This window comes from Streptomyces sp. KL109B, assembly GCF_030766935.1.
Classification (GTDB): Bacteria; Actinomycetota; Actinomycetes; order Streptomycetales; family Streptomycetaceae; genus Streptomyces.
The window spans coordinates 1-102,179 of sequence record NZ_JASERL010000005.1; the positions used below are offsets into that span (position 1 = coordinate 1).

Sequence of the window (102,179 nt, forward strand, 5' to 3'; positions counted from 1 at the left end):
TCCTACTGCAATCGTCTTCAAAACTGGGCGGCTGTCTTGCTGCCAGCTGTACTGGCGAACGCCTGCTGTACTGCTGCGGCTGAAAACGCCTTCTCGCAGGCAGCATATGCGCCTTGTGCGGACTCTTCCGGTCGGGGCGGCCCGCGCCCCGAACGAAACGTTACTCGCCAGTACACCCAGGTTATGCCCACTAAGCAAGCGCTTTGAACTGTGACCTTGCCAACCCTGTGTAACCGTGCGGCACAGGAACTCTCAGTCGCGCAGCGCGTTGAAGCGGCCCTGGTGGTAGAGCAGCGGACGACCGGCGCCCGCCGGGTCCCCGCAGACCGCCTCCGCGAGCACGATCTGGTGGTCGCCGGCGGGCACCCGCGCGATGACCTTGCAGACCAGCCAGGCGAGCACGCCGTCGAGGACCGGCACGCCCTCGGGGCCCTCGAACCAGCGGGTGGGCGCGCCGAAGCGGTCGGCTCCGCTCTTCGCGAACGTCGCGGCGAGCTCGGCCTGGTGCTCGCCGAGTATGTGCACGCCGACGTGCTCGGCCTCGGCGACGGTCGGCCAGCTCGAGGAGCCGACGCCGATGCCGAACGAGATCACCGGGGGTCGCGCGGAGACCGAAGCGAGGGAGGTTGCGGTGAAGCCCACGGGAGCGGCGTCGGGGGTCGCGCCGGGTGCCGTGATCACCGCGACCCCGGCCGCGTGCTGCCGGAAGACGGAGCGGAGGAGGTCGGGGGTGGCCGCCTGGGCGGGGCGCAGATCGGGCGTGGCCGTCATGGAGTTGTCCTTCTGGCGGGAGGAGTTCGAGCAGAGGGCTGCGGCTGCGTCAGACACGCGGACAGCGGGCGCTCGAACAGCGAGCCAGGTCCACGTGGACCCGCTCGACGAGAAGGAGTTCCGAAGGCATAAGGTCACCCTGACGATACGTGGCGCGTGCAGTCAAGTGCGTTCCGTCATCTGGGAGATGCGTCACGCGACAGCTCCGCACCCCGGCTCCAGGCACCTCAGACCGCCGCGCCGAGCGCCGCGATGACGTCCGCCTTGCGCGGCTGCCCGGCCGCCCTGCGCACCTCGCGGCCGTGCGCGTCCAGGACGAGCACCGTCGGCGTCTTGAGGACTCCCGCATCCCGTACGAGATCGAGGCGGGCCTCGGCGTCGATCTCCACGTGGGACACGCCGGGCACCATCGCGGCGACCTCGTCGAGGACGCGGCGGGTGGCCCGGCAGGGGGCACAGAACGCGCTGGAGAACTGCACCAGCGTGGCGCGCTCCCCCAGCTTCTCGCCCAACTGCTCGGCGCTCCACGCCTGTTCACCCACGGACACCTTGCTCCTCCTTTGTTCCGCCGCTTCCTGTGCAGCGATTTCGGGCCCTGTACGTATTCCCGGCACGTGACAAGGATCTCGTACGCCCGTGGAACCAGGACTGGCCACCCGGCCGTTGATGGGGCACGATCTGCGCAAGCCGGAAAACCTACGGCCGCGTAACTTACTGAAGGGCCCACCCCCTCCATGGCAGAGCTCGTCTACCGTCCGGTCATCGGCGCCGCACTCACGATGTTCAAGGCGCTCGACCTGAAGATCGACTGCAAGGGCTCGGAGAACATTCCGCGTACCGGCGGAGCGGTCCTGGTCAGCAACCACATCAGCTACCTGGACTTCATCTTCGACGGCCTCGCGGCCCTGCCCCAGAAGCGACTTGTCCGCTTCATGGCGAAGGAGTCGGTCTTCCGGCACAAGATCTCCGGTCCGCTGATGCGCGGCATGAAGCACATCCCGGTGGACCGCGCCCAGGGCGAGCACGCGTACCAGCACGCGCTGCGTTCGCTGCGCTCCGGCGAGGTGATCGGCGTCTTCCCGGAGGCGACGATCTCGGAGTCCTTCACGCTGAAGAACTTCAAGACCGGTGCCGTGCGCCTGGCGCAGGAGGCCGGGGTGCCGCTGGTTCCGATGGCGCTGTGGGGGACGCAGCGGCTGTGGACGAAGGGGCGGCCGCGCAACTTCAAGCGGCAGCACATCCCGATCACGGTCCGCGTCGGCGAGGCCCTTGAGGCGCCGGCCGACCAGTACGCGGGGGCGATCACGCGGCGCCTGAAGGGTCGCGTGCAGGAGCTGCTGGAGGCCGCGCAGCGCGCCTACCCGGTGCGCCCCAAGGGGCCCGACGACACGTGGTGGATGCCGGCGCACCTGGGTGGCACGGCTCCGACCCCGGAAGAGGTCAAGGCCGCCGAGGCGAGCTGACGGCGAAACGATCGTCCAGCGCGAGCGCGTCCGGCAGGTGCTCCCATAGATGGGGGCGGTCGGGCGCGCCGCGCAGCGCGTCGAGCACCGCCGGGTGCGGCGCGTCGAACAATTGCGGATAGTCCACCTCACCGGCCCCGGCGTCCGGTATCCACGCCAACCGCTCCCCCTCCAGGGAGAATTGGGCGTCGACGCCCGGTTTGTTGCCGCGGCAGTCCTGGCGGTGCCAGGCGCCGTGGAACCGTACGGCTGTCAGCCCGTGGACGCACCAGCCCGTGCCCGCGTCGTGCGTGAGCCGCTGGTAGCAGAGCGCGGTCGGTATGTCCTCGGCCCGCAGCAGCGCCGCCAACGCGTGCGCCTTCGCGTGGCAGATTCCGGTGCCCTTCTCCAGCACGTCGGACGCCCGCCACGTCACGCGCGGATCCCCGCTGTCCGCGGAGTGCGGAATCGTGTCGCGCACGAACTCGTAGGCAGCGCGCGCGTATGCGTATGAATCGGTGACGTCCCGCGCGAGGCGGGCCGCCGTCTCCCGCACCAGCGGATGGTGATGGTCGATGACGTCGTCGGCCGCCAAGTACGCGGACAGATCTGGGTTTTGCTGGATCAGCTCCATGACATCCGAGCATAGGAATGCGGCCGACCGTCGGTCAATACATTTACGGTCGACCGCATATCCATGCACTCGTACGAGCTACGGGGCTGCCCCGCTACCGCGCCATCTCCTCCTTGAGCGCCGCGACGAAGGAGTCGACGTCCTCCTCGCGGGTGTCGAAGGCGCACATCCAGCGGACGTCGCCGGCCGCCTCGTCCCAGAAGTAGAAGCGGTACTTCTTCATGAGGCGCTCGGAGACGTCGTGCGGGAGGCGGGCGAAGACGCCGTTGGCCTGCACCGGGTAGAGGACCTCGACGCCGTCGACGGCGCGGGCGCCCTCGGCGAGGCGCTGGGCCATCTCGTTGGCGTGCCGGGCGTTGCGCAGCCACAGGTCCTTGGCGAACAGGGCCTCCAACTGCACCGAGATGAAGCGCATCTTGGAGTGCAGCTGCATGGACAGCTTGCGCAGGTGCTTCATGTGGCGCACGCGGTCCTGGTCGAGGACGACGACGGCCTCGCCGAACAGGGCGCCGTTCTTGGTGCCGCCGAGCGACAGGATGTCGACGCCGACCGCGTTCGTGAACGTACGCATGGGGACGTCGAGGGACGCGGCGGCGTTGGATATCCGGGAGCCGTCGAGGTGCACCGTCATGCCGCGCTCGTGGGCGTGCTCGCAGATCGCGCGGATCTCCTGCGGCGTGTAGAGCGTGCCGAGTTCGGTGGACTGCGTGATCGAGACGACCTGCGGCATCGCCCGGTGCTCGTCGTCCCAGCCGTACGCCTGCTGGTCGATCAGCTCGGGGGTGAGCTTGCCGTCCGGCGTGGGCACGGTGAGCAGCTTCAGGCCGCCCATCCGCTCCGGGGCGCCGCCTTCGTCCACGTGGATGTGCGCGGACTCGGCGCAGATCACCGCGCCCCAGCGGTCGGTGACCGCCTGGAGTGCGACGACGTTGGCGCCCGTGCCGTTGAACACCGGGAACGCCTCGGCGGTGGGGCCGAAGTGGCTGCGGATGATCTGCTGGAGGTGGTCCGTGTACTCGTCCCCGCCGTACGCGACCTGGTGCCCGCCGTTGGCGAGGGCGAGCGCCGCCATCACCTCGGGGTGGCCCCCGGCGTAGTTGTCGCTGGCGAACCCCTGGTAGGCGGGGTCGTGATGCCGGCGCGCGTCGGTCTTTCGCTCTTCCCCAAGGGGGTTCACGGCTTCTCGGTCAGCCACAGACGGGTCCCGTTCAGTTCGGCGGCGGGCCGCTCCCAGACGCCGGTGATGGCCTCGGCCAGCTCCTTGACGTCCGTGAAGCCCGCGAACTTCGCGTTGGGGCGTTCGGCGCGCATCGCGTCGTGCACCAGCGCCTTGACCACCAGGATCGCAGCCGCCTGCTGGGGTCCTGCGTCGCCCCCCGCCTTGCGGAAGGCGTCGCCGAGCGCGAGCGTCCACGCCTCGGCGGCGGCCTTGGAGGCGGCGTAGGCGGCGTTGCCCGCGGTGGGCTTGGAGGCGCCCTTGGCGCTGATCAGCAGGTACCGCCCGCGGTCGCTGCGGGACAGGCCCTCGTAGAACGCGAGGGAGGTGTGCTGCACCGTGCGGATCAGGAGCTTTTCGAGCAGGTCCCAGTCGGCGAGGTCGGTGTCGGCGAAGTTCGCGCCGCCGCGCCAGCCGCCCACGAGGTGCACGAGCCCGTCGATCCGGCCGAAGTCCTTCTCGATGCGGCCCGCCCAGTCGCGGGTGGCGTGCAGGTCGAGCAGGTCGACGTTGTCGCCGATGACGGTGGCGCCGCCGTGCGCGTACCGCGCCTCGTCGACGGCGGCCACCAGGCGCTCGGCGTCCGCGTCGGCGCCGATGACGGTGGCGCCGGCCTCCGCGAGCCGCTTGAGGGTGGCCTTGCCCGCCGGTCCGGCGGCTCCGGCGACCGCGATCACCGCACCGTCCAGCGTGTCCCTGGTTTCGTTGGTGTCGGTCATGACGGTCGCCTCCTGGCCCTGCTGTTCGCTGTCCCGCTGTTCGCCCCGGCTCACGCGGCCACCTGCTCGGCGCGCTCCGCCGTGATGCCCTTCGTAGAGGCGATCACCTTCTTCAGCTTCTTCGAAAGGGCCTCATAAAACATGCTGAGCGGAAACTCGTCGGGAAGCACTTCGTCCACGAGCTTGCGCGGCGGCAGCGAGGTGTCCAGGGCGTCGGGGCCCTTGGCCCAGGTCGAGCCGGGGTGCGGGGACAGGTACGTGGACACCAGCTCGTACGCGGCGAACCAGTGCACCAGCTTCGGGCGGTCGATGCCGTCGCGGTACAGCTTCTCGATCTCGCCGCACAGCTGGTTGGTGACCTCGGGGGCGCGCTTCCAGTCGATGTGCAGCTTGTTGTCGGTCCAGCGCACCACGTCGTGCTTGTGCAGGTACGCGAAGAGGAGCTGGCCGCCGAGGCCGTCGTAGTTCTTGACGCGGTCGCCGGTGACCGGGAAGCGGAACATGCGGTCGAAGAGGACCGCGTACTGGACGTCGCGGCCCTGCGGGACGCCGTCGGCCTCCAGCTTCACGGCCTCCTTGAAGGCGGTGAGGTCGCAGCGCAGCTCTTCGAGGCCGTACATCCAGAACGGCTGGCGCTGCTTGATCATGAAGGGGTCGAAGGGCAGGTCGCCGTGGCTGTGCGTGCGGTCGTGGACCATGTCCCACAGCACGAACGCCTGCTGGCAGCGCTCCTGGTCGGCGACCAGTTCCGCGATGTCGTCGGGCAGTTCGACGCCGAGGATGTCGACGGCGGCCTCGGTGACGCGGCGGAAGCGGGCCGCCTCGCGGTCGCAGAAGATGCCGCCCCAGGAGAAGCGCTCGGGCGCCTCGCGCACGGCGATCGTCTCCGGGAAGAGCACCGCCGAGTTCGTGTCGTACCCGGAGGTGAAGTCCTCGAAGGTGATGCCGCAGAACAGCGGGTTGTCGTAGCGGGTCGCCTCCAGGTCGGCGAGCCACTCCGGCCAGACCATCTTCAGGACGACGGCTTCCAGATTGCGGTCCGGATTGCCGTTCTGCGTGTACATCGGGAAGACCACGAGGTGCTGGAGGCCGTCCCTGCGCTGCGCTGCGGGCTGGAAGGCGAGCAACGAGTCCAGGAAGTCCGGGACTTGGAAGCCGTCGTCGGCCCAGCGGCGCAGATCGCGCGCCAACGCCTCGTGGTAGGCGGCGTCGTGCGGCAGCAGTGGGGCCAACTCCTCGACGGCCGCGACGACCCGGCCCAGTATCCGCTCGGCGTCGGCCTTCGCGGGCGCGCCGTCGGCGTCGAAGTCGATCGAGCCGTCCGTGCTCTGCAGGGGCCTGAACTCCTCCACGGCGTCCTTGAGCATGGGCCAGGCCGGGTGTTCCACCACCCTGTCTCCGACCACCTGGACCGGAGAAACCTTCCCCTCCGCGCCAGCCTGCACAAGAATTTCCGTCATGTCCCAACCTCCACGGGAGAACCTCGCGTAAGAACACCGTATGCACGCGAGGTTCCCGACCACAAGAGGGGCCTCGGGAAATTATCCTGCCCGACCCCCTTGATCACCGCCGTTTTTCCTGTCGTACGCCGCGGAGGCAATCACCTCTGCCGCGCCGGCCAAGGCCTCGCGGGCGTCTTCGAGGAGCTCGGGGAAGCCGAAGAATCCGTGGAACATCCGCGGGAAGTGGCCCTGCGTGACCGTGACCGACGCGTCACGCAGCGCCTTCGCGTACGCCCGTCCCTCGTCGCACAGCGGGTCGCAGCCGGCGGTGACGATGTGTGCGGCGGGCAGCCCGGCGAGGTTCTCGGCGAGCAGGGGCGATACGCGGGGGTGGGCGGGGTCGCCGTCCGCGCCGAGGTACTGCTCGCGGAACCAGAGGCAGTGGGCCGCGGTGAGGAAGTAGCCCTCGGCGTTGGCGTCGAAGGAGCCGGATTTCTGTCGGGCGTCGGTGGACGGATAGACGAGGACCTGGCGCGCGATGGCCGGGCCGTCCTCGTCGCGGGCGATCTGCGCGACGACGGCGGCGAGGTTGCCGCCCGCGCTGTCCCCGGCCACGGTCAACGCGGCCGGGTCGGCGCCGAGTTCGGGCGCATGGTCGGCGACCCAGCACACGGCGGCGTACGCGTCCTCGACGGCGGCCGGGAAGGGGGCCTCGGGGGCGAGCCGGTAGTCGACCGAGACGACGACGGCGCCCGCGTCTCGGCACAGGCGGCGGGCGGTGTGGTCGTGGCTGTCGAGGTCGCAGATGACCCAGCCGCCACCGTGGAAGAAGACGACGACGGGGTGCGGGCCCGGTGCGGTGTCCGGCTCCGGGAGGTACACGCGCACGGGGATCGCGGGTGCGCCCGGCGGGCCGGGTATCTCGCGGTCCTCGACGGCGCCGACCACGGGCGCGGGGAACGGGGACTCGGGCGCCGCGGCGAGGATGCGGCGGGCTTCGGTGGCGTCGGTGACGGCGCCCCCGAGGTCGGGGAAGGCGGTGGTGATGGCGTCGACGAGCGGGCGGGCCTCGGGCGCGAGGCGGTCGACCGGGTCGGGGGGCATGGGCGGCTCCTTGGGTAGCGGGTGGGGCGGGGGCGTGGGTGCGGGGGCGTGAGCGCGCGGCCGGCCGGGGGTGGCGTCTCGGGGCTCTGCCCCGGACCCCGCGCCTCAATCGCCGGCGGGGCTTGATTTGGCCGGGGTGGCTCTACCGGGCGCGGAAGTGGGGGATCACCTTTTCGCCCCACTGGCGCAGCGTCTCCATGCAGGCCTCCTGCGGCACCGTGCCCATCTGGATGAGGCACATGATCTCGTCGGCGCCCGCGTCGCGGAGGCGTTCCACGTAGGCGATGGCGTCGGCGGCGGTGCCGTAGGCGTGGTCGGCGTTGAAGGTGGCGGTGGCGGTGGGGCGGACGGGGATGTGGTGTTCGTGGAGCTGGGCGACGACCTGTTCGGCGGCGCGGCGCATCTCCTCGGCCTCGTCCGCGCCCTCGACGACCGCCTCGTCGGGGATGCCCGCGCCGCCGTACCAGTGCCCGATGGACTGGGCGAAGAAGCGCTGGCCGCGGATGCCGATGCTGCGGGCCGTCTCGCGGTCGTCGAGGACGATGGTCGGGCAGAGGACGGAGAAGTGGTCGTTGACGACGGAGGAGACGTGCCGCTCCGGGGTGCGGGCCGCGATCGCCGCGTCGTAGGCGCCGCGCATGTCGGCGATCGCCTCCGGGCCCGCGAAGCCCATCACCAGGGCGCCGACACCGAGTTCGGCGGCCTGGCGGAGCGTCTCCGTACGGCTGCACGCGAGGAAGAGCGGCGGGTGCGGGGTCTGGGCGGGGCGGGGCAGGATCGGGTGCGGGTCGATGTCGAGGAGCGGCCCGTGGTGTTCCAGCTCGTCCTTCTCCCACGCCTTCCCGATGATCCGCAGCGCCTCCTCGACCTCCTGGGTCGTCCGTTCCTTGTCGACGCCGCACAGGGACGTCTCCTGCGTCGTGCCGCCGCGCCCTGCCCCGAGGTCGAGCCGCCCGCCCGACAACAGGTCGAGCATCGCGGCGCGCTCGGCCACGCGCGCGGGGTGGTTGAAGTTGAACGGCATGCACACCACGCCGTGCCCGACGCGGATGCGCGAGGTGCGCGCCGCGACCCACGTCAGGAAGATCTCCGGCGCGGACATGTGCGCGTACCACTTGAGGGAGTGGTGCTCGACCGCCCAGATCCGGTCGAAGCCCATCTCCTCGGCGAGCACGGCCTGTTCGACACTGTCGTGCAGCAACTGGTGCTCGCGCTCGACGGTGGGATCGGCGAGCTGGGCCTCGAAGATGACGGAGAACTTCACTGTGGCTCCCGCGAGTTGAGGTTCCTTATGACTAATAGCTATATGACTGTCCGTCAGAAAAGGGAAGGGGCGTGTCACTGCGCAAGCCGGTCGCCGGGGAGATCGATGTGCACTACGGGCAGGCGTACGTGGAGAGCGGTCCCGACGCCGCGCCGGACCTGCACGACTGCTTCGCCGGGCAGCGGTCCGGGCTGTGCGGCGCCACCGTGCCGGGCCACTTGTTCCTGATCACCGGGCTGCACACGGGCGCCGTGGGCGGGCGAGGCCGCGTGGGACCTCGGGCTCGACACCCGCCTCGACGACGAACCGAAGGCCGACCGCGTCGCGAGGCAGACGTCCGAACGCGCGGCGTGGACCCTGCTCGCGCCCGCACGGCGCGGCCCTGAGCCGGTTCGCGGCGTCGGCCTTCTAGGCTTCCTGGACCGACCCGACGACCCGCAGGAGCCACCCGTGTTCGACCCCGCCCCGCCGCCGTACCCGTACGAAGGCACCCCCGATCCGCACCCGCTGCTCGCGCCCGTCCTCGGCCTGCTCGGCCACTGGCACGGCCGCGGCCGGGGCGAATACCCCACCCTGGACAGCGACTTCACGTACGCGCAGGAGGTCACGTTCAGCCACGACGGCAGGCCCTTCCTGTACTACGAGGCGCGGGCCTGGCTGATCGACGACGGTGACGCCCCGGTGCGGCCCGCCGCGCGGGAGAGCGGCTGGTGGCGGATGCAGCCGGACGGCCGCGTCGAGGCGCTGATCACGCAGCCCACCGGGATCGTGGAGATCATGGTCGGGCGGGCGGCCGAGGACACCGTCGAACTCGCCGCGCACGACGTCGCGCTCACCCCCACGGCGAAAGAGGTCGACGCCACGCGCCGCCACTACGCCTTCACCGACCCGGACGCGATCACGTTCACGCACGACCTCGCGGCGGTCGGCCAACCGCTCCAGCACCACCTCTCGGCGCGCCTGCGCCGCCGCAAGGACGTGTGACCCGTAGTGGCGGCGGCCGGTGCGGGCCTCTTGCGCCCATGACCTCCGCTGACTTCAATGCGGAGCCATGCCGACCACGCAGCTGCCGCCGACCGCCTGGGCCGTGCTCGGCCTGCTGTCCTTCCCGCCCGGCGAACGGACCGGGTACGAACTGAAGAAGTGGGCCGACGCTTCGTTGCGCTTCTTCTACGGGTCCCCCGCGTTCAGTCAGATCTACGCGGAGCTGCGCCGCCTCGAACGGATCGGCTACGCCACGTCGCGGCGCTCGGGCCCCGAGGAGCCGCGCACCAAGCGCACGTACGCCATCACGCGGGAGGGCAGGGACGCGCTCTCCGCGTGGGCGGCGGGCGACCGGGACACGGCCGCCGTGTCGCTGCGGCACCCGGTGCTGCTGCGCGTGTGGCTGGGCCATCTCGCCGCCCCTGACCGGCTGCGCACCCTCGTCGAGGAGCATGTGGCGCGCACCGAGGGCGAGTTGAAGGAGGTGCGGGACGCTCTCGCGCGGGCGGAAGGCGTCGAGGCGTGGGCGCATCCGCAGATCGCGCTGCGCTGGAGCGAGCGGCACCTGGTGGCCGAAGTGGAGCTGGCGCGGGGCATGTTGGCGGACCTGGACGCGCTGCCCGCCACCCCCGAGGTCAACGCCGGCGGGGACGCGCCCACGACCGGGTGAGCGGGCTCGCGCCCGAGGTGACCGACCCGGTAGGACGGGCCGCAGCCCCCGCCCGTACCGCCCGGAAGCGCATCCGCCATGAGTACCCGTGCCGTCCTCCTCGCCGCCCTCGTCACCGGACTGCTCCTCGGCGTGGTGGGCGCCAGAACCCAGACTTCCGGACCTTCCGACAGGGGCGGTTCCATCGTGGAGCCGGGCCGTTAGGCTGCGTGTTCTGTCGCGTACGCGCGGCAGCACCGAGCCGCAGTCGACGGAAGCGAGACGACCTTGAACTTCCTCACCATCGGGCATCGCGGAGCCATGGGTGTCGAACCCGAGAACACCCTTCGGTCCTTCGTCGCCGCCGAGCGCGGGGGACTCGACGTCATCGAGCTCGACCTGCACCTGAGCAAGGACGGCGCCCTCGTCGTCATGCACGACGCCGACGTCGACCGCACCACGGACGGGCACGGCCCCATCGCCGAGAAGACCCTCGCCGAGATCCGCGCCCTCGACGCCGGGCGCGGCGAGCGGGTGCCGGTCTTCGAGGAGGTCCTCGACGCGGTCGGCTCCCCGCTGCACGCGGAGATCAAGGACACGGCGGCGGCGCGGGCGCTCGCGGACGTGATGCTGCGCCGCGATCTGGTGCACCGGGTCGAGGTGATCTCGTTCCACGACGAGGCGATCACCGAGATCGCCCGGCTCGTGCCCGGCGTACGGACGGCGCTCGTCGCCAGCCGCTACGGCACCGGCGTCGTCGAGCGGGCCGTCACGGCAGGCGCCACGACGCTGGTGCTGAACATCCGGCGGCTCACGCAGGAGATCGTCGAGCACGCCCGCAAGGCCGACCTGCGGATCATCGGCTGGGTCGTGAACACGCAGGACGATCTGCGCCTTGTGCGGGCGCTCGGGCTCGACGGGGCGACGACTGACTATCCGGAGATCAAGCGCACGGGGCGCTTCACCGCTTGACCACGACTCACTGAAGCGGCTTCACCAGTAGTTCGAACTTGAGGTCGTCGCGCTGCGGAATGCCGAAGCGCTCGTCGCCGTACGGGAAGGGGCTGAACTCTCCCGTACGGCGGTAGCCGCGCCGCTCGTACCAGGCGATGAGGTCCTCGCGGGCGTCGATCACCGTCATGTGCATCGCGTCGACGCCCCACGTCCCGCGCGCCCTGCGCTCCGCCTCCGCGATGATCGTCTTGCCGAGTCCCGCGCCCTGGAGGGCCGGGCTGACGGCGAACATGCCGAAGTAGGCGTGGTCACCGCGGTGCTCCAGCTGGCAGCAGGCGACGACCGCGCCGTCCCGCTCCACGACGAGGAGCCGGCTGTCGGGGGCCTCGATGACGTCGAGCACGCCCTGCGGGTCGGTGCGCTGACCTTCCAGGATGTCGGCCTCAGTGGTCCAGCCGGCCCGGCTGGAGTCGCCTCGGTAGGCCGACTCGACGAGCGCGACGAGCACGTCGACGTCCTCGGGGGTGGCGTCACGGAAGGCGAGGTCGACGGTGGTCATGGGCGGCTCTCCGATGTCGTACGGCGATGGGGTGCGGGCGCCGTCGAGGTTAACGCGGGCGGACTACGCTGCGGCGGCATGGTTCACGTATTGAGCAGCAGGGTTCTGATCCGGCCGACCGATCCCGAGCGTTCGCGGGCGTTCTACGGGGAGGCGCTGGGCCTCGCGGTGTACCGGGAGTTCGGGACGGGGCCCGAGCGCGGCACCGTGTACTTCCTGGGCGGCGGGTTTCTGGAAGTGGCGGGGCGGGCTGCGGAGCCGCCGGTGCCGAGTCTGAAGCTGTGGCTTCAGGTGGCGGATGTGCGGGCCGCGGGAGCGGAACTGGTCGAGCGGGGTGTCACGGTGGTCCGTGAGCCGGTGCGGGAGGCGTGGGGGCTGGTCGAGATGTGGGTCGTGGATCCGGATGGGCACGAGATTGTGCTGGTGGAGGTGCCGGAGGATCATCCGATCCGGTACCGGGCGGGGGTTTGACCGGGAGTGGTTCCTCGCTCGAACGGGCTAGGAGTGGGGGTGCGGCCTCCCGTGGTCGGCGTCGCGGGGCGCTGCCCCGGCCCCCGCTGCTCAATCGCCGCAGGGGCTTGATTTGCCTGAAGTGAGCGTGCGAGGGGGCGCAGGGGGACGCAGGATGGCGGAGTCGGGATTCGGCCGCGCCGATCCGGATACGCAGGACCGACGACGCCCCACCGGTCCCACGCAGCCCACCCCAGGAGAGATGCGACATGACCACTGCCCGTACGTCGTCCGTCCCCCGGATCCTGATCATCGGCGCGGGATTCGCCGGCATGGAGTGCGCGCACAAGCTGGAGAAGGAGCTCAAGCCGGGTGAGGCGGTGCTGAGGCTCGTCAGCCCCACCGCCCACCAGTTGTATCTGCCGCTGCTGCCGCACGTGGCCTCCGGCGTGCTCACCCCGCAGTCCGTGGCGGTGCCGCTGCGCCGGATGCTGCGCCGCACCGCGATCGTGCCGGGCGGCGCGATCGGCATCGACCCGCAGGCCAAGGCCGTCGTCGTACGGAAGATCAACGGCGAGGTCAGCGTCGAGCGCTACGACTACCTGGTGCTGACGCCGGGCAGTGTGACCCGGCAGTTCGACATTCCGGGCCTGGACAAGTACGCGGTCGGCGTGAAGACGCTCGCCGAGGCGGCCTGGATCCGCGACCACGTGATCACGCAGCTCGACCTGGCGGCGGCCAGTTCCGACCCGGCCGAGCAGGCCGCGCGGCTGCAGTTCGTGGTGGTCGGCGGCGGCTACGCGGGCACGGAGACGGCCGCGTATCTGCAACGTCTGACGACCGCCGCCGTCAAGCGGTATCCGGGGCTCGACCCGGCGCTCATCAAGTGGCACCTGGTCGATGTGGCGCCGAAGCTCATGCCGGAGCTGGGCGAGCGGCTCGGCGAGAAGGCGATGGACATCCTGGAGCGGCGCGGACTGCACGTCTCGCTGGGCGTGTCGGTGGCGAGTGTCACCGAGGACACGGTGACCCTGACCGACGGGCGTGAGCTGCCCTGCCATACGTTGATCTGGACGGCCGGTGTCGCGCCGAGCCCCCTCGTGGCGACGCTCGGCGCGGAGACCAACCGGGGCCGGCTCGTGGTGACGCCCGAGCTGACGGTGCCGCACCTCGACGGCGTGTTCGCGCTCGGCGACGCGGCCGCCGTGCCCGACCTCGCCAAGGGCGGCGACGCGATGTGCCCGCCGACCGCGCAGCACGCGATGCGGCAGGGCTGGGCCGCGGCCCGCAACATCCTCGCCTCGGTGCGCGGCACGCCGCTGGCGCCCTACCACCACAAGGACCTCGGCCTCGTCGTCGACCTGGGCGGCATCCAGGCCGTGTCGAAGCCGCTCGGCGTCCAGTTGACCGGCCTGCCCGCCCAGGTCGTGGCCCGCGGCTACCACATCGGCGCGCTGCGCACGCTGACGGCGCGCTTCCGTACGGCGGCCAACTGGACGCTCAACGCGGTCGCGGGCGACGACTTCGTCCGTACCGGCTTCCAGCGGCACCGGCCCGCGACGCTCCGCGACTTCGAGATGACGGACGCGTATCTCTCCTCCGAGGAGTTGCGGGAAGTCGTGTCGGCGTATGTCGACGGGCGGTCGATGGCGCCCGAGAAGCCGCATCTGCCGATCACCTGATCTGCCGTCAGGAGCTCGTGGGGCGCAGGGTGATGGTCGACTGGGCGTGTTTCTCGACCAGTTGGCGGCTGTAGAGGAGGGGGAAGGATCCGTCGGCCGCCCACTCCTCGAACAAGTCCGAGTAGTGGGCGCCGGCCGGGTTTCCGGACTGGCCCGGTGAGTTCATGGCCACGGACTCGTCCCATGCCCCGACGTCGACGACGAGGCGGAAGCTGGCGCCCGCCGTCTGCCGGAAGTCGCCGCCGTACGCCGCCGCGCCCACGGTGTCGCCGCTGCCGCCGCGTGCGGCCGGGCCGATCTCCGTCCAATCAGGGGCGGTTGACCGGGCGTCGTCGCCGAGCAGGGCCGCGGCCGGGTGGACGAGGTGGGCGCGGTGGAGTGCGCCCCAGGTCCAGGTGGCCGGGTCGGGGCCGAGGCGGCGGGCGCAGTCGGCGTGGGCGGCGCGCAGTGTGTCCGTGAGGAGGTCGGGCGTGGCCAGGCCGCGGTCGAGCAGTTCGAGGTCGACGCGGGCGTCGGCGGAGGGGTCATCGACGGGCAGCACGCGTGTCGGGACCGGGCCGCCGAACGCCTTCGCGTACAGGGCAGGGCGCAGATGGCGCCGGTACCAGACCTCGAAGAGCGCGGCGGCCGCCGAGTCGGCCGCGAGGCGGCAGTCCCAGTTCCTCAACAGGCGTACCGCGTCGGCTGGTTGGGTCTCCTCCCCCAGTAGTCCGACGATGGCGCGTGCCGGGAGGCTCACCGTGTCCGTCTGGAGGCGGACGCAGTCGGCGACCGTCCAGTCGTCGCGCGCGGAGAGTTCCTCGGCGATGCGGTCGTAGCGGGTGGGGGCGTACCAGTCGTACGTGACCGTGTGGCGGTCGTTGTCGTGGTCGGGCGGCAGGTTCAGTTGGTTGGCGGTGGCGAACCAGCCCTGTTCCGGCGCGTGTTGGGAGGGCAGCTCGTCGAGGTCGAGGAAGCCGTCCCACTCGTAGCGGCCGTCGCCCGGCACCGGCAGCGTGCCGTCCCAGCCGGGCCGCACCGGCACCCGGCCCGCGGGCCGCCAGCCGACCGTGCCGTCCGGGGCGGCGTACACCTGGTTCTCGCCGGGGGCGCCCCAGCGGCGCAGGGCGGTGAGGAAGGCGTCCGGGTCCTTCGCGCGCATGTAGTCCATGCTGCCGAGGTAGGGCGCCATGCCGGGGCCGAGCCAGGCGGCGCGGACCGCGAACGCGGCGTTCTGGTCAGGGAGTTGGCGGATGACCGGGCCGTGGCGGGTGAACCACAGCTCGGTGTCGGCGGGCGCCGTGCCGCGTACCGGGATCCGCTCGACGACGCATGTCATGCGCTCCCAGCCGTTGCCGTAGCGGTACGCGTACGGGTCGTCGGGCGCGGTCTCGTAGACGTACAGGTCCTCCTGGTCGATCGGGAAGATCGTCAGGCCGAACGCGAGGTGGCCGTTGTGGCCGATGGAGAGGCCGGGCAGGGCGGGTTCGCCGGCGCCGATGACGTCGATTCCGGGGGCGCTGAGGTGGGCGAGGTAGCGGAGGGAGGGGAGGGTGATGGCGCGGTGCGGGTCGTTGGCGAGGATCGGGCGGCCGGTGGCGGTGCGGGTGGGGTCGAGGACCCAGTTGTTGGAGCCGTCCAGGCCCTGGCGGGGTGCGGCCGTCGACCAGGGTGGCGTGGTGGCGAGGTCGTAGACGTGCAGTACGTCGTCGGGGATGACGGTGAGGTCGAGGCCCTCGGGGACCTGGAGGGTGTGCGGGGCGGGTTCGCGGCGGCGGCGCAGGTCCTCGGCGGCCGGGCCGTGGTCGCGCAGGGTGAGGGCGCGGGCGACCTCGTCGCGGAGGTTGTACTGGAGGCCGTGGCTGCGGATGCGGGCGATGTCGGAGGGGTTCCAGTGGGCGGGTTCGTAGCCCAGGAGGCCGAATTCCGGCGGGGGTTCGGCCTCGCCCGTGTGACACAGGTCCACGTAGGCGTTGATGCCGTCGACGAAGGCGTGGGCCGCCTCCTCGACGCCTTCGCCGTACGCCTGCCACTCCTCGGCCATGTCGCCCCGGTACAGGAACAGCCGTGCCGCGCGGTCGTGTTCCACGTAGTCGGGGCCGAACACCTCGCTGAGCAGGCCGAGTCCGCGCCGCCGCCACAGGTCGAGCTGGAAGAGGCGGTCGCGGGCGGCGTTGAAGCCCTGGGCGCGGAACAGGTCGCCGGCGGACGAGGCGTAGAGGTGGGGCACGCCCCAGGGGTCGAGGAGGATCTCGACGGGCGCGGTCAGGCCCGGCACCTCGTAGCTGGACGTCTTCCCCGCACCGCTGGAAGGTGGGGCGGTGGGGCTGGTGTGCTCGGTGCTCATCCGGTGACCTTCTCCCCTTCCCCGGGGCCTGGACAAGGGTTTCTCTCACCCCCCTCCCGGTGGCACTACAGTTCCGTGGCCGCTGCGCCCTGGGTCAGGAGGTCTCTGGCGTACGTGTAGCTCGGCGAGGGCACTGGGCCGTTCAGGAGGGGGTCGGCGGTGTCCGTCATCCACTGGAGGAGGCGGGCGCGCAGGTCGTCCAGGGTGTCCCGGTGCCGCGGGTCGTCGGCGAGGTTCACCGTCTCCCAGGGGTCGGCGTGCAGGTCGTAGAGCTCGAACTTGCCGCTGGGCCAGCCCATGTGGCCGGCGTGCGGTGTCGAGCGCGGGCGCCAGGACTGGGTGACGGCGGCGGTGTGGGCGAGGGCGTGGTCCAGGTTAACGATCAGTTTGTGGCGGTCGGTGCGGACGCAGCGGCGCGGGTCGTAATAGTTGTGGTAGGTCAACTCACCGAAGATCACGTCCCGTTGAGGCCCTTGCCCGGCTCCGGACAGGGCGGCCGTGAGGCTGTGGCCGTGGAGGTTCGGCGGGGCTTCGATGCCGGTCGCCGCCAGGAGGGTGGGGACGAGGTCGACGTTGCTGGCGAGGTCGTCGACGACCCGGCCGCCGCTCCAGCCGAGTCCGGGGGCCCGTACGAGGAGGGCCGTCTCCAGGCCCGGGTCGTACAGCGTGCACTTGGCGCGGGGCAGCGCCAGGCCGTGGTCGGTGGTGAACACGGTGACGGTGTTCTCGGTCAGGCCGAGGGCGTCGAGGTGGGCGAGGACGCGGCCCACGGCGGCGTCCATGTAGGCGACCGCGCCCTGGAGTTCGGCGAGTTCCTCGTGGGCGCCGGCGTCGTCGCGCAGGTAGCCGGGGACGGTGACGCCGAGGGAGTCGTCGGGTTCCATGTGGTCGCCGGTGAAGCCCATGGTGACGCCGTCGAAGGTGCGGCTGGGGAGGCGGTGCGGTTCGAGGAAGCCGACCTGGAGGTAGAAGGGCCGGTCGGGGTCGGCGGCGCGGGCCGTGAGCGCCTCGATGGCACGGTCGGCGACGCGTTCGGCGCGCTGGTCGATCAGCGCCTCGCCGAGCGTGTCGACGGTGTCGAAGCCGAGGCGTTCGGCCACTTCGGCGTCCGGGCGGACCAGGGACTCGTGGTGGATGCCGATCAGGTCGGTGCGGTAGCCCGCGGTGCGCAGCAGTTCGGCGAGGTGCCGCTCGTCCTCGTACAGGTCCCAGCGGTGGTGGGTCAGGCCCATGACGCCGGTGCTGTGGGGGTAGCGGCCGGTGAAGAGCGCGGCGCGGGAGGGGCTGCACTGGGGGGCGGTGCAGAAGGCGTTGGTGAGGCGTATGCCGTCTGCGGCGAGGGCGTCGAGTGACGGGGTGCGCACCGTAGGGACGTCGTAGCAGCCGAGGAAGCGGCCCAGGTCGTGGGCGTGGAGGAGGAGGACGTTCGGGTGGGCGGGCTTGGGCACGGGGCCTCTCCGATCGTGGCGGGTGGTCCGGGGGTACGGCCCCGGGGCTCTGCCCCGGACCCCGCACCTCAATCGCCGGAGGGGCTTGAATCGGCAGGGCTCGACTCGGCCGTGCGGAGTCGCTCGTACTCCTCGCGTGGCAGCGGCTTCGCGTCCGGGTTGCCGAGTTGGTCGAGGGGGACGCGGTACGTCTCCGGGGACTTCCAGGTCGCGATGGAGGCGATGACCGTGATGACGAGGCAGAGCGTGCCGATGGTGAGGGGCACGTTCGAGGAGCCGGGCGGGGCCACCATCGTGAAGATCGTCGGGAGGAAGGCGATGATCGCCAGGCCGACGTTCTGCGAGAGGGCGAAGCCGGTGACGCGGCGGTGGGCCGGGAAGAGTTCCTGGAAGAAGCAGGCGAACGTGGCGTTCCAGGCCTGGTAGGCGACGCCCCAGGAGAGCATGGCGAGGACGAAGGTCAGCGGCACGTTGTTGGAGCTGACGGCCCAGAGGTACGGGTAGCAGAGCAGGCCCGCCGCCAGTCCGCCGCCGATCATGATGGGGCGGCGGCCGAAGCGGTCGGAGAGGTGGCCGAAGACGGGGACGACGAAGAAGCCGGCGATGTTCGCGGCGATCTGGATCCACAGGTAGACGCTCGTGCTCATGCCGACGCCGTAGCCGGACTGCGTGGCGTACGCGCCGCCGAACACCGAGACGGTGACGCCGATGACGTTGACCAGGGTCATGCAGACCGCGCGGAGGATCTCCCGCCAGTTCTCCCGGAACGCCTCGACGAGCGGCACCCGGCGCGCCCGCGGGCCGGTCCCGTCGGCGTCCTGCTGCTCCTCGAAGGTCCTGGACTCCTCGACGCGCCGCCGGATCACGAACCCGGCGATCACGACCACCGCGCTGAGCACGAACGGGATGCGCCAGCCCCAGGACTTGAACGCCTCGTCGGACAGCAGCATCGACATGGGAAGGAAGATCGCGGCGCCGAGGATCTGGCCCGCGACGGTGCCGTGCAGCGCGAAGCTCGCGAGGAAGCCGCGCCTGCCGTGCGGCGCGTGCTCGATGATCATCGCGCTGGCTCCGCTCAACTCCCCCGCCACGGCGAAGCCTTGGACGAGGCGGACGAGGGTGAGGAGGATCGGGGCGACGATGCCGACCTGGCCGTACGTGGGCAGCAGGGCCACCGCGAAGGTGGAGACACCCATCAGGAGCATGGCCAGGACGAGGACGTTCTTGCGGCCCTTCTTGTCTCCCCAGTGACCGAGCACGGCGGCGCCGATGGGGCGCGCGACGTATCCGACGGCGTACGTGCCGAGGGACGCGAGCACGGCGATGGTCGCGTTGCCCTCCGGGAAGAAGATCCCCGGGAAGACGAGCGCGGCGGCCTGGGCGTAGATGAACCAGTCGTAGTACTCGAGGGCACCACCGACCCAGCCGCTCGCCGCGGCCTTCCGCCACATCGCCCGCCCTGCGGTGGGCACTTCGGCGGTACGCGACACCTTTGACGCGGTCACGCTCATAGCTCTCCTCGGTGTGGTGTGGCCGCGATCGGCGTTTTGAAACGCTCCAGAGATGGCGGCTCGACAGATGGTCGACCCGAAGGCGGCTTCATACGAACCTGCGGTGTGCGGCCGTGTCAATGGGTTCGGGAACATTACTGATTCGTTTCAATCCATTGCGCGCCTGCGGCGATTGGGCGGCGGCGTCCGGGGCATGGCCCCGCGACCGCGACCCCTTGAACCGAGCCCTGACCTCCACATAGGGTCACCCTCAACGGAAAGCGCTTTCCCCCCATACGCCTCCGCGAGGAACCCGCATGCCAAGCCCCCTCCGCGCCGCCGTCGTCGGCACCGGCGCGATCGTCACCGGCAGCCATCTGCCCGCCCTCACCGCCCTGCGCGACCGCGTCGAACTCGTCGCCGCCGTCGACGTCGACCAGGACCGCCTCGACGTCTTCCGCGCCCAGGCCGCCGAGGCCGGATTCGCGGACGTCGGCACGTACCCGGACCTGACCGCGATGCTCGAAGAGGCGCGCCCCGATCTCGTCCTGATCGGCACCCCTCCGGTGTTCCACCGCGAGCAGACCGTCGCGGCGCTCAAGTCCGGCGCCTGGGTGCTGTGCGAGAAGCCGCTCACCCTCTCCCTCGCCGAGTACGACGAGATCGCCGCCGCCGAGGAGGCCAGTGGCGCGTACGCCTCCGTGGTCTTCCAGCACCGTTACGGCTCCGGCGCCGTGCACGCCCGCGCGCTGCTCGGCGAGGGCACGCTCGGCCGCCCGCTCGTCGCCCACTGCCAGACGACGTGGTACCGCGACGCCGCCTACTACGAGGTGCCCTGGCGCGGCCGTTGGGCCAGCGAGGGCGGCGGCCCGGTGATGGGTCACGGCATCCACCAGTACGACCTGATGCTGCACCTGCTCGGCGACTGGACCGAGATCCGGGCGATGGCGGCCCGCTTGGTGCACGACACGGAGAGCGAGGACGTGTCGACCGCGCTGGTGCGGTTCGAGAACGGCGCGCTCGGTACGGTCGTCAACTCCGTGCTGTCGCCGGACGAGACGAGCCGCGTCCGCGTCGACTGCGAGAAGGCCACGGTCGAGCTGACGCACCTGTACGGGCACGGCAACGACGACTGGCGCTACACCCCGGCCCCCGGCACCGAGCCGCCGCCCGCGCCCACCGCCGACGTACCCAGCTCGCACACCGCGCAGCTGACCGCGCTGCTCGACGCGTACGACGCCGGGGTCCGGCCGCCCGGCAGCGGCCAGAGCGCCCGCCGTACGCTGGAGTTCGCCGCCGCGCTCTACAAGTCGGCGTTCACCGGCGGCACGGTCACGGCCGGCGAGATCGGCCCCGGTGACCCGTTCTACGCGGCGATGCACGGAGACCACCCGGATTGGAGCCCGAAGCAGTGAAGCCCGAAGCAGTGAACAGTGATGCCGGGAACACCCTTCAGGTCGACCACCGCTACGGCGAGCGCGTCGTGGTGCGTTCCGCCGCAACCGGCACGGACCTCTTCTCCTACGTCTACAAGCCGGACCCGGACGCCTTCGAGGCCCGCAAGCCGTATGTGCACCCGCTGCGCACGCTGTCCGGGAACCTGGTCTCGGGCTACCGGCCGAACGACCACCGCTGGCACAAGGGCCTCCAGATGACGGCCAGCCATCTCTCCGGGCAGAACTTCTGGGGCGGCAACTGCTATGTGCACGGCGAGGGTTATCTGCCGCTGCACGACCGCATCGGCTCGATGCGGCACGACGGCTTCGACGCCGTGGACGTACGCGACGACGAGCTGCACTTCGGCGAGCGGCTCACATGGATCGAGAACGGCGGCGCGGAGTGGGCGCGTGAGCTGCGCGGGGTGCGGGTGCACTCGGTGGACGCGGGCTCCGGCTCGTACGCCGTCGACTGGTCGATCGAGCTGACGAACACCCGCGAGGACGGCAAGGCGCTGCGCTTCGGTTCGCCGACGACGGCGGGCCGCGAGATGGCCGGGTACACGGGTCTCCAGTGGCGTGGGCCGCGCGACTTCACCGGCGGGAAGGTCTTCGGGCCGGACGCCGAGGGCGAGTTGATGGGCACGCAGGGGCCGTGGCTGGCGTTCACCGGCGAGCACGACGACGTCGACGCGCACTCGACGCTCGTGTTCGAGCACGCGCCGGAGAACGCGGAGGCGATCCACGCCTCGCACTGGTTCGTGCGCTCGGAGCCGATTCCGACGGTGGCGTTCTCCTGGGCGTTCTTCGAGGAGTTCGCGCTGCCGGCGGGCGAGACCTTCCGCTACCGGTACCGGATCGTGGTCGCCGACGGCGCCTGGGACCGGGAGCGAGTGGCGAGCCGCCTGAAGGAGCTCGCGTGGTGAGCCGCCCGGACACCGCCGCCGGTCTCGACAGGCCGCTGCCCGGCGGCATCGGACTGTCGCATCTGTCCGCGTACGACTGGGAGGCGGCGGACGGCGTCTGTGGCGGCAGCCCGCATCTGCACCTGGTGTGCACGGAGGCGTACGTCGTGACGGGCGGGCGCGGCGCCGTGCAGACGCTGAGCCCGGACGGCTACCGGGACACGCCCCTTGAGGCGGGTTCGGTGGCGTGGTTCGAGCCGGGCACGGTGCACCGCATGGTGCAGGGCGGCGAGCTGCGCGTCACCGTCCTGATGCAGAACAGTGGGCTCCCGGAGGCGGGGGACGCGGTGTTCACGTTCCCGCCGGAGTATCTGGCGGATCCGGAGAAGTACGCCGCCGCTGCCTCGCTGCCCGCGGAGCCGACGGAGGCGGAGGCCGCCGCGCGGCGCCGCCGTGACCTCGCGGTCGAGGGGTATCTGCCGCTGCGCGAGGCCCTCGCGGCGGGCGACGCGGAGCCGCTGCGCGCGTTCCAGCGGGCCGCCGCCGCCCTTGTGCGCCCGCGCGTTCCCGCGTGGCGCGAGCTGTGGCGCACCGGCGCCCTGGCCGCCGCCGAACGCACCGGGGCCCAGCTCGACGCCCTGGAAGCGGGTGCGGCCGACGGTTACCTCGCCGCGTCGACCGCGCACTCCGCGACGCCGACGCGCCACGGCGGCCTCGGCATGTGCGGGCGCCGCGAGGAGTACGGCATCGAGGGTGCGACGCTGCCGCGCTGAGCGGTACGGGAGTTGACGGGGAGGGCGGCGGGCGCCGGGGCGTCACTTCGGCCCGCTGCCCAGCCGTCCCTCCAGCTGGAGGAGCAACTCACCGAGCAGCACCCCGAGTTGTTCGTCCTTCCCCTCCCCCAGGCCCGCGAGGACCGAGCCCTCGTACGCGAGTTGGCTCGGCAGCAGGTCGTCGACGAGCGCGCGGCCCTCGTCGGTCAGGCTGAGGTGCGAGACTCGGCGGTCGCGGGTGTCGCCGCGGCGGACGATCAGCCCGCGTTCCTGGAGCTGTTTGAGGCGCTTGGTGACGGCGGCGCCGGAGGCGAAGGTCTCGCGGGCGAGGTCGCCCGGGGTGAGTTCGCGGCCGGTGCGGCGCAGGGTTCCCAGGAGGTCGAACTCGGCTCTGGTGAGGCCCGCGTGCCGCAGCGGCGCGTCCTCGGCCTGCTGCAGCAGGGCGGCGCAGCGGTTGATGCGGCCGATGATCTCCATGGGCGCCGTGTCGATGTCGGGGCGTACGGACTGCCACTGCCGTACGACCGACGACACGATGTCGAGCGGCCCCGTTGCCGCCGCGCCTTGCTGCGTGCTCATGCCTGCCTGACCGGACCTTCCTCATGGGCCGAACGTTGTGCGTCCGCCACTATCCGCTACTTCGGGGCGCCCGCACCACTCGGGTCGCCCGCGGTCGCCTGGCGGCGGACGGTCGCCGCGAGGGTGCGGTGGCCGGACTGCTCGGCGGCGAGGACCCGCTCCTCGGGCAGGGCGCGCTGCCACCACTCGCCGGCGGCGGTGTCGGCGGCGGCGCGCAGGTCGACGAGGGCGGCGGCGAGATTGCGGCGGGCCGTCTCCAGGGCGGCGTGGCCAGGGGCGGGCAGCGCGAGGGTGCGCTCGGCGCTCTCGCGGGCGGTGTCGCTCGTGGTGAGGGCGCGCTCGATGCCGTTGGTGGCGCGCCGGTTGGTGACGACGATGGCGGCGACGACGCCGAGCACGGCGCCGACGAGGGTGTCGACGATCCGGTCGCCGATCAGCTCGCCGGGCTCCTGGTAGCGGGCGAACTCGGTGACCAGGAGCGCCATCGGCGTGACGCACAGGCTGCCGAGCCAGTAGTTGCGGGTGATGAGCGCCTCGGCCCCGAAGGCGCAGGCGAGGACGCACAGGACGAGCGCGATCCGGCTGGCGTGGGCGAGCGGGACGATGGCGGCGAAGACGAGGACACCGGCGATGTTGCCGACGACGCGCTGCACGCCCCGGTTCCAGGACAGGGTGAGGTTGGCCTGGTAGAGCGAGGCGGCCGTGACGAGGGCCCAGTAGGGGCGGCCGACGCCGATGGCGAGCGAGGCGTATCCGGCGAGGGCGCAGCCGACGAACGTACGCAGGACGATCGGCTGAAGCGGCGAGCCGGGGCCGATCCGCCGCCACAACGAGGGCTTGCCGCCCGCGAGTTCGGCCTCGATGCCGAGGAGTTCGTCGTCCATCCCCGCGATGCGCGCGGGCCGCGGCACGGCGCCCGCGCCGCGCAGTCCGCCCGCCCAGGCGCGCAACTGGTCCGCGTCGGTGTCGGCGGGCGCCGCGATCGCGACCTCGGCGCGCAGCACGAGCCGCTCCAGGGCGCGCCGCGCCTCCGTGCGCGCGCCGGTGGCGAGCAGCGACTGCCAGGCGGCGTGCACGGCGGCGGCGGCCGCGCCGCGGGCGGGCGCGTGCTCGGGCCGGTCGACGTACGCGGCGGCGGCGTTCAGGGCGCGGGCGGTGGCCCGGCGCTCGGGGCCGTGCGGCCGTACGACGGCGGGGGCCATGCCGACGAGCCAGGCGACCGCGGCGGCGGCCAGCATCAGCCCGAGGTGGCCCGGCACCTGCCCGATGGTCTGCGGCGCGAACAGGGTCGCCGAGCTGATGAACGTGAAGATCAGGTGTCCGGGCGGCCCGATCCGGGTGGCGTCGCAGAGCCCCTTCTGCGCGGCGGCGAGCAGCGCGCCGACGGCGACGAGGACGGCCGCGGACGTCGTGAGCGAGGCGGCGACGAGGGCGACCGCGATGCTCGCGAACATTCCGGCGATCACCCCGGCGAGGGCACGCGCGCGTGCCGCGTACGGGAGGTTGTGCCCGTACAGGGCGCACAGGCTGCCCGCCATCGTGTACATCGCCAGGTCGAGCCGGCCGAGCGCGAGCAGCGTCAGGTTCGGTATCGCGGTGGCGACGACGACGCTGGTCGCGGGCTTGATCCAGGTGTCCGACGGCTTGTTGATGCGCAGCACTCCGGCGAGCGGGAGGCGATGGACGGCGGGGGTTCTGGCGGGGGTTCTGGAGGGGGGTGGTGTGCTGCTCATAAATAAAGCTTAGCAGGTGTTTTACCCGTGAATGATTTTCGCGTGCTCCCCTGCGCCGCCGTACGCACCCGCCCGCCGGGGCATCTCCCGGACGAACGGAGACGGAGACCCACAAGAAGAAGGGGGACCCGGTGCACGGACCGCTCTCGGCCGCCTGGCTGCTGGTCGCGCTGTGCGCGGCGACCGGCGCGTACTGCCTGCTGCGCCTGCGCAGCGACGTCGAGGAGCAGCGCCGCACGGCCGGCGGCGAGGCCCTGATGGGATTCGGCATGGCGCTGATGGCCGTGCCCGCCGCGGTGCTCACGCCGCCCGCCTGGACATGGCTCCTGTACGCGGCCGTGTTCGGCGCCGCCGCGCTCCGCGCGCTCTGGGCCGCCAGGAACGGGGCCCATCACCTGCACCACCTGGTGGGCACCTTCGCCATGGCGTACATGGCGGTGGCGATGGCCGCCCGCCCCGAGGCCCACGCCCACCACGGCGGCGCGGGCACCCCGGCCCTGACGGGCGGCCTCCTCGTCTACTTCACGGTGTACGTGCTGTGGTCGGGCGCCCGCCTGGTACCGGCCACGGCGACGGCCACTGCCACGGCCACCGGATCGGCGGCCGCGCCGGGCTGGGGCGACCGCCCGGAGCTGGCGCGGGCGTGCCGCCTGTCGATGGGGATCGGGATGCTGGCGATGCTCCTGACGATGTGACGGCCGACGAAGACGATGTGACGGCCAACGAAACCGTGGCATACGTCACTTGCCGCGCCAGGCCATACCCGTGGGTAGCGCCCGCCTCATAGGGTGACGGCCATGACGGTCCCCGTAGCACTGCTGCTGCTCGGCGCCCTTGCCGCTCTGGTCGCGCCGCGGCTGCTCGCGCGCGCCGGCTGGACGGAGCGGGAGCCGATCGTCGCGTTGTGGGCGTGGCAGTGCGTAGTGGCGGGGGTGTTGTTGTGCTGCGTGCTGTCGATGACGTTGAGCGCGGCGGCGGCCTGGGGTGCCGTGCGCGGCCAGGTGTTCGCGGGCGCGCCGCACGGCGTCGTGGACGCGTACGCGCTGCGCGCCTCGGGGCCGTGGGCGGAGACCCTCGCCGTGACGCTCGCGCTCGGCGGGGCGTGGACGGTGGCGATGCTGGTGCGCGAGGTGCGGGCCGCGCGGGCGCGGCGGCGCGCGCGGCGGGCCGAACTCCTGGACCGGGCCCCGCTGTTGCCCGGTGAGGAGCCGGGCCCCGACCGCCTGGTCATCCTGGAGGGCAAGCGTCCTGACGCCTGGTGGCTGTCGGGTGCGACGCCCCAACTGGTCATCACCACGGCCGCGTTGCAGCGCCTGAAGGGGCGCCAGTTGGACGCGGTGCTCGCGCACGAGATGGGGCACGCGCGGTGGCGGCACGACTGGCTGCTGCACTGCTCGGGCGCGCTGGCCGCCGGCTTCCCGCAGGTGCCGGTGTTCGCCTCGTTCCGCGACGAGATGCACCGCCTGGTGGAGCTCGCGGCGGACGACGTGGCCTCGCGCCGCTTCGGCCGCATGAGCATCGCGCTCGCACTGGTCGAACTCAACGAGGACCGTGGCGTGTTCGGGCCCTGCCCGACGACGCACGCGCACGTCCCGCAGCGCGTACACAGGCTGCTCGCTCCCCAGTCACGCCTGACGCCCGCGCACCGGCTGCGCCTGACGGCGGCCGCGGCGCTGATCCCGCTGGTGCCGCTGCTGGTCGCGTTCGTGCCCGGTCTGCGGGCGCTGGGGTAGCCACGCCGCGCACACCGCGCGCGCCAGGATGGCCCGCGCGGCGGTCGATGAGCGAGGATCTTTCCCATGCACCCGGCACGGCTCGACTCTCCGCCCCGTCGCCCCCGATCCGCACGTCCGCTCGCGGCACCCGTCCCGGCCCTGACCCTCGGCTCCGTCGTACTGACCCTCCTCGTGGCACTCCGGTGGGGTCCGCTGATGGATCTCGACCGCGCCGTCGCACGCTCGCTGCACGAGCGGGCCCTCGACGATCCCGGGCTCACCCACGCCGCCCGTGTCCTGACCGACTGGGTGTGGGACCCGTGGACCATGCGGGCCCTGTGCGCCGTGGTCGTCCTCGCGCTCGTGTGGCGGCTGCGGGACTGGGTGCTCGCCGGATGGGTCGCCGCCACCTGCCTGGTCGGGACGCTCCTGCAACAGGGCCTGAAGGCGGCCCTCGACCGGCCGCGCCCGGTGTGGCGCGAGCCGGTCGACTCGGCGCACTACGCGGCGTACCCCTCGGGGCACGCGATGACGGCGGCCGTCGTGTGCGGGCTCGTGCTGTGGCTGCTGCGGCGGTACGGGGCCGGGCCCGCGCTCTGGTACCCCGCGCTCGTCCTCGCCGTGGTGTCGGTGCTCGGCGTCGGCCTGACCCGGCTGTGGCTCGGCGTGCACTGGCCTTCGGACGTGCTCGGCGGCTGGCTGCTCGGGGCGCTGACGGTGGCGCTGGCCACGGCGGCGTACGACAGGTGGGCGGCGCCCAACGCCCGTGCTTGACCCGAGAGTTCGCCGGGCCCGAGGATCGGCCGTATGACGATCAAAGCCGTGCTCTTCGACTTCTCCGGGACGCTCTTTCGCATCGAGTCCGCCGACTCCTGGCTGCGCGCCGTGCTCGACGACGCCGAACTGACCATGCCGGACGAGGAGTTCGTACGCGCGGCCCGTGGCCTGGCGGACGTCGGCGCGAGCCCCGGCGGCACCACGCACCAGCCGCACGTCCCCGAGCACCTGGCCGAGCTCATCGCCGTCCGCGACGTCGACGCCTCGCGGCACCGCGCCGCGTACACGGGCCTGGCCCGCGAGGTGGCGCTGCCGGACGACCGCCTCTACGACGCCCTGTACGACCGGCACATGACGCCCGCCGCGTGGCGGCCCTACCCCGACGCCCGCGAGGTGCTGGCCGCGCTGCGCGAGCGCGGCGTCCCGGTGGCCGTGGTCAGCAACATCGGCTGGGACCCGCGCCCCGTCTTCGTCGAGCACGGCCTCGACCCGTACGTCGACGCGTACGTCCTGTCGTACCGGCACGGCGTCACGAAGCCGGACCCGCGGCTGTTCGCGGCGGCCTGCGAGGAGTTGGGCGTCGCGCCCGGTGACGCGCTGATGGTCGGCGACGACCGGCGCGCGGACGGCGGGGCGGCGGAGCTCGGCTGCGCGCTGCACTTCGTGGACCACCTGCCGGTGGACGAACGGCCGGGCGGGCTTCGGCCGGTGCTCGACCTGATCTGAGCAGGTGTCACGAACGAGGCGCCGCACGACACGGCCGTATTCGGACGATCCCCCGCGTCGCCCGAATACGGCCGGACGGGTGTTCGTGACCTTGGCGTTCTCTGGCTTCTGCCTGGCCAGACACTGATTCGCGCCGCGTTGCTCCGGCTTCGTTGGGCGTTGCTCCGGATTGCGTTTGGGAGATCGTCTCCCAGGAATCTCCCACGGAGAGGTTGTGTGCCAGGAGTGGCGGCTCCCCCGATGCGCATATCGGGGGAGCCGCTCCGCGTCGGCGGCCACACTGGGGGGCGCCCATGAGGCGGCCCGCCGACACGTCTTCCCCGTCAGGTGTCCCATCCTGCCTAACGGATGCCGTGGCCTGGAGGTATTCACCCTTTCGAGCGAACACAGGTTCGAATCACCCACACTACCCCTGGCCCTGCGGCATATGCCGCAGGGCTGCTGGAGTCTTCACGAATCGCCCTCGCCTGGTCATCGAACTTCCATGATCGAAGAATGCCCGATATACCGGGCTGACTTGTGATCATGAAACTCAGAGCTTTGTCGGGTGACCCGATCCGATGACGACGCCTGGCTGCTCGCCGAGCGCCGCGCCATCGGTGACCGCATCCGCGCCATCCGCCTGGATCTCAACCTCACCCAGGAGCAGGTATTCCTGGCCGTCCCGGTGAGCCGTAGCGTCTATCAGGGGATCGAATCAGGTCACGGTAATCCGACCATCGCGACCCTCCTCCGGATCGCGCGCGTGCTGCACGTACACGTCACGGACCTCCTGCGGTAGCGGACTTGTCCGCCGAGCGGGGGCCGGGCTCAGCGTTCTTACTTTCGCGTTCAACGTCATATGCGGGAAGCGCGCATAGTGCAAGAGTGAGCGCACTCCGTTCACACCCGTGTGTGACCAGCAGTCACGCTCAGGGGCGAGACGCGCGTCAGTCGAACTGTGTCTCACCGTCACGCCGCGGCCACCACACGCCCGGCCGGCGCCCCGTCGAGTCGGTGACGCCGACGAGGTAGTTGTGGTGGTCGCCGTCGTGTCGAGGCAGGCGCGTGCAGCGGATGACGTCGTCGGGTTTCCGGATGTAGCAGACGTGGGTGATCTCGACGCGGTGCTCGGTCATGACTGGCCCCCGTCGTCGCGCCGGTAGCGGGGCGCGTCCTTTGTGCAGGCGTAGATGGCGGTGCCGACGCCGCTCGACGAGAAAGCCCTCGCGACCACTACGGCATCGCGGGTGAGGTTGCCGCAGTGGCAGCAGACTTGGGGCTCTATGGCGGTGGCGGGGTGCTGGCTAGGCTGGTCCATGTCGACGCTCCACTCCGTCGGCCTGCCCCCGGTCCGTGGTCGCGGATGCGGGGGTGTTTGCGTGGTGAACCACCGTACTACCCCCTGCTAGCCCTGGGGGTGGCTATGGCAGGTGGGCGGCAGTCGCCTACCGTCCGGTACCATGATCATCGATAGGGAGGGGCCCGTTCCCCCGTACCGGCAGATCGCCGATGACCTGCGCCGGAAGATTGAGGACGGAACGATCCCTCCGGGGCGGCGCATCCCGTCGATGGTGGAGTTGGAACAGGAGTACGGCGTCGCCCGCGACACCCTCCGCAAGGCCACCCGAGTACTGAAGGATGAGGGCCTGGTCGAGACCGTCACCGGCATGGGCATCTTCGTCATCGGCCGGTGATCGGTATATGCCGGATTCCTGTCGCCTCTGGATCACTGTCAGTGGCGGCGACTAACGTTCTCCACATGATCCCCACTCCCCCGGCCGAGGAGCCCGTGCGCTCTGCTGACGCGGTCAACGCGGAGATCCGCACGCTCGTCGAGTCGTGTGGCGGCTGGCTGTACGGGGAGACTCGCGCCCGCTACGAGGTACTGATCGTGGAGTGGGCAGCGGCGGTGCGTGGGGAGATCGTGGAGGCGGCGTAAAATCCGGTCGTGAGCGATGAACCAACCCCGGAGATGATCCAGCTACAGCAGGCTGCCGACGACGCGAACCGTAAGGTGCGCGAGCTGCAGGAACGATTCGGTCCCCCGAGCGCCGGTGACGGCTGGACCGAGGAGCAGCACGCCGAGTGGCAGGCTGCATGGGATGCATGGCTTGAGGCCGCAACGACCGCCCGGACGTCGATTCCGCAGACGTTGGAGATGACCGTGAAGAAGATCGTGCGGCACCCGGAGTTGGCGACCGACGCGGCGTAGCTGCTAGTGATCTACTAACTGGCCCCAGAGTGGTAGATCACGAGCGTCAAGACTCAGGCCCCGCCGGGTCGTCATCCGGCGGGGCTTTCGAGTAGCCGCGCGCAGCCAGCAGCGCGGATAAGTACGGTCAGCGTAGCCGCGGGGACTGACAACACTGGGGCTACGGCCAGGCTTTCAGCGTCTCACCAGTCTCGGTGTCGACGAGGAAGATGCGGGCGGTGCCGTGACCGTGGTCGCCAATCCAATCGCGGAACTTCTTGTCCGCAGTCGCAGGCTTCTCCCACCAGCCGGTCGCAACCGTGGCGCCGTCGACGGTGAGGGTGAGCCTGTATCTGCCTGCCGAGTCCATGACGGCATCGTCTCCCCTGGTCGTGATCGATAGATGCCAAGCATAGAATCGAACGTATGCACGACCTGAACCCGGAGGCGCGCCTCGCGAAACATCGCGCCGTCGAAGCGTGGCTGGAGTACCAGCTCGCGCAGACTCGGAAGGCGATCGCCGAGCTGGAGAAGAAGGCCGCCGACTGGGAGCGCATGAAGGAGGCCTCCTACCGGGAGCGACGCTTCACCATCGAACCCGCCCGCACCGAAGACGGGCCCGACATCCTCCACCGCGGCGGCTGTCAAAAGAACCCTGGAGCCGTCGACTACTACCTCCCCGAAGAACTCGCCTGGGAGGTAGGAGCCGACCAGCGGCAGCTCGCCCCGTGCGAGACGTGCAACCCCATGCCCGGACTGCGCGGACACCGAATGCGCCGCATCGAATCCGACGAAGGGGCGTGACGGCCGGCCGGAGTAGCCGCACAGGCCGACCCGCCGCAGGGCAACGAGCCTGGACTCGTGGAGTATCCCGTCGCTGTCGCGCTCGCCGAGAACGTCGCCGCCCTGCCCACCGTGGGCGCGCGGCCACCGGCTCAGCAGGATTGTCAGTGTCGTGATCCATGATTGTCGGCATGGCGATCACCATGGATGACTACGGGCTGACCTGGACCGATGCGGAAGGCAGAAACCATGCCTCTGTCTGTCACTACGACAAGAAGAGCGCCGACGACCGCAAGGCCGAACTCGAAGCCGACGGCTGCACCAACGTCGAGGTCGTGCCCGTCAAGGTCGGGCAGGTGCTCGAGCCGAAAGACTGACGCACGAGCGCCCCGCCTCCACGGGGTGAGAGGCGGGGCGCTGAGTTCACGCGGAGTCTGTGACCCTTGGCCTCACAGCACAGGCGTCGCGTGCCGCCTTCGGTCGTCCCCGTCGCCGGCGACTTCCTACACGGGCCCTGAGGGCCTTCCCCTGCCGGGTCGGCGTTCGCGTCATGCCGTAGGCCTGGTGTCCCGGGAGGTGGTCGCGGACCACCCACACCAGACGGAAGCCGCCTACACCGCCAACCGTGGACGGTTCAGCTGCTACAGCCACAATGCCAGAACTGGCTACCTACGTGCGGCAGTTGCCCCGACGAGCATCACCGATCCGAACAACGCCGGCGCCCACAGCATGAGCGGGTCCCCGCTCCTCACGCCGAGCACCCAGCACACCATCGACGCGGCGCCGGTGGCCGCGAGCAGCGGCACCGTCGCACGGCGCACCGTCGCCCAAGCCCGCTCGTTCAACCGCCAGTACGCGCGGCCAGCCCGCAGTACGAGATTCATGAACCCAGGATGGCAGAACGCTCGCCATGACGGGGGGTGCATGGCGGGCGCACCGGCAGTGTTGCACGAGGTGCCGACGGACTAGCAGATGTTCCGTCGTTGAGCCTCGCTGCGGATCCAGACGGCCAACTTCTGTGCTCGGACGGCCCGTTCCCGCTGCACCTCCGTGAGGTGGCTCGGCAGGGGATGCGGCTCGCCCCTGAAGTCGACGAACATGTCGGCCTTCCACGTGAGCGGCAGCATGTCGGCGCTGCCGTAGACGTCTGCCCAGCTGATGCGGTGCCCGGACGGCGGGCAGCAGATATCGGCGTGCGCGGTGGCGAGAAGTTCGTGTGCTTCCTCGCCACCGAGATCGGTCTCGTGCGGCTCACCGAGGTAGCGCGAGATGAACTTGGCGGCGTTCACGCGGGGTGCGTACATGTGAGTCCTCCCAGACTCGATCTGTTCCAGGCCCCGCGCCTGCCAACACGGTAGGGCACGTTGAGCGTTCTGTCTCAAGCGCCTTCCCCAGCTTCAGCCTGGGGCTAAGCGAACTTGGCGATCACGGCATCGGCGTACCTTCGGAGAGCCTTGTGGTAACAGCGCTTACAGAGCTTGCGTGGGTCGCCGCCCCGCCTTCCCTTGCTCTTGTGCTGGCAGGTGCCCTTGATGCCCTCTCCGATGATGCGGAGCGCCTCCTCGTTCTTGGCCTCCTCATCGGGGAAGTTGTCTGCTCGCCCGAGCCCCAATTCTGTACACAACGCCTCTCCGCCGGGCGACAGGGGTGTCTTGAGAGCCAGGGTCGTGGGGCAGATTCGGTCCAGCTCCGTCAAGGCCAGCTTCGCCAGTCCCTGGCCTCGGTGTTCCGGCCGAACGTAGATCAACTCCACAGAGCGTCGGCCCCAGTCCAGTGACACGAACCCAGCGTTCGCGCCATCTCGGCGGATGAACGACGTTACGAGGTAGTCGGCTACCGGGCTCCCGAAGGCGAGCTCACCGATCCGCTCGTGCTCCTCGATGAGGTAGTCGGTGTACATCTCCTTGAGGCTGGCAAGATCGCTGCCCTTCGAGGAGACGTACCCTTCCAGCGTGACGTTCTCGGCAAGTTGCATCGCCATGTCGTTCTCCACGTTGTCCGGGTCAAAGCCCGATGTCTTCGGATGCCGCGTCAGTCCACTTGTCGGCTTCGCGAATGTAGCCCCAGAAGGCCGGGCTGTTCTCTGCGTGTCCGGACTGTGCCCGGATCTTCTCTTCGCGCTTGCCTGCCTTGCGACTGGTGGTGATGAACCCGGATCGCATGCTGTGGCCGGTCAACCGGACGGCGACGCCTACGCGTTCGGCGTTGCGGGCGATGATCTCGCGGACGGCTTCCGGGGAGAGGGCTCGGTTGCCGAGGTGCCCCCACACGTCGATGGGCAGAAAGGCGGGCCCGCTCGTGACGCCAGACGCGGCGCGCCAGGTGAGCCATGCGCGGACGGGGCAGGTTTCGGCGTTCTTGCCGTAGCTGACGACGACATCGCGGGGCGGACGTCCCTTCACGGCGGGGACGTGGACCTCCAGGCCCTGGCTCACGTGGACGATGGACTCTGCCCGCAGTTCGGCGACCTCGGCGGATCGTCCCGCGATGCCGAAGGCCATGAGCCAGAGGGCTCGGTCTCGGAGTCCGGCGAGCCCGTTGGCGACGGCGGCGTTCATCTGCCGGAGATGCTCGGGCGTGACGGCAGCGGCCTTCCCTCTACCGCGCGCCATGCGTTCGGGGTCGTTCTTCATCGGCTTGAGCGCTTGCCGTGCGGCGACGGTGGCGACCTTCGGGACTTCGGCGCCGAGCCCGCGCGCGGTGACGGTGACCCCGGTGATCCTGCGGTCGATGCTGGTCGGCGCGGCGAGCTTGATCGTGTCGAGCCAGACGACGAACCCGACCAGCGTCCCCTTGGTGACGTCAGTCAACGCGAGCCGGTGGCCCGTCTGCTCGGCGAGCCAGTCGTGGAACTCGGTCCAGAGCGCCCAGTCGTTGGCGTAGCCGCGCTTCGTGTTGTTGGGGCGGATGGCGTCGAGGTGCTGTTCGGCGGCCTGCTCCATCGCGGCGAGGACAGCGAGGGTTGCGGCGTCACGGACGGCAGGGGTGCCGTCCGGCTGGTGCGGGATGAGGTCGGTCACGGCTGGTACTCCTCGACCACTCCGAGAATCGCCGTGAGTTGCTGCCGATACCCGCACGGGAACTCGCCGACGCCACAAGCATAAACGGTGGCCGCCCGCCAGAGTTCCTCTCCGGTCTCGGGGTCCCTGCTGACGCCGTCCGTGACCCAAGTGAGGGTTGGTCGGTGCCAGGAGAGGGCGAGACGGGCGACGTCCTTCAACTGGCTCACACCGTCGGGACGTTTCTCGGCGCGCTCGATGAGTTCCGGGAGCGGGTCGTAGGGCTCCGTCATGGTCAGCCCGCCTTCCGTCGGTCTTCGAGGCGGGGTACGTCGAGCGCTTGGTGGTCCGCGCGGTCCGCTGCCGCGAGTAGGGACATGGCGAGTTGCCGGGCGTCGGAGGCATAGAGCGGAACGAAGTCGACGCCGGGATACATCGATTCAGGAGTGGAGACATACACCAGCCCGTCGGCGGTGTCCTGCTCGTCCACGGTGCGGATCACCCACACCTTCTCCTTGGTGCCGCCCGGTGGCGTCATCTCGCGCAGATCCCACTCGTGGCCGGGCCACTGGTGATCGGGCGGGTTGATGCGGGTCGGCTTGGGGCGCTCGGCGCTGCCAGCCATGGAAGTGAGGCGCTGAAGTTCGCGGCGGATCTCTCCGAGTGTCAGGTCATCAGCCATAGCTAATTGTACCGTTCTGTCGCCCGCGATATGGCATGTTATCAAGAGCTATACAGCCCAACTCGGGGCCAGGCACGGCGAATCGCCCCCGTCCCCTGCCGGTTGGCAGAGGGCGGGGGCGATCGTGTCACAGGGCCTTGTCGGGCAGCGTCTTGTCCGGCGGGCTGTTCTTCGCGGCGATCCATCTGGTGACGGCGGCGATGTCGGCGGGGTTGAGGCGGGCGAGTGCGTTGATGGCTTGCTCGTCGTCTGGTGTCTTGGTGACGCCTGCGTCGGTGAGTGCGCTGGTGAGTGTGGCCCGGTTTTCCTGCGCCTGTGTGGTCTGATCGGGGGGCACTGTGGGGGCTGGAGGTTCGGGTACGGGCTGCGGTTCAGCGAGGCCGAGCTGCACGAGGCTGCTCATGTCGGCGGCAGACTCGTCAGGGCGGCGGTAGATCGGTTGCGGGTCGGGCACAGCGGCTCCTACATGTACTGGCGGCGGGTCGGGTCCAACGCGGCTGCCTGCGGTGCGGTTTGGTCGTCGCCGGGGGTCGCGTCTCGGCGGCACACCAGGGCGTCCGGGTCGGTGGGCGGCGGCTGGAGGGAGTAGCCGTCGGGGCAGGTCTGCCCGTCGCGGCCGTCCTTGCCGTCCGCCCCGTTCTTGCCGTCGGCGCCGGCCGGCCCGGGGTCGCCCTTCGGGCCCGCAGGCCCGGGTTCACCCTGGGAGCCCTGGGCTCCTTGCTCGCCCTGGGAACCCTGCTCGCCTGCGACGCCGGGCGATCCGCCGGCGCCGGGTTCGCCTGTCTTGCCGTCGTCTCCGTTGGAGCCGCTCTTGCCGGGTGAGCCTGATGGGCCGGGGTTGCCGCGGTCGCCCTTCTCGCCCTTGGTTCCTTGGGGCCCGGACACGGACTTGCCTGCTTCGCCGCGTGGTCCTGCGACGGGTTTGCCCCCCAGTTCGCGGACTTGCTGGCTGAGCGCGGCGACGTCGATGTCCTTCTGCTTGATGTCGTGCGCCATGCCCTGGATGGTCAGAACGATCCAGGCGAACACGGCTCCGAGGGCCAGCGCGGCGAGTACTGCGAGAAGGTCTCCGCGGCGCCAGCGTCGTTCGTCTGCGCGGATCTCAGAGCGTGTCACGACCCAGACCCCCGCATCAGCAGAATGACGACTGGTAGCAGGATGCCGACGAGCGGCACGATGACCGCGCCGATCAGCCAGCGGCGGGTCGCGACGAGCTTCTCGGCGTCCTTCTCTCGCAGGGTCTCCAGGGTGGTGACGCGTGCGGCGAGGGCGTTGTGCCGAAGGTCGTAGATCTGCTGGTCGACCTTCTTCTCAAGGTTCTTGCCGAGGCCTTGAATGTCGTCGCGGACGTCGGTGAACCGGTCCTCGAAGCGTCGGACGACCTCGCCGAGGGTCGGCTCATCGGGCACGTGGTGCTCCTACGGTCGGTCAGACGCTGGTCGGCTTCGCGGGTGCAGCGGCGGGTGAGACCTGGCCGCGGGTGACGAGTCCGAGGACGGCGAGGACGGCGGCGTTGAGGGCGCCGACGGTTTCGGCGGAGACATCGAGGCCGTATGCGGCGAGGAGTGCGACGGCGGCGGCGACGAGCCCGGTGAACGCGCTGGGCGCGATCGGTCGGGTGACCGCTGCTGCTGCCGCGGCGAACACTGCGGAGATGGCGGCGACGATCGCGCCCGCCTGCTCGGAGCTGAGCCCGAAGTTGAAGGAGACGATCAGCGACAGGGCGGCGCTGATGACAGCGATGATGAGTGCCGGTTCACGGCCGAAGATCTTCATGGGGTTCTCGTTTCCTGTTCGGCGAGCCAGCGCCGGACGGTCTGGTTGTGGCGGGCGTCAGCAAGCGCGTTGTGCACCGCACCCTCCTGCGCGGGGAGTTGGTCAGAGGCGAAGCCGAGGCGACGCAACTCCTGCTGGATGTCGTTGGTGAACATGGGGACGCCCTCGGGGAGATCGATCATGCGACCCCACAGTTGAGCCAGCGCGACATGGTCGTAGGCGCCATAGTTGGCCCAGAGCTCGACGTCGGATCCGGCGCCGCGGATGAAGTCCATGACGTCGTCGGCGATGCGGTCGTGCCGCTTCACGACGGGGTCGGCGTAGTCGAACAGCCATCGCTGCGGCACGTGGTTGCGTCGGTCGCCTTGCCCCTTGGGGAGGTGTGGGACGACGTTGTCCATCAGCCACTTGTGCTTGCGGATCTTCCGTACTGGCATGTCCCGGTTGACGGCGTAGTACTCAGCGCCGTCGTCGCGCACCATGCCGATGGAGATCAGCTCGATGGTGCGTCCGTCCTCCAGGAACTCCAGGTCGTAGTCCAGGGCGGTCATGCGATCACCGTGAACAGGCCGGTCTTGGAGCCGAGTTGCCGCAGGGAGTCCATGCCGGGGATTCCGTCTGCTGCCCCGCCGGGCTTGGTGCTCGCGCCGGGGTACAGGTGGAGCTGCCACTTGCGGTAGGCGGTGACGGTGGTGGAGCCGAAGGATCCGTCGCCGGCGTAGGTCTTGCCGAGGTAGCCGAGTTTGACGAGGGCGGCCTCGACGAGGTTGGTGCCCGTCATGTAGGTGACGTGGCCCTGCTTGGCGCCGGGGTCGGTCTTGGCCGCGGCTATGAGCTTGGAGAGGTCGACGCGCGGCGTGGATGGGGTGGGCTGCGGCGTGGGGGCGGGCTTGCCGGGCTTCGTGGCGAGCTGCTTCTTCACGTCGGCGCGGAACACGTCCATGTCGAACGACGGGTCGACCTTGCCGGGCTGGACTTCCTTGTGCCCGGCCACCCTCTTCTCGGACCAGCCATGTGCGCGGCACAGGGCCGCGGCCCACAGGACGGCCTGCCGGTACTGGTCGGCGGGGTAGGGGTCGCGTCCGTTGCCGAGGTTTTCGATCTCCAGGCCGTACAGGCAGTCGTTGCCGTCGGTGTTGGCGGCGGTGTCCTTGGGAAGCGGGGACTTTTCGGCGATGAGCGCGTTGATGACGTGTCCGTCGACGAGTCCGGCGTGGTTGGCGCGGCCGTGTCCGATCATCCACAGGCCGTCGGTCTTGCCGAGCCAGGAGTGGCAGAGCGGGCCGGGCAGGTCGGAGCGTCCCTTGTAGCAGAGCTCCTTGTCGCCGTGGCCCGCGGTGTGGTGGATGAGGATGCCGTAGACCGGGCCGAAGGCTTTGCCGGTGGCGGAGTCGCGGTTGTGGGTGCGCCAGCCGGAGTGCTCGTGGACAGTGACGCCTTCCGCCTTGAGCTTGGCGACCATCTGGTCGGCGGACAGCGGTGTGGCCATGCGGGTCTCTCTTCTAGAAGTCGGCTGTATAGCCGACGAATTGGGCGTGCTCGAGCGGCCACGGCTGGTCGTGGTCGTGCCAGACCTCAACGCCGACGGGCTGTCCGGCGTGCCCGGCGAACGCCCAGGACACGGTCTGCCAGGAGCGGCCAGGGGTGGCGACGCGGTCGTCGGCTCCGGTGTCGTCGCGGATGCCGTGCGGGTCGCGGATGAAGCGGGACATGAACTGTCGCTGGCGGGGGTCGCCGTCGGGGATGTCGATGGCGCCCCAGCGCAGGTTGCGGAACCAGAGGAAGTCGCCGTCGAACGGCGGCCGGATCATCGACAGGTTGACGGCCATCTTGCGGTCGTTGCTGAGGATCTCCTCGTAGGTGACGAGCGTCCACTCACCCGGCTTGATGATCTGGGGCGTCTTGCCACGGTACAGCTTGCAGACGGTGGCCATGAGGGCTCCTTAGAGGCTGACGGTGACGCCATTGAAGCCGAGCCACGGCGGCTTGGCGGACGAGCTGAACCCGAAGATTTCGAGGTAACCGTCGGTCTGTATGTCGAGCTTGAGGGCGATGCGGTCGCTGCTGACGTCCGAGCAGGGGATGAGGACGGTGCGCAGTGTCTGTGGGCGGACCGCTGTCGGGAGCGCCGTCGAGTTGATGACGTAGCTGGCCGGTGGCGACGACGGGTACGAGGAGCGTGTGATCGCCCCACGGAACTGCAGCGACTCCTCGCCCGCAATGTTCAGCAGCCGGTATTGCAGGGTGCCGTTGCTGTTGCCGTTCTGCCCGAAGCCGCTCGCGAGGCTGATCGTCGTCCACGACGAGGCGCCCACGGACAGGGCGACCCAGGCGCCACCGATGCGGGCGTCGAGGCGTTTCACGTCCTGCAGGTAGGTGAGCATGCCGTCGACCGGGGACGTGATTGTGGCGCCGCGGGTGGACGCGGACGCGAACCTCATCACCCCGCGCGGAATGACGCCGGCGGCGAGTGCGGCGATCGCGCCGGGGATGTCGGGTGCGTCGGTGAGTGCCCAGAGGTCGATGCTCTGGCCGTAGGCGTCCTTCGTCGTCACGGGGTCTCCTAGCTGGTGACTGAGGTCAGGCCAGGGGCCCGAGCGTGATCCAGTTGCCGTTGCCGGACTGGGAGATGACGACCTGGTCGCCGATGACGGGGGTGGTGTCGCCCTTGAAGCGGCGGCAGACGATGCCGTCGGCGGTGACAGTTTTCGTGGTGACGGCCGACACGGTGGCGGTGCGCCAGTCCGCGCCGCGCACACTCGGGGCCCGTTCCCCCGTTCGTTGCGCGGACCGCCGGACTGCTTGGGCGAGGTCGCGCGTGATGGCATGCCCGGACGTCACGTGTCCTCCTTCGCCGAGATGGTGGTGATGGGAAAGTCGCCGCCCTCGTCCAACGGCACGCTGAACGAGGCGACTTGATGCAGTTCGCGGGTGCCGTCCGGGTGGACGACCCGCAGCACATCGCCGGGCTCCAACGCCGGGTTCGGCAGGCTGCTGAAATCCCCGCTCGCGTTGGGCGCCTTCGCGTTCACGAGTTCCAATGCCGCGGCCTGCTGGCAGGCAGCAACCGTGGTGAGCGTCGACGAGGAGATGAACTTGGGGCGCTTTCCGAACGGGCCGCCCCAGCGGGTCGGGCTGCCGGGGTCGTTGTCGACGACGAGCGCTGACACTGCGGGTGTGTCGTCGGCCGTGTTCTCCCCGCGGGCCAGCACCCCGTTGCACACGTTGTCGCTGCTCATGGCCCGGTTGCCGGAGATGTAGACGCCACCCTCGGTCGCCTCCACCGCCCACACCGGAGTCGCCGTCAGCAGATCGGGCAAGGTCGCGATGGCAAAGACGCCGTCGGCGTTCGTGTAGACCTCGGCGCCGGCCGCCGCGGCAATCTCCTGCGCGCCCGCCCACGGGTCGGCCTCGACGTCGAACGCGCGGCTCCCGATAGGGGTGTCGGTGATGTAGGAGATGACGTCGGCGCTGGGCAGGGTCCGCTGGATGAGTGCGGTGACCGCGCCGACGACCGTGCCCGTCGCCGTGTAGGGGGTCGTGAATTTGTCGTCGGCGACGGCGCACTCAAGGGCTTTTCCCTGCAGGTTCACCGGCCCGTCGCTGATGTCGCCGTCAACGCTGTCCAGCCGGAACAGCCCCAAGGAAACGAGCTCGCTGGTGCCGTCGCCGTATTCGACGCCGCGGCTGACCCGGAGCAGGGAGCCGTAGGTGGCGAGCATGTCGGTCGCCGTGCGTGGGATCAGGGACGGGTCGTGGCAGGTGATCGTGCAGGTGCGGCGGATGGCCTGCGAGCGGTCTACGGTCACGGAGCCGCCCGTGTGCTCGATATCGATGACGCGGCCGTCGGTGAGGAACAGTTGCACGCGCGTGACCGGGGTGTGGTTTTCGGTGAGACGCTGCAGGAAGCGGTCACTGACGGGGTACAACGGCTCACCCCGTTCTGCGGTCCAGGAGCAGTGCTTCGCAGGTCGGGTATACGGGCAGCAGGTCCGCGCATGTGGGGAACTCGGCGACCACGTCCGTCCAGCTCCTGCCGCCGCTGCCGTTGACGCCGGTCGTGATGGGCCGGTCGGCTTCGACGAGCGGGAGTTTCCAGGCCCGCCATTGGTCCTGTGCGAGCGCGCCGATGCGGGTTTCGTCGACGGCGCCGACGGCGACGTACATGTCGTCGACGCCCATGCCCGGCGCGGCTTGCCAGAGGAGCGTGGTCCCGGAGTCGAGAAGCAGGTGGAGGGCTCGCCGGTTCTCGTCGTTGACAGTCCAGATCGCGAGGTCGCCCTCTAGGCCCTGCCGCCTGCCGGACAGCGTGACCTTGTTCCGGCGGCCCTTGACGACGTAGCTGGTCTGCTCGATCGGCCGCGACCAGTCCGGGGCCTTCTCCACCATGACCATTGTGTTGCGTTGCGGGTTGCTGGGGTCCTTCAGCCAGGCGAAGTTCACGTCCGGCAGGTCGAGCGTCACGCTCGATGACAGTCTGCTCCCGGACGGCACCCCGGCCGGTGTCGCAAGCTCGATCTGGTAGCTGACCTCCGTGTTGAGCGGCGCCTCGTGGTCCTCGATGACCATCAGATCGGACTCGATCGTCTGCCCCACCAACAGCCCCAACGAGCCGCGCACCGGGACGTGGGAGCCGTCCGCCATCTGCCGGTACACCGAGATCAGATAGCCGGGCGTCAACTCCCGCAGCGTCAAAGCGATGTAGCCGGCTGCGTCGTGGGCCTGCACGGTGGTGAGCGGGAGTACGGGCCACAGCGACACCGCATCCACGTGCAGCACAGCATTCGTGGATGTCGCGGTGACTGTCACCTCGACGGCAGCCTGTGTCGCCGTCTGCGGCTGTGTGCCTTCCTTGAAGATGAGCCACCAGTCGGTGTTCGGCAGCGCGAACGCGCCCGTGGCCGTCACACCGAGATCATTATTCGCGGCGTCGTACCAGCGGATACGGAGCCCGACCGGGCCCCACGTACCGGCACCAACGTGCGCGCCGATCTGGGCGCGCCAGTTCTGGCCGCTGCCGCCCCCGGTGAGCGTGAAGCGGCCGGAACGGATGACGCTCGCTGTGGCGGTCGTCGACGTGATCGCGAGCGCGTAGGAGCCGTCCAGTCCCACGCCCCACGGCGTGGTGCGTGCGAGGGTGGCCACGCCAGACGTGGTCGCCCATCCGGCGATACCTTGCTCGAACGACGCGTCAGCGTAGGGGACCACCGTGCCCGCCGGGGACTGGATCGACGCGACGATGGCCACCGTCTCGACACGCAGCACCTGCCCGGCGCTGGCCCCGTCGAGGCCGACCGCGACGGACGCGGTGGCAGCGTTAGAAGGCGCGCTGCCAGAGGCGCGCTGCCGGTACAGGCCCGTGCCAGGCGCCGCCAGAACGCTCCGAGCCGCCTGGATCTGGTTGCCGTTGGAGTCGTAGAACCGCAGCTCGATCCACGCGGTTGAGCTGATGGTGGGTGGGCTGAGGTAGGCGTAGGCCATGTACTCGGTGCCGGGGGTGACCGACGGGCGGTCGACGGCGCCGATGGAGGCGTTGCCCGCCGAGGTGGCGGTCATCGCCAGGACATGCCCGCCCGCCAGGTAGTAGTCGGTGGACCAGCCGAACACCGGTACCTGGCGGCTGATGGTGGCGTTGACGAGTGGCGTCCACCCACTGGCGTTGATCTCACTGCTCTCGGTGCCGAAGCTGAACAGGTTACCCACGGTTCTGATCGGCAGGCCGAGGTAGATGGACTCCCAGAAATGAAATGCACCCGCGGCCTCGGTTGATGCGAGGACAACCTGTGCCGTCACCGCACCGGCAGGGGCCGCCCCGGCGACGCCGACCCGGTGCCAGCCCATGGCCGCCGACAGCGTGGTCACCGACCACGTGATGCTGATCTCCGAGCCGGTGGCGGTGAGCCAACGGATACCGATCCGCTCTGTCGACGTTCCCGACGAGTCCGCGAACACCTGATAGGTCGTGCCTGCGGTGACGGGGTAGGCGGTGACCGTTCGGGCCTGCGCCTCCCCCGCCGCCGTGGCGCGCACCGACAGGCAGCCGCCGCCGACTCGCCCGCCCGACCCCAGCGACAGGGTGCAGTTGAGCTTCGGTGCCCAGCCGCTGGTGTTGGGGTCGACCGTCTCCGTCGTCGACGAGAGGAAGTTCCCGGGGATCGCCACGAGTGCCTCCTCTCAGCCAGCACGGAGCACGGAGACGAGCTCGCCCTGCGCGGTGTGGACTTCGGCCCGTGCGATGTCGGTGATCTCGCGGTCGCCGACGAACACCTGGACGTGCAGGTCACCGAGGCCGCCCGACGACCGATCAGCCGTCATCGCGTTCCACTGGCCCGTGGTGAGTACGGGCTCGGGGCGGCCGGTACCGTTGTAGACGGTGGACAGGCCGGTCGGCAGGTAGCCGCCCTGGTCGTACCAGTGCGGTGACCTGCTCTGCCACTTCGCCCAGGCGCGGGCCGGGGACCCATAGTCGGGGCGGCCCTTGATGTAGCCGAGGCCCCACCGGATCTGCGTCGCCGCGTTCGTCCGCCAGTCGCGGCCAGCCGACGCCATCTTCGACGCCGGGAGCGCCTGCGGAATGCCGTAAGCCCCTGAGCTGGGGTTTCGTGCGTTCCAGCGCCAGCCCGATTCGTGCTGCCACAACGACTTCAGCGGCCCGAACTGGGAGGAGCCCCAGCCGTACCGGCCGAGGATGCTCTTCGCGTACCGCTGGGCGCTCCCGGCGGCTTGCACGTTGCCGCCGCCTCCGCCGCCTGACAGGTAGCGCATCGGGTCGACCGAACGCCCGTTGAGGCGCGCCTCCAGGTGGAGGTGCGGTCCGGTGACGTTGCCGGTCGCGCCGACCTTGCCGATCTGCTGGCCCTGGTTCACGCGGGCGTGAAGGCGGGTCAGGATGCGGGACATGTGGGCGTACAGGCTGGAGAGCCCGCCGCCATGCGAGATCAGGACGTGCTTGCCGTAGGGGCCGCCGGAGGCGACCTGCGACACCGTGCCGTCGGCTACCGCGCGGACTGCTGTCCCTACCGCGGCAGGGAAGTCGAGTCCGGTGTGGCGCCCGGAGGACCACATGGACCCGCGCTTCCCGAACGGGGTGCCATACGCGGCGTTGACCGGCTTCTGCCAGATACCGCCGCCCGCTCCGGATGCGCCCTTGGCGTCTGCCTGGTCGGCGTACCCGAAGATCGAGTTGACGATCTTCTCGGGAATCTTCTTGATCATGCGGCCGAAGGAGTTGTCCAAGCCGGGGATCTTGTCGAGCAGTGGATTGACGACCGACTTCACACCCGCCCGCGCGGAAGCGCCCAGGCTGTCCTTCAGCCACTTCGCCCCGGCCTTCACCTTGTCCCAGGCCGAACTGCCCCAGCCTGCGACCGTGTTGGCGGCCTTGCCGATCCAGCCGAAGATGCCGCCGTCCGCAAACCCAGGCAGGCCGAGCGCCTTCTGGACGCCGCTGACACCGCCGCCGCGGGCAGCGGCGTTCATCGAGTTGACGTAGCCGGGGCCGACCGCGCGCGTCCACTCCGGGCGCATGACGGCCTCACCGCCGGACAGCGCGGCGAGATGGACGTCCCGGCCTGGGGTGTACCCGGGCAGGACACCGCCCGTGTTCCAGCCGGAGATGTCCATCTTGCCGAGCTTCTTTGCCCCGAACGCCGTGGCGATCTTGTTCCAGACGGGGACGATGCCCTTGTTGTAGACGGTGTTGATGATGAAGCGCACGGGCTTCTTCGCGATGCCTTCGATCTTGGACCAGGCAGACTTGATGCCGTCTCGGGCCCGCTGGAAAGCGCCGACGACCTTGTCCTTCAAGGTGCCAGCCCATCCCGGGATCTTCTTCGTGAAGAAATCGCGGATCGGGTTGATCACACGCTCCTTCACAGCAGCCCAGACGACGGCCAGGCGGTCGCGCAGCGAGCGCCACCGAGCAACCACCTGGTCACGAACTCGGCTCGCATATCCGGGAATCGTCCGGGTGAAGAAATCCCGAATCGGGTTGATCACCCTGACGCGCACAGCACCCCAGATCACGGCGAGCCCGTCGCGCAGCGCCCGCCACCGTGACAGCACCTGATCACGGACGGCAGCGGCGTAGCCGGGGATTGTCTTCGTGAAGAAGCGGGCGATCGGCGAGATCACCGTCGCACGGATCGCCCGCCACGCGGCGAGCAGCCCCGCGCGCACCAGGTCCCAGTGCTTGATGATCCAGGCGACCGCGAAGCCGATCGGCCCGGTCAGGAAGCCGAGGATGTAGATCCAGTTCGACTTCACCCAGTTGATCACCGTTTGAAAGATCGCCGGGATCGTCACGGTGAAGAAATTCCTGAACGGCCCCGTGAACCAATTGACCACCGCGCCTGCGGACGCCTGGATGGCGTGCCACACCGCCTGCACGGCGGTGCGGAACCAGCCGAACCGGTTGTAGGCGTAGATCACCGCAGCGACCAGGACGCCGATCAGCATGGCGATCCTGACCAGCGGGTTCTGGGACATGACGAAGTTCAGGACACGTTGGACGATCGCCCAGGCGCGCATCGCCACGACGATCAGCCATATCCCCTGCACCATCCACGGCGCGTGCTGGGCGATGATGCCGATCGCCTGGGCGATTCCTCCCAGGAGTGCGAGCAGCGGCCCGGACAGCGGGGACAGCGCCTGGCCAACGTTCAGGAAGCCTCCGCCGATCTGCCTCAGCGCCTGCGCCAGCTTCGGCGCCATCTGCGAGCTGTACGCCAGAAACCGCTCGAATTCCGGGGAGCCCTTGAGGCCCTGCCCCCAGTTCGCGAACCGGGCGGTGATGCCCTGCATGCGCGCCGAGATCGAGTCCATATGCGGCAGGAAGGCGCCGATCACGCCAGCCATGCCCTTGAACACATTCCCGAACGCGACACCCAACCCGACGATCGCCGGACGCACCGAGCCCTGCAGATCCGTCTTGAACGACTGGAACCACGGCGCCTTCAGTCCCCGCGACATACGGTCCTGGAGGTTCGTGATGGCCGCCGCGGCTTCCTTCACGAACGGGGTGAGCGCGGGCAGAGCTCTCCTGATGCCGTCCAGGGCGCGCGTGAAGACGGGCATCACCTGCGGCTGCAGCGACCTGGACCATGCCGAGAACGCGGTCCGCAGACTCACGAACGCGTTGAACGTCTGCCGCGCCGCTGGCGTCAACTTGGCGAGTGCTGCCTGGTACTTGGCCTGCGCTGTCGCAGCCTGCGAGACGCCGGACGCGGACGACAGCGACGCCTGCTTGACCTGCCGCTGTGCAGAGGCCACCGCATCCGCAGCGTTCTGCTGCGCCACTGCCACGTTCGCCGTGGCCTCGCTCACCCGCTGCTGCGCCTGGGCGACCTGACGGGACGTCTCCACCTGCGTGCGGGCCGCCTCCGCCTGCGCGTCCTTGACCGCGCGCGCCTGAGCGGCGACGTTGCGCTGCGCCTGCGAGAGACGGTCTTGCGCGGACCGGACGGTGTCCGAGCCCTCGACGCCGGCCCGGTTCGCGGCGGCCGTCTCCTGCTTCAGCCGCCCCGTCTCGGTCCGCTGTTCCTTGAGCCGCTGTACCGCCTGGTCGTACTGGAGAAGTGCCTTCTGCTTGTCGAGCTCCGTCGACGTAGCCGACTTCAGGACGGCGTCGCGTTGGAGCGCCGCCTCCTTCAATGCGATCTCGGCGTCGCGTTCCGACAGCTTGGCGTCCGTGAGCCGGTTGTCCAGGTCGACGAGTTCTTCCGCCGCCTGCTTGCGCGCATCGCTGAGTTCTTCCTGAGCGCGCCGGGCATCGCGCTGAGCGTCCGCGAGGGACCGCTCAGCGTCCTGTACCGCACGCGCGGCCTGCTGGTTCCGCTGCGCGGCCTGCTCGACCGCATCCGCGGCAGCCCGCTTCGCCTGACGCACCTGCGCCTGAGCCTGCGCGATCTGCCGGGCACCGTTGCGTTCAGCCGTCGCCAGCGCCTGCTGCGCGCCCGCCATCTGAAGCGCCTTCTGTGCGGCCTGTGAAGCCGCAGCACCACCCGTGCTCGTCGACGCTGTCGCCGCATCCTGGGCAGCCTTCTGGGCCGTCAATGCGCCGCCGATATCCCTGAAGGCGGGCAGCGCGACCGCGGCGACCGACCCGATCCCCACGCCCGCCGCGACACCAGCAGACGCGATCGCACCCAGCCCAGCCGCCACCACCGGCAACGCCGGAATGATCGCCGGACCGAACGCGATCGCCGCCGTAACCAGCAACTGCATCGCCGACACAGCCGAATGCGTGTCCACGTCGATGTTCGCGGTACGCCCGTCGAGCGCGGACACCTCCGCCTGCAGCGCCAGCAGCCGCGCCGACGCCGCCCCCGCATCCACGCGGACCGCGATGTCGGCGTCCTGCGTCGACAGCCGGGCCAGGCGGGCCTGAATCTCCGTGATCCGGGCAAGCGCGTCGGTGGCGCTGATATCGATCCCGACACGGGCATCGCTCAGCCCGGCCAACCGCTCCCGCAGCCGCGCGATCTCCACCTGCGCAGGGCTTGTGTCGGCGCCGATGTTGATGTTCGGCAGCGACGCCTGAGCCTGCTGCACCGCAGCCCGCAGCTTCGTACCGAGCTGCCCGTCCGTCTCCAGGTGGATGCGCGCCGGGTCACGAGTGAGCTCGTCGACCTGCGCCTGCACCGCCTGCAACTGCGCGATCGCCGCAGCTGTGTCCGCCCTGACCGCGACGTTCGGGTGGGCGGCGCCGAGTCGGCGAAGCCGCTCCTCGATGTCCGCGGCCTGGGCACGCGCCTGCTCCGCGGAGATGTCGATGCCGATGGTCTTGTCGGCGAGCGACTCCATGCGGGCCCGCAGCCGCGCGAGCTCCGCGTCGACGCCCGTGTCGGAGAGCGACACGTTCAGCTTGGGCATCGACCAGAATGCTTCGGTCAGCTTCGCCCGCAGTGAGCGGGCGAACGCGCCACCCGTGTCCGCACCCTGACGGGTCGCCGCAGGCTTCGCCGCCTTGGCGCCATCATTGATGCCGTCACGGACCGCCGGACCGATGTGCGCGGCGAGACGCTGGCCGATGATCCGGCCCATCTCGTCGCCGACCTGCGTCGCTGGCGGGACAAGCGACGACTGCAGGCGACGCAGGATCCCCGACGCGTTGGGGACAACGTCGACCTCGACGGACCCGATGGAGATAGCGGGCACAGGGAGCCTCCTCCCTGCGCTACGCGGCGCCCCCGTTGATGAGCCGGAAGATGGTGTCCGCCTGCTCGTTGCTGATCTTCTGTTTTGGTTGTGCGGCGCGGATCCCGGGACGCGGCATCGGCTCAGGCGCCTTCGGCCGCTTCGACTTGCTGTCGGAGTTCGCGCAGATCAGCACGTGCTGAACGGTGCCGAGCCGGTCATAGACGCCCGCGATGAGCTGCTCCAGGTGCGACCAGCGTGCCCGCTCTGGCTGCCCCTTCTCCGCCTGCGCCGCATACTCCTCATCGGAGAGCGCGTTGCGCATCGCGGTCATCGTCCGCGACTCCGGCGGCAGGCCCTCAATGAGGACCCGCAACCTGCGCCACGACAACCTGCCGCGGTGCAGGTCGAGAATGTCAACCCGCGGCAGCAGGTCGTCCTCTAGCTCCTCCGCGTACCGTTCCCAGACCTGGAACGCCCAGAGGACTTTCCCAGGTCACCGCCAGACAGGCGGGCAGCGTCCTCGGTGAACTTGCCGAAGCCCTCGGTGTCCGGATCGAGATCGACGAACGTGTCGAAGTCGTCCTCGTGAAGCACCGACTTCATGAAGCCGTCGATGTCGCCGGTGTTGAGGCAGCGCAGCGCGGACGCACGCCACTTCCCCGCGGGCAGAGTACGGACATCCTTCGTGACACCGTCGTGGCCGGCGAGCGGCACCAAGACGTAGCCGTCTCCGGCTTCGGCTTCCTGCTCCTGGGCTCGAGCGGCGTCGAGTTGGGCCTTCGTTGCGGGCATGGCGCGGGACTCCTTCGTTCAGGGCGCGGGACAGGAAAGGAAAGGTGGGCGGGCCGGGCCCGCGCCGGCTGGCTATACCAGCCCGCCCACCAGCTCAGGAGCCCGAGTAGGCGGGCGTCGCCGGGATCTTGTCGACGTGGTAGACCGTGTTGCCTGCCTCGTCGGGGTAGGTGGTGATCGTCCACTCGTAGCCACTCATTTCGTCTTGCTTGAACGTGACGTCGGAGCGCTCGGAGATCTCGCCCTGCGGGACGTAGAACCCCTTGTACGAGTTGCCGTCGATGACGAGGAACCAGAACGCGCGGCGGTCCGGCACAGGGGACGCGGTCTCCGCGTACTTCGTGAGGCCCTCGCCGTCAGGCTCCAGATCCCCGGCCGTCAGCCGGTACTGCAGCGACTGCACGGCGACGCGAGAGGTCTCCCACACCGTCAGCCCGAACGTGCGCACGGACTTGGTGATCTGAGTGCGGAACGGGCTGGTGAGGCCCCACGGGGTGAACTCCTGCGAGTCCTCGTCGAAGCCGTAGGTCAGGCCGTCGTCCGAGATGGCGCCCAGCGGCTCCCACGGGGCAGGCGGCTGCGACAGCGGCGAATCCAGCGCCAGAGTGCCGACCGGCGCCACCCAGCACGCGCCATTCGCACCGACAACGGAAAGGTCCGCAGCGCGGGTGATGTTGACCATGAAAAGTCTCCAGACATGGAAGAGCCCGCGCACGGGCGGGAAACGGGTCCGGCGCGGGCCCAAAACCGGTCAGGAAACCGGGTGGAAGAAGAGTTCGTAGGTGGCGCCAACACGACGCAGGCCGGTGTTCTCGTAGGGCTGCACGGCGGGCAACGTCACCGCACCGATCCGCCCGAACACCGCCATCGAGGTTGTGGAGCCGCGGAGTTCGCCGGTCAGCCAGGCATGCACCTGGTTGGCGAGCGCGAACGCGTCCCCGCGGGTGGCGGCGTAGACGTTGATGTCGACGAGCGCGCGAGCGAGCCGCAGACCGTCATCCTCACCGCCCGGGATCTGCTCGACTTGGATCGTCGGCAGTTCGTCGAGGAGGTTGTTGTCGAGTTCATCGCGGACAACAGCGGACGGGAACCGGGGTGTTGCCGCGGCGATCAGCGCGGCCTCGATGTCGACGAGAACGGTCACTGGTTCCGCCCTCCGACCTGCGCGGCCCGCAGCAGCACGTGGTGGGCGGGCACTCGCTCGGTGCCGTATTCGACCCAGCGCGCGTAGTAAGAGTTGTTCCGCACGGTCGCCGTGGCGCGGTTCTTCCGAACACCGCCTCGCTTGCGCGACGACACCTTCCAGGACGCCTTGTAGCGGCCACCAGTCGGTCCCCGGTAGACCGGAGAGATGGCAACGGCCACCGACTTGATGACCTCGGCACGCCGCTCCATCTCCGCCTGCATGGACTCCATGCGGAGCATCTCGCCGACGCCTTTACGCTTCAGCTTCACTCGTGCTGCCATAGCCCCTCCACTAACTCGCGCATCTGGGGGCGGACATGGATGTCAAGGGCGTACAGGGAACAGTCGGCTTCGACGGGGAATGGATCACCATCACGAAGACGCCGTTCGGACAGAACCCGGCGCCGGTCCGGATCCGGGCAACGGACGTGACCGGCACCCGGTTCAAGAAGGCCACCAGGCTCATGCACGGCTACGTGCAGTTCCTGCTGCCCGGCGCCGTCGCGGCAGGCGAGAAGGGCGGCCTCATGCAGGGCGGCAGGCCCCCGTATGAGGACCCGCACTCCCTGTCGATCCCGCACAAGAGCAACGACCTCGCCGAAAAGCTCGTCGCCGCCGTCGAAGAGGCACGCGGCTAGCCAGTCACACGGTCTGCTGCGAACTGGACGACGCCACGGTTCCCGGTGAACGGAGAACGCCCCCAGTCGCCGGGCTCCCCCGTGATCTCACAGAGCACGCCGCGGATCCGGACCTGGTCGGTGGTTATCCAGTCGGTGCCGGTCGGGTCATAGACGGTCCAGCCGACGATGACCGTGTCCCGGGCCTGCTGCTGATCACCGCCAACCTGAGGCGACTCCTGCCGAGGCGTCACGACAACGCCCTGAACAGGCAACTCCAGCAGCGGACCGGGAATGGGCTGTCCCCTGCCGTCACGGCCAGGCGACGGCCCACGGCGAAGCCGCACCACCGTCTCCCCGAACGGGTAGGCGCCAGGAGCAGGCATCAGGGGTACCCCCAGCCCGGCTCGAACTCATCCGGGAAACCGTCCACGTCGATCGGCCACGTCGGCGACGGATCAGCGGTCGAAGGTGTCGGATCGACGGTGAACGCTCCACCTCGACCAGCGAGGCTCTTCAGTGCGGCCTTGTCGTTCTTCGTCAGGTACAGGCCGCCCGAACCGGTCGGTCTCTGTACCGACATCGGGCCGATCGTCTCGTAGGACACCTGCTGGGGGTTCACGTAGGCGCGGCCGGCCACTGACAGGACGACTGCCTCCGCGCCCTCCGGCAGCGGCTTCACCACGGTCTGGCACAAGCCGACAGCCGAGGTGATGAGCAGGTCGGCCCGGTCGCCGTCGATCTCGCCGAGCCCCAGATAGAGGCCGAGCTGCTCGGCGGTCGGAGGAACGAATGCCACGGCGCCTCCTAGCCCTTGAGACCCTCGATGGCGCTACACCAGGCAGCCAGGTCGGCGGCAGGGTCGAGCTCGGCACTGCGGGCCTTCGCGCGCTTCGATGCCAGCCGGTACTCGGCAGGCGCCAGCAGCTTCCGCAGGACCGCCTCGTAGCCGTCGACATCGTTGCGGTCGACGAACACGCCCGCCTCACCCAACGACTCGCACAGCCCAGGGGTGGGGTGCGCGACCACGGGGATACCGCTCGCAAGCGCCTCGACGCCGGCGCGCCCCCACGACTCGTAAGAGCTGGGCATGAGCAGCACCTTCGTGCGGGCGTACACCTTCTCCCGCATGTCGGCGCCGTCGACGTGCTTGACGACCTCGACGTTCGGCAGGTCCGGGAGGATCTGCTCGCCGTAAGCGCCGCGCACTGCCAGGAACTGCTGATCCGGCATGCGGCGGGCCAGCGCGTCGAGCACCTTCCCGCCCTTCTCCGGGTTGCAGTTGACGAGCGTGATGGCCTTGCCGGGCTTCGTCGCATACTCGTCGGCGAACACCGGAGGCCGCACGATCAGCGACGCTGCGGGACGGGTGGATTTCGGGAACTCGGCGAAGTGGACCTCCGCCTCGTTCTGCATCCACAGCGAGTTGTAGACCGCCAACGCGGTCCCACCCGACGCCATGTCACGGAACGTCGGCCCGTGCGTGTTGTGACACAACACGACCAGCGGCTTGCCGTACCCGCGAGCAAGCGAAGCAGTCGACGGCACCGTCTCCAGATGCGCCAGCAGCACACTCGCCCGCCGCACCGCCGACGGGAAGTCGAGCCGCGACTCCAAGGGAACAACCCTGATGCCGCGGTACTCGTACTCCTTGTGGGCCTGCCCGTAGCGGGACAGCCACACCGACACGTCGTGACCACGCTCCACCAACGGACGCAGCATCGACACGAGCATGTGCTCGGCACCCGCATTGTGCTGTGGCGGCATCGCATGAACCCGGGCCACGATCTGCAGCGGCTTGGCCGTCCCGCCCGGCGCGGAAGCCGGGACGGCCACCATCAGGACCCCGACGGTTCGCCGGTGAACTTCACGAACGCCTGGGCGTCACCCTGCACGTAGCCGTAGAACGCCTCGGCCAGGATCAGCACCAGGTTCTCCTGGAACGCCGAGTGGACGCCGCCGTCCTCGTCCACGTAGGTCGCCTCCTTGGAGATCCTCACGGTGACGTCCAATCCCACGCCAAACGCCGCCTGGGAAAAGTCACCGCCGATCGCGCGCAGCCCGGAGTCCACCGACGCCGACTGGCGACGCTGCTTGCCCGACACCGAACGGGAGTAGGCCAGCGGCTCACCGACCAGGGTGCCCGCCGCCGCCATGTTCGTGCCCGGCGTGACCGTGTCCACCAGGATCGGCCGCCCCGTCGTATCCGTGGCGAGGAGCAGCTTCGGCTTCAGCCGGTGGTCCGCGACCGTACCGGTGTAGTCCCAGTCCGCATCGATGACCTTCTCCATGCCGGTCACCAGGTCGGTCCAGATACCACCAGTGCCCTGCGTGGCCGTACCCAGCTCCACCGCATTGGTGGTCTCGGCCAGGTAGTCGTCGAACGGGCCGGCCGAGCCCTTCATCGTCTTGCCGTGGATCGCCGCGTGGTCGAAGGCCCTCGCGAACGCCGTCGGGAGATCCCGCTGCAGCTGCTCATACAGGCCACCAGCGTTGGTCATCGCGACCTCTTCGGCGACCGGGATGAGGACGGCGAGCTTCTTCGCCGTCATCTGCTTCACGCCGACGCTGGACGTCGACAGCGGCTTCTTCGCCGCCTGGCCGACCCAGTCGGCGGTCGGCACGTCCATCGGGATCGGCACCGACGTCGTCGCGTCGATCGCCAGCGGGGCGCGGCGCGCGAGTGCCATCACCGCGGACTGCTCGACCGACTTCTCGAAGATGGGCGCCGTGATCGTGCGGGGAAGCAGCGACGCATTGACGCTGGACAGGGTGATAGGGGCCGTAGCCGCCATGGGTTCCTACTTTCCGGGCAGCTACTGCTTGAGCTGCGCCTTCAGCCACCCGGCGAATTCATCTTCCGGGTTGGGGGCCTTGGTTCGGTTGGCGCCGGACGCCTGAGTGCGATCCGGTGCGGGACGCCGCGGGCCCTCCGGGGGCTGGACTCGCGCCCAGTGCGGCTTGCGCTCCAACAGCGCCTGAAGGTCCGCCTCAATGGCGGCCTCGTCGATGTCACCCGACTCGTCGATGTACGACTGGAGATCCAACTGGCCGACCGCGTCGCTCGAGTCGGCGAACGCCGCGCGCACGCCCTCCACCGGCGAGTTCGCCAGGGCCTGCACTCGCGCCTCGACGAGGCGGGTACGGGTCTTGGTGATCTGCTCGTTGGCGCGGGTGAGCTGGTCGTTGAGGCGCTCGGACTCCGACTTCTCGGCGTCCTTGATGCGCTGCAGCTCCTGAGCCTTCGGCTCCAGCTCCTTCAGACGCTGCCGGAGGTTCTTGGCCTCCTGGTTCGCCTTCCGGATCTTCGCCTCAGCCTGCTTCCGGTCGAACGGCTTCTCCTCGGCCTCGGACTCCGCCTCCTGGGCGCCATCCCTGGTCTCGGTGTCGTTCTCCTCGGGCACCGTCTCCTCGACGGTCTCCTCGGCGCCGGACTCCTGCTGCTCGCTGCTCTGCTCAGTCTCTTCAGACATGACGAATCGGCCCTCCAGGGGCTGTGGAAATGAGAAAGGCCGCCACCAGGGCGACCTTGTTGATCAGATAGATCCGGGGAGTGGGTTGGAGTCGTGCTCCGCCAGCGCGGCCCGGAAGCGTCGTAGCTGCCCGCCCGGATGGGGGGCCGCATACTCCTGATAGATCCGCGCCCATTCGGCGGCGTGCGGCGACAGCTCGAAGCGCTGCCCCCTGAAGACAGGGATTACGCCGCAGTGGCAGCCATCGTGGGCACGGAACTTGACGGTGTCCTGCTTGAACACGGACCCCCGCGACGCGATCAACTTGCAGAAGGCGCATGCACCCAGTGCCGCCGACCGCGCCCACGCGGTGGCCTGACTGTCCTGCCTGACCGCTTCCCGAACTGTGTCCCGTCCCGTGTCGGCAACCAGCTTCTGCGCGACCTGTTCAGCCTTCTTCGCAGCCTGCTCCAGCCGTGTGTCCAGCGGCTGCAGCTGCGCATCGGTCGCCTGCTCGGGCGGGCGGTCCCAGACGTCCTTCATGGCCCACCGCAGGCTCGACTCGGACTTCTCGGCAGGCGGTGGGTCCGCCACGGGAACGGTGAACGAGCCTGGCACGCCTGCCGCGGCGCGCTGCCCGTCGTAGAACTCAGCGCCGAGAGCGGCTGACGTCGTCGCGTACTGGTCGATCACCGCCTGCATGGCCGTGATCCAGTCCGGAATCGACTGGCGAAGCCGCGCCGGGATGATCAGGCGTCGCAGCCCGCGGACGTCCCGCACGAGAAGCCGGGTCAAGCCGAGCTGAGCCGCCCGATAGCGTTCCGCGTCCTGCCCACCGTCAGAGGCCGCCGTCGCCACCGGTCACCTCCCGGGCGTCCGGCAAGGCCGCCTCGGACTGACTGTTGAGAGCAGCCAGACGATCCATGAGCTGTCCGCCAGATGCCGCGGCACCGGAGCGCCGTCGGTCGGCAGTCACACGCTGCCGCTGGCCTTCGGTGAGTCCGGCCATCTCCAACGTGACGTCGGAGTCTGCGGGCAGGATGCCCGCCTGGACCAGCTTCACGGTGGCGTCCGCCTGCGCGGCGACAGTCGGTGTCGCAGGGTTGCGCCACACCGTCTCGATACGGCGGGACTTCTCCGGCGGCTCCCCGTCGCGGACCCACAGGGCGAGGCGCATCGCCTGCTGCCACGCCGCCCCGTACCTGCGGATGCGGCGCTCGGACCGCTTCACCAGCTTGGCTTCCGTGGACCGGATGGCGTCCGCGGAGGCGGGATTGTCGGTGGTGTAGCCGAGCATGTGCGGCGGCAGACCGAACTGGCTCGACATGATCCGCGCGTACAGGTCGATGATCCGGGTCATCGCTGTCGGGTCATGCGCCGCGAACTGCCCCACCGTCGGAACATTGCCGTCCTCGTCCCGCTCCAACGCGAGGACGCGGCCGATGTACGTCTCCCACGCGGACTTCGCCGTACCGTCCGCGTCCTGGAACGCCGACTCGGAGGCGCCGAGGATGTACCGCTGCGGAGCCCCGAAGAACTCGGCGGCGACTTCCATCCCCATGAGGCGCCGGCATGCAGCGTCCGTGATCGACATGACCTCGGGCGTGATCTCGGACTTCCCGATCCGGTCAGCGGTGCGCTGACGGTTCGCCATTCGCACCACCGGCACGATGCCGAGGTTGTGCATGTCCCGGTCGACGACCTCCCAGCCGCCAGACTCCGACGGCAGGCACATCACGGTCTGATCCGGCAGGTAGAGCACCAGCATGCGTTCGTCCGGACCGGACTCGACGAACGAGTCCGCCTGACACTCCCGGAGCGCCGCCGTGCCCATACGCAGCCGGGCGTCCCACATCAGCGTCATGTCGAGCGGCGACTCCACCGAGATCAGCGGCGGGCAGTCATCGCCGCAGTCCCCAGAGCCCACCGCCAGGTACTCGCGGCCGTACACCAGCGAGTCCAGGTGCGCGAGGCTCGACTCGTCGAACAGCTCGTTGGCGTCCGCGATCTCCCGCAGCTCCGACGAGTCCGACCCGTCAGCCCACCGGAACGCCTCCAAGTCGAGGCGCTCCTCCAGGCTTTCGACACCAACCCGCGGCCAGCCGATCACGGTGTGCAGGCCCTTGAGTTGGGGAGGGATCGAAATTCCCAGGTCGCGGACAAGCTGCTCGCCGTTGAAGTAGGCGTCCCGGAGCTGAAGCTCCCAGCGGTCCCGCAGCATGTCCGCGCGCAGCACGTTGATGAGCGCCAACTCGTCATCCGACAACGTCAGCAGCGGAAGATCCGGGATGGATACGGTCATCGCAGCACCACCACCCGTCCCGACTTGCCGGCCTTCTTCTTGCCGAGCCCCTTGGCCATGGCGTCCACACGGGCCTGCCAGGCAAGCACCGCTGCAATCGCTGCGTCGATCTTCTTCGGACTGTCGGGATGTTCCTTCATGATCTGGATGCCGCTTCGCGACTCCCGCCGGCGGGCGTTGAGGACGTGGCGCATCAGCACACTCGATCCGTCATGCGTGAGCTCGCCGTCGACAACGCTCGACCGGAACTTCTCCAGGGCGCGCACGATCTGGTGCGAGCGCCCACCGGTCATCCACCACTCGATGGGGTGCTGCGTCGACGCCTTCAGCTTCAGGCGCCGGCCGTGGTCCGCCTCCCACTTCGCTACATGCGATTCCCAGCGCGCCGGGTCCGCGTACATGCCGACGACCTTGTAGTCGCGAAACGTCTCCTCGACCGTCGCCAGCACCTCCACCGTGGGAACCTGCCAGTCCTGGCCGAATGGCCCGTCCGGCTGCTCCCAGCAGCCCAGCAGGAAGAGGTGTCCGTCCGAGACGCGGCAGCCCACCAGAGCGGTTGCGTCGGTGACGCCGCGGTTTCGGCGGCGGGATCCGTCGAAGCCGAGGACTATCTCCTCGCCTTGGCCGATGACCTTGTCCGCCGCGCTTACGCCAGCCCATTCCGGCTGTGAGATCCACGAGTCGGAGGCGTGCGTGATCTGGTTCAGGAAGTCTGCGCGCGCCGTCTGGGGGTCCGTGCTCGGGTCCCAGATCGTCGCAACGATGGTATCTAGGTCGACGTGTCCGCCATTGCGGTCCGCCGAGTCGCCGTAGGTGTAAGCGAGACCGGCCGTCAGAGACTGACGGTCCGTCATGTCCGTCTCAGCCGGAGCCTCGCGGTGGTCGTAGTACAGACCATCGTCGCGGGCCCGCCCCTCGCGGATCTTTCCCCAGAAGGCTGCGGACTCCTCGGCCACGCTGCCCTCGCCGGGGATGAAGGCGTTCGGTGACTCGATCGTCGTGCCGCCGACCTTCGCTGCGTTGATCCGCATCGTCTCCGCCAGCCGGTTCCCACGGTTGGACCGCACCCACTCCTCGGTCTGGTCTAGCACCGCGAACACCGGCTTGTTGCCCTTCACTGTGCGCGCCGATGAGGTGATCGGCTCGATGCGCCCGCGCGGCAAGTTCACGAACGTGTCCAGCGGCTCCAGCCCCGGATAGGCGTCGATTACCGGCCCTTGCAACATCTCCAGTAGCGGCGCCCAGGTGTTCTTCGTCTGCGTCTCCGACACCGCGGCTATCTGCACCAGCGGGGTCCGCACCTCCGACCACGGTTTCCCGACTGGCTGGCCTTTGGCGTCCCAGCCGTCCGGCACCACGGGGCCGAGTGCCTCCACGATCGCCAAAGCTGCGAGGAATGGAGACTTTCCTCAACCCCACCCTCTGGGACGAGAGATGACGCCACGGCGGTACTTGCGCTTGCCGGTTCGCGGATCGATCTCGTAGTAGCGGAGGACGAAGTCTTCTTGCTCCGGATACAGCAGGAACGGTTCATACTCGCCACGGTCGGGTGCTGCCAGGAACTCAGAGATCCAATCGATGACCTCGTAGCCCAAAGTCGGCACCGCTCCAGGTTCAGACGGCTTCCAGGGGATGGGAATCACCCCCTTTGACGCTTGGCTCTCCAGACGGACAGGAATGAAGCGGACTTCGACATGTTGCAAGGCATGCACGCAGGCATGAGATTTCCGATGGCGTGACGCCCACCCTTCGACAGGGGTATGACGTGATCCATGGTCAGTGGCGCGCGCTCGCCGCAGTAGGCGCAACGGTTTCTGTAGCGCACACAGAGGCGGCGCCACTCTTCGCCCGTTACGACGAAGACCCCGCTTCCCTCTTCCAAGCCTTTCGGCGATTCCGTGCGGCACGACCGACATGCGGATTCGCCTTGCTGTATGCGACGGCGTAAGCCCGTCGGCGATCCCTCTCAACCACGTATCGCGCCGCGTCGTCCCGATCGCGCCGCAACTCGGAGGCCCGTAGCTTGCACGCGCGCGAGCAGTAGATCGCGTTCGACCTCATGTTGACCAAGGGACGACTGCAGATCTTGCACGACGCAGCTGGCGCCCGTAGCTCGGTATGCCCGTTAGTGATCCATCTCCGGCACGCCTGAGAGCAGTACTTGACCCGCCCATGCTGATCCGTGAGGTCGTCCCCACAACCAGGACAGAGTCGCTCTGGACGCTTATAACGCTTCCGATTGGCTGCAGTCCACTTGCAGCGTGGCGTGCAGTACTTCGATGGTCTCCGGCCCTCAAAGGGGGCAGCGCAAATGACGCAGGTAAGCTGACTCACGTCAACCTCTCACCAGGTTGGCCACGACCCCGGGGTAGCTCCAACTACCGCCGGGGTTCTTGCAGTTGAGTCTATCCGCTCACCTCATCTGGGGGCGGCAGAGCGCGCAGTACGCCGCGCCGTTCCCGAGCCGTTCTGCCACCCTCCGGCCGCTTGCCGTCCGCCTCGTCTGCCTGGGCGAACTGCATGCGCAGACGGGCCCGGTCTTCCGGCGTCGCACCGAACTTGGCCACCCGAAGCCGGAGCTCCCCGGCGGCCGACATCTCCCCCGACCACAGCCGGGCGTGGACCACCGCGGTGTCCAAGAGGAAGTCCCAGTCCGTCGACGAGAAGTGCTCCGCCTGAGGCGACGCCTTCCACATCTCCCACCAGTCCAGGGTCCGCGCCGGCCACGCGTACTCGACGAGTTCGCCGTCCTTCAATACCGACAGTGTCGGCAGCTCAGGAGGCTCCGCGTGCTCGAAGCGAAGAACCGTCTGGTCGATGGGGTCCTTGTTTCCGCGCGCTCGCCGAGAGGGGTCCTTGGGCTGAGGTCCACGGCCAGCCACTAGCCTCACCCCCTCAATGATCGAAAGTCCCCAGACCCGTCCCCGGCCTTAGCGCGTATACGGCCCCGATCCCTGAAGATCGCGTTGGGGGATCCTGGCCCAGGTGATCACAGGGCTGAGCGATCAAGGTCGGCTCGATTTGGATCCAGGTCAACCAAGCCTGGATCGAGGCGCCTCGACGACGACCGATCTTGAGCCGTCTACGGTCTTGAACCTCTTTCGATCTTCATCAATTGATCTTCAATCTTTCGATCAAGAACAAATTGATCAACATAAATCGATCAAGCTCAACGATCGATGCTCACAGACACGATGACCATGAGCACGACCGCATCACCCTGCCTGCCACGCCGGCCGACCACTCCCCCATGCCGGTGCCCCTCGAGTGGTGGGTGGGTGGTGGCCTGTGCCCTGCTCGGCATTACCCTCATGCCTCGCCTGACCGTCAGCTTTGGCGTTGCTCCCTGCCGTCGAGGGAGTGGTGTACCAGCAGCCATCCCATCGACCCATCCTCCTGTGGAGCCGGCCTGACCTCGGGTCCGCACACGCAGTCCGGCTCGGCCGTGCCGGTGTCGTGCCCGACCTGGTCGCACAGTGGCGTGACGTGAAGCGTGTCGGTCACCGCTTGCGCCTTCCGGGATTGAGTCGACTGCCTGTCGCGACACCTGTGTTCCGGATGTGCATGAGCTGGCAGTAACCCTTGGCTCGCGCTCCGAGGTACTTGGACAGCTGCCTGTTACAGCGGGTCCAGTCTCCCGGTGTCCCCCAGCGGATCTTGGCTGCGCCGGGCCCGCTGCTCCAGTACCGGCGGAGCGTCTCGGCGTTGCCGCGGTTGCGCCGGCTGCCGCGTCCCTTGCTTGCCACGGTGCTCACTCCTTTTGCGGCGCGGGCTCCAGGAGTTCGGGGTCTTCTTCAGGGTCTACCCGGATGACCGCATGGATCTTTTCGCGTGGTGCTGCAAAGCAGGTCCCGGTGTTGTCGAAGAGGGTGACCCAGTGCGGGTCGAACTGGACGGTGAGCGCGTCGTCTTCGATGAGGGTGTCGTCGCCGCGGCGTTCGGCGTGGACGATCAGGTAGGCGGGCATCAGCTCGGTGCCGTCTGCTGCGCCTGGGTGATCGTGTCGTGCACGGCCGCGACGGTCCGTTCCAGGGAGGCCTCGTTGAGCTGAGGCTTGAGCTCGATGGTGACGGATCCAATGACGGGGTTGGTCTCGTCGATGTCTGCCTGGACGGTGGGTTCGCCGTCGTTCTCGTGGATGGCGCGGGCTGCGTCTCGGACGATGTCTTCGACGAGGGCGCTGTCGAGTCCGGCGTCCGTGAGTTCGTCGGCGTAGGCGGAGAGTCGTTGTGCGGTGGTCAGGTCTGCCATGGCGCGGGCCTTTCAGCGGAGTCCTGGGTGGGGTTCTTGCGGGCGTTGCCGTCCGGGCCTGGGGTTGGCGCGCTGTGCTTCGTTGCCCTCGCGGCTGGACTTCTGGTCATGGCAGGGCCCACAGACACCTTGGAGATCCGCGTCTCCGTTGAGGTCGGCCTTGGGCACTATGTGATCGCAGAAGCGGCTGGGCCGTACTCCGCAGAGGACGCACGTCTTGTCGCGTTCCAGGATCCGCGCCCGTATCTTCGGCCAGCCAGATGGCAGCCGCTGCTTACGCCCGGAGTTCTGCCAGCCGCCGCTCATGGCGTCGGGAGTCCGTCGGTGTCGTTGCGATACTTGGCGAGCGCTTCGTGGACGCCGTCTTCGCCGCTGTCGCTGGAGTCCCACCACTCGACGGCCTTCCACACGTCGGTGAGGCGCGCCACGCGGGCGGTGGCCCTGACTTCCCATTGCCGGAGCAGGAGGAGGAGTTCTTCGGTCTCGCGTGCGGCGTCTTGGGCGTAGCCGAGGCCGGCGAGCCGGGAGGCCATGTCTTCGAGGTCGTGGCGCTGGGAGCGAAGGTCTTCAAGGTCTTGCACGTAGCAGAGGTAGTTGAAGGAGCCGCCGCTCATCGTCTACTCCCCTGCCTTCGCGGTGATCTTTCGGAAGAGGTCTTCCTGGATGGGCGTCGTGTCACTGTCGCCCTGGTCGTGGCTGTCGGTGCTCGGCAGGGTGAGGTCGTTGGCGGGGATGTCGATGGTGCGATCGGAGCAGAGGACTCCGCGCGCTCCGATCTTCTGCGCGAAGTCGTCCCAGTACGCATTGATCGCCGCACGTTCTTCCATCGTGTCGACGGTCCAGTCGTCGATGACGAGGATGAACGGGGTTTCGGTCTGGTCTCCGTTGTGGACCATGGGGAGTTCGAGGATCTGCAGGCGTGCCATCAGCCGTTCACCGCCTCGTTGTCCTGGCGGACGATGCTGCGGACGTTGGCGCGGGGGACTATGGCGATGTGGGCCGCCACTTTTGAGTGGGCGAGGACGTAGTCCTGGGCTTCGGTGTCGTACTCGACGCCGTCGGCTTCGACGGTCTCTGTGTCGCCGCTCAGGTAGTTGATCGTGTAGGTGGCCATGGGCGCGGGCTCCTGGTGGTCAGATGGTGGGGCAGTCTTCGTCGCCGAGTTCGATGTGCCGTCCGCGCCGGGTGCAGCGCGGGCAGATGCCGATGCTGCGTCCGGAGCCGGGCCCGTACTCGGGGTCGGGGATTCTGCCGCCGCTTTGGTGTCCGCCGTAGGGGCGCGAGCAGAGAACGCAGGGCAGCCAGAAGAAGCCGTTGGTTCGCGCGTACCTCTCGTGGATGCGCGTCCAAGCCTGCGGCAGGAGTCGCACCCATGCTTCTCGATGCTTCGGCGCACAGCATGCGAGGGGCGGTCGAATGCCGAGGCTCCGGTACCAGAGGCGTTCGATCCACGACGGTGGCCTCATGGTGAGCGTGACCTGATAGCGGGCCATGGGCGCGGGCCTTCCGTGGGGTCAGTGTTCGTGGATGCGGCGGAGCACGATGCCCGGCCAGGTCTGAAGTTGGTAGTCGCTGCCGCTGCAGTCCTTGATCAGGCAGATCGGTAGGGCGATACCCGAGCTGCGCTGCGACTTCGGCTCCTGTCCGATGCCGAGTTCGCGTTCGAGCCGGTCGATAAGCGCGTAGTCTGGCTTCACGTCCGGCTCCACCACCAGCATCCGAGCGTCGAGCCCTTGAAGCTGTCGACGTTGCCGCCGAGTCCGGCCATGACGGCGTCCATGTCGTCGGCATCCCACTGGTGGACGTGCGCCTCGTGCGGGTTGCCGTCGACCTCACCCTGTACGGACTCGACGATCGGCACGGAGACGAGGATGTTCCACGCCCCGGCGGCGACCGCACGCTGGAGCAGGGCCACGGCTTCGTCGCGTTCGACGTGCTCCAGAACGTCGCCGAAGATCACGAGGTCGCGGTAGAAGAGGTGCTCTTCGCTCTCGCGCGCGTCTTCGACGTGGATCTCGTCGTACATCTTCCGCGTCTTCGTGGACTTCAGCTTGTACTTGGCCACGAAGGGCTTGTGCACTTCGATGCCGGTCCACCACACGCCTTCGTGGACGGGCCGGAAGAGGCGCGCGTAGGTGCCTTCACCGGGTCCGATGTCGGTGACGGTGTCGGGGAGGTGGCGCTTGAACCGTTCGAGGGACCAGTCCTTGCCCTCGACGTCGGAAGTGGGCATGACGGGTCTCCTTACGCGGGCTGGACGATCATCCAGGCGACGACGGATGTGTCGCTGCCGCTGGAACTGGTGATCGTGAATGAGGTTCCGGCGGTGCGGGCGGAGACGCGCAGCCATCCGGGAGTGCCACCGGGTGTCTGACAGGTGAGGAAGATCCGTGAACCGGCGGTGACGGCGGTGGTGTTCACGACGCGCGTTCCGGCGGCGAGCGTGGCCACGCCCAGACGGGCGTTGGCGCCTTCGGCGATGTTGATGCCGGAACCGGGTGCCAGCAGGGAGAGGTTGCCGCTGGAGATGAGGTGTCCGGCCGCCTCGATGCTGCTGGCGCCGTAGAGGTAGCCGGGCAGGTTGAGCTGGCCGGCGCCTTGGTCAATCTGGGTGACGGTGCCTTGCAGCACGTTGGGGGTGACGTGGGCATGCGAGATCAGTGTGGCGGACACGTCGGGGTCGACGCGCACGAACGCAGCAGGGGTACCGCTCGTGGATTGTTCGACACAGCCGTGGATGAGGTGGGCGTTGCCAGTGCCGGCGAGCCAGATGCCGGTGGTGGCGTTGTTGGAGACGGAGCAGCCGGAGAGGGTGATCCCTTCCGACGACACGATTTTGAAGGGGGTGCCGTCCTGCCCGTTCTTCGCGACGGTGGCTTCGGCGCCGCAGCCGGTGAGGGTGACGGCGCTGCAGGTCGTCAGCAGGTAGCCAAGCCCGTTGCTGTCGGCGGCGCACCCGGAGAGGGCGGAGTAGAACAGGCGGGGCAGGTTGTAGCCGATCTGCCCGTTGTTGTTGGCGTAGCAGCCGGTGAATGTGCAGGATGTCGACGATCCGGTGGAGTGGATGTTGAAGCCGTGCCGTTTGTTGCTGACCGCGATGACGCCCGTGAATGTCGACACGATGGGGGTGTCGATGTCGATGCCGTCCAGGCCGAATGTGGCTACGGTCACGTTGTCGAGCCGCACGTAGGGGACGGCGTCGCCTGCGGCCAGGGCGAGTTTCAGGCCGGTTCCGGTGCCGGTGCCGGGCCCGGACAGGGTGAGGTCCGACAGGGTGAAACGGATGCGGTCGGTGCCGGTGATGCCGTTCGCGGTGGTGCTGGACTGGGCGAGGACGGTCACGGCTGCTCCGGCGCCCCGGATTTGCACGTTGTCTGCGGCGGCGGCGAGGGAGGCGGTGAGCCGGTAGGTGCCTGCCGGGATGTAGACGACGCTGCCGGTGGTGGCTGCGGTGGTGATGGCGGCTTGGATGGCGGCGGTGTCGTCGGTGGTGCCGTTGCCTCGCGCGTTGTAGGGGCCCCGCCGGACGTTGATCCAGTCGGTGACGCCGGTGGTGACGAGGCTGTCGGCGTATGCCCGGTCTCCGTGCGGGTCGGTGGCGTCTGTGTGGTCCAGGAGCGCCGCAGAGGAGTATGCGCGGTCTCCGTGCGGGTCGGCGGCGGTGCTGTGGGCAGCTATTTTGGCTGTCGCGTCCGCGGCGGCTGTGTCGGTGGCTGCTGTCACGGCGGCGGTCTGGGCGGCTGCTGCCGCACCTGCCGGGTCGGCGCCTACGTCTTCGGCGTCGAGGGTGACGCCGCCTGTGCGCCCGTTGACGGAGGAGACGAGCCCGGCGGTGACATCGATGACGCGGGCCTGCTGCCCGCCGTTGACGTTGATCTGGTCGGGCCCGGTTTCGCCGGTGACGACGAGTTTCACCGTGTCACTTCCAAACTGATCATTGCTTTGCCCTGCAGGAGCCGGACGACCGTGGACCCGAGGACTACTTCGAGGTCCCAGCGTCCGTCGCGGGTGAGGGTCTGGGTGACCGATGCGGGGATGGCGAGACGGATCGTCGCCCCGTCGACCGTGAGGAACGGCGTGAGGTCGAGGATCAGCTCGCCGCTCGCGTAGGCGGAGGTGCGGATCTGGGCGCGCGCCGACCAGCCCGCCCACGTGAAATCAGGGTCGTTGGCGACGGTGAACCGCTGCAAGAAGCTCGCGCCTTGCTCGATGTACAGGTCCCAGTCCCCCGCGGCCATATCTGCCACCTCCGGGATCTGACTGCTTGCCGCGACGACAGTGGCGTCGGTATGGGCGCTTCCACTTCCCGCACCGTGAAAGATCGGAATGCCGGTGGCGGTGGCGCCGGATTGCGCTGCGCCCGTGGCGGTACCGAGTGCGGTGAGTGCGCCGGTGGCGGTGGCATTGCTTTGGGCGCTGCCGCTGGCGCTACCGGTGAAGACGGCAGCATCGGAGAGTGTGTTGAAGCTGTCGTACTCGGCGAAATCGGCTGTCCCGGCGTCGCGGTGCGCGGACAGGTCGAGGGCGCACTGGTCGGTGGAAGCGGTGACCCAGGCGGGGGTGGCGAGCGTCCTGCGGTTCGTCCAGGTGGTGCCGTCCGGGGACGTGTCCCAGGAGACGGTGCCCGCCGCCTCACTCAGCCGCAGGAACCGGTGGTCGGTTGCCGAATAGGTGACGGCCACGGCGTCAGGGTCGGTGTATCCCGTGTCGCTCTTGAACAGGAGTTGCCCCGACACAGTGTTGATGGCGAACCCGATCCGACACCCGTACAGAGGTCCGCCGGTCTCCTCGATGCCGGGCGCGTTCACGAACACGGACGCGTAGGCCTCGGTGGCGCCTGCCGCCGCGGGCAGGGTGACGATGGCGACGTAGAAGCCACCGTCGGTCAGTGTCCACGAGTTGGCGGTCTGGTAGCCGGCGTATGCGGTGGTGCAGGGGACGCGTGCCCTACCGCCGGTTTCGGTGACGCCGCCGTAGGCGTTGCCCCAGTCCGGGCCTATGCCACCGTCGTTGAAGGTGTCGATGAGGGTAGACAGGTTCGGCATGGTGCCTCCCTGTCAGCTGATTGACAGTCCGAACCCACCTGCTGTGATCTTAAATTCTGATCCGGCGGGCAGGGTCTGGCTGGCGTCGAGGGGCCCGTACCAGAGCCGTACCGGAGTTGAGGCGTTGTCCCAGATTTCCCAGCCGACGATCGTGCAGGCGGGCATTCCCGTCCACAGCAAGTCGGCCGAGTTGGTCGTGGCGCCGCCCGCGGCGGCGGCGACGGCGAGGCTCTGGCGGGTGTAGGCGCCGCCGGCAACTTCGGTGCCCGCAGTCGCGTCGTCGCCGATCGCAGTGAGCAATGCGACCTTGAGCGGTGTTGTCGGCCTGGTTGGTGTCCCAACACCGTTGAGCCAGTCCATGAGGAGGTTCTCGGCCGTGTTCGAAAGGTTGTCGGCCACGCGGCCTCCTTCGATGGGGCGCCGCGTGGCGCGGGGTCAGGTGATGTGGAGTGTTCCGGCGAGCCGGACCAGGTTTTCGGCGCCGGGAGGGTCGACCGAGATCCACACGCGGTAGGTGCCTCGGGTGAGGGTGAGCGCGCCACTGTCGGGTCCGATAAGGATGCGGGCGGTGCTGCCAGCCCATTCGGCGGTCTGCCAGTCTCCGGGCGCCGGGTTGTCGCCGTGCGCCACCGCAGCGATCCGCACCGGGCTGCCGGTGACGTCGACACCAGCAGGGGCAGTGACGGGGATGTGCAGGTACTCGGTGGAGGTGGCGGGGATCAGCACGGGGCACCCGCCTTCCAGCCACTCGACTGTGGCGGGCCCACCGCGTAGGGCGCACCGTGCGGCGGGCCGACGGTGATGTCGATGTCCACGTCGATCCCGGGGCCGGCCGAGGTGAGCGGCCTGGCCGTGGCTGTCTCGGCGGCAGTGCCGAGGACGGCGGTCTTCGCGCCCGCCAGCGGCAGGGCCGTCTCAACACCCGCCGCGGGGCCGAGGGTTCGACTCGTGACACCCGCAAGGGCCTGCGCGGTCCCGGCTTCGAGCGCAACGTCGAGCAGGACCGTCTTGCTGCCGGTGAGCGGCCAAGCCGTCTCGGTCGCGGAACCGCCCCCGAGGCTCGCCGTCTTGGCGCCGGTCAGCGCCTGAGCTGTCTCCGTGACGGCCGCCCGGTCGAGCGGAACGCTCACCCCTGCGGTCACGTCGCCAGCGGTGAAGTCATCGAAGCGGAGGCTGCTGACGGCCATGACGCGGAGCCCGACGTTCGTGCCGGTAGTCACGGACGTGTTGGCGACGGAGACGCGTTCGATGCCGTTGACGAAGCCCTTGATGACGCTTCCCACTGCCTGCACTTTCGCGACGTCGCCGGGCACGACGGGCACCGCATAGGTGCCGATCATGGTGAAGCTGCCGCCAGAGACCGCGAACAGATCCCACGAGGACCCGTTGGTTCGCCACAGATAGCCGCTGCTGAACGTCGCCGTGCCGCGACACCACACACCCTGACTCGCCGCCGTCGTGGCGACGATGGTGAACTGCGAGAAGTTGTCGCTGCTCTCCATCGGTGTGGCGGCGCGCAGGATCGTCGACCCGCCTGAGTTGTCGGGCGCCAGCCTGCCGCCGATGATCGACCAGTCGCCGGACACCTCAACCCAGCCGGGCCCGAGGTCGGTGCTGTCGGGCCGGTTGAAGTCGTCGCTGAAGGCGGCCACTAGGCGGCCGAGTTGACTCGGGCGAAGTCCGTGATCGTCAGCGTGAACGCGTTCCCGTCGGGTGTCCAGGTCACGTCGTGCTTGGTGAGCGGGATCAGGTCCGCGTCGGTTCCGCCTGTGGTGTCGGGGTCGTAGCAGATGACGACGGCTCCGACGGGGTTGCCGGTGGGTGAGCTCCAGGTGACATCGGCGGCGTCGATGTTCACGCGATCGTTGGTGTCGTCGACGGTCACCGTGACGCCGGTCAGAGGCTTGCGGCCCACCGTCGTCTGCTCGTTGGTGCTTCCGGCGACGACGTCAGCGACCGTGTCCTTGTCGCGGAGCACGGCGTCCGTCTCCAGGCCGCTGGCCTCCAACGGGATGAGGATCAGGCCGTCGTTCGCGGCGGGCAGTGAGGCAAGGTGAGCGACCCTACCGAGGGCCACGTTGAAGACGACGTTCATCGCCGGAGTCCCCTCGGGAGGCTGGGTGTTGGGGTGTCCCGCCGCCCGACGGGGGGCGTGAGCGGCGGGACGTGGGCGGCATGAGCCGACCGCCCGTATTGGGGTGTCCGGGCTCTGCTCCCCCACGGAGCAGAGCCCGGACACGGTGGGCCGAGCGCGTGGCGCTACGAGACCCGACCTGCGCGACCACCAAGTGCGCAGGGGCTGTTAGGCGGCCTGGTACGTGCGTCGGGCCCGCTCGCGGGTGGCCTTCTCGGCGGCGATGACGTCGATCGCACGGAACATCGGGCGGTCCTTGCGGTCGCGCCCGGCGACCTTCAGGTGGCCGCGGTACCGCCAGTTGTGAACGACGTTCGGGGACACCTGGGCCGCCTCGGCTGCTTGGCCGACGGTCCACAGTGTTGTCTGCAGGTCCACTGACAGATCGACCATGGTCACGTCCTCCGTTCCATACATGACGAAAGGCCCCGCTGATGTTCGGCGAGGCCTTGAGCATGTGTGGACATGCTTATCCGCGACCGATCTTCACGCATGAGAGCACAGGAAGTCAAGCGGCCTGAGTGACCACTGCGGCAAGGGCCTTGACGTAGGTGTCGTACTCGGCGCTCGTCATGATGCGGCGGCAGTCCGGGTCCCGGCATTCGATGTAGGGCCGGTCGTCGACGAGGCGGAGGTCGCGGGACTCGGCGAGGTAGGGGCCCTTGCATCGGGGGCAGGGCGCCATCTTGCGGACGTCGCGTTGCGGATGCTGCTTGGTGAAGCGCTGGGCTGTGGCGTGCCAGTGGCGGATCTGTCCGCCCGGGTTGGCGTTGCCGTTGTCGTGGGGTTCGCCTGCGGCGGGGTGTAGTTGCATCATCCAGTCGAGGTGTCCGGCCAGCGTGTTGCAGGCGGAGCTGATCCGGCGGCCTTCACGGGTGCCCGTGGGGGTGGGGTCGAAGTCGGCCTGCCAGATGCGGCGTTGCACGAGGACGTCGGCGACGAGCTCCTCCATCTCCCCGAGGAGTGCGTCGATGAGGAGCCGGGCGGCTTGGCCGGGCCAGGCGGGGGTGTCGTTGGGCCGGCTTCCGATGGTGGCGGTGTTCTGCGGTCGGGTGCCGTAGATCGCTTCGAGTTGTATCTGAGTGAGGAGTTCGGGGAGTTCGCCGACTTGGTGCCGTGCGCGTTCGACGCAGTCGTAGCACTGGACAGGCTGTCCCCAGGCTGGCGTGATGAGGTGGTCGGCACCGGTCTCCTGGAGGACGGTTTCGGCTCGGCGCCAGGCGTTGTTGCAGGGGCCGGGGCAGGGCTTCTGGGTGGGGTGGTCGTGCACGGTCGGCTCCTCGGGTGGTACGGGAAGCAGGGGTCACACTGAGCCAATGATGCCCGAAGGGTTGACACAGCTAGGCCAATGACGCAGGAACATGCGTGAGCCCCAGCCCGGTCGGCGGGGCTGGGGCTCGACGGCGGGTGGTCAGACCTGAGTCCAGGGCTTCCCGCTGCGCTCCTCGTAGGTGCTCCGGAACGGCCGCTCGTGCTTGAGGACTTCCTCGACGACGCGCTCGGCGAGCTGGGCTCCGACCAGGGCACGGAATCGCTCGGCCTCCTGGACGTTCATGGCGACGCTGTACTTGCTGTAGAGCAGCGACTGCGGGTCGGGGCCGCCGCCGTAGGTGAGGCTCGCCTCGATGGTGTCGTCGTCGGGGCCGGGCATGATGTCGATGTTGTAGATGCGGGCCTGTCGTCCAGGCGTGTCCGGGTCGGTGAACTCTGCGAACCCGTTCATCATGTCCCGCGTGATGTGCGGGGCGGTGCCGGGGACGTCGTGGTGGAGGGGCCAGAGTTCGAAGCCGAGTCCGGCGGCTTCCAGGGCCGTGGCAGCCTCGAAGATGGCGTGTGCTTGACGCAGCCTCATGACGGCAATTCTCCATCCTCGCGCTCGGCGAGTTCGGCGCAGTAGAACGCGAACTTGTGGCTGTAGTCGGAGTGCCCTGCGGCGAGCCGGTCGGCGCGGATGATGCCGTCGACCGGGACGGGCGGGAGGCCGCGTTCGGCGCGGATCGCGTTGACGGCGTCGTGCATGCAGGCCCGCTCGTAGGCGGCCCACTCGCACTCAGGGCCGCCGGGTCCGTCAACCAGGCCGAGGCGCTGGTCGCGTTCGGCCTGAACGGCGGCCAGGGTGGCGCGCAGCATGTCGGTCGCGGCCTTCAGGGTCGTCATCGGTCAGTCCTCGCCTCGGCCGGTGGCGGCATCGATGGCGTCCGCGAGTTCGAGGATGCTGAGGCCGACGCGTCCGGACCAGGTGTGGCCTTCGCTGCGCACAGCTTCCGCATCTCGACGGGCCACGGCGGCGTTCAGGAGGTCGCGAGTTCGGTCCGCCTCCGGTGCTGCAATCAGGACCAGATCCTCGTTCGCGATGCGGTGAGCTTCAGCAAGGTCCATGATCACTCCTCGTCTCGGTCGAAGTAGGCGCGGTCGCGTCGTGCGCTCTCGCGCGGGTCGTCTTCCCACCAGCCATACGCCCGCCCAGGCTCAACCAGCGGCGGCCCGGCAGGCGTTGACCGGGGCGGGGCGGCAGGCATCAGAAGAACTCACCGTCGTACAGTTCGTAGCCTTCGGCGTCGACCATCTCGCCAGGCCGGGACGCTCCCCTGATCCCGAACCGCTTCTGTCGGGGCCAGCCGCGCGCGTCGGTGCGCTCGACGATGGTCATCCCCATCTCCTGTGCCGTGACCTCGTAGCCGGACTCGGCGCGGATCGTGACGTCGGGCCGGACCAGGAATTCCTTCCACGCCGCGAAGCTGGTCAGCCCCATGTCGGGGTGGGCCCGCAGCAGGAAGCGGTGCCCGGAGGCGTGCTGGCCGATGTGCAGGCCTTCACCATCCGGGTCGCCGCCGGGGAACGGGCCGAACGCGTAGTAGTTGGTGCTCACCGGTATTCCTTCGTCTTGGGGCCGGGCAGGTTCTCCCAGCTGTACGGCGTTCTGGTCGGGCTGGGCCGGATGGGGGTTACGCCTGCTGGTCGGTGGTGTCGGGCGGGGTGTAGTCGTCGGGGTAGATGCCGATGATGTGGACGTCGTCGTCGGCGTCCGTGCCGTCGGGGTTGTAGTCGTTGTAGATCCCGATGTGGTGCGGCATATCAGTACTCCTTGTTGGCGAGTTGGGGCAGATCGTTCCACCGGTACACACCCTGCGTGCGGGCGAGTTGCTTGTTGGCCTTCGCGATCTCTGCGGCGCGGAGGTGGCGGCCGTGTTCGCGGGCGTTCGGGTCCTGGCACGTCCCCGCCTGCGCGACAAGCAGCACACCCGCACGGTGGGCGGCCTCCGCCGGGGTGCGTGGCGGGGACGGGAAGACGCGGTCGAGCGCCTCCGTCGGGACCGGGATACCAGTGCGCGGCGGGGAGATCACGACGAGTCCTCGGCGATGCGGGCGGCGTTCTCCATGTCGGCGTCGCTCTGCGGTGTGCCGCCGCCGTTGACCAGTACGTAGATCGCGGCCTCTTCCTGCACCGTGGCGACTCGTGCCGTCGCGATGGCCAGGTGGGCACGGTTCGCGAACTGACGCTGCCGGACCAGACTCAGGCCGCCCCAGCGAACGTAGGGACCGTCGTGGGTGTCCACGGTCTGCGTCACATGCTGCGGCTCGAACCAGGAGGCGGGAACGGCGAGTTCGTCGCCGAACCATGCGCGGGCGGCGCTGATGCGCTGCTGCCCGTCGATACAGGCGTAGATGGGCTCGTCGCGCTCGCTCGGGTCGTATCCGTTGGCGGCCTTCCACTCGGGCGTGGAACGGTCGTTGAAGATGACGACGCCGGTGGGAGTGCCGGTGAGCCACGAACGGACCAGGGCGATCTGCTGGTCCTCGGTCCAGACCTGGCCGCGCTGGTAGGGCGGGTTGAGGTCGAGGCCGAACGACTCACTGAACGACCGGACGATCTCGCGCGCCTGGCGGTCAGCGGTGTTCAGGCTGAGGTGCTCCAGTGGGGCAGAGGTCTGGCGAGTCATCTCGGGCTCCTTTACGCGGCGAGCGCCAACTTGCTGGCGGCGAGGACGTAGGCGGGCTTGCGGGGCCGGTACACGGTGACGATCACGGCGACCTGCTGCCGCGTGTAGCGGACGCAGGCGCGGGCCCGACCCTTGCGGTAGGCGACCCCCGTGACGCCGACGACACCGAGTTTGGCGGCGGCTTTGCGGAGGCTGGCCGCGACCGTGCGGGCCGCCTTCACGCCGAGGCCGGCGGCTATCGCGTGCGTCGCCAGAGTGGCCGGGCCGCGACGGATACGCGCCTGGGCTCGGGACTGGGCGCGGCGGGCACGCACGGCCTGGCGGCGGATGCGGTTCGAGCGGATCACGGTTCCCCCTGGGTGCGGTTGTGCGGTGGATCGGCGGGCCCGGCCTCCCCCGGCCGGGCCCTCGGGTGTCAGGCCTTGCGCGCCAGCAGGTACGGCTTGCGGGAGCGAGGACCTCGGCGCTCCACCGTGTAACCAGCGGCTTCGAGGGTCTTGGCGTAGGCGTCGACCATCTCGTGGCGCTCGGCGGCCATCTCGTCGTCGGTCTGGCGGTCGTCGTCCAGCAGGTCGGGCTCGGGGATCAGGTGCGCGACCCGGACCTTGCCGTCACGGCCCTCGTCGACGACGTAGCCGGGTGCGGTGCACTTCCCGTAGCGGTCGCTGACGGAGACCTTGTGCTTGGCGAACAGGACGCGTGCCGCCTGGTCGACGGTCTGCGAGAAGACGAAGCCGGGCATTTGAACCCTCCTAGTTGGTGCCCCAAAGCTCTGGGCGATAAGTCCACACTAGAGGCCAACACATTGGCCACGCAATAGGCCAACACGTTTGCCTACATGATTCTTTAGCGCCCACCGAACTGGCCTTCCCGTTGGCCAACGCGTTGTGCGAACATGACCCCATGGCCACCGACTACACCCCCGACGACGAGAACCTGCGGCTCTACGCCCGCCACAAGCGCCACCACGAAGCCGCCAAGGCCGACCTGGCCGAGGTGCGCGAGCGTGCAGCCGAGGACCTGAAGGCCGGTGCAACGCCCGCCGAACTCGCCAAGCTCACCGGCCTATCCGACGAGTTCTTCCGCCGCATCGCCCGCAACGTCGGCGCCGAACGCAAGAGGGAACCGACCGTCGGGCGCGAAGTCGAAGCCAAGAGGGCGACCAAGCCCGACGCCTAATCCCCCGATTCCCGCCCTACTCCCCCACACGGCACGCCACACTGCCGCCATGGACGAGGTCGTGTTCATGGTGCGCGCCGGCTCCCAGGCAGCCTGCCTGGAGCAACTCCGGCTGCTGTGCGAGCGGATGGGCTTGCAGCCCGCCACCACACCCACGGACGCAGCCGGCCGAGGCTGGGTGGCGCGTGCCGTACCCCAGACGAAGGCCCCGGACGCCGAGGATGGCGGCCGGGGCCCTGTCGTTGGCGGGTAGGTCAGGCGACCGGGGCCTGCGTCCTCTGCCGAAAGGCAACCCTCGCAGCGTCCTCCCACTCGCCCTTGGCGAGCATCCGGTGCGCTCCTTCAGCGAGTTCGCCGCTGGTGTAGATGGGCTCCAGCACCGGGCTTCCTTCCTGCTCGTAGCCCGCATAGCGCCAGACGATGCCGCGCGCGTCGTAGCGGACCCCAACCGGCAGGAAGCGGTCACGCAGGTCGAACTCCTCGCCGGTGTCCGGGTGGATCCAGCGGTTGGCCTCGGCGGCGGCCTTGCCGCACCGCCCGCACTGGTTGCCGATGTTCAGGTGCTTGCCGCAGAAGTAGCCGCCGCACCCGTGCTCGTCACCGCCGGGCGACTTGCCGCACAGGTAGGCGAGACCGCGGTCGATCTTCTCCCCGCATCCCTTCTCCTCGCAGGCGGTCTCGATGCCGTACCCGGCCGCGATCTCTTCGCCGTTGCGGCTGATCTCGTAGTGCGCGTATCCCATGGGTTGATCCCTTCTCGTAGCCTCTATGGCAGCACCCCGGCGCTAAGCCCGCCGGGGTGCGCTGATGTTGCGGGTCAGGTTGCGGTTCCGACATATCCGGCGCAGATGAGCGTAACGTCCACGGACTCCACACCGGCGGCCTTGCCGGTGCGGAACCACCAGGGCTGCTCATAGCAGTTCCCGTCGCAGTCGTCGCCATCCGGGACGCAGTGGCCGGACTCGTGCCGGTCGAACCATCCGTGCTGGTGCTCGAGCGTCGCCGGGTCGGCGGTGTAGCCGGTGCGAATCCGGGCCTGCGCTTCGGCGGCGGTGATGTGGCCGAGGAACAGGTAGGAGCTGTACTCGTCGAGCCAGACGACGAACTGGTCCTCGGGGCAGCCGTCGAGAACGTCCTTCAGGGCGAGCGCGGTTGTCGTCAGCGCGGTGCTCATCGCGTCGCCGCCTCCTTCCGCCCGCGCACAGCTGCGGCGACGGACGCACCGCCGACAGCGAGCACGCCCGCAGACGCGGCGACGAGCGTGTCGGGCGCACCCGCCGCGTGACTGGCGACCGCGACCGCAGCAAGCGCGGCCGTCGTACCCGCGGCGAGCATCACCAGGCGACGCGGGGCAGGGAGCTGACTCATGCCGCTACTCCCGTCAGGTCGACCTTCTCGCCGAACGCGTTCTCCGGGTGCAGCAGGTCGCCGTCGAACGCGACCGTCTCCTCGAAACCTGGGGTGTGGATGTTGAGCAGGTACGTCGCGTACCGGATGTCGATCTGGTCGTGGAGGTCGGTGTTGAAACCGCCGACACGCTGGGCTTCGTCGATGGCCGCGAACGCCATGGCGACGACGGGCGCGGTGTGGGCTCCCGCCCGGTGAGCCTTGTTCGCTTCGACGCCGAGCGCAATCGCGTGCTCGCGCAGAGCCTCCACGTTCGGCGTCGCGGTCTTCACAGCGGTTTCCGTGAGGTCGACGATCTCACCGAGAGAATTCTCCGGGTGGTCGAGGTCGCCGTCGATAGCGAGCGTCCCGATGTAGCCGGGCGTCCACCGGTTGCGGATCTCCTCGATGAGGCGCTCGTTGGCCTGCCGGTGGATGTCCGTGAACGAGGCTCCCGCGGCCATCGCGGCGTTCTGCGCGGCGTCGGACTTCTCCAGCAGCTGTCGGCAGTTGTCGCCGACAACGCCCGCGAGGCGCGCCTTGTCCTCCTCGAACGCGTACCGGACCGCGAGCTCAGTCAGCTCGGCGAGAGTCGGGGTGGTGGTCGTGTCGGTCATTTCTTCTCCTTGGCGTTGTTGGTTGTGGCGAAGATGCCGTAGGTCTTGGTCTCGGTCTGGCTGTGGTCTTGGTGGACGTCGCCGTGGAAGTGCTGGTGGATGTCACGGCCCGCTTCGGCGTGCTGGTTGGCGCGTCTGATGACACGGCTGATCGCGAGGGCGAGGGCGGTGGGGGCGCCGAACACGATGGCGATCACGGTCGGGTTGGCGTACCCGGAGGCCCACAGGATTCCGGCGACGGGCGTGCCGAGCATGAACCCGCTGGCGCCTCCGGCGAGCATGAGCCCACTGAGGTCGGTGGCCCGTTGACTCATGGGGGTGCGGCCCGGCTGCGGTGCAGGCGGCGGGCTGACGCGAGGCCCCTCGACGGGAGCGTGAACCACCTTGGGTACGGGCTTGCTGTAGATGCGCTCGATGTCGTCGAGGATCTTCTGCGTCTCCGGGGACACCGATCGCTGCCCAGCCATGGGAGTGGTCGGGCGTGGCTCGGGCAGCGCGTTCATGGGCTACTGGTCCTTTCCGGGGTGTGCTGGCAGGCGGCGGGCAAGGGCTTCGAGGTTGCGGGCTTGCTGTTCGTGGATGTCGAGCTGGCTGTCGTAGCGGGTTCGCAGGCCGCGGTCATCGGGGTCGGCACCGAAACACATACGCAGGTAGCGGATCTTCAAGTCGCGTGCTGCGTGCTGGCTTAGCTGTACGGCATGGGCGAGCTCGTGGAGGAGCGTCGCGTCGAGTTCCCGCAGGTCTCCCTTATGCCTGGCCCCGTTGACCAGAACAGTCGTGCCGCTGCCGTTCAGGACGGTCAACCCGAGACAGGTGCGTCCCCGTTGGGATTCCACTCGGGCGCGGAGGCGACGGGAGCGGCGTGCTTCACCGGCCACGGCCAGGTCTGCCCGGTAGCCGAGGGCGGCGAGACCTGCCCCGTCGGTCAGGACGAGCTGGGTCGCGCCGAGACGGCCACCGAGGCGGGAAGCCACAATCTCGCCAGCCTGGTCTGCGACCTGCTCTATGCGGGCCTTCTGCCGGCCGGTTGAGCTGGTGGACCGGTGGACGGTGAGGCGCATGGCTCAGGCCTCGAAGTCTTCGGCGAGGGCCTCGACGGTGCGCTTGTCGTTGATGCGCTCGACGAGCGGGCCGCGGTGGAGGGTCAGGGTCATCTCGACTGGCGTCTCGCGCTCCCGCTGCATGACGCCTTGAGAGCCGGGGGCGAGGCTGGCCATGTGGGCGTCGAGCATCTTGCCGGCCGCGTCGAGGAACTCCTGGGCTTCGCGGACGGTGGTCGCGGCCCAGGCGTAGTTGGGCGGGTTGAACAGCATGTTGATTCGTCCCGTATCTAGTGGTTTGTCCCAGCTGACAGTCAGTGGGCTGTCAGCCGGGGGTGTCAGGGGGTGTCAGTCACGCGCGCGCGGGCGCGTTACCTAAGGCGGGGAGGGGTGTCAGAGCCGCTGACACCCCTCCTGACACCTTGATCAGGTGTCAGCCCGGTGTCACCGCAGGTCAAGCGGGTGTCAGCGACGGGTACAGCAGCTTGTACGTGCCCGGCTCGTCCGTCTCCTTCAAGTGCTCGCCCTCGTCGGCGAGTTCGGTGAGCTTGCCCGACAGCCATGCCCGCGACTTGCCGTAGCGGCCCTGTTTGCCGTGCGGCTGGAAGTGCCGCGGGCCAACCTCGGTCAAGCCCTGCTGGCGGAACTCGTCGAGCATCTGCATCAACTCCGCCTCCGCCTGTGCCTGCGACTTGTCGTCTTCACGGTCCTCGCCGCCCTGGCCGCCGAAGTGCCACACCTTGTCGGCCGGCACGGGGGCGATCTCCTCGTCGGGGTCGACGACGGGATCCGGGTCGTTCATGTCCTCGCCGGGGACCATCTCCGTCACGTCACGCATGACCTGACGCTCCAGCAGCGCTTCGTCCTCCCGCTCTTCGTCCTCCTTGCTCATGACGGTCTCCTTGGTATCGATGCTGGTCAGGGCCTGGCCAGGCATGTAGATGGTGCGGTTGGCGTAGGCCTCCCCCGCGGCGTTGGTGGTGGTCGCGCCCGCAGGGGTGGGGGTGTAGAAGCGTTCGAGGACGGCGCGGATCTCGTCGTCGGGGATCGGGGACCAGGTGCGGGCCTTCATGGCGTAGCGCTCCTCGTCGACGCCGGGGGCGACGAGGTAGTTGTAGCCGGGCTTCCGGTTCTCCCAGGCCTCCGGTCGGGCGCCTGCGTCGCGCACGTCGTCGGGCAGCGCCATGTCGGCGGTCGTGGAGCCCTTGACGCCGAAGACGAAGGCGCCGCCGAGCTGTTCGCGCACGTCTGTGGGCATGGACGTGGCGGAGGGGCGCTGCTGGGAGACGATGATGCTGCCGCCCGCGGACCGGAGCGCTTCGACGACGGCCTCCATCTCGGCTCCGTCGCGGAAGAAGCTGGCGGACTCCTCCACCCAGACGATCAGGTAGGGCATGCCCAGCTTGTCGAACGCCTCGGGGGTCCAGTTCTTGAACCCGTGGCGGCCGAGTTCGTCGGCGCGCGCCTTAATAACCTGCGGCAACGCGTCGATCATCGCGTGGCCGCCCGGCTTCGTCATCTCCACCCAGTCCAGGTAGGGCAGCAGCGGGCCGAGAGTCTGCATGCCCTTGACCGCGTCGATCGCCCACACGATGCAGTCGCGCCTGGTCAGCGCCTCGATGATGGCCCACGTCATGCCGGTGGACTTGGCGGAGCCGTTCATTCCGGCGACGAGGAAGTGGGTGGCGTTGCGCTTCTCGGCGGCGGGGAACCAGAACTGTTCGATCTCCCCGTCCTCGTAGATGCCGACCTGGACGGGCTCCACGATGGAGGCGCCGGGCGCGGACGGGCCGGGGTAGTCGGCGCCGTCGGAGAGCATGTCCTTGGGTACGAACACGAACTCGCCCTCGGACGCGTTCTCGGGGTCGGCCACGATGCGGATGCTGTTGGGTGAAATGCCCAGCTCACTGGCGATGTTGTTGATCCGGTTACCCAGGTCGGAGTTGGTGATCTCGCCGCCTGCGAGCTTGTACGGGGCGGTGACCTTGTTCGGCTCCACCTTCGGCTCCCCGCGCAGCGCGGCCTTCGCCTTGCCCAGCGACTTCACCAACAGCCCTGTCTCGCTCGCCGCCTGGTCGCCGGTCTTCGCGTCCGGGTTGACGCGGAGGACCTGCCGCATATTCCAGCCGCCAGCCGCGACCATGCCGCCGATCGCCCAAGTTGAGGCGAGGAACGGGTCGAGCGGGTCGGTGACCGTGGCGACCACCAGGTAGGACGTGCCCGCAGCCGTCGACAGGGTGGCGTGCAGGCGGCGCGGTCGCGTCGTGCCGTCGCCCGCCCACCACGTGGTTGCCGTCAACACGCCGGCGGCGACGGTGAGTCCGGCGCCGGCGAGTGGCGAGCCGCCCCACACGGCGTGCATACCGATGCTCGCGGGCATGCTGGCGGCCATGCCGTACCAGGGCCGCATGCGCGGGTGCTTCACGGCCTTCCACAGATCGGCCTTGGGGCTGTCAGCCACGGTGTCACCTCGGGTGTCAGAACGGTGTCAGTGCAGGTGGGAGGGGTGTCAGCGGTTGGCGGCTAGCGCCATGTAGATCAGGAAGAGGACGAGGGCGGCGAGGATCCCGTCGCGGAGGAGGACGGCGTACTGACGGTTGAGCCACAGCGCGAACAAACCCGCTGCGGCCACCGCCACAACAAGATCGATCACCAGCCGTTCTTCCAGACCGTGCCGGTACCGCGGCGAGGAGGAACACGCGGGTCACCCTGCCGTCGCCCACTGCTGATCTGCGCCAGTTCAGCCTGGAACTCGCGGGTGAACGTCGCCCACAGCGCGGACGCCTGCTTCGAAATCAGCTTCTCGGCGGCGGCAATCCGCTTCAGATGCCGAGTGACGCGGCGGGCACGAGCCCTCGATCCAGCCATCGATCCGTGCTGGTCAGGGATGCTGCGCAGCGCAGACTCCAGCACCTCGGAGTCGAGAGCGCGCTCAACAGCCCGCGGCCGGGCCTCCTTACGCAGCGACTCGCAGTACGCGCGAATGTCCTCGTCGCTGGTGAACCCCGACCCCGGGGTCGCCCGACGGCCCGCACCGGAGCCGCCTCCACCCTGGACCACGGTCGTGCGGTTGTAGCTGAACGACAGCGGCGGCAGCGACGGCACATCCGGCACCAACGACAGCTTGTTGATGTTGACCTTGCCGGAGTACTTCTTGCCGTTCCTGTTCCCGTTCGCAGGCGCTGGCGCGGTGTTCGAGGGCGGGTAGTTCGGCGGCGGCGGGACGCGTTCGCCGGTGTCAGCGTTGATCCGCGGCCTGTTGCCGTCGATCTGCTGCCTAATCCGACGGTTGTTGAGCCGGTTCGTCGATCCGACATCGGCCATGTGGGCGCCTCCTCGGGCGAACGTGCGGCAATCGCCGCAGGGTGGGTCAAGATCCCGTGAGCGGGGTGATGTTGTCCGCGCCGAGTGCGGCGAGATGCGGCTCCTGCTGTTCGATCTCGGCACGGAGCTTGTTGGCGTACTGACGCGAGTCGTATTGGGATTTGATCCGCTTCAACTCGGCAATGAGTTCGCCTTCTTGGGGGCGTCGGCCGAGGGAGTCGTAGAGCGCCCTGAGGGCGTCCCTTGCTTCGGCTCGGGTGGCGCCCTCGGGGCGCTTCTTGCTGCTCTTCTTGGGGCGCTCCGTGGCGGACCTCTTGGTGGTCTTGGTAGCGCTCTCGTGGCGGCTCTTCGCGGCGCTCTCGTGGCGCTCATCCGCCGCCGCGGTGACGTCCACGGGGGCGCCTGTCGTGGCGGCCTTCTGTGCACGTCGCAGAGCTTCGGGGAATGCCACGCCGGCGTCGTACAGGTCAAGCGGCATGAGGTCGATTTTCGTCGCCAGCTGCCGCCACCCCGTGCCCTTGCGGGTGCGGGCCCAGCGGGTCCTGTGCTTCGTCTGGAGCTGACGGATGTAGACGAGGCGCTGTCCCTCGTCCTCGATCGCCTGGCTCAAGTCGCGGACGGTCCAGACGTGCTGGCGCCGCCACAGCCGGCACGTCGACCGGAACGCCAACGCCCACCGGATCAGCTTTGGCGTCTGCGTGTGCTCCTTCGCCTCCACGTCCGCGAGTCGACCGATGGCGTGCCGGGCCGCCTCGACGACAATCACGAACAGGACGGGCATCGCCATATGGAGTCCGACGCCCAGCGGGTCCGGCCACGAGGCAGCTGCGTTGAACCACACCGTCGCGCCCGTCAGAGTCCAGGCGGCGTGGCGCAGCATCGGGAGCGGCATCCGCAGCCACGTGAGCAGAAGATCCAGCGCGAGGAGTACCCCGATACCTGCATCGACTCCGATGGGCAGCACCTCGGCAAAGTCACCGAAGCCCTTCGCCCGGGCGAGGTCGCGGACGGCACCGTAGGAGCCAGTGAAGCCGATCGCGGCGATCACAACGGCTCCGAGGATGATGAGGGCGATCAGGAGGCGGTGCACGGCCCGGAGTTCGGTACCGGTCTGCTTCTGAGGCCGCGCCTGCTTGCGCGCCTGCTTCGCGTCGCGCCGCAGGGTTTTGCGGTGGATCCGTGCGGCGGTGCGCGTCGAGGCATCGGCCAGGCGCTTGTCGGCCTGCTCGCGCAGTGCTGCGGCGGCGCTCCTGAGCTCCTCGCTCTCCTGCCGGAACTGGCGGCCGGCCGCGACGTCGGTGACGGCCTGCTCCTGCAGCTCCTTGGAGTTGGCGAGGGCCTGGTTCATGCGGGCGTCGGCGTACCGGTTCGCGTCGGCGGTGAGGCGATCGGCCTTCAGCTTGGCGTCGGCGAGGACCCGCTCAGACTCGGCCTTGGCGTCGTGCACGAGCCGGTGCGCTTCTTCGATCGCGTCGGAGGCGATGGAGCGGGCACGCTCGCGGGCAGCGTTGACGAGCCGTTCGGCGTCCTCGACCGCACAGCGGTGCACGGCGTCTGCTCGAGCTTGGGCTGTCTTCTCGGTGCGCTGGGCGACGAGTTCGGCCTGCGCCTGCACGTCGGCCGCCTCATTGTCGGCGGCGGCGCGCAGCTGCTGCGCCTTCCCGTCGGCTTCCGCAAGGAGACGGTCGGCCTCTTCCGCAGCGGTGCGGCGCAGTTCGTCTCCTGCCTTGCCCGCGGAGGCCAACAGCTTGTCGTGCTGCTCGTTGGCGTGGGCCAGGATCGCCGATGCTTCGTCGCCCGCCTTGGTGAACATGGCGTTGGCCTTGGTGCGTGCGTCGGCGAGGAGCGCCTCGGCTGCGGCTTCAACGGCTTGCGTCTGTACCGGTGCGGCAGACGTCTCGTCGGGTGCAGGTTTGGTTGTGGCCGCGGGTGTGCGGCGGGGCTGGGGCTTGCGGCGAGCGGCCACAGTGGATTCCTTTCAGGGATCAGCGGTAGACACGGGCGGTGGATCCGGTCCACAGGCAGTACGCGAGCGACAACGCGAGGGCGCCGCCGAGGAGCACGGAGCCAGTCGGATCGGTCAGCAGCCAGGCCAGTACCGCAACGGCGGCACCGATCGATTGAGGGCAGGCCAGGAGGAACAGCACGGCGAGGACTGCCGTGACGACGGTTGCCGGACGGGACTGGTACATGACGCGCTCCTTGGCTTCGGATTCAGCGCTGGATCGTGTCGGGCGGGCATCCGCCGACGTGGGCTTCGCAGGCGCACGGCTTCTCGCCGATACCGAGGAAGCTGGTGTGCCTCTTCGAGCAGGGCCAGCAGATAGTGCACTCGCCGCGAGGAACGGCATTCCGCTCAGACTTGGTCCTGGACTTCGGCATCGCCACCCCCCTCGCCGGTCGGCTGGGGCATGGCCATGCAGGTCTTGGCGTGCTCGGCTGCCGCGTCCAGGGCATCGTCACGAAACGCCTGGGGCAGTTCCGCGACCTGCCGGTTGCACGGCCCGCACACCGCACGCGACTTGTGGCCTCCATCGACAGTGAACTCGTCGATCACATCGACGGATGCACGCAGATCGTCGAAGCGGAGCGCATAGGCGGTGACGATGCGCGCCGTCACCCTCACCGGCCACTGCACCGGGGCGTCGGCGGCCATCAGGCTGCGTCCCGGATCACGGCGTACACCTGGTCGACGACGCGCGGATCGAACCGGTTGGCGTTGTCCAACTCGGCGGCGCGGCGCAGGATCCGGTCGATGGCGGCCTGGTCGCCAGACCGGTGCGCGGCGGCGCCACGGACGACAAGCTCCGCATCCTCCACCGCGGTCGCAGCGTTCCAGGACTCGTCCAACTGCTGCGCGATCAGACGCTTACGGATGTCGACGACCTCACCGGAGATACGGGCGAGATCACCATCGAAGACGAACGGAGACATAGCGGGGTCCTCTCGGGGACGCAGGGAACGTGTGGTGGTGCGGTCTGGCGGGGAACCTCACCGACCTCGGGGGCGGTGGGCCAATGCGGTTGCCGACCAGCCGGGACCCGACGTGCGGGGCCCGGAAGGCGGGGTCAGCGGTTCTGGTTGGCGTCGCGGATGTCGGTGAGGGAGGCGCCGAGGTTCTGCGCGGCCTGCACCTTCTGCCGCATGTCGCGGAGAGTGGCACTGTCCGCGTCCGGCTTCTGGTGGGCGCGCACCGCATCAGCAGCGGCCTGAATCGCAGCGGCCTTGTCCATGGAGATCAGTCCTCTCGGATCGAAGAATCAGGAATGGCGCTGGCCTTGCAGGGAGCCGCCCCGCAGGGGGATACCGGACGGCCACCAGCCCGGCCAGAAACCGGGGGTGGGGCCGCGGGCGACGGAGAGCGAATCGTTCGCCACCCGCGACCGGATCAAGGGGTGCGCCGCCGAGCCGCCTCGGCGCCGATGTCGTGAATGTCGATGCCCAGCACCTCGGCGTCGGCGTCCAACTGGTGCGACTTGCAGACCTCCGCCTGCCAGGCCGGATCCGACTGGTGCTCGCGGCCCTGCGCATGCAGGTCGGCCGCAACACTCCGGCACACGTTCATCTGATCCGCAGCAGCACCCAAAGCATCGGCGGTACGGGCACGGTCATCGACCTGGGACTGCAACCAAGACGGGTTCGACATGACGATCTCCTCAGGTGATTCGGTGGATGGCGCAGGGGGTCGGGGCGAGAACGGTGCCGCCCCGATTGATCCGGTGGTGCAGACGGCCCGCCTTCCGGGCGGCCTTCTCGACCGCCTCAGCCTCCGAACCGGCACGAACGCTGTACGAGTACCGGCCGCCAACACCGGGGCCGGAAACCCCCTCGCGCGTCACAGTCCAAAGCGCCATCGCAGACCTCTCATGAAATGAAGGGATGGGTCCGCGACCGACGGCTCGGGGGTCAACGCCGGCCGCGGCGGATCAGGGGGTGGGGACGAGCCGCAGTGAGCGGACCGGCTCCGGGTCCGGCACCTCGAAGGCAACGAACGCCGTCGCCAGGTGCAGACCCAGCTCCGGATCCGAGATCGAGACCCGCAGCAGCGGGCCATCCCGCAGAGGACGGGACGCGTTGAACGCGGCGGCGATCTCATCCGCCTTCGCCTGCGCCGCCTTCAGACGGGCCAGGTCGCCGCTCACGACGCCACCGCCTGCCCGTTACGGACGACCACCAGAAACGCGTCGGTGACCAGGTCCATCACGACCTCCGCCGGGATGCCCTCGCGGCGCCGGTCGGCGGCGTACCGATCAGCCGGCCACGAACCACGCGGGCCACCCGCAGGGAAACGCTGCAGGACAGTGCAGTCGGGGCGGGAGGTCTCGACAGCGGTCGCCATCACGCGACCTCCTCGACCAGATACAGCAGGCCGGCACGCGTCAGGAACTCACGCGACGCCTCCACCGCGGCCTGCGCATCCCCCAGAGCGTTGAAGTCCGCGCCAGACAGGTGCTGGGCATCCACCGCCGACAACTCGGCAATCCGCTCGGACGCATTCTCGAAACGCGTCACCGCGCGCTCCACAGCGGGCGGCAGCGCACGAGCCTCCGCGACCAGATCACCAGCCGCCGAATACTCCGCGAACTCGGCATCCGACAGATCGCACGGATCCACTGCCAGCAGGGCGTTATAGCGGGACTCCGCCAGCCGACCCCACTCGGCACGGGCGCCGGACAGCTTGATGTCCAGGCGGGCCAACGCAGTCAGCGCAGGCTGCGGGAGTGGGGCCGTCAGGCGGCCGGCGCCGGGGAGGGCCGACGGAAGCGGGACAGAGGTGCGAGTAGCAGTGGCCATCTCAAGCCACCTCCTCGACGTGAGTCGTGGGGAGCGTCGGTGTTACCCGCGCGCCGCGCAGGTAACTGACGACTGAGGACTGCGGGACCTTGAGCCCGGTGCGGCGCTTGGTGCCGCTGCCGACCTGAACCGTCTCGAGCTGGCCTGAGGCGATCAGCCGATAGACGGTGGCGGGGTGGACTTCGAGCAGCTCGGCGACCTCGGCCGGCTTGAGCGCCCCCTTCAACTGGGCGAGCTCTGCTGCGAGTTCGTCGTTGGGTGTGGGCACTAGGGCCTCCGGTCGACAAGTGCCGGTCAGGGATGGACTGCTGAACTTGGATATCCATGCTCAGTGCTGCAACCGTAGCCAGTGCAGCATGGGTATGCAAGTGCCGCGACGAGTTCGAAGGCAGCAAAAAGCCCCCAACTGCAGCGCAGTTGGGGGCTCACCTGGAAGAACGCGGCCTACACGTGGATTACATATCGGAAGTCGTAACGGTCGCTCGGGACGATGGAGTCCATGACCTCAAGGGCATCCCCCGCCGAGTCGTAAGCAGTCCGGATCACGCGCACCACAGGGACGCCGGCCGGGATGGCCAGCTGCTCGACTTCGTGGGGGTACGGCATGCGGATCTCAAGGTCTTCGATGAACTGGGCGATGCGCCGCGCGATCGGCCCATTGGGATCTTCGATGTAGGCGTTGACCCCACCCTTGATCAGCCGCGCCTCGGCGAGCCTGGTCCCGCGCGCGACGTCCGCCGGATAGTAGACGTCGCACAGCTGCATAGGTGACGGCTCCTCGCCCTTGACCTCCATGACGAAGAGGAGGCGACGGACGACCATCGGCGCGCCAGGTGCGGCACCGTACCGTTCCGCCACCACGTCGGGGGCCGGCGCCTCGACGACCTCGCGAATGATCTGCTTCGCCTTCTGCCCTTGAGCTCGCGCCTCGGCGTTGAAGTTCGCTTCGCCTGTCGCGCGGCGGGCCCGGTAGATGCTGCCCGTCTGGCGAAGGCTGACGTTCGGCCGCTCGCGGACCACGGATTTCTTGCCTTGGCTACTCGTGACGTGCCCCTCCGACCGGAGCACCGCGACGGCCTTACGGACCGTGGCCCTGCTGGCACCGAAGCGCTGCTCCAGTTCGTCCTGTGAGGGGATCTGCGCGCCTGGCGCAAGCTCCCCGCGGAGGATCTGGTCACGGAGTTCATTGGCGATGCGCCTGAACGGCGGCAGTTTCGGGTCGGCTGACATTGCGCTCCTGACTACTTGGATACCCACTGGGCAGGGTAGCGGGATATCCAAGTTGCGCATCAGTCCGAGCGCGCCACCCATCCCGACCAGCGGCTTACCCGAATCTCGATCACAGGGCCGCTAGGTCGCTGCTCGCGATATTGGTCGTACTTGGATAGCAGTGCCTGAACAAGTTCGTCGGCATCGACGTTCTCGAGGACCTTCGCGCGACCGTCCGCTCGCACCCACCACAGCTGCTCCCAGTCCTCGTCGAAGTGGTCGACGAGGAGGGAGACGGCCGGGTTCTCTTGGATGTTGCGCAGCCTTTTCAGGTTGCCGTGCCGCTTCGGCTTGTGGTCCACCGCGATGGCGACACGATCGCCGAGGACGGCGAACGTGGCCGGCACCAAGTGCGGCTCACCCTGTGCGTTTGCCGTCGACAGCCTCAAGACCCGGGCATCGGCGAAGCGTTGACGTTGATCCGGTTCTGACATCTCCATGATCCGACGCTACCTAGAGCGAGATCCGTCGCACCACTTGCACGCTCCGCACGAGCGGCGTTACTTTCGGTTCGTCATCATGGATACCCAAGTTCAGATGACCATGAAGGAGCGACATGCCCGCACCCACGACCGTCCGGCGCCCGATGTATCGAGACGACGACTTCTGCTTCTACGCCGCCCCGGTGATCGGCCGGAACTACGTAGAACTCTCGCCGCGGAGCGCCTTGTACGTCCCGACCAACGAGCGGTTCTGGAATCGCGACGATCAAGGCAAGCCTCGTCGAGGCTGGGATTCCCCCACTGCTGTGTACCGGCTCATCGGAAGGTCGGGCCTTCTGTACGTCGGTATCGGTGTACAGCCCGAAGGGCGCTGGCAGGACCACAAGCACAACAAGCCTTGGTGGAACGACGTACTCGTAAAGACGGTCGACTGGCTCGAAGACCGGCAGCAGGCCGAGATAGCTGAGTACTACGCGATCAAGCACGAGGCGCCCCGCTACAACGCGCAGCACCTCTGGCCGATCGGGTGGCACGCACGGCGGGGGCGGGCTGTCTCCGAGATCCGCCAGCGGTGGGGCGGGCGGTCGACCCGCGAGAGCCACAACGTCCCACTGGCCGCCTAGTCGTAGCAGTCCGCAAGATCAACGAACCCGAGGAGGACCCTGATGGCGCCACAGTCCGGCGTTCTAGGCCTCGAACTCGTAGCGCAGTTGGTACCGCCGGGAGTGCAGGATCATCTCGTTGATCTCGACGATCCGTCCTCCGGCGTCACTGGCGATGCGCGTGATCTGGATGATCGATTCGGAGAGCCGGAGGTCCAGCCGGTCGGACTCTGCGATTGTCGCCGGCCGCACGAGCACGTCCTCCGTGAAGTGGATGGGTGCGTGTCCGAGTTCGGCGAGGCGCGCATAGGTACCGCCTGGACCGGTGTCAGCCTGAGCGATCGGGGTGCCGTCGGCGAGGTTCAGCGGGAGGTACGAGGTCGCCGTCTGTACCGGCTGGCCGTCGATCTCATAGGTGCGGCTGCGCCTCAAGACTCGCTCACCAGCAGGAACACCGAGGGCCAGAGCGATGCCATCGGGGGCGGCGACCTGGTCGACGCGGACTTCACTAACGTCGGCGTTCTGAATGGGGCGCCCGGATTCCCAGACCTGCCGACTGAGCCGCTGAGGACTCGTGCGAATGATGCGCTCCCCGTCCGCCGCCACGCCACACCATCCCTCACTGGTTTGTTCGCCGCGTCGACAGTAGTGCAGGACGCCTTTCCAGTCGTCCTGCACCGCTTCGACAGCGTGAGTTTCGGTGAGCCTCGCCGAGGTTCGGTGAGTCTGCGCGGTCCGGTTCTTGTCGGCGTCTGCTTCGGCGGTTCGCGAGGCCGGGTAGGTTCGTCTCAACACCGGCCACTTCCGGCCATGTTGGTACACCATGCCTGCTATGGATGACGGGCCTCGCCTTGTCAGTCCGTTCAGGGAGTGGCAGGTCACTGATCTGCTGCTCTTCGTTTCTACAACTGAACCTATTGAGATGCTCCCTGGGGAGGGAGTACCGGAACTGCACCATGGGTCGCGTCCGATTCCTGCCGCCCCTGTAGGTTCCGGGGGTGCGGGTCGCTGGCCGGTACGGGAGGGCCGGTACCCCCACGGTAGCGCACTGTGCAGTGCGCTGACCTGCAAAAACTTCTCAACTTCTCGTGCGCGTGGGATGTTTGATGGTCTACCTTCAGGCCGTCCGGCACGCGGAAAAAGCGAACGGCCGGGCGCTACCAACGCCCGGCCAGTTCATCAACCAGCGGCCCTAACCGCTGATCTTCAAGCTCGTCTCGTCAAAGGGAGCTCAGTCATGAAGTCTACGCATGCGACCGCCTTGGCGCCTACTGCCGCCCACGATCCGCTCCTCGATCTCCCGCTCTCCCGCCTGCTCGCCGAGTACGGCGTGGAGCTGCGGATGACGGAGGTGGACAGTCCGGGTGTCTTCGGCGAGTTCCGTGAGTACCGGGACGGTCACCGCATCCTGGCGATGCCGCCGAACCGGTCGGAGTTCGAGCGTGACACGGTGGCGCGGATGCTGCTGGCGGATGGGCTGGGTCTGGGCGGTCCGCCGGTGCCGTCTCCGCTTGAGGTCACGCGCGTCTGATCGTCCGGGCCGCGTCTTGTGTTGGGGCGTGTTTGCCCGTTTTGGCCAGTCGATCTCGGGTGGTGCGACATTGTGCCGTCCGGGGCCGCCTTGGCCTCTCGTGTCATCTTCAATCTCTCTGTGTGTAGAGGTGTGTGTTGTGGCTGGTCAGAGTTCGTCGGAGGCGTTGATTCCTCGCCCGGATGTGACGGTTGAGGCGTTGCGGGCGGCGGTGGTTCGTCTGGATCCGTCGGAGACAGCCCGGTTCGACAGGGAGTTCGCTGAGTTCGAGGAGGCTGCGGCGTCCGGTGGCGGGGATCCGATGCGGTCGTTCCTGCGGGCGTGGGCGTTGTGGGTGGAGCGCATGCGGCTGCCGGAGACTGCGGCCCGTGTCCGCGAGTTGGAGGTGGCGATGGGTGCGGCGGAGTCGGATGAGGAGGCGCGGGCGGTGGCTTCGGAGATGAGCGAGCTGTTGTACAAGATTGCGGCTGATCTGCCTTTGCCGTGAGCGGCTGGGAGTTCGAGTACATTGCTCCCGCTCTCATGTCGTTGCGTGATCTTTCGGTGGAGCAGCGGCGGGAGTTGGATGGGATTGCGGCGCGGCTGGCTGAGCGGGCCGGCTTCATGTATCCGCAGGGTCCGGAGTACGGGGATCCTGGGGTGGGCGGCCTGTTGAATCATGCGGAGCCGCCGTGGATGGTCTTATATCAGGTGCATCGTCCTCGGCGGCGCGTGTACATTGTGCAGATAACGGGTGAGGAAGTCGGCTGAGACGATCGCCCCGCCTATCGTCCGCCTCCGGCTTGCCCGTCGTCTGGGTTGTCGGCGCGGGTGGGGACTTGCCCTTCGCCTCCGCAGGCGTCGCAGGTGACGGTGGTTTCGTTGCCGTCGTCGTCGCGGATGGTGATCTGGCCGTTCTGGCAGTTGCCGCATTTGGGCATGCGGTTCTCCAGGAGCCGGCGGGTCAGGTTGAGGAGGCGGGTGTACCGGTCGTCGTCCATGAGTACGCGGATGTACTGCGGGTCGACCCACCCCATGGCGGCCTCCTTCGTCGCGTTCAGCGTGCTCCCGCCGGTCGGGTGCCGCAACGGCTCGCGGTAGGTGCAGTGTTCACCTGTCGTAGGGCGGTTCACCGAGTGCGCGTTTGCGCCGGTCGGCGTGCTGCACGGCGAGGTAGCGGTGTTCGTCGGCGATGAGTTGGTGGAGCGCGGCGAGGTAGGCCTGGGATTGGGTGTTGCGTTCGTCGTGGATGCGGGTTTGCTCGTCGATGGCCTGCTGCATGTCGGCGTCGCGTTCGGCTTGGGGCCTGGCTGCGAGGGCTGCCTGGCGTGCCTCGAACCCGGGGAAGGCCTCTTCTGCGGAAACGGCGCGAGTCTTCCCGGACTCGATGTCGGCGACGATCTGCAAGAGTTCCTCGGGGCTCTTCCATTGGCGGGCGACGCGCCACCAGGCGGCCATCGCTTTGTCGAGTGCCGGCCCGTGCTCGGCGGTGTGCAGTTGCAGCCAGGCTTTGGCTTTCAGCTGGCCGTCGATCCGGGCGAGGATCGCGTCGATGGTCCGAGGCACGTCGGGCAGGGTTTCGAGGTAGGCGGCCCACTTGGCAGTGACGCCCTGGAGGAACGGGTCGGGGCCGTCATAGAGGGGCTCGGGCTCTGTCATGGTTCTCAGGCTTCGATGTAGACGATCACGACGTGGCTGCCGTATTCGGCGATGTAGTAGACGACGCGGACGCCGGTACCGAGCTCGTTGTAGTCGCGCAGCGGTTCGCGGCCGGGGGTGAGGTCGCCGATGCCGGGATCGGTCTGGATGGCGACGATGGCGCGGTCGACGGCGATGGTTTCCTGGGTGTCGTAGCCGTCGATCTGGCGCTGAGCAGTCGGGGTGAAGATCGCTTTTGCCCGCCAGGGGCCGTGCTTAGGCGACACCGCGATGCCAGCCGGCGGGGTCGATGCCGAGTTGCCGGTAGTGGTCGTCGCGTACTTGCTCCCAGGGCACGCACTCATCCTGGTCGGGGAGCCCGTTAGCGGCGATGTCTTCGAGGATTGTCGCCAGTTCGGGTGACGTCTCGCGCTCTTGTTCGGCCCACTCGGTGAGGCTGGCCGCGTTCTCGGCTGGGAGTTCGGTACGCGGCATCGGGGCCTCCTTGCTGGCGTTCATGGCCTAGGCCACCACGGTAGCGTCTGCCCGGCCGGGCGGGCGGCCGTGCGGCCGGGTTGGTGGCTACTCGCGCGGCGGGTGATCTCTGTGGCGGCGGGTGGACGGGCCGTGTCCGGGGGCACTGTCGACGGGTTGTGGCGGCATGGAAGAGATCGATGTGCGCCTGTCGTCGGAGTTGGATCGTGGCGGAGACCTGACTCCGCTGTTGACGTTTGCAGAGGCGCGGGTGGCACGGTTCGCGTTGCACATGCTGTCCCAGGGCGATGGCCCCGGGGCGACGGCTGCCCGGGATCTGGTTGCCCGGCTGGATCGCCGGTTCGAGGTGCAGTTCCCGGGCGAGAGCGTGCTGTTCGGGGACGAGATGCCGGAGTGCGGCAGAATGGCGTGCCGACCGTCCGGGTTCGGCGGTGTGCTGGCCGTGATGGATGCGATCGAGGAGCACATCGCGTGAGCGAGGACGTCGCCCCGGACTTCCCGGGCGTGGTCACTCCACCTGCCCCGCGCCTGCCGCTCCTCACGTTGGAGGAGGCGCAGGACGTGGTCGACGTGCTGGCCGCGGTGGTGTCCGGCGGCGACGTGGACGTGGATCTGGCGCGGTGTCTGCTGGCGAATCTGGGGTCGCGGGTGCCGTCGCGGGATGGTCGTCGTTGGCCGTTGCGTGGCGGGCTTCCGGATGATCCGGAGGATCTGGCGTCGATTCGGGCGATGGCCGGGCCTCGGTAGCCGTGGGGCCCGACGGGGTGCTGTCGCTGTCACGCCTGGGTGATCTTCAATCGGAGCGGGCGGATGTCGGTGGCGTCTTGGACGGTGGTCCGGTAGCCGAGGGCCTGGAGGAATGACGCGTACTCCTCCAGGTGGGGGCGCGGGTTGGGGCCGTCGTGGATGACACGGACGGTGTACGGGCTGTCTTGCCGCAGGTCGTAGTCGACGTGGCCGACTTGGGCGAGACAGTCGTCGATGTCGCAGGTCCAGACGCGGGAGGTCACGGCGGCTCCTTGGCGAGCTAGCGGGGTGGGTCAACTGTCGTAGCGGGTCGTCCAGTAGGCGCGGTCGTCGGCTGCGGCTTCGGCGATCGTGGGCCCGTTGTGGGTGGTGAGGTGGCGTCCGTCGGCATGCTGCTGGAGGTACTGCTGTGCGGCTTCTGGCCCTTCGTGGATGCGTAGCGTGAGGGTGATGGCGTGGAGGTAGCCGGCCGCGATTCCGGACTGTGCGATGCGCACTTCGTCGACGGTTGCGGCGTCCGAGGCGGCGAGCATGCGGGCCCGGTCGGCTTCGAGTTGAGCGATCAGGCGGCGGTGTAACGGCTTGGTCATGCGGCACGCTCCTGGCCGGCGGGTGGGATGAGTCCGCGGCGTCGCCCGACGCCGACGGCTGCGGCGCGGCGTTGGTCGCGGGGTAGGTGGGTGACGCCGAGGCGGAGGTAGCCCTCGGACAGCCGGGCGGAGACTTGTTGGGTGGTGGTGCCGAGCCGGGCGGCGACGGTGGAGAGGCTGGCGCCGTCGGAGGCGGCGGCCAGGACTTCGGCTTGCCGGGCTGTGAGGGGCTGTCTGGCGGGTCCTGGGCGGCGTTTGGGGCGGCCTTGGAGGATTCCCGCCTGGACTGCGAGGAGGACGGCGTGCGGGGCGCTCAGGGCGCCGAGGCGCATACGGGCCCGATCCGACGCGTTCCCGACGGCCCGCTCGGTCAGGTCGAGGCGTTCGGCGATCTCCGCGTGAGTGAACCCGTTAGCGATCAGGGTGAGCACTTCGCGCTCACGGGCGGTCAGTTGGATCACGACGGTCTCCGAGTGGCGGGCCTGCCGCCGACGCTGCCCTTGATCGTGCCGTCAGGGAGCAGGTGGCCGTCGGCGGTGGCGAGCATGACGAGGGCGCGTTCGACGACCTCGGCATGGGCCTCCCTGCGGTAGCAGCGTTTCAGGATGTCGCGGCTGCGGGCGGGGACCGCGTCGAGGAGACGGGCGTTGGAGGTCACGGTCAGTCCTGTCCGAGAGCGTGGCGGATCGCGCGCATCAACTGCCGAAGGTGGCGCTGCGCAGTATTCGGCGTCTCTTGCTCGTCGCCGTCCTGGTGCGGCACGTGCCCCTTCCTGATCAGCGCTACCAGTGGGGCCTCAAGGTCCTTCAACGCGTCGTGGACCTCGGCGAGTAGGTCGCGGGCATCTTGCGCGCTGGCGGGGACGTCGGCTTCCTGTAGCTGCTTGATTGCCCGGTGGATCTGTTCGGCGTGGGTTCGGTTCATTCGCTGTCGGCGAGGCACGGCGTGCTCCTGTCGGTTGGGGGTGGGGCGGCGGCACCAACCGCCGCCCCGGGTGGCGGCTTGGTCAGTCGTCGAGCGGGTCGCGGTCGCCGGGCGTGACGAGGTGGGCGCCGTCGTGGCCAGCGGGCTTGATGCAGCCAGCGCCGGGAGCTTCGTCCTCGCCGAAGGGGCAGATGCCGTCGGCGTAGGGGGCGGCTGGCGCCGGGTCAACCTCGGGGTGGGTGAACCGGATCGGCTTGCCCAACTCCCGCGCGTAGGCGATCTCGGCGGTGGTCGACGTCCCGATGTAGTCCCCGACGACTAGGACTTCGTCGGCGAGCCGGATCTTCGCGCGGTGGAGGCCGTCGAGGCGCAGCTTCCCGGCCTCGGCCTCCACCGGGTCGGCCCACAGCGGGGACGGCTCCTTCATGTTGCAGCCGGGCTTGACGACGATCTTCCCGACCCAGGTGAGTGCCCGGTCAGCGGCGGTCATCTCGTCCATGAAGCGGGTGCTGCCGCAGATCGCGACGACGGTCGGAATGCCGAGCTGACGCTTGCCGTCAACGAGCTTCTCGGACGGGGTGAGCAGTTCGGGGTAGGACACGGATTCCTCCTGGTGGTGGCTAGTTGGCGGGTTCGTAGAGCGGGCAGTTCTGGACGGGGAACTTGAGGTCGCTGCCGGGTCCGTCGGGGTGGTTGCAGCCTTCGTCGAGTTCGTTGCAGCCGCAGGGCTGGCCGGGGAAGCAGTAGTCGCCGGACTCCTGCGGCTGGTGGTGGGTGCAGCTGCCGCAGTTCCGGGCGCCCGGGTTGCGCAGGCAGCGCGCCATGTGCCACTCGACACGGGCCGGGTCGGCACGCGTGTAGCGGCGGCAGAACGGGCACTGATGCCGGGCCACGACGATCGGGGCGGGCAGGTCGACGGCGGTCACTTGGGCTCCTCGACGGTGAATTCGATGACGATCTGGTCGTCGCGGGTGTGGAAGCGCAGCGCGTTGTCGTGGAGGCCCTGCTCGTCGGGGATCTGGTGCTGCTGCCGGTACGCGCGCTCCGCAACCGACCAGGCTTTGCCGATTTCGGCGGCGGGGACGATCCAGCGGCGGATCGTGCGGGTGACGGTCTCCGTCGTGAAATCAGCCACGGGACTCCCCCGCCTGCTGCGCCTCGTCGGCCATGCGGCGGAGCGAGACGAGTGCGGCCCGGTCGTCTGCGCTGGACTCCAGACTGCGGGCGTGGATCTCCTCCTGTGCCATCTCCAGCGCGAAGCCGAGCATGGAACGCTCGGTGGCGGTGAGCACGGCAGACACGGGGAGGACGGCCAGCACGGCGTCGGTGATCGCGTCTTCCGGCCGCTGGTCGCCGAGCCCGTCCCGCCACCGGTCGAACACGTCGTCGACGGCCCGCGCCACCCGCTCACGGAGGTCGGTGTCGGCGGGGGCAGACGGCTGGTCGGCGGGCTCGTAGGAGCGGGCGAAGATGTCCGGCTTGATCGGGTAGAAGCGCCCCGGTACGGGCTCGCGGGCAATCCAGTCCCCCGGCCGCACGGTCGCGGTCTCCCCGTGGATCGTGGTCACGTGGATCTCGCTGTGGTCCAGCTCGTCGACGGGGTGATCGAGGCCGAGGAACGCGAACACCTCGGCACAGTTGTCTTCGCCGTGCCACTGGATCGCGTCGATCTCGACGGGTCGCTTACGGAAGCGGGTCATGGTCGTTTCCTGTCGGTCGTGAGAGTCTGTGGCGTGCAGCGCCCGGCTAGACCCCGGGCGCTGCACTCGCGCGGTCACGGGGCGGGTCAGTTGATGGGCAGGCAGTGAACGTGGACGGCGTACTCGTCGTCCTTGCTGGCGGGCATCAACACCCACGGGCACAGGGAGCCCTCGGGCGTCCACACGAACTGCGACCACTCCGCCTCGAAGCCCTCCAAGACGGCGTCGTCGAGGACGAGGTCGGTGGCCTTGGCGTGGTGGCGGGCGACCGTCTTCGCGACGTCCAGGTCGTCGGTGACGACGATCAGGGATTCGCCGTCCTCACCGACCGTCGCGTACAGGACGCCGTCCAACTCGTAGATGGCGTTCCGGACGTCCGCAGTCGGGGCGAACGGGCCCATCGGCAGGTCGGGCACCGGCCCGATCTCATTCAGCAAGTGCAGGTGCTTCGTGGCGGGCAGCCGGTCGGGGACGATGCGCAGGTTGTAGCGGGTGCCGTCCAGCCGGATCAGCAGCGCGTCGCCGTCGACGCCGGTGATGACGCCGGGACGCGGGGTGGGATCGCTGGCGAAACCGCTGAAGACGATCCGGCGGCCAGGCCCGGCGGTGAGAGTCTGAGTGGTCACGGTGCTGCTCCTTCGGGTCGGGTTGGGGATCACGGGGCGGGGTGCAGAGGCTTGTCACCGGAGGCGATGCGATGCCGGTCGACACGGGCGCGAACCACGGCAATCCACGCGTCGAGTTCGGCGGCCGGCATGTTCGCCCGGTACAGCAGGACATCGGCGTGGCAGGTCTTGTCGGGCGGGCAGGTGCAGGCGAGGTCTTTGCCGCGCAGCTCGTGCAGGTCGGCGAGGATCCGCTCCCGGCGTGCGTCGGCCTCATCCGTCGGGGCGTCCGATCGGGAACCTGCCAGCCAGAACCGGAAGTTCTCCGTTGCCGCGGCGTGCGGGTCGTCGTAGCCCATCTCCTGCATCAGGCCGACCTTGCACGGGTTGCCCCACCGGGACGGCCGGCTGACGATCACCGCGCCGAGCGGGTTCGACGTGGCGCCAGCGAGAGTCCAGCCGGGCGAACGACGGCGCTGGATGCGGATCGGGCTCATGCCTCCACCGCCTTCGGCGCGGCGTGCACGGTGAACCGGCCATCGCGATGCCGGATGATCCAGTCGTCGAAGTAGGCGACGACCCGGTCCTCACCGGCGCCGACGCGCAGGCCGACGAGCGTGTTCTTGCCGTCGACGTACTGCCAGTAGCCCTTCGCGAACACGTCCAGCCGGTCCAGGTCGTTGTCGATGCGGGCGATGCTGCGCTGCGTCAGCTTCCACGTCCGGGCACCGGCCGCCTCCGCCTCGACGAGCGGCAGGCAGTGCGCACACTCACCACGCACGTCCGTCAGGTTGCCGTGGCCGTCGTGGTCCCAGGCGGCGAGGTCGCCGAGCTTCTGGCCGCAGCCGTTACAGCAGCGCTTGATGTGGAAGGTGGTCGAACCGTCCGCGTTCACGCGGTCCGGGGTGTTGGGGCGGATACGGGTGGTCATCGGGGTTCCTTTCGGGTGGCGGGTGGTCATGCGGCGGCTCGAACGGCAGAAGGCGGGTACTCGCGAACGCGCAGATGCTCGGGCCAGTCGGCGGGCTTGCCGCCCTTGCCGTCAGAGGCGCCGTTGGTGCGCGCCCAGACAGAGCCGAGCTGCTTCACGAACGGCGCACAGCCGACCTCGTGGGCGTAGTCGACGAGCGTCGTCGCCCACTCGGGCTCGAAAGGCCGGGCGCCGTGGCCGGACTCGCCGCCGATGATCAGCCAGTCGATGTTGTGGAGGTTCAGGGACGGGAGCGGGCCGAGGAGCGGCTCGGCGGAGATGAACCGGACGGCAGCCGGCGTCTCCCGGAGGGCATCAGCGCGGCGCGTGTACGCGTCGGACTCGATCGACGTGCCGATCCACACGTTCAACAGCGGCCACCCTGAACGGTGGTAGATGCCGTGCTCCAGGCCGGGGACATAGGTGGGGCTGTGGGAGGTGGCGGCCCACTCCATGTCGGACCGGAAGTGCTCACCGGGCGGGTGCCCGTTGCCGCAGGTGCACAGGCCGGTGAGGATGCGGGCGGCCCGCTCCGGCCGCTTGGTCAGGATCTGGTACGTGTGCTGCGGGGTGGCGGCCATGACGGCGAACACGCGGGCCAGGAACTCGCGGGGCACCCGGGCGTGGAACAGATCGCTCATCGAGTTCACGAACACCTTGCGCGGCTTCTTCCAGCGCAGCGGCTCGGTCAGGGTGTCGGCGTGCACGGTGAGCGCGAAACCGGGACCGGACGTGCGGGGGTTGCCGTCTGCCTGGTACTTCGCCTGCCCCATGCCCTTCAGACGCTTGGCCATGGTCAGCGCGTAGCAGTTGTCGCAGCCGGGGCTGATCCGGTCGCAGCCGGTCGTCGGATTCCAGGTCTGCTCGGTCCATTCGATGCTGGTCATTCAGATGCTCCAGAGGGTGGGTTGGTGTTCGGTCAGGGGCAGTTCGGTTTGGCCCTCAATCACTGGGACTGGGCTGGTCGTTGCCGCCGTCACGGGCCGGGACGCCCGTGGGGTTGAGGCGCTTCTCGCAGACCGGGCCGAGACCCGAGTGGGACGGGCGGGACAGGCGGCGGTTGCAGGCGGCGCAGCGTCTGGCGGGAGCGGTCACGAGGCGGGGCGTTCGCTGTCGCGCACCAGCCAGACGTGGCCAGTCGAGGTCTCGGCGCAGTGCCACTTGCTGCGGGCCGTGTGACTGGCCGGCCAGGAGCAGCGGACGATCCGCCACGCCCGGAACCGGAGAGACCAGCAGCGAACGGGGGTGGCGGTCACGGCTGCACCGCCTCAACGAACTTGAGCGCCAGCGCGGGCATCGGCTCGCCGAAGCGGACGTTCGCCGCAGCACGGGCGTCCAGCCAGTCCGCAACCTCGACGGCCAGCTCCGGGGTCAGCAGCGCGGCCAGGTCGCCCTCGTCGCCGCCGATCGCGTTCGTCACCCCGCGCTCCCAACCCACCGACCAGTACGAGTTCGTGGCCACACCACAGGCCGCACGGTCGGCGATACGGCGGATACGGGCAGCGGCCTCATGCACCCGCAGGGCGGGCGACGGGGCGGGGAGCTCGACGGGGGTCACTGGCTTTCTCCTTCGTGGGCGGGTGTTTCGAGGCCGAGTTGGACGGCGGCGAGGTGACTGGTCGCTTTCGCCCAGCAGATCCCCCACGGCTGCACGACGGGCACGAGGCCGGCATCAGCCGGCGGCAGGCAAATCCGCTGACCGACGTTTTCGGTCCGATGCAGTGCGGCCGTGCGGTCGGTTTCGAACGTGAAGCAGCAGTTCGGGCAGTGAGCCCTTCGATTGCCGGTCCACCAGGCGCCACAGCCATGAGAGACGGCCCGCGGCGGCAAAGATCGAGCGGGACGGTCACGCCCAACGTGCCGGGCGGGCTGCTGAGTCTTCTCTCGCGTCGCCGACTGCTTCTTCGCCTTCTTCGTCTTCCGTCGACCCCGGCCGGGCCTGGCACGCTGCCGCGTCTCCTCGATGGCTTCGAAGCCCTTTGCGGTGCGGCCTCGGAGGATCACGGCTCGCGCGGCCTCTACGGATTCGAAGATCCGATCGCTCTTGATGCCGTTGCAGACCTGGCACGACAGAACCCAGTTGGCGTCGGGGTTCTGGGCTAGGTACGCGAAAGGGATGAAGTGGTCCCAGTGCGCGGTAAGGGCCACGACGCGGCCATGGCGCTTGACGCGCGCGCCAATCTGCAGCTGGCAGTAGAGGCAGCGCCCCAGTTGGGCTGCGTGTATCCGCTTCTTGGCTGCTGGCTTGGGCGTGGCCCTCTCACCTGCGCCGCCACCCCCGCGGGCGTAGACGGGGATCCGCCAGTCCACCAGATCGTCGGTCATCGATTTCCCTTTCGTTGAACTACCGGCGAGCAGAACGGCCTTGAGTGCCCCTGTACGGCGCCGGGAAGCTCTGGAACGTCGCGGAGGGCCCGGAACGGCTGCGAGGCGCCACAGCGGGCCACAGAGCCCCGCCGCGCCCGCGTCCCGGACGGCCACCAGTCACCCGGGCGGGATACGGCGCGCGACATCACGCGGCCTGCTCGGTACCGGCGCGGCCCCAGCCGTCGGCCGCCCACCGCCACACAGTCCGCTCGGAGACCCCCACCAGCTCGGCGATCTCGGCCACCGGCACGTTGTGTGCGGCGAGTTGACGGGCTGCGGACTGTCGGCCGAGGCGGGTCAGGCCCCAGTCGGGCAGTCGGTCGTCGACAACGAGACCGATGTCGTACTGGTCGGTGGTGGACCACGTTTCGCGGTTCTCGTGCCAGGCGCTCACGCTGCGGTTGCCTCGGCTTCCTGGTAGCGGCGGGCGTGGACGGTGGCGCGTTCGCGGCCTTCGTCGTGGCAGGGGGTGGTCGGCTCGACCTGGCAGGCCGGGCAGCAGGCCGTGGTCTGCGCCCAGTCGGAGATCCGCTGCGGGTGCGGCTGCGACAGAAGTCGGCCGGTCGTCCGCAGCCGGCACGGCTTGTGCGCGGCCACCCCGCAGTGCGGGCACGGCACCGAGCGGGCCGGGTGCTGCTTCGCGCGCATCTGGTGGCGGAGGCTGTCGGGCATCGGGGCGCCGGCGTGCAGAGTCATCGGGTCTCCTCGCGGCAGTTGCCGCAGCCGCAGGGCTGGTCGGGTCGGTTGGTCTCGTTGCTGTAGTGCCGGGCCGCGGCGGCCCACACGTGGGCGGGTATCTGCCGTTCGGGCGGCGGGCCGGGCGGGCTGCAGCCGGGTGGCCAGGCGCCGGGCTTGTGACCGGGCGGCTTCAACACCGGTTTCACAGCGGGCTGTTTACGGCGGCTACGGCCGTTCGCGATCTGCTGCCGCAAGAACGCCCGCAAGTCCGCGCCGCCGTTCTCCCGGCGCATCGCACGGATGTCGTCGACCTCCGGCTCGAAGTCGTTCACGACGCCTCCTCCGGGATCTCCGGAAGGTCGAGGCATTCGGTGTCGGGCGGGCGCCATCCGGCATCGAGGAGGCGGGCGATGATGCGGCGAGCGCTCTCCTCGGGGCTGCCGTCGCCGAACCCGGGGAACGACTTAGGGTCCTTGGCGCGGCCGTCGTGGACGGCGAGGAGCGCGTACAGGGCGGCGGTCGCCCAGCCTTCAGCGATCTCGATACCGGTCTCGCCGGCCTCGTAGCGCATGCGGGCGATCTCGCAGTCGACGAGGTTCATACGCGGGTCGCTGGCGTCCATCACGCTGCCCCCAGTCGCCGGTCGTTGCCGCCGAGGGGGACGACGGTGGTGGTCTGAGCGAGGCGGGAGGTGATGCGGGCGCCGAGCTGATCGTGGAGGTCGGTGCCGTTGGGGTCGGCGACCGGTAGGTTGCTGGTGATGATCAGCGGGCGGCATTCGTTGTACCGCTCGTTGAGGATCCGGTAGGTGGCTTCCTCGGTGAACTCGCTGATCTTCTCGGTCCCGAGGTCGTCAATCAGCAGCAGCGGGATCCGCATGAGCCGCTTGACCTCGTACTCCGACCCGCGATCACTGCCACCAGGCCGCATCAGCGCGTACATGTCCGGCGCCGTGACCGCGATCAGCTCGAAGCGGTCGGGCCCCGCTTCGGCGATGCGGCGGAGCGCACCGTAGGCCTGGTGCGTCTTACCCGTACCGAACGGGCCGGTGAGAAACAGGATTCCGGCGGTCCGCGGGTCGGCGATGGCCCGGTCCGCCCAGGCAGTCACCGTGTCGTGGCTGGCTACGGCGTCCTGGTAGCGGTACGGGGTCGCGGTCTTCCAGCGGTTGACGGCGATCGTGGCGCGCTGACGGCGGTGGTACTCGGGGTGGCCGGGCTCGTCGGGGGTCGGGGTGTCGTCGATGGGGCCGGCGGTGATGTGGCCGAGGCCGCGCGCTTCGAGCATCTGCTGCATGCGCTGCATGACGGCCTCACTCGCCAGAGGCTTGGGGTCGGACATGGCTCTTGAACCCGCTCTCATAGACGGAGTGATCGGTGGGAGGCGTGTACGGCTGGTGCTTCTTGCTGCCGACGGATCGAAGGTCGGGCTTGCCGTTCGGCTCGGGCGCGAACTTGTCCTTGTAGCGGCGATCGCGGAGCCAGTTGTCGGACTGCTTGATGAAGCGGAACTGCTCGCCCGCCTTCTCCTTGGCGTAGGCGACAGCGGCGGCGGTGATCGATTTGGGGTCGACGCCGCTTGCGACTGCTTCCTTCCAGAGCGCGAGGGTCTTGTCCTCGTCCTTGCTCTTGGGGTGCAGCAGCCAGAAGTTGCCGAACTCCTTCATCTCGTCGGCGCTGAACTCGCGGGAGTTGGCGGCGGCGGAAGAAGAAGTCTTTGGTTCAGCTCTTGGTTCAGTCTTTTGGTTTGGGTGACGTGGGCGTCGCCCCTCCTGCGACGTGGGCGTCACCCCATCGGCGACGTCGGCGTCACCGGTGACGTCCACGTCACCCCTGACGTCCGCGTCACCCGTCAAATCGGGCGTTCCGTTGTCTGAGCTGGGCTTCTTCTTGCCGCCTCGGCGACGGGATGACGCCAGCGTCACCCGTGACGTCCGCGTCACCTCATCTGAGCTGGCGCGACCGCCCGGAACGACCCGGTGGAGGGCCAGGTCGTACACCTCGGGGCGCTTGCCCTGAGGGAGGTGAGCAGCCTTGCTCTGGTCGCCGAGACGGATGAAGCCGAGTTCGCGGAGCTGCTTGAGGTCACGCTGGACGGAGCGCTCGGCCTTGCAGGCGTAGGCGGCCAGCCGGGCGACCGACGGGTAGGACCCGCGGCCCTTCTTGTCGGCGTGGCGGGCCAGTCCCGTAAGGGTTGCGACGAGCTGCGCGGGCATCGGTGGAGCCTTCTCGAGTGCCCAGTCCATGGCCTCAGTGCTCACTTCTGATCTCTTCTCAAGGAGGGGTGTCTCTCTGGGTGTCAGCTGTTTGGGACAGCCCTCATGGAGGCTTCAGCGGGGCCGAGTTGAGGCCCCGAGTGCTATTCGATCCTACCCCGGGGTGTGTAGGCACAAGCAATACATAAGCAATACGTCGACCGACTACGGGGTGTGTTGCTCCTGCACGGTCAGCTACGCTGTCGACATGACGACGAGAGGGACGCCCGGCCGGATGATCCGCATCGACGACGAGATGTGGGAGATGTACGGCCAGCTGTGCGCGGAGGAAGGCACCACGCGCACCGACGACCTGCGTCGACACGTCCACTCGCGCGTCCGCGCCTACGCCAAGGCCAAGGGCATCGACGCCCCCAAGCCGAAGCCGCGCGTCGTGGTCCGCCGCAAGAAGCCGGCTGACGACTGAGCGCATCTCTCCTCCTCCCGGGCCCCGCTTTTCGGCGGGGCTCTTTGTGTTGCGTCTTGGTCGGGTCCCGGCGCGGCGGCCGGCTCAGGCCGCGGCGGCGAGCTCGGGGCCGCTGTCCTGCGGCGGGTCATCAGCGGGGAGATGGCGCCAGGTCTGGCGAGTGACGATGTTGGTGACCGTCACCCGGCTGACTCCGTAGTCCGCGGCGATGAGGCGGTGCAGTTCCCCCGCCGCAGCTCGGGCTCGTATCTCGAGGACCTGGCGTTCGTGGAGCTTGCTGGTCCCGCTACGACTGCCGCGGGCATGCCGGTCGCGGCTGACCATGTCCGCCGAGTTGTCCGCCTTGGTGCCGACGGACAGGTGTGCGGGGTTCACGCAGGGCGGGTTGTCGCAGGAATGACGGACTACGAGCCCAGTCAGTTCAATTCCTGTGAGGGCGAGCGAAAAGCGGTGCGCCTTTACCGTCGCGCCATTGTGTCGGCCCGTCGGATTGAACACTCCGTAGCCGTGCTCATTGGTGGCGGCTGTCCACGGCCAGCACTCTGCGATTCCTCGGCGGTCGACCTTGGACCAGAAGCGTTGTTCGGGCGTGCTGCGGACGGGATCATCCGTCGTCCCAGTGCGCTTCATCCGCTGGTCATGCATGTCACACAGGCCATTGCGCCGATGCGGACGGGCACAGCCAGCGACGCCACACGGCCTTACCTGCTGAGGAATCTTCCTCATGCCGCCACCCCCAGCCCCGAGGCGTCGACATGCCGCTCGATCGATTCTCCGGTAATCGCTTCCACCAACGCGGAAACAATTACTTCCGCGCAATTCGGAGTAACGGCATTCCCATATTGACGCACGCGTTCGCGCTTGTTGCCGAGGACGATGTACTGGTCGGCGAAGGACATGGCCCGGCCGATCTCGTGGGGCTCGAGCATCCGGAAGAGCACGTCGTTGATGTCGACGTCGCCCGTCACGAGCGCGTACCGGTCGCGGGTGGAGAGCGTGCCGACGGGCTCACGCACGGTCTTCGCTGCGCCGTTGCCGTAGTACGGGACGAGCAGGTGGTCCCAGGTGACGAGGGACTGGTGGCCGGCCGTGGTCATGGTGCGGAAGTACTCGTCGGCCGGGGTGCAGTGCTCGCCGCCGTCGCCCTGGCTGCCGTTGTTGCGCATCACGAACGCGGGCAGGTTCGGGGTGACGAGGCCGTGGTGGTTGCCGTTGGCGGACACGGTGCCGACGGGCTCGCCGATGGAGCGGCCGCGGAGCTGGTCGCCGCCGCCGCGCATGGTGACCATGAACGGCAGCCAGGCCAGGCCGGTTTCGTTGCGGGCGGTCTGGGTGCGCAGCGGGTCGTTGGCGGAGCGCGGGTCCTTGCCGTCGCGTCCCTCGACGGGGATGAGGAGCGGCGGGATGGCGAGGCCGTCGTTCTCGCGGGTGGTGCGGCAGGCCATGGGGTCGAGGACGCTGGACGGGTCGTTGCGCCAAGTGCCGCCCGCGGGGACCATGAACGGCTCGTAGGCCATGGCCTTCGTCGCCGTCGTCGTCTGCGTGGTGAGCGGCGCGTCGACGGGCCAGGT

Annotated in this window: 151 protein-coding genes and 1 pseudogene (1 of these 152 running past the window's edge); 29 read left to right on the forward strand and 123 right to left on the reverse strand. The window is 69.1% G+C overall.

Annotated features, from left to right (window positions below; translation table 11 throughout):
• Nucleotides 1-252: 252 nt before the first annotated feature.
• Together RBJ65_RS17805 and RBJ65_RS17810 are read right to left on the reverse strand one after the other, a co-directional pair.
• Nucleotides 253-771 (reverse strand): flavin reductase family protein, encoded by a 519-nt coding sequence (locus tag RBJ65_RS17805; protein ID WP_306324304.1) that lies wholly within the window; start codon nt 769-771, stop codon nt 253-255.
• Nucleotides 772-998: 227 nt separating this feature from the next.
• Nucleotides 999-1,319: a thioredoxin family protein gene (locus tag RBJ65_RS17810; protein WP_306324302.1), complete on the reverse strand. Its 321-nt coding sequence runs from the start codon at nt 1,317-1,319 to the stop codon at nt 999-1,001.
• Between the two features lie 186 nt (nt 1,320-1,505).
• On the opposite strand from RBJ65_RS17810, the gene RBJ65_RS17815 reads away from it, so the two are divergent.
• Nucleotides 1,506-2,234, forward strand: a complete 729-nt coding sequence (locus tag RBJ65_RS17815; protein ID WP_306324301.1) for a 1-acyl-sn-glycerol-3-phosphate acyltransferase — start codon at nt 1,506-1,508, stop codon at nt 2,232-2,234.
• On the opposite strand, the gene RBJ65_RS17820 is transcribed toward RBJ65_RS17815, so the two are convergent.
• The 6 genes from RBJ65_RS17820 to RBJ65_RS17845 all read right to left on the reverse strand — a co-directional run bounded on the left by RBJ65_RS17820 (nt 2,212) and on the right by RBJ65_RS17845 (nt 8,592).
• Entirely contained in the window at nt 2,212-2,847 is a 636-nt protein-coding gene (locus RBJ65_RS17820) for a transglutaminase domain-containing protein (RefSeq protein WP_306324300.1), read from the reverse strand. The two genes, RBJ65_RS17815 and RBJ65_RS17820, sit on opposite strands and share 23 nt — an antisense overlap.
• A gap of 94 nt (nt 2,848-2,941) precedes the next feature.
• The gene (locus tag RBJ65_RS17825; RefSeq protein ID WP_306324299.1) at nt 2,942-4,024 is read right to left on the reverse strand and encodes a low specificity L-threonine aldolase; all 1,083 of its coding nucleotides are present in this window, start codon (nt 4,022-4,024) and stop codon (nt 2,942-2,944) included.
• Nucleotides 4,021-4,782: an SDR family oxidoreductase gene (locus RBJ65_RS17830; RefSeq protein ID WP_306324303.1), complete on the reverse strand. Its 762-nt coding sequence runs from the start codon at nt 4,780-4,782 to the stop codon at nt 4,021-4,023. Before RBJ65_RS17830 ends, RBJ65_RS17825 begins: the two co-directional genes overlap by 4 nt.
• 50 nt (nt 4,783-4,832) lie before the next feature.
• The gene (locus tag RBJ65_RS17835) at nt 4,833-6,242 is read right to left on the reverse strand and encodes a DUF6421 family protein (protein WP_306324298.1); all 1,410 of its coding nucleotides are present in this window, start codon (nt 6,240-6,242) and stop codon (nt 4,833-4,835) included.
• Nucleotides 6,243-6,323: 81 nt separating this feature from the next.
• On the reverse strand, nt 6,324-7,328 hold the full coding sequence (locus tag RBJ65_RS17840) for an alpha/beta hydrolase (RefSeq protein WP_306324297.1): 1,005 nt from the start codon (nt 7,326-7,328) through the stop codon (nt 6,324-6,326).
• Nucleotides 7,329-7,470: 142 nt separating this feature from the next.
• The gene (locus RBJ65_RS17845; protein ID WP_306324296.1) at nt 7,471-8,592 is read right to left on the reverse strand and encodes an LLM class flavin-dependent oxidoreductase; all 1,122 of its coding nucleotides are present in this window, start codon (nt 8,590-8,592) and stop codon (nt 7,471-7,473) included.
• 450 nt (nt 8,593-9,042) lie between these two features.
• Between RBJ65_RS17845 and RBJ65_RS17850 the strand changes: the two genes are divergently transcribed.
• The 4 genes from RBJ65_RS17850 to RBJ65_RS17865 all read left to right on the forward strand — a co-directional run bounded on the left by RBJ65_RS17850 (nt 9,043) and on the right by RBJ65_RS17865 (nt 11,197).
• Nucleotides 9,043-9,576 carry an FABP family protein gene (locus RBJ65_RS17850; RefSeq protein WP_306324295.1) on the forward strand — a complete coding sequence of 178 codons (534 nt, stop codon included), beginning with the start codon at nt 9,043-9,045 and terminating at the stop codon, nt 9,574-9,576.
• A 67-nt stretch (nt 9,577-9,643) separates the two neighbouring features.
• Nucleotides 9,644-10,246 carry a PadR family transcriptional regulator gene (locus RBJ65_RS17855; RefSeq protein ID WP_306324294.1) on the forward strand — a complete coding sequence of 201 codons (603 nt, stop codon included), beginning with the start codon at nt 9,644-9,646 and terminating at the stop codon, nt 10,244-10,246.
• 78 nt (nt 10,247-10,324) lie between these two features.
• A complete protein-coding gene (locus RBJ65_RS17860; RefSeq protein ID WP_306324293.1) occupies nt 10,325-10,450 on the forward strand; it encodes a hypothetical protein in 126 nt (41 codons plus the stop codon).
• A gap of 63 nt (nt 10,451-10,513) precedes the next feature.
• Nucleotides 10,514-11,197 (forward strand): glycerophosphodiester phosphodiesterase family protein, encoded by a 684-nt coding sequence (locus RBJ65_RS17865; protein WP_306324292.1) that lies wholly within the window; start codon nt 10,514-10,516, stop codon nt 11,195-11,197.
• A gap of 7 nt (nt 11,198-11,204) precedes the next feature.
• Here the strand turns inward: RBJ65_RS17865 and RBJ65_RS17870 are convergent, their stop codons facing one another.
• Nucleotides 11,205-11,738 (reverse strand): GNAT family N-acetyltransferase, encoded by a 534-nt coding sequence (locus RBJ65_RS17870; protein WP_306324291.1) that lies wholly within the window; start codon nt 11,736-11,738, stop codon nt 11,205-11,207.
• A 78-nt stretch (nt 11,739-11,816) separates the two neighbouring features.
• On the opposite strand from RBJ65_RS17870, the gene RBJ65_RS17875 reads away from it, so the two are divergent.
• Both RBJ65_RS17875 and RBJ65_RS17880 read left to right on the forward strand, forming a co-directional pair.
• Entirely contained in the window at nt 11,817-12,209 is a 393-nt protein-coding gene (locus tag RBJ65_RS17875) for a VOC family protein (RefSeq protein ID WP_306324290.1), read from the forward strand.
• A gap of 248 nt (nt 12,210-12,457) precedes the next feature.
• Entirely contained in the window at nt 12,458-13,870 is a 1,413-nt protein-coding gene (locus RBJ65_RS17880) for an NAD(P)/FAD-dependent oxidoreductase (protein WP_306324289.1), read from the forward strand.
• Between the two features lie 7 nt (nt 13,871-13,877).
• Here RBJ65_RS17880 and RBJ65_RS17885 read toward each other — a convergent pair whose 3' ends face one another.
• From RBJ65_RS17885 to RBJ65_RS17895, 3 genes are all read right to left on the reverse strand, one after another.
• Nucleotides 13,878-16,196, reverse strand: coding sequence for a penicillin acylase family protein (locus RBJ65_RS17885; protein ID WP_306324288.1), 2,319 nt, complete (start codon nt 16,194-16,196; stop codon nt 13,878-13,880).
• 65 nt (nt 16,197-16,261) lie between these two features.
• Nucleotides 16,262-17,644, reverse strand: coding sequence for a sulfatase (locus RBJ65_RS17890; protein ID WP_306324287.1), 1,383 nt, complete (start codon nt 17,642-17,644; stop codon nt 16,262-16,264).
• Between the two features lie 68 nt (nt 17,645-17,712).
• Nucleotides 17,713-19,149: an MFS transporter gene (locus RBJ65_RS17895; RefSeq protein WP_306324286.1), complete on the reverse strand. Its 1,437-nt coding sequence runs from the start codon at nt 19,147-19,149 to the stop codon at nt 17,713-17,715.
• Nucleotides 19,150-19,451: 302 nt separating this feature from the next.
• Between RBJ65_RS17895 and RBJ65_RS17900 the strand changes: the two genes are divergently transcribed.
• From RBJ65_RS17900 to RBJ65_RS17910, 3 genes are read left to right on the forward strand one after another with little or no spacing between them, the layout of a single operon-like run.
• Nucleotides 19,452-20,549, forward strand: a complete 1,098-nt coding sequence (locus RBJ65_RS17900) for a Gfo/Idh/MocA family protein (protein WP_306324285.1) — start codon at nt 19,452-19,454, stop codon at nt 20,547-20,549.
• Entirely contained in the window at nt 20,546-21,496 is a 951-nt protein-coding gene (locus tag RBJ65_RS17905) for a PmoA family protein (RefSeq protein ID WP_306324284.1), read from the forward strand. The genes RBJ65_RS17900 and RBJ65_RS17905 overlap by 4 nt, the downstream gene beginning before the upstream one ends.
• Nucleotides 21,493-22,248: a cupin gene (locus RBJ65_RS17910; protein ID WP_306324283.1), complete on the forward strand. Its 756-nt coding sequence runs from the start codon at nt 21,493-21,495 to the stop codon at nt 22,246-22,248. Before RBJ65_RS17905 ends, RBJ65_RS17910 begins: the two co-directional genes overlap by 4 nt.
• Before the next feature lie 42 nt (nt 22,249-22,290).
• Here RBJ65_RS17910 and RBJ65_RS17915 read toward each other — a convergent pair whose 3' ends face one another.
• Both RBJ65_RS17915 and RBJ65_RS17920 read right to left on the reverse strand, forming a co-directional pair.
• The gene (locus RBJ65_RS17915; protein ID WP_306324282.1) at nt 22,291-22,827 is read right to left on the reverse strand and encodes a MarR family winged helix-turn-helix transcriptional regulator; all 537 of its coding nucleotides are present in this window, start codon (nt 22,825-22,827) and stop codon (nt 22,291-22,293) included.
• A gap of 56 nt (nt 22,828-22,883) precedes the next feature.
• A complete protein-coding gene (locus RBJ65_RS17920; protein ID WP_306332152.1) occupies nt 22,884-24,560 on the reverse strand; it encodes an FUSC family protein in 1,677 nt (558 codons plus the stop codon).
• A 131-nt stretch (nt 24,561-24,691) separates the two neighbouring features.
• On the opposite strand from RBJ65_RS17920, the gene RBJ65_RS17925 reads away from it, so the two are divergent.
• The 5 genes from RBJ65_RS17925 to RBJ65_RS17945 all read left to right on the forward strand — a co-directional run bounded on the left by RBJ65_RS17925 (nt 24,692) and on the right by RBJ65_RS17945 (nt 28,559).
• Entirely contained in the window at nt 24,692-25,255 is a 564-nt protein-coding gene (locus tag RBJ65_RS17925; RefSeq protein WP_306317170.1) for a DUF5134 domain-containing protein, read from the forward strand.
• 102 nt (nt 25,256-25,357) lie between these two features.
• On the forward strand, nt 25,358-26,293 hold the full coding sequence (locus RBJ65_RS17930; RefSeq protein WP_306317171.1) for a M56 family metallopeptidase: 936 nt from the start codon (nt 25,358-25,360) through the stop codon (nt 26,291-26,293).
• A gap of 66 nt (nt 26,294-26,359) precedes the next feature.
• On the forward strand, nt 26,360-27,049 hold the full coding sequence (locus RBJ65_RS17935; RefSeq protein WP_306317172.1) for a phosphatase PAP2 family protein: 690 nt from the start codon (nt 26,360-26,362) through the stop codon (nt 27,047-27,049).
• 33 nt (nt 27,050-27,082) lie between these two features.
• Nucleotides 27,083-27,778, forward strand: coding sequence for an HAD family hydrolase (locus RBJ65_RS17940; protein ID WP_306317173.1), 696 nt, complete (start codon nt 27,083-27,085; stop codon nt 27,776-27,778).
• A 547-nt stretch (nt 27,779-28,325) separates the two neighbouring features.
• Nucleotides 28,326-28,559, forward strand: a complete 234-nt coding sequence (locus RBJ65_RS17945; RefSeq protein ID WP_306317175.1) for a helix-turn-helix domain-containing protein — start codon at nt 28,326-28,328, stop codon at nt 28,557-28,559.
• A 148-nt stretch (nt 28,560-28,707) separates the two neighbouring features.
• Here RBJ65_RS17945 and RBJ65_RS17950 read toward each other — a convergent pair whose 3' ends face one another.
• Both RBJ65_RS17950 and RBJ65_RS17955 read right to left on the reverse strand, forming a co-directional pair.
• The gene (locus tag RBJ65_RS17950) at nt 28,708-28,896 is read right to left on the reverse strand and encodes a hypothetical protein (protein ID WP_306317176.1); all 189 of its coding nucleotides are present in this window, start codon (nt 28,894-28,896) and stop codon (nt 28,708-28,710) included.
• On the reverse strand, nt 28,893-29,078 hold the full coding sequence (locus tag RBJ65_RS17955) for a hypothetical protein (RefSeq protein ID WP_306317177.1): 186 nt from the start codon (nt 29,076-29,078) through the stop codon (nt 28,893-28,895). Before RBJ65_RS17955 ends, RBJ65_RS17950 begins: the two co-directional genes overlap by 4 nt.
• A gap of 142 nt (nt 29,079-29,220) precedes the next feature.
• On the opposite strand from RBJ65_RS17955, the gene RBJ65_RS17960 reads away from it, so the two are divergent.
• The 3 genes from RBJ65_RS17960 to RBJ65_RS17970 all read left to right on the forward strand — a co-directional run bounded on the left by RBJ65_RS17960 (nt 29,221) and on the right by RBJ65_RS17970 (nt 29,972).
• Nucleotides 29,221-29,454, forward strand: a complete 234-nt coding sequence (locus RBJ65_RS17960; protein WP_306317178.1) for a GntR family transcriptional regulator — start codon at nt 29,221-29,223, stop codon at nt 29,452-29,454.
• A gap of 65 nt (nt 29,455-29,519) precedes the next feature.
• A complete protein-coding gene (locus RBJ65_RS17965; protein WP_306317179.1) occupies nt 29,520-29,699 on the forward strand; it encodes a hypothetical protein in 180 nt (59 codons plus the stop codon).
• A 9-nt stretch (nt 29,700-29,708) separates the two neighbouring features.
• Nucleotides 29,709-29,972, forward strand: coding sequence for a hypothetical protein (locus tag RBJ65_RS17970; RefSeq protein WP_306317180.1), 264 nt, complete (start codon nt 29,709-29,711; stop codon nt 29,970-29,972).
• 160 nt (nt 29,973-30,132) lie between these two features.
• Here the strand turns inward: RBJ65_RS17970 and RBJ65_RS17975 are convergent, their stop codons facing one another.
• Complete coding sequence (locus RBJ65_RS17975; protein WP_306317181.1) at nt 30,133-30,321, reverse strand: hypothetical protein; 189 nt, start codon at nt 30,319-30,321, stop codon at nt 30,133-30,135.
• Nucleotides 30,322-30,377: 56 nt separating this feature from the next.
• On the opposite strand from RBJ65_RS17975, the gene RBJ65_RS17980 reads away from it, so the two are divergent.
• A complete protein-coding gene (locus tag RBJ65_RS17980) occupies nt 30,378-30,755 on the forward strand; it encodes a hypothetical protein (protein WP_306317182.1) in 378 nt (125 codons plus the stop codon).
• Nucleotides 30,756-30,925: 170 nt separating this feature from the next.
• Complete coding sequence (locus RBJ65_RS17985; RefSeq protein WP_306317183.1) at nt 30,926-31,111, forward strand: hypothetical protein; 186 nt, start codon at nt 30,926-30,928, stop codon at nt 31,109-31,111.
• Nucleotides 31,112-31,399: 288 nt separating this feature from the next.
• Here RBJ65_RS17985 and RBJ65_RS17990 read toward each other — a convergent pair whose 3' ends face one another.
• From RBJ65_RS17990 to RBJ65_RS18100, 23 genes are all read right to left on the reverse strand, one after another.
• Nucleotides 31,400-31,618 carry a hypothetical protein gene (locus tag RBJ65_RS17990; protein WP_306317184.1) on the reverse strand — a complete coding sequence of 73 codons (219 nt, stop codon included), beginning with the start codon at nt 31,616-31,618 and terminating at the stop codon, nt 31,400-31,402.
• 81 nt (nt 31,619-31,699) lie between these two features.
• On the reverse strand, nt 31,700-32,038 hold the full coding sequence (locus RBJ65_RS17995; RefSeq protein ID WP_306317185.1) for a hypothetical protein: 339 nt from the start codon (nt 32,036-32,038) through the stop codon (nt 31,700-31,702).
• A gap of 104 nt (nt 32,039-32,142) precedes the next feature.
• Complete coding sequence (locus tag RBJ65_RS18000; protein ID WP_306332153.1) at nt 32,143-32,727, reverse strand: GNAT family N-acetyltransferase; 585 nt, start codon at nt 32,725-32,727, stop codon at nt 32,143-32,145.
• Nucleotides 32,728-32,737: 10 nt separating this feature from the next.
• Complete coding sequence (locus tag RBJ65_RS18005; RefSeq protein ID WP_306317187.1) at nt 32,738-33,754, reverse strand: tyrosine-type recombinase/integrase; 1,017 nt, start codon at nt 33,752-33,754, stop codon at nt 32,738-32,740.
• Complete coding sequence (locus RBJ65_RS18010; protein ID WP_306317188.1) at nt 33,751-34,026, reverse strand: hypothetical protein; 276 nt, start codon at nt 34,024-34,026, stop codon at nt 33,751-33,753. Before RBJ65_RS18010 ends, RBJ65_RS18005 begins: the two co-directional genes overlap by 4 nt.
• 2 nt (nt 34,027-34,028) lie before the next feature.
• The gene (locus RBJ65_RS18015) at nt 34,029-34,415 is read right to left on the reverse strand and encodes a hypothetical protein (protein ID WP_306317189.1); all 387 of its coding nucleotides are present in this window, start codon (nt 34,413-34,415) and stop codon (nt 34,029-34,031) included.
• A 127-nt stretch (nt 34,416-34,542) separates the two neighbouring features.
• Entirely contained in the window at nt 34,543-34,869 is a 327-nt protein-coding gene (locus RBJ65_RS18020; RefSeq protein ID WP_306317190.1) for a hypothetical protein, read from the reverse strand.
• A gap of 8 nt (nt 34,870-34,877) precedes the next feature.
• The gene (locus RBJ65_RS18025; protein ID WP_306317191.1) at nt 34,878-35,531 is read right to left on the reverse strand and encodes a collagen-like protein; all 654 of its coding nucleotides are present in this window, start codon (nt 35,529-35,531) and stop codon (nt 34,878-34,880) included.
• Nucleotides 35,528-35,824, reverse strand: coding sequence for a hypothetical protein (locus RBJ65_RS18030; RefSeq protein WP_306317192.1), 297 nt, complete (start codon nt 35,822-35,824; stop codon nt 35,528-35,530). The genes RBJ65_RS18025 and RBJ65_RS18030 overlap by 4 nt, the downstream gene beginning before the upstream one ends.
• A gap of 19 nt (nt 35,825-35,843) precedes the next feature.
• Nucleotides 35,844-36,191 (reverse strand): hypothetical protein, encoded by a 348-nt coding sequence (locus RBJ65_RS18035; RefSeq protein WP_306317193.1) that lies wholly within the window; start codon nt 36,189-36,191, stop codon nt 35,844-35,846.
• Nucleotides 36,188-36,742, reverse strand: a complete 555-nt coding sequence (locus tag RBJ65_RS18040; RefSeq protein ID WP_306317194.1) for a 3'-5' exoribonuclease domain-containing protein — start codon at nt 36,740-36,742, stop codon at nt 36,188-36,190. The genes RBJ65_RS18035 and RBJ65_RS18040 overlap by 4 nt, the downstream gene beginning before the upstream one ends.
• Nucleotides 36,739-37,680, reverse strand: coding sequence for an N-acetylmuramoyl-L-alanine amidase (locus tag RBJ65_RS18045; RefSeq protein WP_306317195.1), 942 nt, complete (start codon nt 37,678-37,680; stop codon nt 36,739-36,741). Before RBJ65_RS18045 ends, RBJ65_RS18040 begins: the two co-directional genes overlap by 4 nt.
• A 13-nt stretch (nt 37,681-37,693) precedes the next feature.
• Nucleotides 37,694-38,125 carry a hypothetical protein gene (locus RBJ65_RS18050; RefSeq protein WP_306317196.1) on the reverse strand — a complete coding sequence of 144 codons (432 nt, stop codon included), beginning with the start codon at nt 38,123-38,125 and terminating at the stop codon, nt 37,694-37,696.
• A gap of 9 nt (nt 38,126-38,134) precedes the next feature.
• A complete protein-coding gene (locus RBJ65_RS18055) occupies nt 38,135-38,746 on the reverse strand; it encodes a hypothetical protein (protein ID WP_306317197.1) in 612 nt (203 codons plus the stop codon).
• 25 nt (nt 38,747-38,771) lie between these two features.
• Entirely contained in the window at nt 38,772-39,032 is a 261-nt protein-coding gene (locus tag RBJ65_RS18060) for a hypothetical protein (RefSeq protein ID WP_306317198.1), read from the reverse strand.
• Nucleotides 39,029-40,120 carry a DUF5047 domain-containing protein gene (locus tag RBJ65_RS18065; RefSeq protein WP_306317199.1) on the reverse strand — a complete coding sequence of 364 codons (1,092 nt, stop codon included), beginning with the start codon at nt 40,118-40,120 and terminating at the stop codon, nt 39,029-39,031. Before RBJ65_RS18065 ends, RBJ65_RS18060 begins: the two co-directional genes overlap by 4 nt.
• Nucleotides 40,121-40,124: 4 nt before the next feature.
• A complete protein-coding gene (locus tag RBJ65_RS18070; protein WP_306317200.1) occupies nt 40,125-42,353 on the reverse strand; it encodes a hypothetical protein in 2,229 nt (742 codons plus the stop codon).
• A 12-nt stretch (nt 42,354-42,365) separates the two neighbouring features.
• Nucleotides 42,366-47,348 (reverse strand): peptidoglycan DD-metalloendopeptidase family protein, encoded by a 4,983-nt coding sequence (locus RBJ65_RS18075; RefSeq protein WP_306317201.1) that lies wholly within the window; start codon nt 47,346-47,348, stop codon nt 42,366-42,368.
• Nucleotides 47,349-47,367: 19 nt separating this feature from the next.
• Entirely contained in the window at nt 47,368-47,661 is a 294-nt protein-coding gene (locus RBJ65_RS18080; protein ID WP_306332154.1) for a hypothetical protein, read from the reverse strand.
• 107 nt (nt 47,662-47,768) lie between these two features.
• Entirely contained in the window at nt 47,769-48,122 is a 354-nt protein-coding gene (locus RBJ65_RS18085) for a hypothetical protein (protein WP_306317203.1), read from the reverse strand.
• 94 nt (nt 48,123-48,216) lie between these two features.
• Nucleotides 48,217-48,804, reverse strand: coding sequence for a phage tail protein (locus RBJ65_RS18090; protein ID WP_306317204.1), 588 nt, complete (start codon nt 48,802-48,804; stop codon nt 48,217-48,219).
• Between the two features lie 69 nt (nt 48,805-48,873).
• Entirely contained in the window at nt 48,874-49,266 is a 393-nt protein-coding gene (locus tag RBJ65_RS18095) for a hypothetical protein (protein WP_306317205.1), read from the reverse strand.
• Nucleotides 49,263-49,589: an HK97 gp10 family phage protein gene (locus tag RBJ65_RS18100; RefSeq protein WP_306317206.1), complete on the reverse strand. Its 327-nt coding sequence runs from the start codon at nt 49,587-49,589 to the stop codon at nt 49,263-49,265. The genes RBJ65_RS18095 and RBJ65_RS18100 overlap by 4 nt, the downstream gene beginning before the upstream one ends.
• Before the next feature lie 35 nt (nt 49,590-49,624).
• On the opposite strand from RBJ65_RS18100, the gene RBJ65_RS18105 reads away from it, so the two are divergent.
• Entirely contained in the window at nt 49,625-49,945 is a 321-nt protein-coding gene (locus tag RBJ65_RS18105; protein WP_306317207.1) for a DUF4429 domain-containing protein, read from the forward strand.
• A gap of 364 nt (nt 49,946-50,309) precedes the next feature.
• On the opposite strand, the gene RBJ65_RS18110 is transcribed toward RBJ65_RS18105, so the two are convergent.
• The 34 genes from RBJ65_RS18110 to RBJ65_RS18275 all read right to left on the reverse strand — a co-directional run bounded on the left by RBJ65_RS18110 (nt 50,310) and on the right by RBJ65_RS18275 (nt 71,791).
• Nucleotides 50,310-50,723 (reverse strand): hypothetical protein, encoded by a 414-nt coding sequence (locus RBJ65_RS18110; RefSeq protein ID WP_306317208.1) that lies wholly within the window; start codon nt 50,721-50,723, stop codon nt 50,310-50,312.
• An 8-nt stretch (nt 50,724-50,731) separates the two neighbouring features.
• Nucleotides 50,732-51,763 carry a glycosyltransferase family 4 protein gene (locus RBJ65_RS18115; RefSeq protein ID WP_306317209.1) on the reverse strand — a complete coding sequence of 344 codons (1,032 nt, stop codon included), beginning with the start codon at nt 51,761-51,763 and terminating at the stop codon, nt 50,732-50,734.
• Nucleotides 51,763-52,719: a phage major capsid protein gene (locus RBJ65_RS18120; RefSeq protein WP_306317210.1), complete on the reverse strand. Its 957-nt coding sequence runs from the start codon at nt 52,717-52,719 to the stop codon at nt 51,763-51,765. Before RBJ65_RS18120 ends, RBJ65_RS18115 begins: the two co-directional genes overlap by 1 nt.
• Before the next feature lie 21 nt (nt 52,720-52,740).
• Nucleotides 52,741-53,397, reverse strand: coding sequence for a hypothetical protein (locus RBJ65_RS18125; protein ID WP_306317211.1), 657 nt, complete (start codon nt 53,395-53,397; stop codon nt 52,741-52,743).
• A gap of 63 nt (nt 53,398-53,460) precedes the next feature.
• Nucleotides 53,461-54,234: a hypothetical protein gene (locus RBJ65_RS18130; protein ID WP_306317212.1), complete on the reverse strand. Its 774-nt coding sequence runs from the start codon at nt 54,232-54,234 to the stop codon at nt 53,461-53,463.
• Nucleotides 54,215-55,678 (reverse strand): phage portal protein, encoded by a 1,464-nt coding sequence (locus tag RBJ65_RS18135; RefSeq protein WP_306317213.1) that lies wholly within the window; start codon nt 55,676-55,678, stop codon nt 54,215-54,217. Before RBJ65_RS18135 ends, RBJ65_RS18130 begins: the two co-directional genes overlap by 20 nt.
• Complete coding sequence (locus tag RBJ65_RS18140) at nt 55,675-57,063, reverse strand: terminase (protein ID WP_306317214.1); 1,389 nt, start codon at nt 57,061-57,063, stop codon at nt 55,675-55,677. The genes RBJ65_RS18135 and RBJ65_RS18140 overlap by 4 nt, the downstream gene beginning before the upstream one ends.
• A 24-nt stretch (nt 57,064-57,087) precedes the next feature.
• Nucleotides 57,088-57,282, reverse strand: a complete 195-nt coding sequence (locus RBJ65_RS18145) for a hypothetical protein (RefSeq protein ID WP_306317215.1) — start codon at nt 57,280-57,282, stop codon at nt 57,088-57,090.
• A 35-nt stretch (nt 57,283-57,317) separates the two neighbouring features.
• Complete coding sequence (locus tag RBJ65_RS18150; RefSeq protein ID WP_306317623.1) at nt 57,318-57,452, reverse strand: HNH endonuclease; 135 nt, start codon at nt 57,450-57,452, stop codon at nt 57,318-57,320.
• 631 nt (nt 57,453-58,083) lie between these two features.
• The gene (locus RBJ65_RS18155) at nt 58,084-58,434 is read right to left on the reverse strand and encodes a hypothetical protein (RefSeq protein ID WP_306317216.1); all 351 of its coding nucleotides are present in this window, start codon (nt 58,432-58,434) and stop codon (nt 58,084-58,086) included.
• Between the two features lie 995 nt (nt 58,435-59,429).
• Nucleotides 59,430-59,645: a hypothetical protein gene (locus RBJ65_RS18160; protein WP_306317217.1), complete on the reverse strand. Its 216-nt coding sequence runs from the start codon at nt 59,643-59,645 to the stop codon at nt 59,430-59,432.
• A complete protein-coding gene (locus tag RBJ65_RS18165; protein ID WP_306317218.1) occupies nt 59,645-59,929 on the reverse strand; it encodes a hypothetical protein in 285 nt (94 codons plus the stop codon). The genes RBJ65_RS18160 and RBJ65_RS18165 overlap by 1 nt, the downstream gene beginning before the upstream one ends.
• 302 nt (nt 59,930-60,231) lie before the next feature.
• The gene (locus RBJ65_RS18170) at nt 60,232-60,543 is read right to left on the reverse strand and encodes a hypothetical protein (protein ID WP_306317219.1); all 312 of its coding nucleotides are present in this window, start codon (nt 60,541-60,543) and stop codon (nt 60,232-60,234) included.
• Nucleotides 60,544-60,546: 3 nt separating this feature from the next.
• Nucleotides 60,547-60,855, reverse strand: coding sequence for a hypothetical protein (locus tag RBJ65_RS18175; RefSeq protein WP_306317220.1), 309 nt, complete (start codon nt 60,853-60,855; stop codon nt 60,547-60,549).
• Nucleotides 60,855-61,043 carry a hypothetical protein gene (locus tag RBJ65_RS18180; protein WP_306317221.1) on the reverse strand — a complete coding sequence of 63 codons (189 nt, stop codon included), beginning with the start codon at nt 61,041-61,043 and terminating at the stop codon, nt 60,855-60,857. The genes RBJ65_RS18175 and RBJ65_RS18180 overlap by 1 nt, the downstream gene beginning before the upstream one ends.
• Before the next feature lie 400 nt (nt 61,044-61,443).
• Nucleotides 61,444-61,626, reverse strand: coding sequence for a hypothetical protein (locus RBJ65_RS18185; RefSeq protein ID WP_306317222.1), 183 nt, complete (start codon nt 61,624-61,626; stop codon nt 61,444-61,446).
• Nucleotides 61,623-62,162, reverse strand: a complete 540-nt coding sequence (locus tag RBJ65_RS18190; protein WP_306317223.1) for a class I SAM-dependent methyltransferase — start codon at nt 62,160-62,162, stop codon at nt 61,623-61,625. The genes RBJ65_RS18185 and RBJ65_RS18190 overlap by 4 nt, the downstream gene beginning before the upstream one ends.
• A gap of 11 nt (nt 62,163-62,173) precedes the next feature.
• Nucleotides 62,174-63,844 (reverse strand): right-handed parallel beta-helix repeat-containing protein, encoded by a 1,671-nt coding sequence (locus RBJ65_RS18195; protein ID WP_306317224.1) that lies wholly within the window; start codon nt 63,842-63,844, stop codon nt 62,174-62,176.
• The gene (locus RBJ65_RS18200; RefSeq protein ID WP_306317225.1) at nt 63,841-64,974 is read right to left on the reverse strand and encodes a hypothetical protein; all 1,134 of its coding nucleotides are present in this window, start codon (nt 64,972-64,974) and stop codon (nt 63,841-63,843) included. The genes RBJ65_RS18195 and RBJ65_RS18200 overlap by 4 nt, the downstream gene beginning before the upstream one ends.
• Nucleotides 64,975-64,986: 12 nt before the next feature.
• Entirely contained in the window at nt 64,987-65,373 is a 387-nt protein-coding gene (locus RBJ65_RS18205; protein WP_306317226.1) for a hypothetical protein, read from the reverse strand.
• 36 nt (nt 65,374-65,409) lie between these two features.
• Nucleotides 65,410-65,700 (reverse strand): hypothetical protein, encoded by a 291-nt coding sequence (locus RBJ65_RS18210; protein ID WP_306317227.1) that lies wholly within the window; start codon nt 65,698-65,700, stop codon nt 65,410-65,412.
• Nucleotides 65,694-66,626, reverse strand: a complete 933-nt coding sequence (locus tag RBJ65_RS18215) for a hypothetical protein (protein WP_306317228.1) — start codon at nt 66,624-66,626, stop codon at nt 65,694-65,696. Before RBJ65_RS18215 ends, RBJ65_RS18210 begins: the two co-directional genes overlap by 7 nt.
• Complete coding sequence (locus RBJ65_RS18220) at nt 66,626-67,069, reverse strand: hypothetical protein (protein WP_306317229.1); 444 nt, start codon at nt 67,067-67,069, stop codon at nt 66,626-66,628. The genes RBJ65_RS18215 and RBJ65_RS18220 overlap by 1 nt, the downstream gene beginning before the upstream one ends.
• 207 nt (nt 67,070-67,276) lie before the next feature.
• Entirely contained in the window at nt 67,277-67,501 is a 225-nt protein-coding gene (locus RBJ65_RS18225) for a MerR family transcriptional regulator (RefSeq protein ID WP_306317230.1), read from the reverse strand.
• Between the two features lie 115 nt (nt 67,502-67,616).
• The gene (locus RBJ65_RS18230) at nt 67,617-68,378 is read right to left on the reverse strand and encodes a hypothetical protein (protein WP_306317231.1); all 762 of its coding nucleotides are present in this window, start codon (nt 68,376-68,378) and stop codon (nt 67,617-67,619) included.
• A gap of 141 nt (nt 68,379-68,519) precedes the next feature.
• The gene (locus RBJ65_RS18235) at nt 68,520-68,960 is read right to left on the reverse strand and encodes a hypothetical protein (protein ID WP_306317232.1); all 441 of its coding nucleotides are present in this window, start codon (nt 68,958-68,960) and stop codon (nt 68,520-68,522) included.
• A complete protein-coding gene (locus RBJ65_RS18240) occupies nt 68,957-69,265 on the reverse strand; it encodes a hypothetical protein (protein ID WP_306317233.1) in 309 nt (102 codons plus the stop codon). Before RBJ65_RS18240 ends, RBJ65_RS18235 begins: the two co-directional genes overlap by 4 nt.
• A 3-nt stretch (nt 69,266-69,268) precedes the next feature.
• Nucleotides 69,269-69,487, reverse strand: a complete 219-nt coding sequence (locus RBJ65_RS18245) for a hypothetical protein (protein WP_306317234.1) — start codon at nt 69,485-69,487, stop codon at nt 69,269-69,271.
• Between the two features lie 139 nt (nt 69,488-69,626).
• Nucleotides 69,627-69,977, reverse strand: a complete 351-nt coding sequence (locus tag RBJ65_RS18250; RefSeq protein WP_306317235.1) for a hypothetical protein — start codon at nt 69,975-69,977, stop codon at nt 69,627-69,629.
• Nucleotides 69,978-70,053: 76 nt separating this feature from the next.
• A complete protein-coding gene (locus RBJ65_RS18255; protein ID WP_306317236.1) occupies nt 70,054-70,182 on the reverse strand; it encodes a hypothetical protein in 129 nt (42 codons plus the stop codon).
• A gap of 1 nt (nt 70,183) precedes the next feature.
• Nucleotides 70,184-70,453: a hypothetical protein gene (locus RBJ65_RS18260; protein ID WP_306317237.1), complete on the reverse strand. Its 270-nt coding sequence runs from the start codon at nt 70,451-70,453 to the stop codon at nt 70,184-70,186.
• Complete coding sequence (locus RBJ65_RS18265) at nt 70,450-71,049, reverse strand: DUF262 domain-containing protein (protein ID WP_306317238.1); 600 nt, start codon at nt 71,047-71,049, stop codon at nt 70,450-70,452. Before RBJ65_RS18265 ends, RBJ65_RS18260 begins: the two co-directional genes overlap by 4 nt.
• Before the next feature lie 11 nt (nt 71,050-71,060).
• Entirely contained in the window at nt 71,061-71,396 is a 336-nt protein-coding gene (locus tag RBJ65_RS18270) for a hypothetical protein (RefSeq protein ID WP_306317239.1), read from the reverse strand.
• Nucleotides 71,397-71,464: 68 nt separating this feature from the next.
• Nucleotides 71,465-71,791 carry a hypothetical protein gene (locus RBJ65_RS18275; protein ID WP_306317240.1) on the reverse strand — a complete coding sequence of 109 codons (327 nt, stop codon included), beginning with the start codon at nt 71,789-71,791 and terminating at the stop codon, nt 71,465-71,467.
• Between the two features lie 161 nt (nt 71,792-71,952).
• Here RBJ65_RS18275 and RBJ65_RS18280 point away from each other — a divergent pair, with 161 nt between their 5' ends.
• Nucleotides 71,953-72,228 (forward strand): hypothetical protein, encoded by a 276-nt coding sequence (locus RBJ65_RS18280; protein WP_306317241.1) that lies wholly within the window; start codon nt 71,953-71,955, stop codon nt 72,226-72,228.
• 254 nt (nt 72,229-72,482) lie between these two features.
• Here the strand turns inward: RBJ65_RS18280 and RBJ65_RS18285 are convergent, their stop codons facing one another.
• From RBJ65_RS18285 to RBJ65_RS18390, 22 genes are all read right to left on the reverse strand, one after another.
• Complete coding sequence (locus RBJ65_RS18285) at nt 72,483-72,971, reverse strand: hypothetical protein (RefSeq protein WP_306317242.1); 489 nt, start codon at nt 72,969-72,971, stop codon at nt 72,483-72,485.
• Between the two features lie 74 nt (nt 72,972-73,045).
• Nucleotides 73,046-73,402: a hypothetical protein gene (locus tag RBJ65_RS18290; RefSeq protein ID WP_306317243.1), complete on the reverse strand. Its 357-nt coding sequence runs from the start codon at nt 73,400-73,402 to the stop codon at nt 73,046-73,048.
• Nucleotides 73,399-73,596 carry a hypothetical protein gene (locus RBJ65_RS18295; protein WP_306317244.1) on the reverse strand — a complete coding sequence of 66 codons (198 nt, stop codon included), beginning with the start codon at nt 73,594-73,596 and terminating at the stop codon, nt 73,399-73,401. The genes RBJ65_RS18290 and RBJ65_RS18295 overlap by 4 nt, the downstream gene beginning before the upstream one ends.
• A complete protein-coding gene (locus RBJ65_RS18300; RefSeq protein ID WP_306317245.1) occupies nt 73,593-74,231 on the reverse strand; it encodes a hypothetical protein in 639 nt (212 codons plus the stop codon). Before RBJ65_RS18300 ends, RBJ65_RS18295 begins: the two co-directional genes overlap by 4 nt.
• Nucleotides 74,228-74,734: a hypothetical protein gene (locus RBJ65_RS18305; protein ID WP_306317246.1), complete on the reverse strand. Its 507-nt coding sequence runs from the start codon at nt 74,732-74,734 to the stop codon at nt 74,228-74,230. Before RBJ65_RS18305 ends, RBJ65_RS18300 begins: the two co-directional genes overlap by 4 nt.
• Nucleotides 74,735-74,737: 3 nt before the next feature.
• Nucleotides 74,738-75,292, reverse strand: coding sequence for a hypothetical protein (locus RBJ65_RS18310; protein ID WP_306317247.1), 555 nt, complete (start codon nt 75,290-75,292; stop codon nt 74,738-74,740).
• Nucleotides 75,293-75,295: 3 nt separating this feature from the next.
• Nucleotides 75,296-75,544: a hypothetical protein gene (locus RBJ65_RS18315; protein WP_306317248.1), complete on the reverse strand. Its 249-nt coding sequence runs from the start codon at nt 75,542-75,544 to the stop codon at nt 75,296-75,298.
• Nucleotides 75,545-75,725: 181 nt separating this feature from the next.
• The gene (locus RBJ65_RS18320; protein ID WP_306317249.1) at nt 75,726-77,732 is read right to left on the reverse strand and encodes a conjugal transfer protein TraB; all 2,007 of its coding nucleotides are present in this window, start codon (nt 77,730-77,732) and stop codon (nt 75,726-75,728) included.
• A gap of 48 nt (nt 77,733-77,780) precedes the next feature.
• Nucleotides 77,781-77,924, reverse strand: a complete 144-nt coding sequence (locus RBJ65_RS18325; protein WP_306317250.1) for a hypothetical protein — start codon at nt 77,922-77,924, stop codon at nt 77,781-77,783.
• Complete coding sequence (gene traA / locus RBJ65_RS18330) at nt 77,921-78,595, reverse strand: plasmid transfer protein TraA (protein ID WP_306317251.1); 675 nt, start codon at nt 78,593-78,595, stop codon at nt 77,921-77,923. Before traA ends, RBJ65_RS18325 begins: the two co-directional genes overlap by 4 nt.
• A gap of 46 nt (nt 78,596-78,641) precedes the next feature.
• Nucleotides 78,642-80,561 (reverse strand): DUF2637 domain-containing protein, encoded by a 1,920-nt coding sequence (locus RBJ65_RS18335; RefSeq protein WP_306317252.1) that lies wholly within the window; start codon nt 80,559-80,561, stop codon nt 78,642-78,644.
• 19 nt (nt 80,562-80,580) lie between these two features.
• The gene (locus RBJ65_RS18340; RefSeq protein WP_306317253.1) at nt 80,581-80,787 is read right to left on the reverse strand and encodes a hypothetical protein; all 207 of its coding nucleotides are present in this window, start codon (nt 80,785-80,787) and stop codon (nt 80,581-80,583) included.
• Nucleotides 80,788-80,951: 164 nt separating this feature from the next.
• Complete coding sequence (locus tag RBJ65_RS18345) at nt 80,952-81,251, reverse strand: hypothetical protein (protein WP_306317254.1); 300 nt, start codon at nt 81,249-81,251, stop codon at nt 80,952-80,954.
• Nucleotides 81,251-81,529, reverse strand: coding sequence for a hypothetical protein (locus tag RBJ65_RS18350; RefSeq protein ID WP_306317255.1), 279 nt, complete (start codon nt 81,527-81,529; stop codon nt 81,251-81,253). The genes RBJ65_RS18345 and RBJ65_RS18350 overlap by 1 nt, the downstream gene beginning before the upstream one ends.
• A gap of 134 nt (nt 81,530-81,663) precedes the next feature.
• Nucleotides 81,664-81,828 carry a hypothetical protein gene (locus RBJ65_RS18355; RefSeq protein ID WP_306317256.1) on the reverse strand — a complete coding sequence of 55 codons (165 nt, stop codon included), beginning with the start codon at nt 81,826-81,828 and terminating at the stop codon, nt 81,664-81,666.
• Nucleotides 81,829-81,983: 155 nt separating this feature from the next.
• On the reverse strand, nt 81,984-82,241 hold the full coding sequence (locus RBJ65_RS18360) for a hypothetical protein (RefSeq protein WP_306317257.1): 258 nt from the start codon (nt 82,239-82,241) through the stop codon (nt 81,984-81,986).
• Nucleotides 82,242-82,521: 280 nt separating this feature from the next.
• Nucleotides 82,522-82,737: a hypothetical protein gene (locus RBJ65_RS18365; RefSeq protein WP_306317258.1), complete on the reverse strand. Its 216-nt coding sequence runs from the start codon at nt 82,735-82,737 to the stop codon at nt 82,522-82,524.
• The gene (locus RBJ65_RS18370; RefSeq protein WP_306317259.1) at nt 82,734-82,934 is read right to left on the reverse strand and encodes a hypothetical protein; all 201 of its coding nucleotides are present in this window, start codon (nt 82,932-82,934) and stop codon (nt 82,734-82,736) included. The genes RBJ65_RS18365 and RBJ65_RS18370 overlap by 4 nt, the downstream gene beginning before the upstream one ends.
• Nucleotides 82,934-83,293, reverse strand: coding sequence for a hypothetical protein (locus RBJ65_RS18375; protein ID WP_306317260.1), 360 nt, complete (start codon nt 83,291-83,293; stop codon nt 82,934-82,936). Before RBJ65_RS18375 ends, RBJ65_RS18370 begins: the two co-directional genes overlap by 1 nt.
• 97 nt (nt 83,294-83,390) lie before the next feature.
• Nucleotides 83,391-83,657 (reverse strand): helix-turn-helix domain-containing protein, encoded by a 267-nt coding sequence (locus RBJ65_RS18380; RefSeq protein ID WP_306317261.1) that lies wholly within the window; start codon nt 83,655-83,657, stop codon nt 83,391-83,393.
• Between the two features lie 176 nt (nt 83,658-83,833).
• Nucleotides 83,834-84,619, reverse strand: a complete 786-nt coding sequence (locus tag RBJ65_RS18385) for a GntR family transcriptional regulator (protein ID WP_306317262.1) — start codon at nt 84,617-84,619, stop codon at nt 83,834-83,836.
• A gap of 59 nt (nt 84,620-84,678) precedes the next feature.
• Nucleotides 84,679-85,098, reverse strand: coding sequence for a TIGR03668 family PPOX class F420-dependent oxidoreductase (locus tag RBJ65_RS18390; RefSeq protein WP_306317263.1), 420 nt, complete (start codon nt 85,096-85,098; stop codon nt 84,679-84,681).
• Nucleotides 85,099-85,214: 116 nt separating this feature from the next.
• Here RBJ65_RS18390 and RBJ65_RS18395 point away from each other — a divergent pair, with 116 nt between their 5' ends.
• Nucleotides 85,215-85,724, forward strand: a complete 510-nt coding sequence (locus tag RBJ65_RS18395; RefSeq protein WP_306317264.1) for a GIY-YIG nuclease family protein — start codon at nt 85,215-85,217, stop codon at nt 85,722-85,724.
• Between the two features lie 63 nt (nt 85,725-85,787).
• On the opposite strand, the gene RBJ65_RS18400 is transcribed toward RBJ65_RS18395, so the two are convergent.
• Nucleotides 85,788-86,528, reverse strand: coding sequence for a GntR family transcriptional regulator (locus tag RBJ65_RS18400; RefSeq protein WP_306317265.1), 741 nt, complete (start codon nt 86,526-86,528; stop codon nt 85,788-85,790).
• A 412-nt stretch (nt 86,529-86,940) separates the two neighbouring features.
• Here RBJ65_RS18400 and RBJ65_RS18405 point away from each other — a divergent pair, with 412 nt between their 5' ends.
• Together RBJ65_RS18405 and RBJ65_RS18410 are read left to right on the forward strand one after the other, a co-directional pair.
• Entirely contained in the window at nt 86,941-87,234 is a 294-nt protein-coding gene (locus RBJ65_RS18405; RefSeq protein ID WP_306317266.1) for a hypothetical protein, read from the forward strand.
• 139 nt (nt 87,235-87,373) lie between these two features.
• Nucleotides 87,374-87,721: a hypothetical protein gene (locus tag RBJ65_RS18410; protein ID WP_306317267.1), complete on the forward strand. Its 348-nt coding sequence runs from the start codon at nt 87,374-87,376 to the stop codon at nt 87,719-87,721.
• Nucleotides 87,722-87,998: 277 nt separating this feature from the next.
• Here the strand turns inward: RBJ65_RS18410 and RBJ65_RS18415 are convergent, their stop codons facing one another.
• The 4 genes from RBJ65_RS18415 to RBJ65_RS18430 all read right to left on the reverse strand — a co-directional run bounded on the left by RBJ65_RS18415 (nt 87,999) and on the right by RBJ65_RS18430 (nt 89,370).
• The gene (locus tag RBJ65_RS18415; protein WP_306317269.1) at nt 87,999-88,250 is read right to left on the reverse strand and encodes a hypothetical protein; all 252 of its coding nucleotides are present in this window, start codon (nt 88,248-88,250) and stop codon (nt 87,999-88,001) included.
• Nucleotides 88,251-88,323: 73 nt separating this feature from the next.
• Nucleotides 88,324-88,872, reverse strand: coding sequence for a hypothetical protein (locus RBJ65_RS18420; RefSeq protein ID WP_306317270.1), 549 nt, complete (start codon nt 88,870-88,872; stop codon nt 88,324-88,326).
• Between the two features lie 5 nt (nt 88,873-88,877).
• Nucleotides 88,878-89,138, reverse strand: coding sequence for a hypothetical protein (locus tag RBJ65_RS18425; RefSeq protein WP_306317271.1), 261 nt, complete (start codon nt 89,136-89,138; stop codon nt 88,878-88,880).
• Nucleotides 89,128-89,370, reverse strand: a complete 243-nt coding sequence (locus tag RBJ65_RS18430) for a hypothetical protein (RefSeq protein ID WP_306317272.1) — start codon at nt 89,368-89,370, stop codon at nt 89,128-89,130. The genes RBJ65_RS18425 and RBJ65_RS18430 overlap by 11 nt, the downstream gene beginning before the upstream one ends.
• A gap of 142 nt (nt 89,371-89,512) precedes the next feature.
• On the opposite strand from RBJ65_RS18430, the gene RBJ65_RS18435 reads away from it, so the two are divergent.
• Together RBJ65_RS18435 and RBJ65_RS18440 are read left to right on the forward strand one after the other, a co-directional pair.
• Nucleotides 89,513-89,821, forward strand: coding sequence for a hypothetical protein (locus RBJ65_RS18435; protein ID WP_306317273.1), 309 nt, complete (start codon nt 89,513-89,515; stop codon nt 89,819-89,821).
• Nucleotides 89,818-90,093: a hypothetical protein gene (locus RBJ65_RS18440; RefSeq protein ID WP_306317274.1), complete on the forward strand. Its 276-nt coding sequence runs from the start codon at nt 89,818-89,820 to the stop codon at nt 90,091-90,093. The genes RBJ65_RS18435 and RBJ65_RS18440 overlap by 4 nt, the downstream gene beginning before the upstream one ends.
• Nucleotides 90,094-90,122: 29 nt before the next feature.
• Here the strand turns inward: RBJ65_RS18440 and RBJ65_RS18445 are convergent, their stop codons facing one another.
• From RBJ65_RS18445 to RBJ65_RS18460, 4 genes are read right to left on the reverse strand one after another with little or no spacing between them, the layout of a single operon-like run.
• Nucleotides 90,123-90,356 carry a hypothetical protein gene (locus RBJ65_RS18445; RefSeq protein WP_306317275.1) on the reverse strand — a complete coding sequence of 78 codons (234 nt, stop codon included), beginning with the start codon at nt 90,354-90,356 and terminating at the stop codon, nt 90,123-90,125.
• Between the two features lie 30 nt (nt 90,357-90,386).
• Nucleotides 90,387-90,683, reverse strand: coding sequence for a hypothetical protein (locus tag RBJ65_RS18450; RefSeq protein ID WP_306317276.1), 297 nt, complete (start codon nt 90,681-90,683; stop codon nt 90,387-90,389).
• Entirely contained in the window at nt 90,680-91,144 is a 465-nt protein-coding gene (locus RBJ65_RS18455) for a LuxR C-terminal-related transcriptional regulator (protein ID WP_306317277.1), read from the reverse strand. The genes RBJ65_RS18450 and RBJ65_RS18455 overlap by 4 nt, the downstream gene beginning before the upstream one ends.
• Nucleotides 91,141-91,341: a hypothetical protein gene (locus tag RBJ65_RS18460; RefSeq protein WP_306317278.1), complete on the reverse strand. Its 201-nt coding sequence runs from the start codon at nt 91,339-91,341 to the stop codon at nt 91,141-91,143. Before RBJ65_RS18460 ends, RBJ65_RS18455 begins: the two co-directional genes overlap by 4 nt.
• Nucleotides 91,342-91,361: 20 nt before the next feature.
• On the opposite strand from RBJ65_RS18460, the gene RBJ65_RS18465 reads away from it, so the two are divergent.
• Nucleotides 91,362-91,517 carry a hypothetical protein gene (locus tag RBJ65_RS18465; RefSeq protein WP_306317279.1) on the forward strand — a complete coding sequence of 52 codons (156 nt, stop codon included), beginning with the start codon at nt 91,362-91,364 and terminating at the stop codon, nt 91,515-91,517.
• Between the two features lie 310 nt (nt 91,518-91,827).
• Here RBJ65_RS18465 and RBJ65_RS18470 read toward each other — a convergent pair.
• The 16 genes and pseudogenes from RBJ65_RS18470 to RBJ65_RS18545 all read right to left on the reverse strand — a co-directional run.
• Nucleotides 91,828-92,208: pseudogene (locus tag RBJ65_RS18470) on the reverse strand (hypothetical protein); the annotation flags it as partial.
• A 19-nt stretch (nt 92,209-92,227) separates the two neighbouring features.
• Nucleotides 92,228-92,533: a hypothetical protein gene (locus RBJ65_RS18475; protein WP_306317280.1), complete on the reverse strand. Its 306-nt coding sequence runs from the start codon at nt 92,531-92,533 to the stop codon at nt 92,228-92,230.
• Entirely contained in the window at nt 92,530-92,742 is a 213-nt protein-coding gene (locus RBJ65_RS18480; protein WP_306317281.1) for a hypothetical protein, read from the reverse strand. The genes RBJ65_RS18475 and RBJ65_RS18480 overlap by 4 nt, the downstream gene beginning before the upstream one ends.
• Nucleotides 92,735-93,307: a hypothetical protein gene (locus tag RBJ65_RS18485; protein ID WP_306317282.1), complete on the reverse strand. Its 573-nt coding sequence runs from the start codon at nt 93,305-93,307 to the stop codon at nt 92,735-92,737. Before RBJ65_RS18485 ends, RBJ65_RS18480 begins: the two co-directional genes overlap by 8 nt.
• A gap of 86 nt (nt 93,308-93,393) precedes the next feature.
• A complete protein-coding gene (locus RBJ65_RS18490) occupies nt 93,394-93,933 on the reverse strand; it encodes a hypothetical protein (RefSeq protein WP_306317283.1) in 540 nt (179 codons plus the stop codon).
• Between the two features lie 29 nt (nt 93,934-93,962).
• Entirely contained in the window at nt 93,963-94,409 is a 447-nt protein-coding gene (locus RBJ65_RS18495; RefSeq protein WP_306317284.1) for a DUF4326 domain-containing protein, read from the reverse strand.
• A complete protein-coding gene (locus RBJ65_RS18500) occupies nt 94,406-94,843 on the reverse strand; it encodes a hypothetical protein (protein ID WP_306317285.1) in 438 nt (145 codons plus the stop codon). Before RBJ65_RS18500 ends, RBJ65_RS18495 begins: the two co-directional genes overlap by 4 nt.
• Nucleotides 94,844-94,869: 26 nt before the next feature.
• On the reverse strand, nt 94,870-95,769 hold the full coding sequence (locus RBJ65_RS18505; RefSeq protein ID WP_306317286.1) for a DUF5131 family protein: 900 nt from the start codon (nt 95,767-95,769) through the stop codon (nt 94,870-94,872).
• Nucleotides 95,770-96,134: 365 nt separating this feature from the next.
• Nucleotides 96,135-96,440, reverse strand: coding sequence for a hypothetical protein (locus RBJ65_RS18510; protein WP_306317287.1), 306 nt, complete (start codon nt 96,438-96,440; stop codon nt 96,135-96,137).
• Nucleotides 96,437-97,207, reverse strand: coding sequence for an HNH endonuclease domain-containing protein (locus RBJ65_RS18515; RefSeq protein WP_306317288.1), 771 nt, complete (start codon nt 97,205-97,207; stop codon nt 96,437-96,439). The genes RBJ65_RS18510 and RBJ65_RS18515 overlap by 4 nt, the downstream gene beginning before the upstream one ends.
• A gap of 187 nt (nt 97,208-97,394) precedes the next feature.
• Nucleotides 97,395-97,643, reverse strand: a complete 249-nt coding sequence (locus tag RBJ65_RS18520) for a helix-turn-helix domain-containing protein (RefSeq protein WP_306317289.1) — start codon at nt 97,641-97,643, stop codon at nt 97,395-97,397.
• Nucleotides 97,640-97,945, reverse strand: coding sequence for a hypothetical protein (locus RBJ65_RS18525; protein ID WP_306317290.1), 306 nt, complete (start codon nt 97,943-97,945; stop codon nt 97,640-97,642). The genes RBJ65_RS18520 and RBJ65_RS18525 overlap by 4 nt, the downstream gene beginning before the upstream one ends.
• Complete coding sequence (locus tag RBJ65_RS18530) at nt 97,942-98,259, reverse strand: hypothetical protein (protein ID WP_306317291.1); 318 nt, start codon at nt 98,257-98,259, stop codon at nt 97,942-97,944. The genes RBJ65_RS18525 and RBJ65_RS18530 overlap by 4 nt, the downstream gene beginning before the upstream one ends.
• On the reverse strand, nt 98,256-98,549 hold the full coding sequence (locus RBJ65_RS18535) for a hypothetical protein (protein WP_306317292.1): 294 nt from the start codon (nt 98,547-98,549) through the stop codon (nt 98,256-98,258). Before RBJ65_RS18535 ends, RBJ65_RS18530 begins: the two co-directional genes overlap by 4 nt.
• Nucleotides 98,549-99,232: an ATP-binding protein gene (locus RBJ65_RS18540; protein WP_306332155.1), complete on the reverse strand. Its 684-nt coding sequence runs from the start codon at nt 99,230-99,232 to the stop codon at nt 98,549-98,551. Before RBJ65_RS18540 ends, RBJ65_RS18535 begins: the two co-directional genes overlap by 1 nt.
• Nucleotides 99,233-99,239: 7 nt before the next feature.
• Nucleotides 99,240-100,187: a helix-turn-helix domain-containing protein gene (locus RBJ65_RS18545; protein ID WP_306317294.1), complete on the reverse strand. Its 948-nt coding sequence runs from the start codon at nt 100,185-100,187 to the stop codon at nt 99,240-99,242.
• Nucleotides 100,188-100,389: 202 nt separating this feature from the next.
• Between RBJ65_RS18545 and RBJ65_RS18550 the strand changes: the two genes are divergently transcribed.
• Complete coding sequence (locus RBJ65_RS18550) at nt 100,390-100,608, forward strand: hypothetical protein (RefSeq protein WP_306317295.1); 219 nt, start codon at nt 100,390-100,392, stop codon at nt 100,606-100,608.
• A gap of 84 nt (nt 100,609-100,692) precedes the next feature.
• Here RBJ65_RS18550 and RBJ65_RS42115 read toward each other — a convergent pair whose 3' ends face one another.
• Both RBJ65_RS42115 and RBJ65_RS18560 read right to left on the reverse strand, forming a co-directional pair.
• The gene (locus RBJ65_RS42115) at nt 100,693-100,983 is read right to left on the reverse strand and encodes a hypothetical protein (RefSeq protein WP_372341199.1); all 291 of its coding nucleotides are present in this window, start codon (nt 100,981-100,983) and stop codon (nt 100,693-100,695) included.
• Nucleotides 100,984-101,330: 347 nt separating this feature from the next.
• Nucleotides 101,331-102,179 carry the final stretch of a DNA cytosine methyltransferase gene (locus tag RBJ65_RS18560; protein ID WP_306317297.1) on the reverse strand. It continues 957 nt past the right edge of the window, so the window shows 849 of its 1,806 coding nt (coding positions 958-1,806); its start codon lies off the right edge, out of view; the stop codon is at nt 101,331-101,333.

Coding starts and splice junctions, on each gene's coding strand:
- RBJ65_RS17805 (WP_306324304.1), bottom strand. CDS start 771: ATGACGGCCACGCCCGATCTGCGCCCCGCCCAGGCGGCCACCCCCGAC.
- RBJ65_RS17815 (WP_306324301.1), top strand. CDS start 1,506: ATGGCAGAGCTCGTCTACCGTCCGGTCATCGGCGCCGCACTCACGATG.
- RBJ65_RS17820 (WP_306324300.1), bottom strand. CDS start 2,847: ATGGAGCTGATCCAGCAAAACCCAGATCTGTCCGCGTACTTGGCGGCC.
- RBJ65_RS17830 (WP_306324303.1), bottom strand. CDS start 4,782: ATGACCGACACCAACGAAACCAGGGACACGCTGGACGGTGCGGTGATC.
- RBJ65_RS17835 (WP_306324298.1), bottom strand. CDS start 6,242: ATGACGGAAATTCTTGTGCAGGCTGGCGCGGAGGGGAAGGTTTCTCCG.
- RBJ65_RS17840 (WP_306324297.1), bottom strand. CDS start 7,328: ATGCCCCCCGACCCGGTCGACCGCCTCGCGCCCGAGGCCCGCCCGCTC.
- RBJ65_RS17855 (WP_306324294.1), top strand. CDS start 9,644: ATGCCGACCACGCAGCTGCCGCCGACCGCCTGGGCCGTGCTCGGCCTG.
- RBJ65_RS17860 (WP_306324293.1), top strand. CDS start 10,325: ATGAGTACCCGTGCCGTCCTCCTCGCCGCCCTCGTCACCGGACTGCTC.
- RBJ65_RS17870 (WP_306324291.1), bottom strand. CDS start 11,738: ATGACCACCGTCGACCTCGCCTTCCGTGACGCCACCCCCGAGGACGTC.
- RBJ65_RS17875 (WP_306324290.1), top strand. CDS start 11,817: ATGGTTCACGTATTGAGCAGCAGGGTTCTGATCCGGCCGACCGATCCC.
- RBJ65_RS17880 (WP_306324289.1), top strand. CDS start 12,458: ATGACCACTGCCCGTACGTCGTCCGTCCCCCGGATCCTGATCATCGGC.
- RBJ65_RS17885 (WP_306324288.1), bottom strand. CDS start 16,196: ATGAGCACCGAGCACACCAGCCCCACCGCCCCACCTTCCAGCGGTGCG.
- RBJ65_RS17900 (WP_306324285.1), top strand. CDS start 19,452: ATGCCAAGCCCCCTCCGCGCCGCCGTCGTCGGCACCGGCGCGATCGTC.
- RBJ65_RS17915 (WP_306324282.1), bottom strand. CDS start 22,827: ATGAGCACGCAGCAAGGCGCGGCGGCAACGGGGCCGCTCGACATCGTG.
- RBJ65_RS17920 (WP_306332152.1), bottom strand. CDS start 24,560: ATGAGCAGCACACCACCCCCCTCCAGAACCCCCGCCAGAACCCCCGCC.
- RBJ65_RS17930 (WP_306317171.1), top strand. CDS start 25,358: ATGACGGTCCCCGTAGCACTGCTGCTGCTCGGCGCCCTTGCCGCTCTG.
- RBJ65_RS17935 (WP_306317172.1), top strand. CDS start 26,360: ATGCACCCGGCACGGCTCGACTCTCCGCCCCGTCGCCCCCGATCCGCA.
- RBJ65_RS17940 (WP_306317173.1), top strand. CDS start 27,083: ATGACGATCAAAGCCGTGCTCTTCGACTTCTCCGGGACGCTCTTTCGC.
- RBJ65_RS17950 (WP_306317176.1), bottom strand. CDS start 28,896: ATGACCGAGCACCGCGTCGAGATCACCCACGTCTGCTACATCCGGAAA.
- RBJ65_RS17955 (WP_306317177.1), bottom strand. CDS start 29,078: ATGGACCAGCCTAGCCAGCACCCCGCCACCGCCATAGAGCCCCAAGTC.
- RBJ65_RS17960 (WP_306317178.1), top strand. CDS start 29,221: ATGATCATCGATAGGGAGGGGCCCGTTCCCCCGTACCGGCAGATCGCC.
- RBJ65_RS17965 (WP_306317179.1), top strand. CDS start 29,520: ATGATCCCCACTCCCCCGGCCGAGGAGCCCGTGCGCTCTGCTGACGCG.
- RBJ65_RS17975 (WP_306317181.1), bottom strand. CDS start 30,321: ATGGACTCGGCAGGCAGATACAGGCTCACCCTCACCGTCGACGGCGCC.
- RBJ65_RS17980 (WP_306317182.1), top strand. CDS start 30,378: ATGCACGACCTGAACCCGGAGGCGCGCCTCGCGAAACATCGCGCCGTC.
- RBJ65_RS17985 (WP_306317183.1), top strand. CDS start 30,926: ATGGCGATCACCATGGATGACTACGGGCTGACCTGGACCGATGCGGAA.
- RBJ65_RS17990 (WP_306317184.1), bottom strand. CDS start 31,618: ATGAATCTCGTACTGCGGGCTGGCCGCGCGTACTGGCGGTTGAACGAG.
- RBJ65_RS17995 (WP_306317185.1), bottom strand. CDS start 32,038: ATGTACGCACCCCGCGTGAACGCCGCCAAGTTCATCTCGCGCTACCTC.
- RBJ65_RS18010 (WP_306317188.1), bottom strand. CDS start 34,026: ATGACGGAGCCCTACGACCCGCTCCCGGAACTCATCGAGCGCGCCGAG.
- RBJ65_RS18015 (WP_306317189.1), bottom strand. CDS start 34,415: ATGGCTGATGACCTGACACTCGGAGAGATCCGCCGCGAACTTCAGCGC.
- RBJ65_RS18035 (WP_306317193.1), bottom strand. CDS start 36,191: ATGAAGATCTTCGGCCGTGAACCGGCACTCATCATCGCTGTCATCAGC.
- RBJ65_RS18040 (WP_306317194.1), bottom strand. CDS start 36,742: ATGACCGCCCTGGACTACGACCTGGAGTTCCTGGAGGACGGACGCACC.
- RBJ65_RS18045 (WP_306317195.1), bottom strand. CDS start 37,680: ATGGCCACACCGCTGTCCGCCGACCAGATGGTCGCCAAGCTCAAGGCG.
- RBJ65_RS18050 (WP_306317196.1), bottom strand. CDS start 38,125: ATGGCCACCGTCTGCAAGCTGTACCGTGGCAAGACGCCCCAGATCATC.
- RBJ65_RS18080 (WP_306332154.1), bottom strand. CDS start 47,661: ATGACCGCGATGCGCAACGCGCTCTCCGATGAGGAGTATGCGGCGCAG.
- RBJ65_RS18085 (WP_306317203.1), bottom strand. CDS start 48,122: ATGCCCGCAACGAAGGCCCAACTCGACGCCGCTCGAGCCCAGGAGCAG.
- RBJ65_RS18090 (WP_306317204.1), bottom strand. CDS start 48,804: ATGGTCAACATCACCCGCGCTGCGGACCTTTCCGTTGTCGGTGCGAAT.
- RBJ65_RS18100 (WP_306317206.1), bottom strand. CDS start 49,589: ATGGCAGCACGAGTGAAGCTGAAGCGTAAAGGCGTCGGCGAGATGCTC.
- RBJ65_RS18105 (WP_306317207.1), top strand. CDS start 49,625: ATGGATGTCAAGGGCGTACAGGGAACAGTCGGCTTCGACGGGGAATGG.
- RBJ65_RS18115 (WP_306317209.1), bottom strand. CDS start 51,763: ATGGTGGCCGTCCCGGCTTCCGCGCCGGGCGGGACGGCCAAGCCGCTG.
- RBJ65_RS18120 (WP_306317210.1), bottom strand. CDS start 52,719: ATGGCGGCTACGGCCCCTATCACCCTGTCCAGCGTCAATGCGTCGCTG.
- RBJ65_RS18125 (WP_306317211.1), bottom strand. CDS start 53,397: ATGTCTGAAGAGACTGAGCAGAGCAGCGAGCAGCAGGAGTCCGGCGCC.
- RBJ65_RS18135 (WP_306317213.1), bottom strand. CDS start 55,678: ATGACCGTATCCATCCCGGATCTTCCGCTGCTGACGTTGTCGGATGAC.
- RBJ65_RS18150 (WP_306317623.1), bottom strand. CDS start 57,452: ATGGATCACGTCATACCCCTGTCGAAGGGTGGGCGTCACGCCATCGGA.
- RBJ65_RS18160 (WP_306317217.1), bottom strand. CDS start 59,645: ATGCCCGCCTACCTGATCGTCCACGCCGAACGCCGCGGCGACGACACC.
- RBJ65_RS18165 (WP_306317218.1), bottom strand. CDS start 59,929: ATGGCAGACCTGACCACCGCACAACGACTCTCCGCCTACGCCGACGAA.
- RBJ65_RS18170 (WP_306317219.1), bottom strand. CDS start 60,543: ATGAGCGGCGGCTCCTTCAACTACCTCTGCTACGTGCAAGACCTTGAA.
- RBJ65_RS18175 (WP_306317220.1), bottom strand. CDS start 60,855: ATGGCACGCCTGCAGATCCTCGAACTCCCCATGGTCCACAACGGAGAC.
- RBJ65_RS18180 (WP_306317221.1), bottom strand. CDS start 61,043: ATGGCCACCTACACGATCAACTACCTGAGCGGCGACACAGAGACCGTC.
- RBJ65_RS18190 (WP_306317223.1), bottom strand. CDS start 62,162: ATGCCCACTTCCGACGTCGAGGGCAAGGACTGGTCCCTCGAACGGTTC.
- RBJ65_RS18200 (WP_306317225.1), bottom strand. CDS start 64,974: ATGCCGAACCTGTCTACCCTCATCGACACCTTCAACGACGGTGGCATA.
- RBJ65_RS18220 (WP_306317229.1), bottom strand. CDS start 67,069: ATGAACGTCGTCTTCAACGTGGCCCTCGGTAGGGTCGCTCACCTTGCC.
- RBJ65_RS18225 (WP_306317230.1), bottom strand. CDS start 67,501: ATGGTCGATCTGTCAGTGGACCTGCAGACAACACTGTGGACCGTCGGC.
- RBJ65_RS18235 (WP_306317232.1), bottom strand. CDS start 68,960: ATGAGGCTGCGTCAAGCACACGCCATCTTCGAGGCTGCCACGGCCCTG.
- RBJ65_RS18240 (WP_306317233.1), bottom strand. CDS start 69,265: ATGACGACCCTGAAGGCCGCGACCGACATGCTGCGCGCCACCCTGGCC.
- RBJ65_RS18245 (WP_306317234.1), bottom strand. CDS start 69,487: ATGGACCTTGCTGAAGCTCACCGCATCGCGAACGAGGATCTGGTCCTG.
- RBJ65_RS18255 (WP_306317236.1), bottom strand. CDS start 70,182: ATGCCGCACCACATCGGGATCTACAACGACTACAACCCCGACGGCACG.
- RBJ65_RS18265 (WP_306317238.1), bottom strand. CDS start 71,049: ATGACTCGCCAGACCTCTGCCCCACTGGAGCACCTCAGCCTGAACACC.
- RBJ65_RS18275 (WP_306317240.1), bottom strand. CDS start 71,791: ATGCCCGGCTTCGTCTTCTCGCAGACCGTCGACCAGGCGGCACGCGTC.
- RBJ65_RS18280 (WP_306317241.1), top strand. CDS start 71,953: ATGGCCACCGACTACACCCCCGACGACGAGAACCTGCGGCTCTACGCC.
- RBJ65_RS18285 (WP_306317242.1), bottom strand. CDS start 72,971: ATGGGATACGCGCACTACGAGATCAGCCGCAACGGCGAAGAGATCGCG.
- RBJ65_RS18290 (WP_306317243.1), bottom strand. CDS start 73,402: ATGAGCACCGCGCTGACGACAACCGCGCTCGCCCTGAAGGACGTTCTC.
- RBJ65_RS18295 (WP_306317244.1), bottom strand. CDS start 73,596: ATGAGTCAGCTCCCTGCCCCGCGTCGCCTGGTGATGCTCGCCGCGGGT.
- RBJ65_RS18300 (WP_306317245.1), bottom strand. CDS start 74,231: ATGACCGACACGACCACCACCCCGACTCTCGCCGAGCTGACTGAGCTC.
- RBJ65_RS18305 (WP_306317246.1), bottom strand. CDS start 74,734: ATGAACGCGCTGCCCGAGCCACGCCCGACCACTCCCATGGCTGGGCAG.
- RBJ65_RS18310 (WP_306317247.1), bottom strand. CDS start 75,292: ATGCGCCTCACCGTCCACCGGTCCACCAGCTCAACCGGCCGGCAGAAG.
- RBJ65_RS18315 (WP_306317248.1), bottom strand. CDS start 75,544: ATGCTGTTCAACCCGCCCAACTACGCCTGGGCCGCGACCACCGTCCGC.
- traA (WP_306317251.1), bottom strand. CDS start 78,595: ATGGCCGATGTCGGATCGACGAACCGGCTCAACAACCGTCGGATTAGG.
- RBJ65_RS18340 (WP_306317253.1), bottom strand. CDS start 80,787: ATGTACCAGTCCCGTCCGGCAACCGTCGTCACGGCAGTCCTCGCCGTG.
- RBJ65_RS18345 (WP_306317254.1), bottom strand. CDS start 81,251: ATGGCCGCCGACGCCCCGGTGCAGTGGCCGGTGAGGGTGACGGCGCGC.
- RBJ65_RS18350 (WP_306317255.1), bottom strand. CDS start 81,529: ATGTCTCCGTTCGTCTTCGATGGTGATCTCGCCCGTATCTCCGGTGAG.
- RBJ65_RS18355 (WP_306317256.1), bottom strand. CDS start 81,828: ATGGACAAGGCCGCTGCGATTCAGGCCGCTGCTGATGCGGTGCGCGCC.
- RBJ65_RS18360 (WP_306317257.1), bottom strand. CDS start 82,241: ATGTCGAACCCGTCTTGGTTGCAGTCCCAGGTCGATGACCGTGCCCGT.
- RBJ65_RS18370 (WP_306317259.1), bottom strand. CDS start 82,934: ATGGCGACCGCTGTCGAGACCTCCCGCCCCGACTGCACTGTCCTGCAG.
- RBJ65_RS18385 (WP_306317262.1), bottom strand. CDS start 84,619: ATGTCAGCCGACCCGAAACTGCCGCCGTTCAGGCGCATCGCCAATGAA.
- RBJ65_RS18390 (WP_306317263.1), bottom strand. CDS start 85,098: ATGGAGATGTCAGAACCGGATCAACGTCAACGCTTCGCCGATGCCCGG.
- RBJ65_RS18395 (WP_306317264.1), top strand. CDS start 85,215: ATGCCCGCACCCACGACCGTCCGGCGCCCGATGTATCGAGACGACGAC.
- RBJ65_RS18400 (WP_306317265.1), bottom strand. CDS start 86,528: ATGGTGTACCAACATGGCCGGAAGTGGCCGGTGTTGAGACGAACCTAC.
- RBJ65_RS18405 (WP_306317266.1), top strand. CDS start 86,941: ATGAAGTCTACGCATGCGACCGCCTTGGCGCCTACTGCCGCCCACGAT.
- RBJ65_RS18415 (WP_306317269.1), bottom strand. CDS start 88,250: ATGGGGTGGGTCGACCCGCAGTACATCCGCGTACTCATGGACGACGAC.
- RBJ65_RS18420 (WP_306317270.1), bottom strand. CDS start 88,872: ATGACAGAGCCCGAGCCCCTCTATGACGGCCCCGACCCGTTCCTCCAG.
- RBJ65_RS18430 (WP_306317272.1), bottom strand. CDS start 89,370: ATGAACGCCAGCAAGGAGGCCCCGATGCCGCGTACCGAACTCCCAGCC.
- RBJ65_RS18435 (WP_306317273.1), top strand. CDS start 89,513: ATGGAAGAGATCGATGTGCGCCTGTCGTCGGAGTTGGATCGTGGCGGA.
- RBJ65_RS18450 (WP_306317276.1), bottom strand. CDS start 90,683: ATGACCAAGCCGTTACACCGCCGCCTGATCGCTCAACTCGAAGCCGAC.
- RBJ65_RS18485 (WP_306317282.1), bottom strand. CDS start 93,307: ATGACCCGCTTCCGTAAGCGACCCGTCGAGATCGACGCGATCCAGTGG.
- RBJ65_RS18495 (WP_306317284.1), bottom strand. CDS start 94,409: ATGAGCCCGATCCGCATCCAGCGCCGTCGTTCGCCCGGCTGGACTCTC.
- RBJ65_RS18500 (WP_306317285.1), bottom strand. CDS start 94,843: ATGACCACCCGTATCCGCCCCAACACCCCGGACCGCGTGAACGCGGAC.
- RBJ65_RS18505 (WP_306317286.1), bottom strand. CDS start 95,769: ATGACCAGCATCGAATGGACCGAGCAGACCTGGAATCCGACGACCGGC.
- RBJ65_RS18515 (WP_306317288.1), bottom strand. CDS start 97,207: ATGACCGACGATCTGGTGGACTGGCGGATCCCCGTCTACGCCCGCGGG.
- RBJ65_RS18525 (WP_306317290.1), bottom strand. CDS start 97,945: ATGACTCTGCACGCCGGCGCCCCGATGCCCGACAGCCTCCGCCACCAG.
- RBJ65_RS18535 (WP_306317292.1), bottom strand. CDS start 98,549: ATGGACGCCAGCGACCCGCGTATGAACCTCGTCGACTGCGAGATCGCC.
- RBJ65_RS18540 (WP_306332155.1), bottom strand. CDS start 99,232: ATGCAGCGCATGCAGCAGATGCTCGAAGCGCGCGGCCTCGGCCACATC.
- RBJ65_RS18550 (WP_306317295.1), top strand. CDS start 100,390: ATGACGACGAGAGGGACGCCCGGCCGGATGATCCGCATCGACGACGAG.